This window comes from Streptococcus infantis (genome assembly GCF_047463655.1).
Classification (GTDB): Bacteria; Bacillota; Bacilli; order Lactobacillales; family Streptococcaceae; genus Streptococcus; species Streptococcus infantis_Z.
Genome location: NZ_JASHDM010000001.1, coordinates 55,781 through 171,123, shown reverse-complemented (window position 1 = coordinate 171,123; position 115,343 = coordinate 55,781). Strand labels below are relative to the sequence as shown.

The 115,343-nt window shown below is 38.8% G+C and carries 99 protein-coding genes, 3 tRNA genes, 3 pseudogenes and 1 other annotated feature (2 of these 106 running past the window's edge); of the genes and pseudogenes, 18 read left to right on the top strand and 87 right to left on the bottom strand.

Annotated features, from left to right (window positions below):
- From QM877_RS00860 to gyrA, 10 genes are all read right to left on the bottom strand, one after another.
- On the bottom strand, nt 1–1,307 hold the 5' portion of the coding sequence (locus QM877_RS00860) for a 2-isopropylmalate synthase (RefSeq protein WP_414317265.1). Its footprint begins 256 nt before the window's first position; 1,307 of the gene's 1,563 nt are visible here — the first part of the coding sequence; it begins with the start codon at nt 1,305–1,307; its stop codon lies off the left edge, out of view.
- A gap of 314 nt (nt 1,308–1,621) precedes the next feature.
- The gene (locus tag QM877_RS00855) at nt 1,622–2,278 is read right to left on the bottom strand and encodes an MmcQ/YjbR family DNA-binding protein (RefSeq protein WP_414317264.1); all 657 of its coding nucleotides are present in this window, start codon (nt 2,276–2,278) and stop codon (nt 1,622–1,624) included.
- Nucleotides 2,279–2,321: 43 nt separating this feature from the next.
- Nucleotides 2,322–2,954, bottom strand: coding sequence for a copper homeostasis protein CutC (locus QM877_RS00850; protein WP_414317263.1), 633 nt, complete (start codon nt 2,952–2,954; stop codon nt 2,322–2,324).
- 93 nt (nt 2,955–3,047) lie between these two features.
- Entirely contained in the window at nt 3,048–3,407 is a 360-nt protein-coding gene (locus QM877_RS00845; RefSeq protein WP_414317262.1) for a YbaN family protein, read from the bottom strand.
- Between the two features lie 254 nt (nt 3,408–3,661).
- A complete protein-coding gene (gene topA, locus QM877_RS00840) occupies nt 3,662–5,749 on the bottom strand; it encodes a type I DNA topoisomerase (protein WP_373114244.1) in 2,088 nt (695 codons plus the stop codon).
- A 118-nt stretch (nt 5,750–5,867) separates the two neighbouring features.
- Entirely contained in the window at nt 5,868–6,725 is an 858-nt protein-coding gene (gene dprA, locus QM877_RS00835) for a DNA-processing protein DprA (RefSeq protein ID WP_414317453.1), read from the bottom strand.
- 107 nt (nt 6,726–6,832) lie between these two features.
- Nucleotides 6,833–7,768, bottom strand: a complete 936-nt coding sequence (gene dapA, locus QM877_RS00830; RefSeq protein WP_000121596.1) for a 4-hydroxy-tetrahydrodipicolinate synthase — start codon at nt 7,766–7,768, stop codon at nt 6,833–6,835.
- Nucleotides 7,769–7,818: 50 nt separating this feature from the next.
- The gene (locus QM877_RS00825; RefSeq protein ID WP_414317261.1) at nt 7,819–8,895 is read right to left on the bottom strand and encodes an aspartate-semialdehyde dehydrogenase; all 1,077 of its coding nucleotides are present in this window, start codon (nt 8,893–8,895) and stop codon (nt 7,819–7,821) included.
- Nucleotides 8,896–9,050: 155 nt separating this feature from the next.
- The gene (locus QM877_RS00820; RefSeq protein ID WP_153225724.1) at nt 9,051–9,794 is read right to left on the bottom strand and encodes a class A sortase; all 744 of its coding nucleotides are present in this window, start codon (nt 9,792–9,794) and stop codon (nt 9,051–9,053) included.
- Nucleotides 9,794–12,262 (bottom strand): DNA gyrase subunit A, encoded by a 2,469-nt coding sequence (gene gyrA, locus QM877_RS00815; protein WP_414317260.1) that lies wholly within the window; start codon nt 12,260–12,262, stop codon nt 9,794–9,796. The genes QM877_RS00820 and gyrA overlap by 1 nt, the downstream gene beginning before the upstream one ends.
- Before the next feature lie 195 nt (nt 12,263–12,457).
- Between gyrA and QM877_RS00810 the strand changes: the two genes are divergently transcribed.
- Entirely contained in the window at nt 12,458–13,444 is a 987-nt protein-coding gene (locus tag QM877_RS00810; RefSeq protein WP_045763432.1) for an L-lactate dehydrogenase, read from the top strand.
- 57 nt (nt 13,445–13,501) lie between these two features.
- Here the strand turns inward: QM877_RS00810 and sdbB are convergent, their stop codons facing one another.
- The 6 genes from sdbB to QM877_RS00780 form a co-directional block, all read right to left on the bottom strand.
- Entirely contained in the window at nt 13,502–14,065 is a 564-nt protein-coding gene (gene sdbB / locus QM877_RS00805) for a thiol-disulfide oxidoreductase-associated lipoprotein SdbB (RefSeq protein WP_414317259.1), read from the bottom strand.
- Nucleotides 14,066–14,077: 12 nt separating this feature from the next.
- Nucleotides 14,078–14,785 carry a thiol-disulfide oxidoreductase-associated membrane protein CcdA2 gene (gene ccdA2, locus QM877_RS00800; RefSeq protein WP_414317258.1) on the bottom strand — a complete coding sequence of 236 codons (708 nt, stop codon included), beginning with the start codon at nt 14,783–14,785 and terminating at the stop codon, nt 14,078–14,080.
- Between the two features lie 126 nt (nt 14,786–14,911).
- Nucleotides 14,912–15,772: a methionyl aminopeptidase gene (locus QM877_RS00795; RefSeq protein ID WP_045763436.1), complete on the bottom strand. Its 861-nt coding sequence runs from the start codon at nt 15,770–15,772 to the stop codon at nt 14,912–14,914.
- 14 nt (nt 15,773–15,786) lie between these two features.
- Complete coding sequence (spxR, locus tag QM877_RS00790; protein ID WP_000033785.1) at nt 15,787–17,064, bottom strand: CBS-HotDog domain-containing transcription factor SpxR; 1,278 nt, start codon at nt 17,062–17,064, stop codon at nt 15,787–15,789.
- Nucleotides 17,057–17,608: a GNAT family N-acetyltransferase gene (locus QM877_RS00785; protein WP_153224967.1), complete on the bottom strand. Its 552-nt coding sequence runs from the start codon at nt 17,606–17,608 to the stop codon at nt 17,057–17,059. Before QM877_RS00785 ends, spxR begins: the two co-directional genes overlap by 8 nt.
- Before the next feature lie 16 nt (nt 17,609–17,624).
- Entirely contained in the window at nt 17,625–18,884 is a 1,260-nt protein-coding gene (locus tag QM877_RS00780) for a UDP-N-acetylglucosamine 1-carboxyvinyltransferase (protein WP_153224968.1), read from the bottom strand.
- A gap of 181 nt (nt 18,885–19,065) precedes the next feature.
- Here QM877_RS00780 and QM877_RS00775 point away from each other — a divergent pair.
- Nucleotides 19,066–19,806 (top strand): annotated as a pseudogene (locus QM877_RS00775) (transposase); the annotation flags it as partial.
- A 50-nt stretch (nt 19,807–19,856) separates the two neighbouring features.
- Here QM877_RS00775 and QM877_RS00770 read toward each other — a convergent pair.
- From QM877_RS00770 to QM877_RS00745, 6 genes are all read right to left on the bottom strand, one after another.
- Complete coding sequence (locus tag QM877_RS00770) at nt 19,857–26,066, bottom strand: SIALI-17 repeat-containing surface protein (RefSeq protein WP_414317257.1); 6,210 nt, start codon at nt 26,064–26,066, stop codon at nt 19,857–19,859.
- A 41-nt stretch (nt 26,067–26,107) separates the two neighbouring features.
- The gene (locus tag QM877_RS00765; RefSeq protein WP_414317256.1) at nt 26,108–32,029 is read right to left on the bottom strand and encodes a ZmpA/ZmpB/ZmpC family metallo-endopeptidase; all 5,922 of its coding nucleotides are present in this window, start codon (nt 32,027–32,029) and stop codon (nt 26,108–26,110) included.
- Nucleotides 32,030–32,335: 306 nt separating this feature from the next.
- Nucleotides 32,336–32,629, bottom strand: a complete 294-nt coding sequence (rpmA, locus tag QM877_RS00760) for a 50S ribosomal protein L27 (protein WP_075229047.1) — start codon at nt 32,627–32,629, stop codon at nt 32,336–32,338.
- A 16-nt stretch (nt 32,630–32,645) separates the two neighbouring features.
- Nucleotides 32,646–32,990: a ribosomal-processing cysteine protease Prp gene (locus QM877_RS00755; RefSeq protein ID WP_075229048.1), complete on the bottom strand. Its 345-nt coding sequence runs from the start codon at nt 32,988–32,990 to the stop codon at nt 32,646–32,648.
- 15 nt (nt 32,991–33,005) lie between these two features.
- Complete coding sequence (gene rplU / locus QM877_RS00750; RefSeq protein ID WP_000109137.1) at nt 33,006–33,320, bottom strand: 50S ribosomal protein L21; 315 nt, start codon at nt 33,318–33,320, stop codon at nt 33,006–33,008.
- 35 nt (nt 33,321–33,355) lie between these two features.
- Nucleotides 33,356–33,535: a sequence feature (ribosomal protein L21 leader region), on the bottom strand.
- 64 nt (nt 33,536–33,599) lie between these two features.
- Nucleotides 33,600–34,286 carry a YoaK family protein gene (locus QM877_RS00745; protein WP_153224971.1) on the bottom strand — a complete coding sequence of 229 codons (687 nt, stop codon included), beginning with the start codon at nt 34,284–34,286 and terminating at the stop codon, nt 33,600–33,602.
- A gap of 145 nt (nt 34,287–34,431) precedes the next feature.
- On the opposite strand from QM877_RS00745, the gene QM877_RS00740 reads away from it, so the two are divergent.
- Both QM877_RS00740 and QM877_RS00735 read left to right on the top strand, forming a co-directional pair.
- A complete protein-coding gene (locus QM877_RS00740; protein ID WP_153224972.1) occupies nt 34,432–35,409 on the top strand; it encodes a Gfo/Idh/MocA family protein in 978 nt (325 codons plus the stop codon).
- Nucleotides 35,406–36,488 (top strand): DEAD/DEAH box helicase, encoded by a 1,083-nt coding sequence (locus QM877_RS00735; protein WP_153224973.1) that lies wholly within the window; start codon nt 35,406–35,408, stop codon nt 36,486–36,488. The genes QM877_RS00740 and QM877_RS00735 overlap by 4 nt, the downstream gene beginning before the upstream one ends.
- A gap of 117 nt (nt 36,489–36,605) precedes the next feature.
- On the opposite strand, the gene QM877_RS00730 is transcribed toward QM877_RS00735, so the two are convergent.
- Entirely contained in the window at nt 36,606–36,983 is a 378-nt protein-coding gene (locus QM877_RS00730) for a DUF1934 domain-containing protein (protein WP_322741474.1), read from the bottom strand.
- Nucleotides 36,984–37,054: 71 nt separating this feature from the next.
- Between QM877_RS00730 and QM877_RS00725 the strand changes: the two genes are divergently transcribed.
- From QM877_RS00725 to QM877_RS00690, 8 genes and pseudogenes are all read left to right on the top strand, one after another.
- Nucleotides 37,055–38,359, top strand: a complete 1,305-nt coding sequence (locus QM877_RS00725) for an HD domain-containing protein (protein ID WP_414317255.1) — start codon at nt 37,055–37,057, stop codon at nt 38,357–38,359.
- Between the two features lie 12 nt (nt 38,360–38,371).
- Nucleotides 38,372–39,178 (top strand): sugar-phosphatase, encoded by an 807-nt coding sequence (gene yidA / locus QM877_RS00720; RefSeq protein ID WP_414317254.1) that lies wholly within the window; start codon nt 38,372–38,374, stop codon nt 39,176–39,178.
- A 1-nt stretch (nt 39,179) separates the two neighbouring features.
- Nucleotides 39,180–39,551 (top strand): helix-turn-helix domain-containing protein, encoded by a 372-nt coding sequence (locus QM877_RS00715; protein WP_414317253.1) that lies wholly within the window; start codon nt 39,180–39,182, stop codon nt 39,549–39,551.
- A pseudogene (locus tag QM877_RS00710) lies at nt 39,535–39,918 on the top strand (ImmA/IrrE family metallo-endopeptidase). The gene QM877_RS00715 and the pseudogene QM877_RS00710 overlap by 17 nt, the downstream one beginning before the upstream one ends.
- Before the next feature lie 25 nt (nt 39,919–39,943).
- Nucleotides 39,944–40,375: a hypothetical protein gene (locus tag QM877_RS00705; RefSeq protein WP_414317252.1), complete on the top strand. Its 432-nt coding sequence runs from the start codon at nt 39,944–39,946 to the stop codon at nt 40,373–40,375.
- Between the two features lie 5 nt (nt 40,376–40,380).
- The gene (locus tag QM877_RS00700) at nt 40,381–40,806 is read left to right on the top strand and encodes a hypothetical protein (RefSeq protein ID WP_414317251.1); all 426 of its coding nucleotides are present in this window, start codon (nt 40,381–40,383) and stop codon (nt 40,804–40,806) included.
- Nucleotides 40,807–40,884: 78 nt separating this feature from the next.
- Nucleotides 40,885–41,481, top strand: coding sequence for a DUF308 domain-containing protein (locus QM877_RS00695; protein WP_414317250.1), 597 nt, complete (start codon nt 40,885–40,887; stop codon nt 41,479–41,481).
- 131 nt (nt 41,482–41,612) lie between these two features.
- Nucleotides 41,613–42,716: a site-specific integrase gene (locus tag QM877_RS00690; RefSeq protein ID WP_414317249.1), complete on the top strand. Its 1,104-nt coding sequence runs from the start codon at nt 41,613–41,615 to the stop codon at nt 42,714–42,716.
- 18 nt (nt 42,717–42,734) lie between these two features.
- Here QM877_RS00690 and QM877_RS00685 read toward each other — a convergent pair.
- The 6 genes from QM877_RS00685 to QM877_RS00660 all read right to left on the bottom strand — a co-directional run bounded on the left by QM877_RS00685 (nt 42,735) and on the right by QM877_RS00660 (nt 44,834).
- Nucleotides 42,735–42,806: transfer RNA gene (locus QM877_RS00685), tRNA-Arg, on the bottom strand.
- A gap of 42 nt (nt 42,807–42,848) precedes the next feature.
- On the bottom strand, nt 42,849–43,196 hold the full coding sequence (gene rplS, locus QM877_RS00680; protein ID WP_001068669.1) for a 50S ribosomal protein L19: 348 nt from the start codon (nt 43,194–43,196) through the stop codon (nt 42,849–42,851).
- 118 nt (nt 43,197–43,314) lie between these two features.
- Complete coding sequence (gene crcB / locus QM877_RS00675) at nt 43,315–43,644, bottom strand: fluoride efflux transporter CrcB (RefSeq protein WP_248034870.1); 330 nt, start codon at nt 43,642–43,644, stop codon at nt 43,315–43,317.
- Entirely contained in the window at nt 43,638–44,012 is a 375-nt protein-coding gene (crcB, locus tag QM877_RS00670; protein ID WP_414275921.1) for a fluoride efflux transporter CrcB, read from the bottom strand. Before crcB (QM877_RS00670) ends, crcB (QM877_RS00675) begins: the two co-directional genes overlap by 7 nt.
- Nucleotides 44,009–44,275 carry a chorismate mutase gene (locus tag QM877_RS00665; protein ID WP_414317248.1) on the bottom strand — a complete coding sequence of 89 codons (267 nt, stop codon included), beginning with the start codon at nt 44,273–44,275 and terminating at the stop codon, nt 44,009–44,011. The genes crcB (QM877_RS00670) and QM877_RS00665 overlap by 4 nt, the downstream gene beginning before the upstream one ends.
- A gap of 115 nt (nt 44,276–44,390) precedes the next feature.
- Nucleotides 44,391–44,834, bottom strand: coding sequence for a flavodoxin (locus tag QM877_RS00660; protein WP_001162134.1), 444 nt, complete (start codon nt 44,832–44,834; stop codon nt 44,391–44,393).
- A gap of 103 nt (nt 44,835–44,937) precedes the next feature.
- On the opposite strand from QM877_RS00660, the gene QM877_RS00655 reads away from it, so the two are divergent.
- Nucleotides 44,938–45,873 carry a DHH family phosphoesterase gene (locus QM877_RS00655; RefSeq protein ID WP_414317247.1) on the top strand — a complete coding sequence of 312 codons (936 nt, stop codon included), beginning with the start codon at nt 44,938–44,940 and terminating at the stop codon, nt 45,871–45,873.
- Nucleotides 45,874–45,969: 96 nt separating this feature from the next.
- On the top strand, nt 45,970–46,212 hold the full coding sequence (locus tag QM877_RS00650; protein WP_000710764.1) for a type B 50S ribosomal protein L31: 243 nt from the start codon (nt 45,970–45,972) through the stop codon (nt 46,210–46,212).
- Nucleotides 46,213–46,258: 46 nt separating this feature from the next.
- On the opposite strand, the gene QM877_RS00645 is transcribed toward QM877_RS00650, so the two are convergent.
- From QM877_RS00645 to QM877_RS00625, 5 genes are all read right to left on the bottom strand, one after another.
- A complete protein-coding gene (locus QM877_RS00645; RefSeq protein ID WP_414317246.1) occupies nt 46,259–46,579 on the bottom strand; it encodes a heavy metal-binding domain-containing protein in 321 nt (106 codons plus the stop codon).
- Nucleotides 46,580–46,920: 341 nt separating this feature from the next.
- Entirely contained in the window at nt 46,921–47,196 is a 276-nt protein-coding gene (locus QM877_RS00640) for an HU family DNA-binding protein (protein WP_001284633.1), read from the bottom strand.
- 106 nt (nt 47,197–47,302) lie between these two features.
- Nucleotides 47,303–48,139 carry a DegV family protein gene (locus QM877_RS00635; RefSeq protein ID WP_049509469.1) on the bottom strand — a complete coding sequence of 279 codons (837 nt, stop codon included), beginning with the start codon at nt 48,137–48,139 and terminating at the stop codon, nt 47,303–47,305.
- 182 nt (nt 48,140–48,321) lie between these two features.
- A complete protein-coding gene (locus tag QM877_RS00630; RefSeq protein WP_414317245.1) occupies nt 48,322–49,551 on the bottom strand; it encodes a tetratricopeptide repeat protein in 1,230 nt (409 codons plus the stop codon).
- Nucleotides 49,541–50,704, bottom strand: coding sequence for an AI-2E family transporter (locus tag QM877_RS00625; protein ID WP_414317244.1), 1,164 nt, complete (start codon nt 50,702–50,704; stop codon nt 49,541–49,543). Before QM877_RS00625 ends, QM877_RS00630 begins: the two co-directional genes overlap by 11 nt.
- A 209-nt stretch (nt 50,705–50,913) precedes the next feature.
- Between QM877_RS00625 and QM877_RS00620 the strand changes: the two genes are divergently transcribed.
- Nucleotides 50,914–51,921, top strand: a complete 1,008-nt coding sequence (locus tag QM877_RS00620; RefSeq protein WP_414317243.1) for a lactonase family protein — start codon at nt 50,914–50,916, stop codon at nt 51,919–51,921.
- A gap of 42 nt (nt 51,922–51,963) precedes the next feature.
- Here QM877_RS00620 and QM877_RS00615 read toward each other — a convergent pair whose 3' ends face one another.
- From QM877_RS00615 to QM877_RS00550, 14 genes are all read right to left on the bottom strand, one after another.
- Entirely contained in the window at nt 51,964–52,383 is a 420-nt protein-coding gene (locus QM877_RS00615) for a F0F1 ATP synthase subunit epsilon (protein WP_414317242.1), read from the bottom strand.
- Nucleotides 52,384–52,393: 10 nt separating this feature from the next.
- Nucleotides 52,394–53,800 (bottom strand): F0F1 ATP synthase subunit beta, encoded by a 1,407-nt coding sequence (gene atpD, locus QM877_RS00610; protein ID WP_000094353.1) that lies wholly within the window; start codon nt 53,798–53,800, stop codon nt 52,394–52,396.
- An 81-nt stretch (nt 53,801–53,881) separates the two neighbouring features.
- Nucleotides 53,882–54,760 (bottom strand): F0F1 ATP synthase subunit gamma, encoded by an 879-nt coding sequence (locus tag QM877_RS00605; protein ID WP_414317241.1) that lies wholly within the window; start codon nt 54,758–54,760, stop codon nt 53,882–53,884.
- Nucleotides 54,761–54,775: 15 nt separating this feature from the next.
- A complete protein-coding gene (atpA, locus tag QM877_RS00600) occupies nt 54,776–56,281 on the bottom strand; it encodes a F0F1 ATP synthase subunit alpha (RefSeq protein WP_049503616.1) in 1,506 nt (501 codons plus the stop codon).
- Nucleotides 56,282–56,295: 14 nt separating this feature from the next.
- On the bottom strand, nt 56,296–56,832 hold the full coding sequence (locus tag QM877_RS00595) for a F0F1 ATP synthase subunit delta (protein ID WP_049549329.1): 537 nt from the start codon (nt 56,830–56,832) through the stop codon (nt 56,296–56,298).
- Nucleotides 56,832–57,326 carry a F0F1 ATP synthase subunit B gene (atpF, locus tag QM877_RS00590; RefSeq protein ID WP_414317240.1) on the bottom strand — a complete coding sequence of 165 codons (495 nt, stop codon included), beginning with the start codon at nt 57,324–57,326 and terminating at the stop codon, nt 56,832–56,834. Before atpF ends, QM877_RS00595 begins: the two co-directional genes overlap by 1 nt.
- A 13-nt stretch (nt 57,327–57,339) precedes the next feature.
- Nucleotides 57,340–58,053, bottom strand: coding sequence for a F0F1 ATP synthase subunit A (gene atpB / locus QM877_RS00585; RefSeq protein WP_000392856.1), 714 nt, complete (start codon nt 58,051–58,053; stop codon nt 57,340–57,342).
- A 34-nt stretch (nt 58,054–58,087) separates the two neighbouring features.
- The gene (locus QM877_RS00580) at nt 58,088–58,288 is read right to left on the bottom strand and encodes a F0F1 ATP synthase subunit C (RefSeq protein WP_001054552.1); all 201 of its coding nucleotides are present in this window, start codon (nt 58,286–58,288) and stop codon (nt 58,088–58,090) included.
- Between the two features lie 229 nt (nt 58,289–58,517).
- Nucleotides 58,518–58,829 carry a CHY zinc finger protein gene (locus QM877_RS00575; protein WP_414317239.1) on the bottom strand — a complete coding sequence of 104 codons (312 nt, stop codon included), beginning with the start codon at nt 58,827–58,829 and terminating at the stop codon, nt 58,518–58,520.
- A 13-nt stretch (nt 58,830–58,842) separates the two neighbouring features.
- Nucleotides 58,843–60,129 carry a peptidase U32 family protein gene (locus QM877_RS00570; RefSeq protein WP_049503610.1) on the bottom strand — a complete coding sequence of 429 codons (1,287 nt, stop codon included), beginning with the start codon at nt 60,127–60,129 and terminating at the stop codon, nt 58,843–58,845.
- 125 nt (nt 60,130–60,254) lie between these two features.
- Nucleotides 60,255–62,465: a ComEC/Rec2 family competence protein gene (locus QM877_RS00565; RefSeq protein ID WP_414317238.1), complete on the bottom strand. Its 2,211-nt coding sequence runs from the start codon at nt 62,463–62,465 to the stop codon at nt 60,255–60,257.
- Complete coding sequence (locus QM877_RS00560; RefSeq protein ID WP_414317237.1) at nt 62,449–63,090, bottom strand: helix-hairpin-helix domain-containing protein; 642 nt, start codon at nt 63,088–63,090, stop codon at nt 62,449–62,451. Before QM877_RS00560 ends, QM877_RS00565 begins: the two co-directional genes overlap by 17 nt.
- 65 nt (nt 63,091–63,155) lie before the next feature.
- Nucleotides 63,156–63,725 (bottom strand): GNAT family N-acetyltransferase, encoded by a 570-nt coding sequence (locus tag QM877_RS00555; RefSeq protein ID WP_414317236.1) that lies wholly within the window; start codon nt 63,723–63,725, stop codon nt 63,156–63,158.
- Between the two features lie 161 nt (nt 63,726–63,886).
- Complete coding sequence (locus QM877_RS00550; RefSeq protein WP_414317235.1) at nt 63,887–64,258, bottom strand: hypothetical protein; 372 nt, start codon at nt 64,256–64,258, stop codon at nt 63,887–63,889.
- A 423-nt stretch (nt 64,259–64,681) separates the two neighbouring features.
- On the opposite strand from QM877_RS00550, the gene ald reads away from it, so the two are divergent.
- Entirely contained in the window at nt 64,682–65,794 is a 1,113-nt protein-coding gene (gene ald / locus QM877_RS00545; protein WP_414317234.1) for an alanine dehydrogenase, read from the top strand.
- A gap of 352 nt (nt 65,795–66,146) precedes the next feature.
- Here the strand turns inward: ald and QM877_RS00540 are convergent, their stop codons facing one another.
- Nucleotides 66,147–72,572: a S8 family peptidase gene (locus tag QM877_RS00540; protein ID WP_414317233.1), complete on the bottom strand. Its 6,426-nt coding sequence runs from the start codon at nt 72,570–72,572 to the stop codon at nt 66,147–66,149.
- A 318-nt stretch (nt 72,573–72,890) separates the two neighbouring features.
- Between QM877_RS00540 and QM877_RS00535 the strand changes: the two are divergent.
- Nucleotides 72,891–73,817, top strand: a pseudogene (locus QM877_RS00535) (transposase).
- On the opposite strand, the gene QM877_RS00530 reads toward QM877_RS00535, so the two are convergent.
- From QM877_RS00530 to QM877_RS00460, 15 genes are all read right to left on the bottom strand, one after another.
- On the bottom strand, nt 73,776–74,762 hold the full coding sequence (locus QM877_RS00530; protein WP_414317232.1) for a PhoH family protein: 987 nt from the start codon (nt 74,760–74,762) through the stop codon (nt 73,776–73,778). The pseudogene QM877_RS00535 and the gene QM877_RS00530 overlap by 42 nt on opposite strands.
- 154 nt (nt 74,763–74,916) lie before the next feature.
- The gene (locus QM877_RS00525; RefSeq protein ID WP_414294210.1) at nt 74,917–75,132 is read right to left on the bottom strand and encodes a YozE family protein; all 216 of its coding nucleotides are present in this window, start codon (nt 75,130–75,132) and stop codon (nt 74,917–74,919) included.
- A gap of 8 nt (nt 75,133–75,140) precedes the next feature.
- Nucleotides 75,141–75,995, bottom strand: a complete 855-nt coding sequence (gene cvfB, locus QM877_RS00520) for an RNA-binding virulence regulatory protein CvfB (RefSeq protein ID WP_414317231.1) — start codon at nt 75,993–75,995, stop codon at nt 75,141–75,143.
- Between the two features lie 58 nt (nt 75,996–76,053).
- On the bottom strand, nt 76,054–76,611 hold the full coding sequence (gene frr / locus QM877_RS00515) for a ribosome recycling factor (protein WP_414317230.1): 558 nt from the start codon (nt 76,609–76,611) through the stop codon (nt 76,054–76,056).
- 9 nt (nt 76,612–76,620) lie between these two features.
- Entirely contained in the window at nt 76,621–77,355 is a 735-nt protein-coding gene (gene pyrH / locus QM877_RS00510) for a UMP kinase (protein WP_000433488.1), read from the bottom strand.
- Between the two features lie 86 nt (nt 77,356–77,441).
- Nucleotides 77,442–78,776: a methylenetetrahydrofolate--tRNA-(uracil(54)-C(5))-methyltransferase (FADH(2)-oxidizing) TrmFO gene (gene trmFO / locus QM877_RS00505; protein ID WP_414317229.1), complete on the bottom strand. Its 1,335-nt coding sequence runs from the start codon at nt 78,774–78,776 to the stop codon at nt 77,442–77,444.
- Nucleotides 78,777–78,910: 134 nt separating this feature from the next.
- A complete protein-coding gene (gene rsmI / locus QM877_RS00500; RefSeq protein WP_414317228.1) occupies nt 78,911–79,789 on the bottom strand; it encodes a 16S rRNA (cytidine(1402)-2'-O)-methyltransferase in 879 nt (292 codons plus the stop codon).
- 2 nt (nt 79,790–79,791) lie between these two features.
- Nucleotides 79,792–80,109, bottom strand: coding sequence for a DNA replication initiation control protein YabA (gene yabA, locus QM877_RS00495; protein ID WP_070461008.1), 318 nt, complete (start codon nt 80,107–80,109; stop codon nt 79,792–79,794).
- 29 nt (nt 80,110–80,138) lie between these two features.
- On the bottom strand, nt 80,139–81,029 hold the full coding sequence (locus QM877_RS00490) for a DNA polymerase III subunit delta' (protein WP_414317227.1): 891 nt from the start codon (nt 81,027–81,029) through the stop codon (nt 80,139–80,141).
- Nucleotides 81,026–81,664, bottom strand: coding sequence for a dTMP kinase (gene tmk / locus QM877_RS00485; protein WP_414317226.1), 639 nt, complete (start codon nt 81,662–81,664; stop codon nt 81,026–81,028). Before tmk ends, QM877_RS00490 begins: the two co-directional genes overlap by 4 nt.
- Nucleotides 81,665–81,782: 118 nt before the next feature.
- Nucleotides 81,783–82,580, bottom strand: coding sequence for a pyrroline-5-carboxylate reductase (proC, locus tag QM877_RS00480; RefSeq protein WP_414317225.1), 798 nt, complete (start codon nt 82,578–82,580; stop codon nt 81,783–81,785).
- A gap of 3 nt (nt 82,581–82,583) precedes the next feature.
- Nucleotides 82,584–83,846, bottom strand: coding sequence for a glutamate-5-semialdehyde dehydrogenase (locus tag QM877_RS00475; RefSeq protein WP_414317224.1), 1,263 nt, complete (start codon nt 83,844–83,846; stop codon nt 82,584–82,586).
- A gap of 9 nt (nt 83,847–83,855) precedes the next feature.
- On the bottom strand, nt 83,856–84,965 hold the full coding sequence (gene proB, locus QM877_RS00470; protein WP_414317223.1) for a glutamate 5-kinase: 1,110 nt from the start codon (nt 84,963–84,965) through the stop codon (nt 83,856–83,858).
- Nucleotides 84,966–85,814: 849 nt separating this feature from the next.
- Entirely contained in the window at nt 85,815–87,011 is a 1,197-nt protein-coding gene (tuf, locus tag QM877_RS00465) for an elongation factor Tu (protein ID WP_001040718.1), read from the bottom strand.
- Between the two features lie 515 nt (nt 87,012–87,526).
- Nucleotides 87,527–88,636 carry an AI-2E family transporter gene (locus QM877_RS00460; RefSeq protein ID WP_371560847.1) on the bottom strand — a complete coding sequence of 370 codons (1,110 nt, stop codon included), beginning with the start codon at nt 88,634–88,636 and terminating at the stop codon, nt 87,527–87,529.
- A 105-nt stretch (nt 88,637–88,741) separates the two neighbouring features.
- Here QM877_RS00460 and pbp3 point away from each other — a divergent pair, with 105 nt between their 5' ends.
- Entirely contained in the window at nt 88,742–89,983 is a 1,242-nt protein-coding gene (gene pbp3, locus QM877_RS00455) for a D-alanyl-D-alanine carboxypeptidase PBP3 (protein WP_414317222.1), read from the top strand.
- A 28-nt stretch (nt 89,984–90,011) separates the two neighbouring features.
- Here pbp3 and QM877_RS00450 read toward each other — a convergent pair whose 3' ends face one another.
- The 23 genes from QM877_RS00450 to parE form a co-directional block, all read right to left on the bottom strand.
- Nucleotides 90,012–91,409 (bottom strand): APC family permease, encoded by a 1,398-nt coding sequence (locus tag QM877_RS00450; protein WP_414317221.1) that lies wholly within the window; start codon nt 91,407–91,409, stop codon nt 90,012–90,014.
- Nucleotides 91,410–91,691: 282 nt separating this feature from the next.
- Complete coding sequence (sufB, locus tag QM877_RS00445; protein ID WP_006151262.1) at nt 91,692–93,104, bottom strand: Fe-S cluster assembly protein SufB; 1,413 nt, start codon at nt 93,102–93,104, stop codon at nt 91,692–91,694.
- Nucleotides 93,105–93,160: 56 nt separating this feature from the next.
- The gene (sufU, locus tag QM877_RS00440; RefSeq protein WP_371560852.1) at nt 93,161–93,601 is read right to left on the bottom strand and encodes a Fe-S cluster assembly sulfur transfer protein SufU; all 441 of its coding nucleotides are present in this window, start codon (nt 93,599–93,601) and stop codon (nt 93,161–93,163) included.
- Complete coding sequence (locus tag QM877_RS00435) at nt 93,588–94,814, bottom strand: cysteine desulfurase (protein WP_414317220.1); 1,227 nt, start codon at nt 94,812–94,814, stop codon at nt 93,588–93,590. Before QM877_RS00435 ends, sufU begins: the two co-directional genes overlap by 14 nt.
- A gap of 10 nt (nt 94,815–94,824) precedes the next feature.
- A complete protein-coding gene (gene sufD, locus QM877_RS00430) occupies nt 94,825–96,087 on the bottom strand; it encodes a Fe-S cluster assembly protein SufD (protein ID WP_414317219.1) in 1,263 nt (420 codons plus the stop codon).
- 27 nt (nt 96,088–96,114) lie between these two features.
- A complete protein-coding gene (sufC, locus tag QM877_RS00425; protein WP_000114489.1) occupies nt 96,115–96,885 on the bottom strand; it encodes a Fe-S cluster assembly ATPase SufC in 771 nt (256 codons plus the stop codon).
- Nucleotides 96,886–97,035: 150 nt separating this feature from the next.
- The gene (locus QM877_RS00420; RefSeq protein WP_153225006.1) at nt 97,036–97,230 is read right to left on the bottom strand and encodes a DUF3272 family protein; all 195 of its coding nucleotides are present in this window, start codon (nt 97,228–97,230) and stop codon (nt 97,036–97,038) included.
- Between the two features lie 22 nt (nt 97,231–97,252).
- Nucleotides 97,253–98,917, bottom strand: coding sequence for a DNA polymerase III subunit gamma/tau (gene dnaX, locus QM877_RS00415; protein ID WP_414317218.1), 1,665 nt, complete (start codon nt 98,915–98,917; stop codon nt 97,253–97,255).
- Entirely contained in the window at nt 98,917–99,414 is a 498-nt protein-coding gene (locus QM877_RS00410; protein WP_153225008.1) for a GAF domain-containing protein, read from the bottom strand. The genes dnaX and QM877_RS00410 overlap by 1 nt, the downstream gene beginning before the upstream one ends.
- Before the next feature lie 85 nt (nt 99,415–99,499).
- Nucleotides 99,500–100,702, bottom strand: a complete 1,203-nt coding sequence (gene rpsA, locus QM877_RS00405) for a 30S ribosomal protein S1 (protein ID WP_001001618.1) — start codon at nt 100,700–100,702, stop codon at nt 99,500–99,502.
- Nucleotides 100,703–100,865: 163 nt separating this feature from the next.
- Nucleotides 100,866–100,937: transfer RNA gene (locus QM877_RS00400), tRNA-Gln, on the bottom strand.
- A gap of 9 nt (nt 100,938–100,946) precedes the next feature.
- A tRNA-Tyr gene (locus QM877_RS00395) sits at nt 100,947–101,027 on the bottom strand.
- Nucleotides 101,028–101,076: 49 nt separating this feature from the next.
- Nucleotides 101,077–101,307 carry a DUF2969 domain-containing protein gene (locus QM877_RS00390; RefSeq protein ID WP_000037109.1) on the bottom strand — a complete coding sequence of 77 codons (231 nt, stop codon included), beginning with the start codon at nt 101,305–101,307 and terminating at the stop codon, nt 101,077–101,079.
- A gap of 134 nt (nt 101,308–101,441) precedes the next feature.
- Entirely contained in the window at nt 101,442–102,086 is a 645-nt protein-coding gene (pcp, locus tag QM877_RS00385; protein ID WP_414317217.1) for a pyroglutamyl-peptidase I, read from the bottom strand.
- Between the two features lie 13 nt (nt 102,087–102,099).
- Entirely contained in the window at nt 102,100–103,023 is a 924-nt protein-coding gene (locus QM877_RS00380; protein ID WP_414317216.1) for a DUF979 domain-containing protein, read from the bottom strand.
- Nucleotides 103,020–103,709, bottom strand: a complete 690-nt coding sequence (locus QM877_RS00375; RefSeq protein WP_414317215.1) for a DUF969 domain-containing protein — start codon at nt 103,707–103,709, stop codon at nt 103,020–103,022. The genes QM877_RS00380 and QM877_RS00375 overlap by 4 nt, the downstream gene beginning before the upstream one ends.
- A gap of 34 nt (nt 103,710–103,743) precedes the next feature.
- Complete coding sequence (locus tag QM877_RS00370) at nt 103,744–105,711, bottom strand: peptide ABC transporter substrate-binding protein (protein ID WP_414317214.1); 1,968 nt, start codon at nt 105,709–105,711, stop codon at nt 103,744–103,746.
- 21 nt (nt 105,712–105,732) lie between these two features.
- Nucleotides 105,733–106,755, bottom strand: a complete 1,023-nt coding sequence (locus tag QM877_RS00365) for a branched-chain amino acid aminotransferase (RefSeq protein ID WP_000219010.1) — start codon at nt 106,753–106,755, stop codon at nt 105,733–105,735.
- A 142-nt stretch (nt 106,756–106,897) separates the two neighbouring features.
- Nucleotides 106,898–108,949, bottom strand: coding sequence for a thiol-activated cytolysin family protein (locus QM877_RS00360; protein WP_414317213.1), 2,052 nt, complete (start codon nt 108,947–108,949; stop codon nt 106,898–106,900).
- Between the two features lie 329 nt (nt 108,950–109,278).
- Nucleotides 109,279–111,759 (bottom strand): DNA topoisomerase IV subunit A, encoded by a 2,481-nt coding sequence (gene parC, locus QM877_RS00355; RefSeq protein WP_414317212.1) that lies wholly within the window; start codon nt 111,757–111,759, stop codon nt 109,279–109,281.
- 188 nt (nt 111,760–111,947) lie between these two features.
- On the bottom strand, nt 111,948–112,790 hold the full coding sequence (locus QM877_RS00350) for an aminoglycoside 6-adenylyltransferase (protein WP_414317211.1): 843 nt from the start codon (nt 112,788–112,790) through the stop codon (nt 111,948–111,950).
- Nucleotides 112,791–113,094: 304 nt separating this feature from the next.
- The gene (locus QM877_RS00345; protein WP_414317210.1) at nt 113,095–114,357 is read right to left on the bottom strand and encodes a hypothetical protein; all 1,263 of its coding nucleotides are present in this window, start codon (nt 114,355–114,357) and stop codon (nt 113,095–113,097) included.
- A 12-nt stretch (nt 114,358–114,369) separates the two neighbouring features.
- Nucleotides 114,370–115,343, bottom strand: the 3' portion of a protein-coding gene (gene parE, locus QM877_RS00340; RefSeq protein ID WP_322741469.1) for a DNA topoisomerase IV subunit B. The gene runs 976 nt beyond the window's last position; only the last 974 of its 1,950 coding nucleotides appear in the window; its start codon lies beyond the right edge, outside the window; the stop codon is at nt 114,370–114,372.

The window sequence follows — 115,343 nt, the reverse complement described above, 5'->3', positions numbered from 1 at the left end:
TCAATAGCATTGAAAATAGCTTCAACAGAACCCTGACCTGTTGCATTAAATTCAACTTTCTCACCATCAAAATTAGCTAATCTAACTGTCGCTTCAATGTCATTTTCAGAATGGGTTTGAAGTTGCAAGTCATCAAAGTGGAAGCCTTCTGGATTTTCAACCATGGTACCAGCTACCAGAGCTCGAATATCAGCATCTGTGATTTCTTGCTTCTTATCTGCCAAGGCCTTGAACTTAGTAAAGAGTGGCTTGATATCTTCGTCTGTATAGTCTAGAGCCAAATATCTTAGTTTCTCAACAAAAGCATGGCGACCAGACAATTTACCGAGTGGAAGACTATTACTCTTGGCACCAACCAATTCAGGTGTAATGATTTCATAAGTGAGAGGATTTTTAAGAACACCATCTTGGTGAATACCTGATTCGTGAGAGAAGGCATTTCCTCCAACAACCGCCTTGTTTTTTGGAACTGGAATTCCTGAGAAACGAGAAACCATTTCAGACGTATTGATGGTTTCATTTAGGACAATACTTGTCTCTGCTTGGTAATAATCTTGGCGAATATTGAGGGCCACCGCTATTTCTTCTAAAGCAGCATTCCCAGCTCGTTCTCCAATACCGTTAATGGTTCCTTCAACACGCCCCGCACCATTCTTAACAGCAGCGAGGCTATTTGCAACTGCCATTCCAAGGTCATCATGGCAGTGAGGCGAATAGATAATCTGACGGTCGGTTTTAACATTGTCAATCAGATACTTGAAGATATTCCTATATTCCTCTGGTGTGGTAAAACCAACCGTGTCAGGAATATTGATATAGGTTGCCCCTGCGTCTACCGCTGTTTGAACGACTTGTAGGAGAAAGTCCAGCTCAGTTCTAGTCGCGTCTTCAGGAGAGAATTCTACCACTTCAAATTTACAACGTGCATAGGAAACATGCTCTTTAATAGCTTCCAAAATTTCCTCTTTGCTTTTATTCAACTTAAATTCACGATGGATAGGACTAGTAGCGATAAAAACATGGATTTGTGGATACTTAGCATCCTTAAGTGCTTCATAACAAGCGTCAATATCTGATTTAACAGAGCGAGCTAAACCAGTCACCGCTGTTTTCTTCAAGACTTTTGCAATTTCCTGAACTGCAGTAAATGAGTCAGGACTAGCTGCTGGAAAACCAGCTTCAATTGCCGAAATTCCCCATTTTTCCAGTTGTCTTGCAATGGCAATCTTTTCCTTAATAGAAAAATTAACACCTGGTGTCTGCTCACCATCTCGAAGGCTAGTATCTAGAAATTCAACTGTTCTCATAAGATTTCCCCTTTTCTAAATTTGGTTTTAAAAAAACATCTCGCTCGGAGTTCCAAGCGAGATGTTGATTTACTCCCGCTTGGTAAGCCAAACAGGACTAATGCTTCTGCACTAGCCCGAGTACCTCAACAACAAAGCAAATTGATTAAACTTAGCTGTTTTCATGTTTGACTTTCTCCTTCGTTTGATATCTTGTTTAGTATTTTAGCATAGGAAAAAACACATGTCAAGAAAAAATCCAATATTTTCTGAAAATTTCTTCAGTAAAGAATATTTTGCTAATTGAAAGTATTTGAAAAATCAAGTAAATATAATCACTTTTTCAAGGTCAAGTTCCAGCTTTTTTCGATCAATTCTAGCATCTCTTCATCTGATAAACTGTCATCCAGTGGCACACTAATCCAGTAGCGCTTGTTCATATGAAAGGCTGGATAAATCCCTTTTTTTACCAACAAATCAGATACTTGATCATGTTTGAGATTGACTGCTTCCACTAATCCTTCTCTGCCCTTTTCAAGCTTATCCCAAGAAATCTTCATAAGAACCGCATACCACTTCTGATTATTTTCATGGCGTAAAATCGCAGTATCAGGAGATTTCTCCCATAAGTATTCTAATTGATTTTCATACTTTTCTTGAACACGAGTCATGATTCTATTGGTCTGTGGATAGATAAAATCCTGCACATCAAAACAAGACTTTCGGATTTCATAAAGAACTTCTAAGCAGGCTTCACGGACACTTCCTACAAATGTCCCTCTCATACTGGCCATATGAACTTGTGAATAGAGATCACCAGTTTCTTGGTCATAAACTTGAAAACCTAAGACTCCATCCTCAACTGTAACCAACATGAGAAAATCTCCGTGCAAGATAGTCGAACTATGGGTCCATACGCCTTGATTTTCTACAAATCCATACTCTTTGGCTTTTTTACTATTAAACTGATAAGCTTTAAAAATTTCAAACATAAGCGAAAACTGCTACCAAAAGCTAGCAGTTCCTTTCTATTTATTAAAAGACGACCTTAGTTCCATGTAATTGTGTCACACCCAGTTGGTCAATAAAGGTTTGACGGTTATCCATGTCAATCCCTCCACCAGGTAAAATTTCAATTTTTCCTGCAGCGTGTTCTAGAATTCTATGATAGTGAGCAAAGCGTTTCTCTAACGAGTCGCCAGATACACCAGCACGAGTCAGGATGCGTGTCACTCCAGCTTGGCTGAGCCAATCAATAGCTTCTAACTGATCTTGTTCGCTCAATTCATCAAATGCCATATGGAAAACAATTTCCATACCTTTAGATGCAGCAATCAACTTTTCAAGATTGGCCTTGTCCAACTTCTTATCAGCAGTCAATGCACCAAAGACAACGCCTTGGCTTCCTGCTTGAGCAGTTAGAGCAATGTCCTCAAGCATAATAGCAATCTCGAGGTCATTGTAGACAAAATCACCACCACGTGGTCGAATCATAGTCATAATGGTCGTATCGTAGTCGGTAGCCAGTTCCACAGCTGCCTTGGTCACTCCGTAGCTTGGAGTTGTTCCACCAACTGCTAGATTATCACAGAGCTCGATACGGCGAGCTCCTGCCTGCATAGCTTTTTCAAGCAAGGTTACATTTTCAGCACAAAATTCGTAAATCATTTGATTCTCCTTGAAGATTACTTTAAATTTATTATATCATACTATTTCGAATATGTTTTTGTTTTTATCAAGGAAAATCGTTACTTATTAAAGCTATTCTTTATCAGGAATCACCTTAAAAAGATAGTAGGTAATAAAGATGGTTAAACATCCCAAACCGATTTTGACTGGTAAAAGAGGAGCAAAATAAATGGAAATTCCCATCAAGATATAAATCGATACAATAATTTTTTTCTTACGTTCACGCGCAATAGACTTGGTCTCACGAAAGTCCGCCACGTAAGTCTGATAAAGTTTGGTACGATAAAGCCAATCTTCAAAACGCTTGGAACTTCTCGAAAAACAAGCAATAGACAACAAAAGAAAAGGTGTCGTAGGCAACAAGGGCAAGACAACTCCAACAATAGCCAGAGCTAATGACAGAAATCCAATAATCAGATAGATAATACGCATAACTTCTCCTAGTTAATACTCTTCGAAAATCTCTTCAAACCACGTCAGCGTCGCCTTACCGTATATATGTTACTGACTTCGTCAGTTCTATCTACAACCTCAAAGCAGTACTTTGAGCAGCCTGCGGCTAGCTTCCTAGTTTGCTCTTTGATTTTCATTGAGTATAAAATAATCTTCTTCTAGTTTCGCATACAATGATGAATTTTGTCAAGCCTTTACTAAAAAGAGCCTGAAATTTACTTTCAGGACTCATTTTATTTGATTTTTTCTTCTTCGTAATCACCATTGCTACAAACGATCTGCTTCCCGCCACCACGGACTTTTTTCTCCATGAGGAAGTTACCACATTTTGGACAATCTCGTCCAACAGGCTTGTCCCAAGAAGTAAATTCACATTCTGGATAGCGATTGCAACCATAGAAGATACGATTACGCTTGGTTTTTCGTTCAATAATTTGTCCTTGATGACAGCTTGGACACTCAACACCAATCTCTTTCACGATAGCCTGTGTATGACGGCAATCTGGGAAATTGCTACAAGCATAGAACTTACCAAAACGACCAAGTTTAATGACCATCGGACTGCCACACTCTTCACAATCAAATCCTGCTGGCTCATCCTTGATTTGGATTTTTTCCATTTCCTCTTCGGCTTTGGCAACCTCTTTAGAGAAGGGTTTATAAAATTCATCAATGACTCGTTGCCACTGCTCTTTTCCAACTTCGACATCATCCAGTTTACCTTCCATTTCAGCTGTAAAGGTTACATTGACGATATCAGGGAAATATTCAACGATGAGCTTGTTAACAATTTCTCCCAATTCTGTCGGTTCAAAACGCTTGGCTGCCAAACGCACATAATAGCGCTTTTGAATGGTTTCAATGGTAGGTGCATAAGTTGATGGGCGACCGACTCCGTTTTCTTCCAAAGTTTTAATCAGTGTCGCTTCCGAATAACGTGCTGGCGGTTGAGTGAAGTGCTGCTCAGGTTTACTATTGACCTGCTTGACGACATCACCAACTGCCATATCCGGCAACATCTTATTCTTATCTGAATCATTGTAAATAGCCAAGTAACCATCAAATTTAACCTGACTACCATTCGCTGCAAACTGAACTCCATTTTGAGAGAGCTTCACAGCCATGGTATCAAAGATAGCACCCGTCATCTGACTCGCTACAAAGCGATTCCAGATAAGGGTATAAAGCTTAAGTTGGTCTTTATCCAAATACTTAGCAATTTTTTCTGGCGTGTTAAAGACACTTGATGGGCGGATAGCCTCATGGGCATCCTGAGCACCAGTCGCATTTTTGACCTTGCTACCATGCTTAGAATACTTACTGCCAAAACGTTCATTAATGTAGTTTGCAGCTTCATTTTGAGCAACTGGACTGATACGAGTCGAGTCTGTACGCATATAGGTGATCAAACCTTGGACGCCCGTACCAATATTAATCCCTTCATAGAGTTGCTGGGCAACCATCATGGTCTTTCGAGTACGGAAATTGATTTTATTAGCTGCATCCATCTGCATAGTTGAGGTAGTATAAGGGAGTGGAGCGTTACGCTTGCGTTCTTTTTTATCTACCTGATCAACTGTAAAGTCTTTACTGGATAGATGAGACAAGACTTCTTTGACCTCTTCATTGCTCGTCAATTTCATCTTCTTGCCATTCATTCCATAGAAGGATGCTTGGAATTGCTTAGTCCCCTTTTTGAAGACTCCATCAATAGTCCAATATTCTTCCGGTTGAAATGCATTAATCTCATTTTCACGGTCAATGATTAACTTGAGAGCAACAGACTGAACACGGCCAGCTGACAAGCCCTTTTTGACCTTCTTCCAAAGAATTGGTGAAATGGAATAACCTACCAAACGGTCCAAAACACGACGAGCTTGTTGGGCATCCACCAAATCCATGTCAATCTTACGAGGTTCTTTAAAAGCATTTTTTACCGCATCCTTGGTAATCTCGTTGAAAACAACACGGTTAGCATCATTTTCATCTAGATTGAGAATATGAGCTAAATGCCAAGAAATTGCTTCTCCTTCGCGGTCCGGGTCACTTGCGAGAAAGACTTTATTGGCTTTTTTAGCTTCTTTTTTCAAGTCATTGATCAGAGGACCTTTCCCACGAATATTAATATATTGGGGTTCATAATTATTTTCTACATCGACTGACATACTGGATTTTTTCAAATCACGAATATGACCAACACTGGCTAAAACCTTATAATTTCTACCCAGGTATTTTTCAATCGTTTTAGCCTTTGCAGGCGACTCCACGATTACTAGATTTTTTTTAACTGTTGATTTTTTCTTCTTTGTTGCCGTAGCCACAGTATCACACCTTTTCAAAGTAATAAACTTTATAAAGTGTAAACCATTTTTAAAAGCCTGTCAAGACTTAACTCTTATATATAGAAGAAAAGTTTAACCGATAAAACCTTACTAGTTCTTAAAATTCAAATTCTGCTAGCACATCCTGACCACTTGAAACAAGTTTTGCACCTTCTTGAACCAAGTGATGACAACCATCTGAACGACCATCTAAAATGCTACCTGGAATAGCAAAAACATCTCTTCCTTCTTCCATAGCTCGCTCACAAGTAATTAAACTACCCGATCTCATCTTTGCCTCAGCAACGATGACACCCATACATAGGCCAGCAATAATCCTATTTCGCGCTGGAAAGTGATATTTCAAAGGTTCTTCACCCGGTCCATATTCACTCAGTAGCAAATGATATTCACCGATATAGTCCTGCAGTCGTTTATTAGAACGTGGATAGTAAACATCCAAGCCAGTCCCAATGACTGCAATGGTTTTTCCACCACCTTGAAGAATAGACATATGCGCTGCAGTATCAATCCCTCTAGCAAGCCCACTCACAATCACCAGCTCATTTTCCAGTTCTTCAATAATCTTACGGACTGATTTTGTCCCTGTTTGACTACAAGAGCGACTGCCCACAACTGCAATCTTAGGTAACTTTAAGAGATTTAAATCGCCCTTATAAAATAACAATACTGGAGCATCATAGATTTCACTGAGAGCAAATGGATAGACATCGTCTAGGATGGAAAAAGAGGGAAATTTTTCAAAGTCATTTCTTAATCGCTCCATACTTTCAAAGGTGAGTTTATGGTAACGTTCCATAAAAACCACTGGATTTCTACACTCAGATGCTTCTGCTATCGTTTCTAAGCTTAATTCTTGATCATAGATTTCTCCATATTGAAGTACCTTTAAAACCTGTTGATTACTCAGACCTGCTTGTTTCAACTTATAAATCTCAAAATTATCAATCTTAATTTTCATGATAGACTCCTTGTTTTTCTCTCTATCTATTTATTCGTAGAAAAAGAAAAAAACTTCCCAACAATTTTACTTGTTTAGGAAGTTTTTTTATATTAGTTATTTTAGTAATCAGGACGAAGAACTCCAGTGACAGTCGCCTTAGTTGCTTCGTAATCCCCATCAATAACAACCTTGATAATACGTTTAGCATCCTCTTCAGGCGCAGGAACCAAAGGTAGACGAGTTGGCCCAGCTTCAAATCCCATATAGTTGAGTACCGCCTTAACAGGTGCCGGACTTGGGTAAGAGAAGAGAGCATTGACTTTAGGAATAAATTTACGTTGAATAGCTGCCGCTTTCTTCATATCACTTTCTTCGATTGCAGTAAACATTTCATGCATCTCATCTCCATTTGTATGGGAAGCAACAGAGATAACTCCGTCTGCACCAAGGTTCATAGCATGAAAGGCATCTCCATCTTCACCAGTATAAACCAAGAATTCTTCTGGTTTATGCTCAATCAAGTAAGCCATATTGGCAAGACTGGTACACTCTTTGACACCGATAATATTTGGATGTTCTGCCAAACGAAGTAAGGTATCTGGAGTCATTTCGACAACTACACGTCCTGGAATGTTATAAATAATAATTGGCAAATCAGAAGCATCTGCAATAGCTTTAAAGTGTTGATACATACCTTCTTGTGATGGTTTGTTATAGTAAGGAACAATCGCAAGACCAGCCGCAAAACCGCCAAACTCTGCTACCTCTTTGACAAACTCAATAGAGTCACGTGTATCATTGGTACCAACACCAGCGATTAAAGGAACTCGTCCGTTGACAACCTTTTGAACAGCCGCAAACAACTGCAACTCCTCATCGTGAGTTAGAGTCGGACTCTCAGCAGTTGTTCCTGCTAGAAGAATTCCGTCTGTATGATGTGCTAATAAATGTTCAATCAACTTTGGAATGGCATCAAAATTGATTGACCCATCTTCATGAAAAGGAGTAATAAAGGCCGTGATAATTTTACAATCTTTTAAATCTTGATAAGACATACGAAACACCTTTCTATTTTAAAGAAGGAGTTCAAATGAACTCCTACACATTATTTCAATTCAAATTTTAATTCAGCTGTTGGGCGTACTAGACCACGTTCATGTAAAGTCTCAGCGATTTGAACTGAGTTCCAAGCAGCACCTTTAAGAAGGTTATCAGAAACCACCCACATATGAATACCTTTTTCTGCATCCAAATCTTTACGGATACGTCCAACGAAAGTATCACGTGAACCAACAGCATTAACTGCTTGAGGATAGATTTGGTGAGCAACATCATCTTCAAGAACTGCACCTGGGAATTCAGCAATAGCAGCTTTCACTTCTTCAATTGGTGCTACTTCTTTTGTTTCAATATAGACTGACTCAGAGTGAGCTGACAAAACTGGAATACGTACACATGTTGCTGATACGGCAATGCTATCGTCTTCCATGATTTTCTTGGTTTCATTCGTCATCTTCATCTCTTCGTAAGTGTAGTCATTGTCAGTGAAAACATCAATTTGCGGAAGAGCATTAAAGGCAATTGGATAGTGTTTCTTATCTCCACCTGAAGGCAGGATTTCCGCATGCAAATCACGTGGGTTCACGCCATCATTCAAGACTTCACGAAGCTCACGTTGAGTTTCAAGAATTGCTCCCATACCAGCACCTGAAACAGCTTGGTAAGTTGAAACGATAATACGGTCCAATCCCCATTTTTGACGAACGGGCTCAAGAGCCACCATCATTTGAATTGTTGAACAGTTAGGACAAGAGATGATTCCGTTGTGAGCATCAAGGGCGTGGGCATTCACTTCAGGAACAACCAATGGTACCTCTGGATTTTGACGGAAATATGAAGTGTTATCTACAACTACCGCACCTGCTTTAACAGCATAAGGTGCGTATTTTGCAGAAGTTGATCCACCAGCTGAGAAGAGAGCAATATCAACCCCTTCAAAAGCGTCTTCTGTTGTTTCTTCGATGGTCACATCTTGACCTTTAAATTGCAAGACCTTTCCTGCAGAACGTGCAGACGCAAGGTAGCGAATCTTATCGATTGGAAGAGTTGATTCTTCCAACATTTTGATCATTTGAGCACCAACGGCACCTGTAGCACCGACAACAGCAACTGTGTATCCCATAACAAACCTCTTTCGGAATTTTCTAAAAATTTCTATAATAGAAACATTATACTACTTTTTACCAAAATTGAAAAGTCTTTTTCCTATCTATTTTCTGAAATTGACAAGAAAAAGGTCCGCTATTACTAGCAAACCTTTTTTAATAATCTTATCTCTTAATATCTTTGCTTATAAGGCTTATTAAAGGCTTCTAAGATATCTGATGGAGTTTCTGCATAGGGTTTCACTTCTTTGAAATCTCCCTTCACGATAATCCGTTCTGTGGCATTGTAGTCTACACAGGTTACCAAGGTAATTTCTTTGATTCCCTCACGGTCTTCTATTTCATCAACGCGGTCAGGTGTAACGTGTTTGACTTCACGAATGACATAGGTATAAACCTTTTCCTTATCAGTCAAATAAATTTTCATCCCTTCTTTGGCATTGACCAAAGGTGAAAAGAGCATCTGACTGGCATTTTCAGCTGTAAAAATATGGTGACTAGCGAGAGAATAATTTCCTTCCCCCATTTTTTGATTTGGTTTCATGGTTCCTGCCCCATAGAACAAGTTCACATTATCCAAGCCTTTAAAGATAGGTAAATTAATCTCTACTTCAGGAATGGCAATTCCTCCAATAACAGGAAGTTGTTGGGCATCCCACTGGGATGATAAAACCGCTTCAGATGAGATGGCCTTAACTGAATCGAAATCAAAATTTCCTTCTGTGTCCTGATTTTCTTCTAATTTTTCTTTTGATACCTGACTAACTTGGTACTTATTAGTATTCCAAACCATAAAGATATCACGGATTTTAGCATTAAAAATCAAAGCGATTGATAGTAGTATCAGAAATCCTGCCAATATATTGATCAACAGATTTTTTCGTTTATTTTTCTTTTTATTGATTTTTTTAGACATTATGCTTCACTTTCTGTTTCCTGTTCTGCCCCAACTTCTTCTTTTTCTGCTGCTGCAACACTTGTAAAAGTCACAATCTTAGCATCTTGATCTAGACGCATCACTTTTACTCCCATAGTTGAACGTCCCGTTTGTGAAATATTGGCAACATTGGTTCGAATCATGACACCTGTGTCAGTGATAATCATCAGATCTTCGTCCCCTTTTACTGTTAAGAGACCAGCTAGAGGACCATTTTTTTCAGTAACATTGGCTGTTTTCATTCCTTTACCAGCACGACCTTTTGTTGGGTATTCAGTCGCGACTGTGCGCTTACCGTATCCTTTTTCAGTAATGATAAGGACTTCATCTTGATCAGTAATCACTCTCGCTCCAACTACAGCATCACCTTCACGAAGGTTTACCCCTTTAACACCAGTGGCAATACGACTCATACTACGAACTGAAGACTGATTGAAACGAACTGCATAACCTAATCTGGTTCCGATGATGATATCTGTGTCTTTTTCAGTTAGTAAGACATTAATCAACTCATCCTCATCTTTCAGATTCAAGGCTTTTAGACCATTTTGACGAATGTTGGCAAATTCTTTGACACTGGTTCTTTTGACAATACCTGCGCGAGTTGTAAAGAAGAGATAGGCATCATCACTACGTTCTGATTCAACATTGATAATAGTTTGAATGCTTTCTCCCTCATCCAATTTCAAAAGATTGACGACTGGCAAGCCCTTAGCAGTACGACCATACTCTGGAATTTCATACCCCTTAAGACGATAAACCCGTCCTTTATTGGTGAAGAAAAGCAAATGATCGTGAGTGCTGGTTGAAACCAATTCACGCACAAAGTCATCGTCCTTAACTCCAGTTCCTTGAACGCCACGTCCACCACGTTTTTGAGCTGTAAATTCGTCTTGGTCCAAACGTTTGATGTAACCTTTATTTGATAGAGTGATGAGAACATCAGACTCTTCAATCAAGTCTTCATCTTCAAGCGTCAAGACTTCACCAACCATCAACTCAGTACGACGTGGATCGCCAAACTTACGTTTGACCTCATCCAATTCTTCCTTGATGATTTGCGCTACACGTTCTGGTTTTGCAAGAATGTCTGCCAAGTCAGCAATCAAGGCAATAAGCTCATCATACTCTGACTGAATCTTGTCACGTTCCAAACCAGTCAAACGACGAAGACGCATATCGAGAATTGCTTGACTTTGACGTTCAGATAACTTGAACTTGCTCATCAATTCAGCTTGGGCTTCTGCATCCGTTTCACTGGCACGGATGATACGAATGACTTCATCAATGTGATCCAGAGCAATCAACAAACCTTCTAAGATGTGTGCACGCGCTTCAGCTTTCTCTTTGTCAAATTGAGTACGACGAGTCACCACTTCTTTTTGGTGCTCAATATAAGCATCCAAGATTTGACGAAGAGAAAGAATCTTTGGTACACCATTCTGGATAGCCAGCATGTTAAATCCAAAGCTAGTTTGCATTTGAGTCATCTTGAACAAGTTGTTCAAAATAACATTGGCTGACGCATCACGTTTCACTTCGATAACAAAGCGAACACCTTCACGGTTAGATTCGTCACGAACAGCTGTAATACCTTCGATACGTTTTTCTTGAACTAAACGCACAATATGCTCATGGACTTTAGTCTTGTTGACCATATATGGGAATTCAGTAACAACGATACGTTCGCGACCAGTCTTAGTTTCTTCGATTTCAGTACGAGAACGAAGCACAATCGATCCTTTACCAGTTTCGTAGGCCTTATGAATACCTGATTTCCCCATAACAAGGGCACCAGTTGGGAAATCTGGACCAGGCAAAACTTCCATCAAATCTTTAGTTGTAACATCAGGATTATCCATCACCAGCTTCACTGCATCAATGGTTTCACCCAAGTTATGTGGTGGAATATTAGTCGCCATACCAACAGCGATACCTGTAGCTCCATTGACCAAAAGATTTGGGAAACGAGCTGGCAAAACTAAAGGTTCACGTTCATTGGCATCATAGTTATCTGCAAAATCAACGGTATTTTTATTGATGTCGCGAAGCATCTCAAGAGCAATCTTGCTCATACGCGCTTCAGTATAACGCTGGGCTGCGGCACCATCACCATCCATGGAACCAAAGTTCCCATGCCCATCTACAAGCATGTAACGGTAACTCCACCATTGCGCCATACGAACCATAGCTTCGTAGATAGATGAGTCACCGTGTGGGTGGTATTTACCCATGACATCCCCTGTAATACGAGCAGATTTCTTATGAGGTTTATCTGGTGTCACACCCAATTCGTTCATACCGTATAGAATACGACGATGAACTGGTTTCAAACCATCTCGAACATCAGGAAGGGCCCGCGATACGATAACACTCATGGCGTAGTCGATAAAGCTGGTCTTCATCTCCTTTGTCAGATTGACATTCACTAAATTTTTATCTTGCATTAACAAATGCCTCATTTCACTATTAGTAACTAGATATATTATACCATAGTTTGTCTCTTATTTCAGTGTTACAGTATGACTAAAACGTTTACATGGCTAAGTGGATGTTATATTCGTGACAAAGCTATTTAAAAGTGATAGAATGAAATCAAACAGGGTATTACCCTTAAAAAAACAAAGGAGATGTTTAGACTAATGACAGCAACTAAACAACACAAAAAAGTTATCCTCGTTGGTGATGGTGCCGTAGGTTCATCTTACGCTTTCGCTCTTGTTAACCAAGGAATTGCCCAAGAACTTGGTATCATTGAAATTCCTCAATTACACGAAAAAGCTGTTGGTGACGCTCTTGACCTTAGCCACGCCCTTGCTTTCACTTCACCTAAAAAAATCTATGCAGCTGAATACGCTGACTGTGCGGACGCTGACCTTGTAGTTATCACTGCCGGTGCTCCTCAAAAACCAGGTGAAACTCGTCTTGATCTTGTTGGTAAAAACCTTGCAATCAACAAATCAATCGTAACACAAGTTGTTGAATCAGGATTTAACGGTATCTTCCTTGTAGCTGCTAACCCAGTTGACGTTTTGACATACTCTACATGGAAATTCTCAGGATTCCCTAAAGAACGCGTTATCGGTTCAGGTACTTCTCTTGACTCAGCTCGTTTCCGTCAAGCCCTTGCTGAAAAATTGGATGTAGATGCTCGTTCAGTTCATGCCTACATCATGGGTGAACATGGTGACTCAGAATTTGCCGTTTGGTCACACGCTAACATCGCTGGTGTTAACCTTGAAGAATTCCTTAAGGACACTCAAAACGTTCAAGAAACTGAATTGATTGAATTGTTCGAAGGTGTTCGTGACGCTGCTTACACAATCATCAACAAGAAAGGTGCTACATACTACGGTATCGCCGTTGCACTTGCTCGTATCACTAAAGCAATCCTTGATGATGAAAATGCAGTACTTCCACTTTCTGTATTCCAAGAAGGTCAATACGGAATCAAAGATGTCTTCATCGGTCAACCAGCTGTTGTTGGTGCACACGGTATCGTTCGTCCAGTTAACATCCCATTGAACGATGCTGAAACTCAAAAAATGCAAGCTTCAGCAAAAGAATTGCAAGCTATTATTGATGAAGCTTGGAAAAACCCTGAATTCCAGGCAGCTTCAAAAAACTAATTTAAGTTAGAAAAAATGTCTAGACGATTTGTCTAGACATTTTTATATTTCATTACTTTATTTCATTTGAGCAAAAGCTGCTTCTGCATCTGCGTTACTAATTGCACCTAATTGAATCTTAGCAATTTTACCCTGTGAATCAATTAAATACTCTGTAGGGATGCTTCGAATTTGATAATCTTGAAAAACAGCTCCTTTTGTATCATATAAAACAGGGATGTCTTTATAACCTTGTTCTTCAAACCACTTTGGAAATTGGTCTACCATTTTTTCACCTTGAAGACCCGGCGCAATGACAGATAAAATTTCGAAATCGCGATCTTCCTTAGCAGCAAGCTCCATCAATTCTGGCATACTCTTCTTACATGGTCCACACCAAGATGCCCAAAATTTAAGATAAACTTTCTTACCTTTAAAATCAGATAATTTCACTTCTTTTCCATCCATAGATTGAAGAGTGAAATCAGGTGCTTCTGCTCCAATAGCTACTTGCTTCACAGTTGTTTGCTGCTGTGTCTTAGTCGTTGGATTTTCTTGACTTGATTTTTTCTCTTCCTTACCACAAGCAATCAAAAGAAAGAGAGACAAGAAACTAAGGCCAAAATAGATAATTTTTTTCATAGATAACTCCTTTTATCCTAATATTCCAGATAAGACATTTAACTGTCCCAACATTAATAAAATTCCCATGAGAATGATCAATAAACCACCAATTTTCTTCAATAAAAGTATGTGGGATTTGATTCTACTAAAATAAGGCATGACAAGACCTGATGCCAAGGCCAGAACTAGAAATGGAAGCGCCATTCCGAGAGTGTAAATGAGGGTTAATAAGGCCCCCTGAAGAGCTCCATTTCCTCCTGAGGCAGCCAGTGCTAAAACAGAACTTAATACTGGGCCTATACATGGAGTCCAGCCAAAGCTGAAGCTGATCCCCAGTAAAAATGCCGACAAATATTTGCTAGACTGTTTTTGATTAAATGTTACTGTTTTTTGTACCTCTAATTTTTGTAGATGAAGAATTTCCATCTGATGTAATCCCAGTATGATAATCATGATTCCCATGACATAACGGAACCAGTCAGCATAAAGTAAATTCCCAAGGAATCCTGCTCCAAATCCAAGAATAAAGAAGATGAGAGAGATACCAGCAATAAAACAGAGTGTCCGAATCAATCCTGACCAGGCAACATCTTTACCCAAAAAACGAAATGTCTTTGATTCCTCTTGATCATCTAGCAGAACACCTGCGTAGACTGGTAACAAGGGAAAGATACAGGGAGAAAAGAATGACAAGCCCCCAGCTATAAAGACAGAAATAAAAAATAAAATACTTTCCAATTAAGAACCTTCTTTCATATAGTCATCTTTTATTTTACTATAAAAGAAAACGTTTGTAAGAAATCCGCTACGCAAATTTATTTTCAACTTGAAAGAATCAAAAAAGGAGCATAGCTCCTTTTTTGATTAATAAGTTCCTTCTTCACCTTGACTTGTCAAGATTACAGGACCATCTTTAGTAATAACAAACTGATGCTCGTACTGACATGATAGACCTCCGTCGATAGTTTTGTGAGCCCATCCTGTTTTCATGTCTGTATCGATCTCCCAATCACCTGTATTGATCATAGGCTCAATGGTTAAGACCATGCCTTCACGAAGGCGGAGACCACGACCTGCGATACCATAGTTAGGCACCATTGGTTCTTCATGCATAGTTGGACCAACACCGTGTCCTACAAGATCACGAACAACTCCGTAACCACGACTTTCAGCATATTCCTGAATAGCAGCTCCAATATCTCCAATACGATTTCCTACAACAGCCTGCTCAATTCCCTTATACATAGCTTCTTTGGTAACATCCATCAAGTTTTTAACTTCTTCTGACGGTTTTCCAACAGCGTAAGCCCAACAAGAATCGGCTAAGCCGCCCGTAAAGTTTTGAGTATATTTTTTCATCTGCTCAACGTTGTTAAAGTTGAGTTTAGAAACATTGAGGTCAGACTTAGCGATTGGCCCACCAAGAACCATATCTACCTTCAGCAAATCGCCTTCCTTCAAAATATAGTGGCGTGGAAAAGCATGGGCTACTTCGTCATTAAGCGAACAACAAGTTGCGTATGGATAATCCATCATTGCCCCATCAACACCAATTTGAAGAGGGAGGAAATTTTCTTCTTTACAACGACGACGCACATATTCTTCTACTTCCCACATATCTACACCTGGTTTGATGATGTCACGCAAACCGATGTGAATACTGGCAAGAAAATCGCCAGCCTTATCCATTGCTTCGATTTCTCTAGCTGATTTTAATGTAATCATGTTTTCTCCTAGTTTTAATTAATTTTTACAGTAACATTTGCTTTTGATACGATTTGATGATTGATATAAATGTCATAGTCAATAATGGCTGACCTTCTCGTATGATGAATAATTCTAGCCTGAATTCGCAAGATATCATCGATCTGAACAGCCTGTAAAAAGTAAATCAACATCTGTTCAATGATGAGGTTACGTCCGCTATTCACGACCAGATCCTGCGTCATATGGGTCAAAATTTCTGAAAGAACTCCATTTGCAAGGACTCCATTTTTTTCCAACATGAATGGTTCAACCGTAATGACAACTTCATCATGATGGTAAGATAACTTCTGACCAACCTGTTCTGAAAATGTTGGTAATGCTGAAACTTGAGAGCGGCTCATCTTTTCCATGACATCCCGTCTAGTAATAACACCAAGTAAAGTTTGATTACTTCTCACAACAGGTACCATTTCAAAGTCTTCAGCAATCATTCTCTGGCTAACATTAGCGATATTCGTCGCTAAACCAGTCATGTAGACTGTCCTTGTCATGACCTTATCTATCGTTGTACCAGGTGATTTATCTCCAGCATCACGCATAGTAACTACACCAACAACGACCTGATGCTGATTGATGACAGGGAAACGGCTCGTTCTATTCTTACGAACCAAGTCTAGATAATCTTTGACAGTATCCGTTTCCTGTAGAAATCCATATTCATGACTGGTACGATAGATTTTTTCAACCGTTAAAATATCTGTCTTAATCTGAACGTTGGACAAAGCTCTGTTGATCATAGTCGCAATTGTAAATGTATCATGCTTACTGCGCAATACTGGAATATTTTTTTTATTAGCATGGTTTAAAACATCTTCATGAACTTCAAATCCACCTGTTACCAAGACAGCATTTTCATTTTCAAGTGCTAATAACTGAATACGTGTTCGATCTCCTACGATAAGTAAGCCGCCATCATGAAGATAAGAAAGAATATTCTTTTCAGTCATCGCCCCAATGGAGAATTTACTAAATTCTCTATCCAATCCAGCTTGACCAGCTAAAACTTCTGAGCCTGTAACTTCTGCAATTTCTGCGAACGTTAATTTCTCAATAGCTACTTTTTTTGACTTTACACGTACTGTTCCACTTCGAGGACGTGTTTCAACAAGTCCCCTATTTTCAGCTTCTTTGATAGCCCGATATGCCGTACCATCACTTACTCCTAGTCGATTTGAAATACTACGAACACTGACACGCTTCCCAACTGGTAATTCTTCCAAGTAGGCTAATATTTCTTGGTGTTTACTCATTTAGATTTCCTTTTGTATAACGGAATTCTAGATAATCCCGCATCTTTCGGGTATAACGATCGCTACCTTTAAAATGACGATAAAGAACAAAATTTGATTTTTCTGCTACTTTCTGACTAGCAACATTTTCTAGATGTGTCACAATCGAAAGTTGCTTCAAGGCAAACTCGTTCATGGATAAATCTCGTAATTTGGTAACTGCTTCAGTCATATACCCCTGAGACCAATAGTCTTTCTTTAAAAAATAGCCAATTTCTGCTTCTTTCTTAATTTCATCAAGTTTTTCAAACTTGATAGCTCCAATCATCCGTTGCTCTTTTTTATCACAAATAGCCCAAATCCCCAAAGGTGATTTCATAAAATAATTGGCAAGAGCATACTGACTTTCTTCAATACTTGCTTGTGCAGGAAAGATAAATTGGAGATTTTCAGGATCTGATGCAAGTTGATGAAAATCATCTACATCTGTAAAAAAGAAGGGACGGAAATATAAACGTTCCGTCTCATAGAAAGAAAATTTTGCTAATTTAGTCCAGATATTCATTGCAATCCTCAAAGTGCTAATCTTCGATTAGCTCAATATCTGCTCCAAGATTACGCAATTTTTCGATAATATTCGAGTAGCCTCGAAGGATGAATTCTACATTGGTAATCTCTGTTTTTCCTTCAGCCATCAAGCCAGCAATAACCAAGGCAGCTCCAGCACGTAGGTCTGTCGCCTTAACTTTTGCACCCTGCAAAGGATTTCCACCCTTATAAAGGATGTGGTCGTTTGTTGTTGAAATATCTGCATTCATTTTGGCTAATTCAAAAACATGATTGACACGTTTTTCATAGATTGTATCAATCAATGTGCCACGACCTTCTGCTTTTAATAGCAAAGGAGTAATAGGCTGTTGAAGATCTGTTGCGAAACCTGGATAAGGAGCTGTTTTGATATTAACAGCCTTTAGATTTGTTTGCTCTTCGACGAAAATACTGTCTTCAGAAATAGTCATGTGAACACCCATTTCTTCAAGTTTAGCAATAAATCCTTCTAAATGCTCATAAAGTACATTATTAATTCGAATCCCATGACCTACTGCAGCTGCCATTGAAATATATGTACCTGCTTCAATACGGTCTGGGATGACTTGGTGACGTGTTCCGTGCAAGCTATCCACACCATCGATTGTAATCATATCCGTACCTGCTCCACGAATGTGAGCTCCCATATTGTTTAATAATGTAGCCACATCAATGATTTCAGGTTCGCGAGCAGCATTTTCAATAACTGTTCGACCTTTAGCTTTTACTGCTGCTAGCATCGTATTGATTGTTGCACCAACACTAACAGTATCCATATAGATATGTGCACCATGTAGACTTGATCCTTGGGTTGAGAGATTCATATTATCTCCCTCGTAGGTTGTCTTAGCTCCCATAGCTTCAAATGCTTTTAAATGCAAATCAATCGGACGTGGTCCTAGGTCACACCCTCCAGGCAAACCTACAGTTGCTTCACCAAAACGTCCTAAAAGACTACCATAGAAATAATAAGACGCACGCAAGCTATTAATTTTACCATAAGGCATTGGTTTATTTTGAACACCACGAGGATCAATCTCAAGAACATCGTCATAACGCTTGACACTAGCTCCCATGATCTCCATAATCTCAATAAGACTAGCTACATCAGAGATGTCTGGAACACAATCCAAAATCACAACATCATCTGATAAAATAATGGCAGGAATCAAGGCAACGACACTATTTTTAGCACCACTGATTGTAATTTCACCTTTCAATGGTCTCCCGCCGTTAATGACAATTTTTTTCATTTTATACTCTTTCACTATTTATTAAGAAGGTCTCACCCTATATTATACCATATTTCTTACTAATAGCCAATCCTATAAAATAATTAACAAACGTCTCACACTTAATTCCACCATAAAAATCCGTTTTAGACTAATTTCCACTTTGGTCAGGAAAGTGGAAATTACTTTGAGAAATTACCCTCAAGATTTTGACAATCTCAACATCATCACAGTTCTGGAAGGTAGAACACAATCTATCATCCGAAATCATTTTCTTAAATATGAGAGTTCTGTCCGAAGTCGCGTCAAAATCATTACTATGGATATGTTTATCCCTTATTATGACTTGACTAGACAACTTCGCTTTCGAATTTCTAGGCTCAGGCTGAAACAGTCTACGAGACTGTTTCACTCCCAAACGCTAAAATCGTTCTGGATTGCTTTCACATTGTACAACATCTAAGCCGTGCTATGAGTCGTGTGCGTGTCCAAATTATGAATCAATCAGGATAGTCGTAAACTGAGTGATAAACGTTTTTATCGCCCTACTTTTCGTATGCATTTAACCAATAAGGAAATCCTAAACAAGCTTTTGAGCTATTCCGAAGACTTGAAACACCACTATCATCTCTATCAACTCTTGCTTTTCCACTTTCAGAATAAGGAGCCGAAGAAATTCTTTGGACTCATTGAGGACAATCTAAAGCTGGTTCATCCTCTTTTTCAGACTGTCTTTAAAACCTTTCTAAAGGACAAAGAGAAAACTGTCAACGCTCTTCAACTACCCTATTCTAACGCCAAACTGGAAGCCACTAATAATCTAATCAAACTTATTAAACGCAATGCCTTTGGTTTTCAGAACTTTGAAAACTTCAAAAAACGCATTTTTATCGCTCTGAACATCAAAAAAGAAAGGACGAAATTTGTCCTTTCTCGAGATTAGCTTTTCTTCAACCCACTACAGTTGACAAAGAGCCAAAAAACTTGTCCCTTTTATATTTTAAACAATGGATTTAAGAAACCATCTGTGTTTTTTAGAAGGGATTTAAAGACTTTAGATTTCAAATTTTCAGTATTTGAGTAGTTTCCAGCCTTCTTGAGGTCTTCTGTGACCGCTTTGTCGAACAAGGCTTTGAGTTCATTATAATTGTGGATGGTTTGTCCATCAATTGTAATCTCTGTGAATCCTTTTTCAGCTCTGACTTTCACATCATGATACCAATGTCTCTTCCACTCTTCAAGTGTCTTGAATTTGTCTCCAGATACTTTCTTGATAATGAAATCATCGCCTAAAAGACCTTTATTTTCTTTATCAGCAGCACCTTGATGTTTGCTTGAAACATAGTCAATGAATCCATGTTCATATCCATAGTACCCCCACATACGGAAGGCATTATGTTTGAATGATAATGAACCTGGTGCTCCTTGGCTTGTATTACCACCGTAAATACCAGCCATCATATTGACATTGACATAAGCCGTACCAAAATCTTCTGGGTGGAAGACTTTATTGCCTGGATTTCCGTGAATAGTCATAAAATTGTTATTTACCAAATCATCAATGGTTTCAAGATTGGTTATTTTCTCAGCGTCTGTCAAGTCACGCACTTTGTCCCATTGGTGAGGACCACTTAGTTTATTTCTATCCATTGGTCGACGTATTTCACGGTCAATTTTCTTGAACCACTTACTATTGTCACCTTTAACCTTAGGAAGAACAGCTTCAGCTTCAGCATAATCAAGCATCATCATAGCTTCATTGTAGTTCTTCATGTATTTATCTATAGTTTCACGCGAATCCAGCTTGTTAGGATTATAGTTGTACCATTGGTTACCATCATTTTGACGTTCAAATGCCATATTTAATCCAAGTGCACCGTATTCACCTTGATGTCCGTGTTGTGCTGGAGTTTGTAACATACCCTGAGCAAATGCTTCAAGGTCTGTACCTTGTCGATGTCTATGACCACCCAAATATGCCATGCGGTCATTTACGTGGGTAGTTTCATGTGTAAAGGCAGATGTGCCGTATTCACTTATTAAATCCGACATAACAAAATATACAGCATCCATAGGTTGTGGATCAGCAAAGATGTAAGCATAGGCTCCATAGCCATACTTATACTCATGATACTTCCCAATACGACCAAAGAATTCCCTGACTGGAGTATAGTCTGATTTTCCATTTCTATGTCCGAATCTGTCAGGCCAGCCACCTGGAGCATTATGATTATCCCATACAGGAGTTGGAACTACATTTTGACTCTTAAGAAGTTTATCGCGTACATTATCAGTAGCAAGACGTGACCAAAAATCTAAGTAATTAACTTGCTCTTTGGCACGTAGATTAATCTCTTTTTTAAAGGCTTCACGTTCTTCTTCAGTATTTTTGTTGTATTTTTCAAATGCACCGAATGAAATTGAATTATACGTTGAAATCATAAATAGATGTGCATTTTTCAAATTAAGAAGAGGTAAAATCATGCGCCCATGCTGCCCATTATTAATTCCTTCGTATAGACGATATTTTTTGTTAGCAAATGCAGGGTTCGTTGATGGTTGTTCAACTACATACGCGTTCTTTTCAATAGCTTTCTTAAACCAGTCATTTATATCTGTATGGTTAGTGAATAGCTTCATATTGTAATGTAAGAATCCATTTAATTCATTTATTCCAATTGTTCCACCTATAGTTTCACGATAAGCTTCTAAAGTTCTATCTCCTTTAACATTTCTTTCACTTGAACCAATTTTGATTAAGAAATCTAAAACATTAACATTCTTACCATAAAAATCAGGTTTAAACATCATAATATCTTTAATTGATAACTCATCGTATTTAAAACCATAATATTGATTTAAGTAGGCCAGCCCCATCATGATTTTAGCTTTGTTATCTTCAACTTTCTTAAGTAAAGCACGCTCGACTACTTCCCCACCGTTTAACTGATGATCTTCATTTTCTAAAATCTGACTAACAAGTTTTTCTAAGTTTCCTTTGACTTCTTCGAAGCTTTCTTCTAAATACAAGCCCTTAATGTACTCAGTTTTCTTCTCAGGGGTATTTTGCCAAGGTTTCTCACGCTTATCCATCAAGCTACGAACTTCATCTGAAAGTAGGGTAACACTAGCTAACTTCTCTTTGATATTGCTTGCTAACTGGCTACGATTCTTCATAACCATATTTGGAGTATAGACAATGTTTTGACCTGCTACATCATACTCTTTTACTTGAGCTACTTTAGAATTCGTTTTAGCGGTCACAGTTAACTCTTCTTTTGTACCATCAGCATAGTGAACCATAATCTTATCAATATCCGATAAATCAGTGACAAATTGCCCTGCTTTCATACCTGTTACAGACAGAACAGTTTTCTTAACAAGATTGGACTCATCTGTTAACTTATTCCCTTGGTTTACAATCCACTCTTTGTTATAAAATGGTTGCAGTTTTTCCAAATTTCGATAAGCTAGGTTTCTTGTTTCTTGGTAGTCCTGAATCGCTTTATATTCAGAATCTCTATCAACGATACGATTTAACTTGTTTACAACTGGATCTTGAATAGCGAAGGTATTCGCAGTAATCCCCATATTAGCGATTTTGGCGTCTGCTTCTGCTTGAGAGATAGACTGAATCTGTTTCGAACGCTTGTAGGTACTTTCTCCAGTAGCAACATCTTTTACATAATAATTATTTTTGAAGTAGTCAAAACCAAAGTATGGGTCACCGTCAATAGAAGCTGAACCATACATAATTTCACCGTTATTGACTTTCATCATACTAATATTATTCTCAACCCAACCCCAGTCATAGTTTTCGTGAACTAAACCACCACTTTGACCATGATTTTTCAGAGTCATAGTACCTTTAACAACAGAATTTGTCAAACGACCTTTTTGTTTAACATCCCACTGATTACTTCCGTGATTGACTTTAGCTACTAAACCACCAAACTTAGAATTGTTACCTACAATATCACCGTCAAAATAAACACTATCCGTGTTACTTCGCCAACTTTCGCTGACAAGTCCACCAGACCACCAGCCTTTATCTCCAAGACTGTTAATCTTGCCAATAAAAGCTACATTGCGCATATTAGCTTCGTCTAACTTATTAACAGCACCGGTTACATCGTTATTTCCTGTTACTGAACCTACTACTTTGATATTCTCAAGTGTAGACTTCTTAAACATATTACCAATAGGTGCAACTTTATCAGCCCAAGGCATGTTTATATTTACATTACCTAAGTTAAAGTTTTTGAGTGTAGCACCTTCAGCCTCATTAAACAAAGGTCTTTCTAAGTTATGAATCGTGTACTGATGATTCTCTACACTTGATAAAGTACCTCTAAACTTAGCCATAACATAAGCTTTACCTGCTGGCTTAACGTTAACTGCATTCAAATCTGCACCAAGTTTAAACTCACCGGTAGGATTTGCTTGCATATCTTTTGCTAAATCATGGAAGTTGTAATAAACCTTATCCTCGGTAGCCCTCGGTTTTTCAAGATAATAAGTGTAAGTATCTCTTAACTTACCGTCTTTATCACGTTGAACTAAGTCAGGTGCTTTTGCCGTTATCTTGTAAAGCTGCTTACCTTCCTCAATGACCTCTTCAATCTTATCAATTGCTAAACGAGTCACTTTGTTTTCTCTGGAGGTTACTTTTAAGTAATAGTTGTTAACATTACTTGGAAGAGATGTTAAATGATTACTATCGCTTTCGACACCGCTTTCGTTTACTTGTACGAGACTGGTATTTGCAATATCTTTCAACTCAACTTTCTTTAAATCTAAGCGTAAAGGTTTATCTTCCAAAGTCGATACTTCTGCACCCTTACCTACATCATAAGTCATAGTGGTTGAAATCGTATAATCTTTGTAATAGTCTAAGTTCTCTAATACTTGAGATAAGTTATCGATTTTTAAATCAAGCGTTTTTACAATTTTTCCACCTTCTTTGATAGTCGCTACAATGCGTGTAATTGTAGCATTGTCTTGATTTTCTAGATTGTAGTTAATTGTAGCAGACTTAGCTAAAACATCCTTAGATACAGTGGTCAGAGTCAAAACAGGAGCTGTTTTTTCTTTTGGCTTTTCTTTTGTACCTTTTACAAGAATTTCAGGCTTCATTTCTTTTAACACAGTTACGGTTTCAACTGGTTCACTGATTTTTTTGCCATGTAACTCTTCATAGCTAGTAACAATTTGACGTTCGCCGTCCTCACCAACTTGTTTAACAGAATCATCACCTATAAATTTGGTAGGATCAGATTCTTCTGTGATAGTTTTAGGAATAGTCTCTGTACGAATATCAGTATGTAAAGCAGGAAGCTCTTCTCTCTCTGGAGCAACGTCAGGAACTGTAGCTAGTGGATCAGTATACTCTGAGATTTCAATAACCGGCGGATCAATTAAGTTTCCTGTTTCATCTACTCCTGTTGTACCTACAGAACCCGTATATTCTGGTTTCTCAGCCTTAGGCGCTTCGTCTGGGACTGTACCTACAGAAGCAGTGTACTCTGGCTTCTCAGACTTAGGTGCTTCTTCTGGAACTGTGCCTACCGGTTCAGTGTATGCTGGTTTTTCATGAACTTCCGGCTCACCTTTGTCAGTCACAACAGCTTCGGGTAACGCTGGTTGAACTTCCGGCTCGCCTTTGTCAGTCACAATAGCTTCCGGCAACGCTGGTTGAACTTCCGGCTCACCTTTGTCAGTCACAACAGCTTCGGGTAACGCTGGTTGAACTTCCGGCTCGCCTTTGTCAGTCACAATAGCTTCCGGCAACGCTGGTTGAACTTCTGGTTCGCCTTTGTCAATCACAACAGCCTCGGGTAACGCTGGCTGAACTTCTGGTTCCCCTTTGTCAGTTACAACAGCTTCGGGTAACGCTGGTTGAACTTCCGGCTCACCTTTTTCAGTCACAACAGCTTCGGGTAAGGCTGGTTGAACTTCTGGTTCTCCTTTGTCAGTCACAACAGCTTCGGGTAACGCTGGCTGAACTTCCGGTTCCCCTTTGTCAGTTACAACAGCTTCGGGTAACGCTGGTTGAACTTCCGGTTCTCCTTTGTCAGTCACAACAGCTTCGGGTAACGCTGGTTGAACTTCCGGTTCACCTTTATCAGTTACAACAGCTTCGGGTAACGCTGGTTGAACTTCCGGCTCACCTTTGTCAGTCACAACAGCTTCGGGTAATGCCGGTTGAACTTCCGGTTCGCCTTTGTCAGTCACAACAGCTTCGGGTAACGCTGGTTGAACTTCCGGTTCACCTTTGTCAGTCACAACAGCTTCGGGTAATGCCGGTTGAACTTCCGGCTCGCCTTTGTCAGTCACAATAGCTTCCGGCAACGCTGGTTGAACTTCTGGTTCTACAAGGTTTGTACCTATTGGTTGCGTATAGTCAGGCTTCTCATACTTAGGAGCATCGTCTGGGACTGTGCCTACTGGTGCAGTGTACTCTGGTTTCTCTGATTTAGGTGCTTCGTCTGGAGCCATACCTACAGGCTCAGTGTATGCTCGCTTCTCAGCTTTAGGAGCCATATCAGGAACTGTTCCTACCGGTGCAGTATATTCTGGTTTCTCATGAACTTCGGGCTCAACCAGATTACCACCAACTGGTGCTGTATGTTCTGGTTTTTCTGCTTTAGGCGCTTCATTAGGGATACTTTGAATTTCAGATACTGGAACATTTTTTGTCCCCTCATTCTTATGTTGAATTTCTGAAATTGCATCATCATTAAGGGGTAAGTATCCAATATAACGATATCCAGCAATTTGAACCACTCCTTCATTACTTGGAGCTTTCAAAGGATTGCTTATATCGAGAGCTTGCATACTAGAAAGACTAATCAGTCCGATAGTAGTAACTAAGAACAAACTAGAAACTTTTTTCTTTTTATGAACCAAAAGGACTAAACTACCAACAGCTAATAGACCTAAAGCTGTAAGCACAGAAGTCGATGAACCTGTCGCAGGAAGAGCTTCCTGCTGATAAATAAGAGCATAAGTTACCTCATTATCAGTAGGAATTCCTGCTTGAATCTTGCTTTGTTCTTCCTTTGTAAGAGCGCTTTTTTCAACATAATGATATGTAGAAGCATGAATGATTGACGGTGCAACCAAGATGCTTCCGAGTAAAACTGAACCAACAATCCCACAGATTTTTCGGATTGAAAACCGTTCTTTTTTAAATAATGACAATCGTAATCACCTTCTTTAATTTTATTTCCTAATAGTAAACACTATTTTTTATTATTAAAAATTGAACTTCTAAAATCATCAGTTTGATTTAGATAGGCCTTAAACACTGCTCTCTTTAACTTATGAACTGCACTATCATATTCTGGATTATAGTTGTCCCAAGAATAACGATTCTCATCTGCATCCTTACGGACAGCTTCGTCCATTAATCGCTGCAGTTCTTCTACACTATGAATCGTCTTTCTTGCAAAACTTGCCCAAGATTTAGTTGGATCGTTGAAGGTCACCTTTTTCAAGTTTCTAAACTGATCCACCCGTTCTTGGTACATAGCTTTCTTGAAATCCGCCCAAGAAGAATACTTCCCTTCAAATACCTTTTTCAAAACAAGATCATCTGTAACTAAACCTACTTCTTTACCATAAGACTTAATCTTACTTCCCGCCGCTTTTGCATCTTTTTCATATTGATTTGAGATATAAGGTACCATTCCATCCTTAAAGCCTTTGGCAGCCAGAAGTTCATAAGCAATCCTACGTCCCATCAAATCACCCGGAGTTCCCTTACTGCTCAGAGCCGAATAGATTGGGGCAAAGAGTTTAATCGTATAGTAACCGTTTCTTTCATATTCCCCAGACTTATATTCACGAGCTGACAAGATATTATTTTTAATTAAACTATCAAAGGTAGTCAATTTTTTGGCATCTTCTTCTGTCAGATTTTGTACAACGTTAGTAGCGTAAACCTCATTTCCATCTGCAGGATCTTTCACGTATTTATTCTCGATTTTTCTCAGAGCCGTCATTTTCTGATAAGCATCTAACTGTTTCACAATAGATTGCCCTTCGAGATATTCCAACATGTAAACGACATCAAACATATTGTGGACGTAGTTCTGAAGATCTGCTGCGTCATTAAATCTTGTAGTTGGATCAAGTACTTGCAATCGCTGGCCTTCTGTACTATCTGATGTTTTATGTTTCAAGATAGAGTTGATGGTAATGGTTGCATCACTTGGTTGATCAGGAGCTTGCAATAAGCCTTTTGCGAAGAACTCCGGTCCTAAGCCACTTCTTCGACCATAGCCACCAAGGTAAATATCCTGATCTGAATCATGTGTCATCTCATGGGTATAGGTGATAGCTCCATCCTTATCTAACATACGATAGGACATATAGTAAACGCCATCTCCAGTTGCATAAGCACCATGGTGATTGTGAACTACTTTATTCCCCACTGGACCAAAGAAATTCTTCATCGCCGGATTGGTACTATCAAACTGAGCCTCAACTGTAGCTTTTCCAGATGTTGTATCATCTCCAAACTTATAGGCATCATAAAGTAAAATTGTACGATAGAGCTTTTCACGTCCTTCTTTATCTAAAATACGATACCAATAATCATAGTGATCTCGCTGACGTTTGGCTGTTTCACGCGCATTATCTTCAACAAACTTATTGAGTTCATCTCCAGCCTTATAATCGCTGTTGCGATAGCGATCGTAAGCACCAAATCCTAGGCTAGACAAGGTTGAGATGACAAATACAGATCTTTCTGGCAAGGTAAGGAGAGGCAAGACCATATTGCGGTATTTCCAAGTACTACTAGTAATTCTGTCATAAACACCGATAGAATACTTAGTCCCTGCTTGCTCTTGCTTGGCTTTGACCTCTGCAATAGTGGATTTTTCTTCGACGATGTAAGCCTTGGTCTGTGATTTAAACCAGTCATTATTGGTTTTGTCTGGTAGAAAGACTTTTCGGTAATTTTCCAACGTGCTAAACAAATCTGTCGTTCCATGATGGCTGGCAAGACTGATAGCATAAGTATCGACATTGTTTTTAGCAAGCAGATTATTAAATCCTGATTTCCCTAACTCAATCAGAGTATCTAGTGGTGAAGTATTTCCTTTACCAAAGAAGTCTGGACGATACATCACCAGGTCTTTGACATTCACTTGACCGTAGCTAAAGTTATACCAACGTTCTAAATAAGTTAAACCGAGTAGCAAAGCTTCCTTATTGTTCTTGATTTTATCTACAAGATAGCCTCTGGTAACTGGGTTGTCACCAGCAAGTCCAGCATCTGCTGACAAGAGTTTTTTCAAACTGTTTGCCAAATTTTGTTTTGTTTTGACGAACTGGTCTTCCAGATAGAGCTCAGTTTGCTTGACATCTGGAGAAATTCCGAGTGTCTTTCTGATGGCATCCGACTTATAGTCAACCTTTTGTAAGTCAGGTAAGACTTGCTTAATGATAGAGTCTTGGTCATACAAGAATTGATTTGGAGTGTAGAGGAGTCCTGTATCCCCTAAACTATATTCTGCTAGCTTGGCAAAATCAGTCTGGTACTTGAGATCGAGCTTCTCAGATGAATGGTCCTGATAGTGAAGCAAGAGTTTATTTGCAGTCTGTTTGTTGGAAACAATATCTGTGATGACTTGGTTATCCTTCATCATGACTGCTGACAAGAGTTCTTTTTGATATAAAAGACTGTTCTCGTTAACTAGGTTTCCGTATTTCACGATGGTCGCCTTGTTATAGAAAGGTAACAATTTTTCAATGTTCTTATAAACCAAAGCACGGTTAGCTTGATAATGCTTCACCTTAGAAAAATCACTTTCTTTACTACCACTTGTTGAAAGGGGCTCCACTGTTGGAGGAGTGAGAGGATTGATTTCTGCTTTTTTATTCGTCACTTCAGAAGCATCTAGCATTGTTCCTCTTTCTTCAAAGGATTCTTTGCTGACGACTTCATCCCTAACCAAGGTGACATTGTATACTCTGTTCGCCTTGCTGCTGAATGTATCCTTCACCTTCATTCCATTGTAGTGGTAACCGGTAATAGCATTCCCGTTGGTTACATTGACATCACTTAGTACATTGGTCAATCTTCCTGCATGCTGTTCCTCATTCGTCTTTCGATCCCACAAATATCCAGCCACACCCGCAACTCTACCAAAGTGCTTGACATTGTTGATATCACCTTCAGCATAGCTATCCTGTATATGCGCATCTTGGTCTACTAGACCTGCTAGCCCACCAACAGTCTGATCTGAACTATTGGTGTTGGATGAAATGGCTACTGTCGCTTTTGATTTAGTCAGTGAAGCTTTGTTTCCTGTCAAATGACCGACCAGACCACCGATATTATAGGCAGTAGTTGTTTCATAGGTATTGACAATTCTTCCCTTGAAACTACTCTCTGTGATGCTTGATTGGTCTGCCTTAGCCAACAAACCACCGATACCACGTTCCCCAGCTAGAACACCATCGACATGAACTTGTTTAATCTTTGTGCCATTCGTAGCTTCATTTGCCAGTGAACCAATATCATTTTTACCTGAAATAGTAACATTTTTTAGACTCAGTTTTTCTACTGTAGCACCACTCAAGTTTTCAAACAGAGGTTTTTTCAAGTTATAAATAGCATACTTCTTACCATCTTTTTCTCCAATCAACTGACCAGTAAAGGTGCCCTTGATATAGGATCTTTCATCAGGACCAAGCTCCACTTCGTTAGCATTCAGGCTGGCCGCTAAATGATAGGTTCCAGAGGGATTTTGGTTTATAGCTTTGACCAGATTACTAAAGGAAGTAAAGTTTGTCTTTTCCTCTTTAGACTTCTTATCGAGGTAGAAGGTGAAATTATCGACATATTTATTGTTCTGCTCTTGCTGGAGTTTCTCAGCCTTAGCTGTAATTTTATAAACTGGCTGACCATTTCTTTCTTCTTCAGTTATTGAGGCGACTGGTAGATAGACATCTTTAAATGCCGAAGATTTTACCTTGACAAAGTAATTATCCGTATTCTTTGGAATTCCATCCAATGAGATATGTTGTCTATAAGTCCCATTCGTCTGGCTGTACAACTCAATATCCGAAACATTTCTTAATTCGAGTGTTTTTTCTGGATCCTGCTCTTTCGTTTTTTCAGTCGGAATATCTGGCTTTACTTGATCAATATCACCAGTGTATTCTGGAAGTGGGGCTACCTGTTCAGGCTCACCTTTGTCACTTACTACAGCTTCTGGCAACGCTGGGTGAACCTCGGGTTCGCCTTTGTCGGTTACTACAGCCTCTGGTAACGCTGGATGAATTTCAGGCTCACCTTTGTCACTTACTACAGCCTCTGGCAACTCTGCTTGGACTGCCGGTTCACCTTTGTCAGTTACAACAGCTTCTGGTAATTCAGGCTGAACTTCAGGCTCGCCTTTGTCACTGATTATAGCCTCTGGTAACGTTGGTTGAACTTCCGGTACGCCTTTGTTACTTACTACCGCTTCGGGGAGCTCTGGTTGAATTGCCGGTTCGCCTTTATCACTTACCACAGCTTCTGGCAAGGCGGGTTGGACTTCCGGTTCACCTTTATCGGTTACAACAGCTTCTGGTAAGGCGGGTTGGACTTCCGGTTCACCTTTATCGGTTACAACAGCTTCTGGTAAGGCAGGTTGGACTGCAGGTTCACCTTTGTCACTTACAACGGCTTCTGGTAGCTCTGGTTGGACTGCCGGTTTACCTTTGTCACTTACTACAGCCTCTGGCAAGGCGGGTTGGACTGCCGGTTCGCCTTTATCACTTACAACAGCTTCTGGTAACGCAGGTTGAACTTCAGGTTTACCTTTATCAGTAACAACAGCTTCTGGCAACTCTGTTTGGACCGCAGGCTCACCCTTGTCAGTTACTACAGCTTCTGGTAATTCAGGTTGAACTTCCGGTTCACCCTTATCAGTCACGACTGCTTCTGGTAACGCAGGTTGAACTTCCGGTACGCCTTTATCAGTAACAACAGCTTCTGGCAACTCTGGTTGGATTGCTGGTTCACCTTTATCGGTTACAACTGCTTCTGGTAAGGCGGGTTGGACTGCAGGTTCGCCTTTATCACTTACTACTGCTTCGGGTAATGCAGGCTGAACTGCGGGTTCACCTTTGGCGCTTGCCATAGTTTCTGGCAATTCTGGTTGGACTGCAGGTTCACCTTTGTCAGTTACAACTGCTTCTGGTAAGGCGGGTTGAACTGCGGGCTCCCCTTTGTCACTTACTACTGCTTCTGGTAATTCAGGTTGAACTTCAGGTTCGCCTTTATCAGTTACTACAGCTTCTGGTAACGCAGGTTGGACTTCAGGTTTGCCTTTTGCGCGTACAACAGCAGAATTTGAAGATTGTTTCTCTTCTTTTCTTGGATTGGTTAATTCTGCAGAGATAGGTTTTTCAACTACTTGAACTTCTGTCGGCTTAGTTGAAGAAACAGGTGTTTGTTCCTGAATAGCTTGTACTGTTGATGGATTCTCTACAAAATTCGGTGTAACATTATAATCCACCTTTTGTTGTTTTGTAGGAGTGGCAACTGAACTCTTTTGATTACTTACTTCAGAATCAGAAGTAGTTTTCCCGTCTTTGATATATCCAATATAAGTGTAACCTGAAATGTCTTTAGGAAGAGGTAATTTTTCTCCAGAGGTCAATTCATAGTCCGTATTGTAATTCAGCAAAAGATTATTTTCTAAAGCATGAGCTGAAACTAAGACACCATTTCCTATTCCTGCAACCAATACTAAATGTAATACTGTTTTATTCTTAACTTTTTTCTTAGAAACTGCAAAAATTAAAATCCCCAGAGCAGCTAAGCTAGCACCAGCAACTAGGGCTTGCATCTCATTCTTGCTTCCAGTATTTGGCAATTCCGCCAGTTGATTTTGGGAATTTAACTTATAAACAAGATAATAAGTCTCATCATCATTCTCCACGTATGTCGGAATATCATAAACGAGCTGATTCTTTTCTTCTGATGATAGCTCTGAATCTGTCACATATTTATAGTGAACTCCTTTAGTCTCTTGAGCATCCACAGATGAACTAGCTAGTACAGACATAAAAAATAAACTTGAAATCGTTGCAGATACAAGTCCTACTGATAATTTTCTAAATGAAAAACGCTGCTGTTTTTCACCAAAATACTTTTCCATGATTCCTCCTTGAAATAAAATTTAAAAAATATGTATGGTAAACTTTATTATATTAGCTTGTTATCTTATAAAAAGGTAACATACTTTAATTATACTCTTAATTTACAAAAAAGTCTTAAAATTGCGTTACGCTTTCATACTTTGTTTTACGTGTAAAATACGAATGCGCAGGGTTTTAATTTCTTATATTCTTTTGGGATAAAAAAATAGGCTCTCCGAAAACTCGGAAAGCCTTATTTAATGCTACTTCTAGCTTCCTCACCTTTACATTTCAAGGCTCGGGATAAAAAGGTTCACTGGACCTTTTTATTTTGCGATTGGGTAAACAGAAACTTGTTTTTTATCGCGACCTTTACGTTCAAAGCGTACTACGCCTTCAACTTTAGCGAACAAAGTATCGTCTCCACCACGTCCAACGTTTACACCTGGATAGATGTGTGTACCACGTTGACGGTAAAGGATAGATCCACCTGTTACAGTTTGTCCATCAGCTGCTTTAGCTCCAAGACGTTTCGCTTGTGAATCACGTCCGTTTGATGTAGAACCTCCACCTTTTTTGTGGGCGAAAAGTTGCATGTTAGTAAGAGTCATTTTTAACATAATGTTTTCCTCCGTGTTAGTTTTCTGTGATAACTCTGGTTTGGACGAACTCAGAAGAGTCCTCCGATAAGTTTGCCATTCCTAAGAAAAATGATTCAAAGAATAACTGAGTCATTTCTCTCTGATGTGAAGGGATATCTTTAGGAATTTCCACCATTAGATAACCATCTTCATCTTCGTTTAATTGTAAGATTGGTTCATAGCCTGCAAATTTCTCAATTGAATTGACAAAGTTAGTGGCAAGCGTAGAAACCGATGCACACACGACGTCAAAGCCGTTTTCGCCAATTTTGGCGTGTCCAGTAATCTCCGCACTCCTCAGCTCGCCATCTTCGGCTCTCTCAAAGACTGCTTGTATCATGTGTTCTCCTTAAAATTAAGCGTTGATTGCGTTGATGACAACTTTTGTATATGGTTGACGGTGACCTTGTTTACGGTGGCTACCTTTTTTAGGTTTGTACTTGTAAGTAACAACTTTCTTTTGTTTTCCTTGTTTTTCAACAGTTCCAACTACAGTAGCTCCAGCAACAAGTGGAGTTCCGACAACAGTGTTTTCACCACCAACAAGAACAACTTCGTTAAAAGTAACTTCTTGACCAGCTTCAACGTTCAATTTTTCAACGTAGATTGCTTGACCAACTTCAACTTTAACTTGTTTTCCGCCAGTTTTGATAATTGCGTATGTGCTCATTATGCACCTCCTATGATTTTTTGGGGTTTCCCCGTATTTTTGTGAAGACTCGCCTAGCATCGTGGGACGAACCACTTAAAAGAAGAGCTCTAAGTATAACAAAGAATAAACTAGGAATTGAGCCGAAAACATAACTTATGTTAGGCAAGGCGATAATGACGAAGTTTAAATTTGTTATACGACGAGCAACGATGTTCGTGCGGTTGCACAGGACTGTGCATAGTCAACTCTTCAAGTATAGCATGATTCCTGGTTTTTGACAAGTATTTATCATCGAATTTAAACTTTTTCTCTTATTTTTTTCCTCCAAGATGCAAAAAGCATACTTAGATAAAAAATACTCATCATGATTGGAATCCCTAAAATTGTTTTTTCTTCATAAAAAATACTCAGATAAGCTGATACAACAACCCCAAGCACAAAACTCGACAGCAAGCTAACAAAGATGAGACCTTCTCTTAAAAAAGGTGTATGTTTTGTGCGAACATATTCACCAAATGCTAACATTGTTCGTTTGATATTTCCAGTCATAAATGCATTGTTGTATGCAATTCCTGAAACTTCTCCGAATGCTGTTGTTACAAGTCCCATACAAAATGCTAACGGTGGTACTATGTATATATTATCAACCGTCAAGGGAACAAATCCTATTATCAAAGATAAAATTGCTAGTGGAATAAGGGATAGAATTGGTTTTCTTACAATCCTCAACTTTTCTTTATAGACTGTCAAAAGGAAGACACCCACCATGAAGGAAATCAAGGTCATTACCTTGGCGCTGGCATCTGAAACATTGTCTTGAATGAGACCAACGGAAAGGAAAACGACATTTCCCGTTTGGCCTGCAACTAGAGTATTTCCACGTATGATAAAGGTATAGGCATCTACATAACCCGCACAAAAAGTCAAAAAAAGCGCCAATCTTTTTGAATGACGAGAAATTTTTCTCATAGGTAATAATCTCATACTACACTCCTATTTTTTCTGAATCTATTGTACCATTTTTTGATAAAAATTCGAAGTGTCAAATAAAAGAATTGTCTCCCTTTGGCTAGTTTAGTCTATCTGTGATATAATGAAAGCAGTCATTACTTGTAGAAAAGGAGATTTCATGCTTAAACTCGGTATTATCGGTACTGGTGCAATCAGCTACCACTTTATAGAAGCTGCTCATGCTAGTCAGGAATTCCAGTTAGTGGCTGTTTATTCAAGAAAGCTCACGACTGCTCAGCAATTTGCTAGTTCCTATACAGATGTTAGTCTATTTGATAATTTAGAGGATTTCTTCCAGTCTGATTTTGATATTGTCTATATCGCAAGTCCCAATTCTCTGCACTTTACTCAAGCCAAGCTTGCTCTAGCATCGGCTAAGCATGTTATCCTTGAAAAACCAGCGGTGACTCAATCACAAGAATGGCAAGAATTAATTAAAATAGCTCAGGAGAATCACCGTTTCATCTTTGAAGCAGCAAGAAACTATCATGAGGAAGCCTTCACCCTTATTAAAAACTTTTTAGCAGACAAGCAAGTTTTAGGTGCAGATTTTAACTATGCCAAGTATTCTTCTAAGATGCCTGACCTTCTTTCTGGAAACACTCCAAATGTTTTTTCAGACCGTTTTGCTGGTGGGGCTCTCATGGACTTGGGAATTTATCCGATCTATGCTGCGGTTCGCTTGTTTGGAAAGGCACTTGATGCGACCTATCAAACTCAGCAACTTGACAACACCATTGACTTAAATGGAGATGGTATCTTATCTTATCTTGAATATCAAGTTCACATCAAGGCTGGTAAAAATATTACTTCTAATCTGCCTTGCGAAATATATACAACAGATGGAACACTGACGCTCAACACTATCGAACATGTCCGCTCAGCTATTTTCACAGATCATCAAGGAAATGAAATACATCTACCTATTCACCAGGCACCTCATACCATGACTGAGGAGGTCGCTGCTTTTGCTAACATGATCAAGCAGCCAAACCCAGAACTTTACCAAGCTTGGTTAGAGGATGCGTCACACGTCCATAACCTAATTTTCACTATGCGCCAGACTGCTGGCATTAGATTTGAGGCAGAAAAATGAAAACCAAACTACCTACAGAATGGCTAGAGCTAGCCGAACAACTCGGCTTTCAAGAATTCACACCCATTCAAACTCAGATTTTTGATCCGATTTTAGACGGTCAAACCCTCCTTGGAGTCAGTCCAACTGGTACAGGAAAAACTTTAGCTTATCTCCTACCAAGTCTTCTCCGTCTCCAAAAGAAAAAAGCGCAGCAACTATTGATTTTAGCACCAAATACTGAACTGGCTGGTCAGATTTTTGAGGTAACTAAAACTTGGGGTGAAGCAATTGGCTTGACTGCTCAACTCTTCCTTTCTGGTTCGAGTCAGAAACGTCAAATCGAACGACTTAAAAAATGCCCAGAAATCCTTATTGGAACTCCTGGGCGTATCTTTGAACTGATCAAATTGAAAAAAATCAAGATGATGAATGTGGAAACGATCATTCTTGATGAGTTCGATCAGTTGCTAGATGATTCTCAAATTCACTTTGTTGAGAAAATCACTCACTACGCACCTCGTGACCACCAACTCATCTATATGAGTGCCACTACCAAATTTGACCAAGATAAGATTGCACCTAACACGCGCACGATTGATCTATCCGATCAAAAGCTCGATAACATCCAACACTTCTACATGCAAGTAGACCAACGACACAGAGTAGATATGCTTCGTAAACTAGCACATGTCGATGACTTCCGTGGACTGGTATTCTTTAATAGTTTGTCAGACCTCGGAAGCGCTGAGGAAAAATTGCAGTATCGCGATGTTTTAGCTGTTTCACTAGCTAGCGATGTCAACGTTAAATTCAGAAAAGTTATTCTCGAAAAACTCAAAGACAAGCAACTAACACTGCTTCTTGCAACAGACCTTCTAGCTCGTGGTATCGACATTGATAGCTTGGAATGCGTGGTTAACTTTGACGTTCCTAGAGATATGGAAACTTACACTCACCGCGCTGGCCGTACAGGACGTATGGGAAAAGAGGGCTATGTAATCACACTTGTAACGCATCCCGAAGACATTAAAAAGCTGAAGAAATTTGCAAGTGTACGTGAAATTGTCTTGAAAAATCAAGAACTCTATATCAAATAGAGGCTGGGACAAAAATCCCAACCTCATTTTTTATTAGCAAAAAAACTTTGACCTGCTAGTGGATTTAGAACTTCGAAATCGAAACTTTATCTACTGATTTCTCCTCCACCGGCTTTATTACCCCCAGGTAATTTCTAAGCGATAGTTCGCAAATGGATTTCCTTCTTTGTTTTGTAGTTGATAGGCTAGTTCAATCTTTTGCTGATCAACTTGATAATGGCTTGTTTGGATGATAAACTCCTGTATCCCCATTGGTGTAGGAATATAGGCTAAACTATCAGCTTCCTTCAGAAAACGCATGATGGTCTTAGGGTTGGAAAATCGAGACATCACCAACTCTGTATCATTAAACTTGAGTACCACTTTTTCCTTCTCTTCATTGTAAAAAAGGAGATAGGAAAAATCACCTTTCTCACGTAACTCAACATCATAAAGTTGGTCGATCACTTCCAATTGTTCATCAAATTGGATGGTATTTCTCATTCGAATCTTCACTTCAAGTCCTCTTTCTACACTCTTATCCTACTATTTTACCAAAAACTGTAGCTTTTTGCTATAATGGTTTTATGAATGAAAAAGTATTTCGTGACCCTGTTCACAATTATATCCATGTTGATAATCAGATTATCTATGACTTAATCAATACCAAAGAATTTCAACGCTTGCGTCGTATCAAGCAACTAGGAACATCCAGTTACACCTTTCATGGTGGAGAACATAGTCGTTTCTCTCACTGTCTAGGTGTTTACGAGATTGCACGTCGCATCACCGAGATTTTTGAGGAAAAGTATCCTAAAGAATGGGATCCTTCGGAGTCCCTCCTAACCATGACTGCAGCCCTCCTTCATGACCTAGGCCATGGAGCCTACTCGCATACCTTTGAAAATCTCTTTGATACCGATCATGAGGCGATTACGCAGGAAATTATCCAAAGTCCTGAGACGGAAATTCATCAAGTCCTGCTACAAGTAGCGCCAGATTTTCCTGAAAAGGTAGCTAGCGTTATAGACCACACTTATCCAAATAAGCAGGTGGTCCAACTGATTTCGAGTCAAATCGATGCAGATCGCATGGACTATCTCTTACGTGATTCTTACTTCACAGGGGCTGCTTATGGGGAATTTGACCTGACTCGGATTCTTCGAGTGATTCGCCCTATCGAGAACGGAATTGCCTTTCAACGAAACGGGATGCATGCCATCGAAGACTATGTTCTTAGTCGCTATCAAATGTATATGCAGGTTTATTTCCATCCTGCCACACGTGCTATGGAAGTCCTTCTGCAGAATCTTTTGAAACGTGCTAAAGAACTTTATCCAGACAATAAGGACTTCTTTACTCTTACATCCCCGCATCTACTGCCATTTTTCGAAAAGAATGTTAGCTTGACTGACTATCTGGCTCTGGATGATGGTGTGATGAATACCTACTTCCAGCTCTGGATGACTAGTCCTGACAAGATACTAGCAGACCTGTCACAACGTTTTGTCAATCGCAAGGTCTTTAAATCCATCACCTTTTCACAAGAAGATCAAGAACAGCTTGTATCTATGAGAAAACTGGTAGAAGATATCGGCTTTGATCCTGACTATTACACAGCTATTCATAAGAACTTTGACCTTCCTTATGATATCTATCGTCCTGAATCTGAAAACCCACGGACACAGATTGAGATTTTACAGAAAAATGGTGAACTAGCAGAACTTTCTAGCCTTTCGCCTATCGTTCAATCCCTTGCTGGTAGTCGCCACGGAGATAATCGTTTCTATTTCCCAAAAGAAATGTTGGATCAAAACAGCATCTTTGCAAGCATCACCCAGCAATTTTTACACTTAATTGAGAACGATCATTTTACACCAAATAAAAGCTAAAAGAGGAACTATATGAGTATTAAACTAATCGCTGTCGATATCGACGGAACCCTTGTCAATAGTAAGAAGGAAATCACTCCTGAAGTATTTGCCGCTATTCAAGATGCCAAACAAGCTGGTGTCAAAGTTATGATTGCAACTGGACGTCCTATCGCAGGAGTTGCCAAACTTCTAGATGACTTGAAATTACGAGATGAAGGTGATTATGTAGTGACCTTCAATGGTGCCCTTGTCCAAGAAACTGCTACAGGACATGAAATTATCAGCGAATCCTTGACTTATGAGGATTATCTAGATATGGAATTCCTCAGTCGCAAACTTGGCGTCCACATGCACGCTATTACCAAGGATGGCATCTACACAGCCAATCGCAATATCGGAAAATACACTGTACATGAATCAACCCTCGTCAGCATGCCGATTTTTTACCGTACACCTGAAGAAATGGCTGACAAGGAAATCGTCAAATGTATGTTTATCGATGAGCCTGAAATTCTCGATGCCGCTATTGAAAAGATTCCTGCAGAATTTTACGAGCGCTACTCCATCAACAAATCTGCTCCTTTCTACCTTGAGCTCCTTAAAAAGAATGTAGACAAGGGCTCAGCTATCACTCACCTAGCTGAGAAACTTGGACTAAGCAAGGATGAAACCATGGCTATCGGAGACGAAGAAAATGACCGTGCTATGCTTGAAGTCGTTGGTAATCCCGTCGTCATGGAAAATGGAAACCCAGAACTCAAAAAAATCGCCAAATACATCACTAAAACAAATGACGAATCCGGCGTTGCCCATGCGATCCGAACTTGGGTGTTGTAGAATGTTTTCGACGCTAGAAAAAATTAAAGAATTAGCAAAAAGTCGAGGGATTTCTTTAGCAAAGTTAGAAGAAAGTCTAGGTTATAGTACCAATTACTTCTATACTTTAAAAACGAAAGCCCCAAACTCTGAACGCCTACAAGAAATCGCCGACTACTTCAACGTATCCACAGATTACTTACTTGGACGGACAGATAACCCTGCTATTTCAAGTGATCTTGTCACTACTGCTGGTGGTCGTGTGGTGGACTTATCAAATCTTCGTGAACGTATCGTCCTATTCGATGGCAAACCTTTATCGGATGATGATGTAGACAAGATTGCACAAATCATCAAACTCTCTTTGGGGGTATCGGATATTGAAAATAAATGAACTACTGGATGAATACCAGGTCATGCTCTATCTCTTCCCAGAGACCATGTAGGAGCGTAGAGACTTCTATTTCCCTGATGAGCGTATCATTTACGTTAACGGTAATCTTACCCAGGAAGAACGCGAAGAGGTCATTCTGCACGAATTAGGGCACATAAACCACAATCCAGCACATTACAAGCGACTGCTATATAAATACGAAAACGAAGCAGACCGCTTCATGGTACGACATCTTATATCTGAAGAACTAACCCAATACGAAGCATCCGAATTTAACTGGCTTCAATTTGCTGAAAGACACAAAATTTCAACAACCTGGGGGGAACAGATGATACAAGAAGAGTTTTATAGATTAACTGGTAGTTAAATTAATTTAAAAAAGGAGAAAAACAGTGTTTGATTTTCAAGAGGACTATCCTAAAATATCTTTTAATGAAAAAATTACAAATCTTAATTTAATGCATTTAGACAGCATGCAGCCAATGACAACAACTTCTACTTTAGATGAATTTCCTGGGTCATTTAGCCTTGGTGTTGATCTTGATTTGTTTAATATAAAAGCTAATCGTAAATATCAAATCCAAGTGCATTCTCAAGCTGAAAAACAACTTGAGGAACAACTTATTCATGTTGCTAATGCATATATTCCAAAAGAGGAATTTATAGTGTACAAAGATGGTTTTGGAACCACTACAGGTAGTTTCTCTTTTGGCTTTACACCTACAGAAGAAGGAAATTATAAAATTTCATTCAGACTTTATGATGTAGAAAATAAAAAAGTTCTAGATGAATGCAATCAATATCTTTATCTTTACAAGAGGTAGAAATAATGGCACAACAAAGTAAATTCGAACCTTCCAATATTACAACAATTAATTCCCAAAATCATACAAAAAGTGATACAATGAAGCTAAGGTATCAGGAGGAAGAAATTATGGAACGTGAAATGTATACTAAAACAGAAATTGATTTAAAACTTGATAAAATCAATTCTGATACCCAGCACGGATTCGAGAAAATTGATTTAAAATTTGACCAACTCAAACAAGAAATGCGTAGCGGATTTGAAAAAGTCGATTTAAAATTTGATAATTTCGAGAAACGGATAGAGACTATGTTACTAAATCAAGAAAACAAGAGATTAGAAGACCAAGCAAAAAGCAAAAAAGAATTCACATATTGGTTTGTTGGCTTGTTAATCAGCAGCCTGCTCGGTATTGCTGCAATCATCGTTACAATCTTGACGGCTAAATAATATAAACAAGCATTGTTGGATTTTAATAAAAATATGTGCAACAACCGAACCACAATAAAAGCTGTTAGGAGGTTTCTTATGAAACAAGAAAGTAAAGTTTTAGGGATTTTAGCCATTGTTTTCGGAGCAATCGCTCTTCTAGGTTCATGGGTCCCGATTATCAATAACATATCGTTTCTATTCGCTATCATAGCCCTTATATTTGGTATCATCGGTCTCTTTGTTAATAGAAAAAGAACAAAGACACTCGCTATTATAGGTACTGTTATTTCAGTAGTATCAATAATTATTGTTATTGCTACTCAAGCTATGTATGCTAAATCACTTGATAAAGTTAGTAAAGATGTAGAACAAGCAGTTAGTTCAGCAAGCTCCTCAATCGAGTCTTCACAAAAAGAAGAGGACGCTAAATTTAACTGGACTAAGGAACAATTCGACGCTCTAGTAACTGGTGATATCGCTAATAGAGGCGCAGGTGGTTCTAAATATGACGATATCGTTAAAGAACACGGTGAACCAAGCGATACTACAACGAGCACCATTAATGATCATGAAAACAAAACAATCTCTTACACTTCGATTGGTACTAAATACAAGACTGTTATCTTAACATTTGCAAAACAAGATGACGGAACTTTCTTATTGATTACCAAAGTGGGTAATGGTTTGGAATAAAAAAATACAACAAAAATCCCCACACTCGCAAAGTTTGGCGACTCTGAGTGTGAGGAAATCCAGTATAGTAAAAGGCATTAAAAAGCCCTCTTTACTATACCCATTTTATCAGGAAATGAGGTAAAAATCAAATGGCATCATACAGAAAAAGAGAAAATGGAAAATGGGAATATCGCATTTCTTATAAAACCCACGACGGAAAATATAAAAAGGCTGAAAAAGGCGGTTTCCCAACAAAAAAAGCTGCGCAAATTGCAGCTGCTGAACGAGAACAAGAATTACTACTTCCATCTCATATTTCAGACGACATTACTCTTTATGAATACTTTAAACAATGGGCAAACATTCATAAAAAACCAAATATTTCTCCTGTCACCTGGCAAGTTTATCAAGTCACTAGTCGCAACATTGAAAAATTATTCCCAGGTGCTAAGCTAAAAAATATCACAAGTTCAATCTATCAGCAAGCATTGAATACATTTGCTGAAACGCATTCTCAGGCAACCGTTGAAAGATTAAATATTCATATCAAACAATGCGTCGCTATGGCTGTTCATGAAGGAATCATTCAAAAAAACTTTACTACATTTGCAAAAGCGGTATCTCAACAAAAAGGTGTAGAAAAAGAAACTAAATTTCTAGAAGTGGATGAATACGAGAATGTGATAGCTATTTCAAGAGATAAGATAAAAGTCCAATCATATGCAGTAATATACCTCATAGCAGTCACTGGTATGCGTTTTGCTGAGTGTCTCGGGCTAACGTGGGACAATGTTGACCATGACAACAAACTACTTACAGTGGATAAAACATGGAATTATAAGACTAATCTTAATTTTAGTGCTACAAAAACAAAAAGCAGTATCCGAAAGATACCACTTGACGACGAAACACTTAAATTACTAAAAATCTACCAGAAAGAACATTGGATCCATAACAAAGAAAATCGTATTTTCTCTAACATATCAAACAATGCAGTCAACAAAACACTAAGAAGAATCGTTGGTAGAAATGTCCATGCGCATTCTCTTAGACATACTTATGCTTCATTTTTGATTGCTAAGCGTATTGAATTGCTCTCTATTTCAAAAATCCTTGGTCATGAGAATATGAACGTTACCATCGAAGTCTATGCTCATCAATTAAAAGAACTGGAAGAGGCGAGTAATTCGGAAGTAAGAGAGATATTTGCAAATTTAGGGGCGAATTTGGGGCAAAACACCTCAAACCCCTAGTAAAATCAATAGTTTATATGCCCCCTGCCGGAATCGAACCAGCAACTACTCCTTAGGAGGGAGTTGTTATATCCATTGAACTAAGGGAGCTAGAGAAAAACTCTGCCGAATGAGCAGAGTTTTTTGGTCGAATTAACGACGGATTTCTTTGATACGAGCTGCTTTACCTTGAAGAGCACGCAAGTAGTACAATTTCGCACGACGTACTTTACCGTAACGAACAACTTCGATCTTTTCAACACGTGGAGTGTGGATTGGGAAGATACGTTCAACACCTACACCGTTAGAAATTTTACGAACTGTGTAGTTTTCTGAGATGCCAGCACCTTTACGTGCAATAACAACACCTTCAAAAATCTGGATACGTTCACGGTTACCTTCGACAACTTTCGCGTGTACACGAACAGTGTCACCAGGACGGAATGATGGGATATCAGTACGAAGTTGACCTTCTGTCAAGCTTTGGATTAATGGATTCATTTTATTCTCCTATCTTTGTCAATCTTGAGGAATCTTCCTCAGCGGATAAACTGTATTTTTGTGCGTCCATTACACACAAGATACAGTTTACCAAATTTCCTAGAAAAAGTAAAGAAATTTACAGTAAAATTCCTAAAAAAATAGCAAGCAAACCACCTAAGTAGGTCAAGAGAAAATAACTGTAAAAGACCTTCTTATCAGCTAAGAGTTTTTGGAATTCATCATTCAAGGTTGAAAAAGTGGTTAGACCTCCACAAAATCCTGTGGCAAGGATAAGATAGACTTCTTTAGACTCCACATGATTGTAAAATAAGCCAATCAAAAAACAGCCCAGTAGATTAGCTATGAGAGTTCCTAGAGGCAGTACTGAACCCTGATTATAACGTGAAAAGAAGTAACGCACGAGGGCACCTAGTCCACAAGCAAGCGCTAGATATAATACTACCATTTCTTCCTCCCTAAACAATAAGCCAATAAAAGTCCACCACCAATGCTCAGAACTAGATAGATTACTAGACTTAGGTAAGAACCTCTATCCAGCAATTTCACGCCATCTAACATGAGGCTTGAAAAAGTCGTTAATCCTCCACAGAAGCCTGTTCCAAGCGCTAAAATGACACCTTTACTGCTTCCCTTATAAACCAAATAACCTTTGACAAGATAGACTAAACAGAAAATTCCTAGATAGTTAGCAAAGAGAGTTCCCCATGGAAAGTCTGGACTAGCTGGCAACCATCTCGAAATCTGATATCGGACAAGTCCTCCTAGCATGGCAGCTAGAAAGATTCCTAATGGATAAAATTGTTCTTTTTTCATTTGATGTTTTTATCCTGATAATCGCGCGAACGTTTGAGAATATCAGAAAAAGTCTCAACGATTGTCTCTTCGTATTTTTTATTGCTGACGTGATTTCTGACTTTTTCAAAGATAACTTCTTCTCTTTTAGTATCTAGAATAGCTTTTCCTGAAGCTTTTTTATAAGCCACTACACCCTCAACTAGATGCATTCTTTCTTCTAAGAGTTTTACAATTTGGTCATCAATTTGATCGATTTCTTGTCTAATAATATCTAAATCCATAGAGTCTCCTTCTTAATTTGAATCAATTTATAAAAAGCTTCTAAATGGGCTATTTCATCCCTAGGGACGACTAACAAAAACTGCACTGACAACTTTCATCAGTGCAACTTCATGCTTATCCTACTTTAGCAGCCAATTCTTCTGCAAATTGTTCCAAGCGTTCGATATCTTCTTCTTCTGCAGAGAGATCCACTTTGACGCACTCTGAGCCCTTTTCAGCTCCTGTTGCTACAAATACACGATCAAAGTCATCAACAGCCTTACAGAACTCATCATAGAAAGTATCTCCTGATCCTACCACACCGTAGATTTTGCCACTCAAGTTAAGATCTGCTAGGTCTTCGTAGAAGTCCATCATCTCATCTGGTAACTCTCCATCACCATAAGTGTAGGTTGCAACGATTGCGATATCTGCTTCAAGAAAGTCAGATGCGTCAACAGTTGTACACTCATCAACATCCACCTCTAAGCCCAATTCACGCAATTTATCTGCTACAATATCTGCAATTTCTTCGGTATTACCGGTCATACTGGCAAATACAATTTTTGCTAATGCCATATCGTCCTCCTCCATTTATCTTTCTCCATTATATCACATCTTTTTCATTTTAAAAATAAAAACTCTTGTGCTACAATGAAATAAGAAAGAATTGAGGTCACTTATGGAAATTTGTTATCAAATTTTAGAAAAAATTAAAGCATATGATACCATTATCATTCACCGTCATATGAAACCGGATCCTGATGCCTTAGGAAGTCAGGTTGGACTCAAAGCACTTCTGGAACACCATTTCCCAGAAAAAAATATCAAGGTAGTCGGTTATGATGAGCCAACCCTAACATGGCTTACAAAGATGGATCAGGTAGAAGACAAAGATTATCAAGGCGCGCTTGCTATCATTTGTGATACAGCAAATACCGCTCGTATCGATGATAAACGTTATACTAATGCTGAAACCATTATTAAAATTGATCACCATCCAAATGACGAAGTCTATGGAGATCTTGTTTGGGTAGATACCAACTCTAGCAGTGCCAGTGAGATGATTGCTCTCTTTGCTGAAGCAACTAACCTAGAATTATCTGACTACGCTGCTAAAATGCTCTGTGCTGGAATTATTGGCGACACAGGCCGTTTCCTTTATCCGTCTACTTCTGCTCGTACCCTTCGAATTGCTAGTAAACTAAGAGAACATAACTTTGACTATGCTGAATTAACACGTAAAATGGACACTATGAGCTTTAAAATTGCTAAACTTCAAGGTTATGTCTATGATCACCTAGAAGTTGATGAAAATGGTGTCGCACGTGTCATACTGACTCAAGAAATTCTAAAAACATATCAAGTAACAGATTCTGAAACAGCAGCCATTGTTGGAGCTCCAGGCCGTATCGATACAGTTAATCTTTGGGGAATCTTTGTGGAACAAGCAGATGGCCACTATCGCGTTCGACTTCGCAGTAAATTCGTTCCAATCAATGGTGTTGCAAAAGAACATGATGGTGGAGGTCACCCACTTGCAAGTGGTGCTAACTCCTATAGCCTAGAGGAAAATGAAGTCATCTACCAAAAATTAAAAAACTTACTAAAAAAATAGATAAAAAGCTTGCCAAACCTAGCATAATCTGTTAGACTAGTATGGTAACAATCTATGGCTCGCAAAGAGACCATGGCAGAAAGGAAATATTGCAAAATGAAAAAAGATATCCATCCAGAATATCGCCCAGTTGTCTTCATGGACACAACTACTGGTTACCAATTCCTTAGCGGTTCAACAAAACGCTCTAACGAAACTGTTGAGTTCGAAGGCGAAACTTACCCATTGATCCGTGTGGAAATTTCATCAGACTCACACCCATTCTACACTGGACGTCAAAAGTTCACTCAAGCAGATGGACGCGTGGATCGTTTCAACAAAAAATACGGTCTCAAATAATCATAAAAAGAACAGTTCCGACTGTTCTTTTTTTTGTTTCTTCAAATTAGGAGTCAATCACAACTGCTGTACCACTACAAGTGACCATTAGCATACCATTTTCAGCCCCTAAAGTTTCATAGTCCATTTTTATACCTATAATAGCATTTGCTCCACGTTCACTTGCACGCTCCATCATTTCTGCTAGAGCTTCTTCTCTTGCTTGAGTCAACTCGCCTTCATAACTACTAGCTCGTCCTCCAAAAACATTACGGAAGCCAGCAGCCATATCTTTGAACATATTAACGCCAGCAACCACTTCACCAAAGACGATTCCTTTGTAGGATAGGATTTTCTTGCCTTCAATTCCCGTAGTTGAAATAATCATCTTCCTTTCCTCCTAACTTATTTTATATAATTGTAAACCCTTTCACTAATTCTGTCAAGAAATTCTATAAAGGGCTCAGTGGTTGAAAGGAAACTCTACTCACCATCCTTGTTTGCTATCCATTTAGTGCCAATTGTATGAATGGTGGCCTAAATCTTTTCTTTGCAAGCCTAACTTGAGATAGGCTTCTCAGCCTCACTATTCTTACCAATAGTAGAGCTTAAAATCTATGACTGGTATAAATGAGACTGTTCTTCCCTGCCCCAAAATTGCCCCAAAACTACAAAAAAGCCTATCGACCAAGCTAGAATGCTTGATACAATAGGCTTTTTCTAAATTCATTATTTAACAGCGTCTTTAAGAGCTTTACCAGCTTTGAATGCTGGAACTTTTGAAGCTGCGATAGTGATTTCTTTACCAGTTTGTGGGTTGCGACCTTTACGTGCTGCACGCTCACGAACTTCGAAATTACCAAAACCGATCAATTGAACTTTTTCACCAGCTGCAAGGTAATCAGCTACTGCTGCGAATACAGCGTCTACTGCTGCTGCTGAGTCTTTCTTTGTCAATTCTGTAGCTTCTGCTACTTTAGCGATCAAATCTTGTTTGTTTGCCATGTTAATAATTCCTCCAAATATTTTCTAATTAACAATTACAATCATATCCTAAATTCTCTTGTAGGTCAAGTCAAAAACGCTATTTCTTGCTATTTTCTTTATTTTTTTAGGACTCGTATCTGACCAAAATAGCCCAAGCATTTTCACCTGTATGGGTCTGGATAATAGAACCTGTTTCAAGTACAGAGATTGGTTTTTCAACGAATGGTTGTAGGATTTCTTTCATCTCTTCTGCCCAGTCCCGAGTTCCAGAATAGGAAATACCAATTTCTGCAACAGAACGCTCTGACAGTTTTGAAACTAGTTCATCCAACCACTTCTTAAAGGTTTTAGCTCCACGTCCTTTAACGATTGGTTGCAATTCATCATCTTTCATCTGCATGACTACGCGGATATTTAATAGAGAGCTTAAAAGACCTGTCACTCTTCCAATACGACCACCTTTAACAAGGTTTTCCAAGGTAGAAACACCAATATAGAGCTCTGTGTTCTTCTTTACTTCTTCAACATGAGCCACAATTGTCTCAATGTCTTGTCCTTCTTGAGCTAACTTAGCTGCTTCAACTACTTGAAATTTTAGGGCTTGATCTGTAAAGGAACTATCCAATACAGTCACATTAGCTGTTGACAAACTTGCACCCTGACGAGCTGCTTCGACAGTTCCTGATAAGGCATGAGACATATGAATGGCTAAAATTTGACTACCGTCTTTACTCAACTCATCAAAAATCTCAGCAAAGAGTCCAACAGGAGGTTGACTTGTTTTAGGCAGATTTTTACTCTCTTTCATCAAGCGAAGAAATTCCCCTTCTTCAAGATCAGCATCCGAATAAAGAACACTATCAATCATTACAGAGAGCGGAACGACGGTAATATTTAATTCTTTGACCACTTCTGGTTCAATGGTAACAGAAGAATCTGTTACGATTTTTACTTGTGTCATAATTCAAATCTTTCTATGTTTCACTTTTTGAGTGAGTTTTTTCAATTTAACTATAACAATTATATCAAAAAAAAGCTAAAAATTCATACTGTATTTATTCATTTTTATGATGGAATTTATAGATTTTTACATCTTTCATTTTATAAAAATAGTCGCCTGCTAAGACGACTACTGTTCATTTATCATAAACGTTCATACAATTCCTGCATTTGTATATCATCAGGAACCAACTTGAGATAGTGTTGAATCTGTTCTTTTGCTTCTTCAAACCTTCCAAGTTCGCGTAATAGATGAATGTATTGCTCTAAAAACTCAGGATTTTCCTTGAGTTCTGGAACCAATGCCTGATAAGATTCATAGGCAGCGTCCAAATCTTCAGTTTCTTGGTAACTCCGTGCAATTATCCACTTAGTCAAGAGATTTTCTGGCTCATATTCTTCTAAGGCTAAAATATCCTCATACCGTTCTTGCTCCTGATACATGGTTGCTAGTCGCAAGAGGATTTCTTCTTGGTCTTCCGCATCTTCTTGGGCTTGAAGAAGATAAGCTTCCGCCTGCTCAGGTTGATGCAATTCATAAGATAATTGTGAAGTAAGGAGTAGTAAACGTGTTTCGAATGGATTTTTTTCCAAACCTTGTTGAGCAATCAGTAAGGCTTGCTCAGTCTGGTGTTCCTTATGTAGAGCCTGACTGTAACCATATTCATACCCTTCAAAATCTGGAGAAATAGTATCCAGCTGTTTAAAATATAAAACTGCCTTTTGAAATTTCTCTTGATCAAAGTAAAGACTTGCTAATTCAAAAGCAGTCTGATCATCATACTCTAACTCTAAAGCTTTTTCTAAAAACTCTATAGCTGATTCAAACTTTCCAAGTCGAGCATAGGCAGTTCCAATTCGTTGATAGGTCGAAATCCCTGTCTGCTCATATATTTCACGATTATCCAGTTGAGCATAGCCCTTAATCGCTTCTAAATCATTTCCAAGTTCACTATCTAACTCTGCTAGCCCAAAAATCAATAAAGGATCATCAGAGTAATTAAGAGCTTCTAAGAGCTTCTCACGAGCTACATCCGTCAATCCTTCCATTTGATAAAAATCAGCCTTTAAGACAAGCGCAGATACATAAGAATCGCTATTGGGTTGAATTTCTTCTAGATAGGCAAACGCTTCTTCAATTTGTCCGTCTTCGCTTGCGATACTAGCTAGATTGAGATTTACTTCTGGAAATATTGGTGCTAGTTTTTCATAGATTTGACGAGCTTGTGGATAAAAACCAATACCTTCTAGATAATAAGCCAGTTCCAGAAGAAGATCATCAGGGTCTTCTACCAAGGCTTTTTGAAAATAGTGATCAGCTTTTGTTAAATCTTGCTGATCCAAAGCTTCAAGCATTTTTTGACTATTGCTCACCTTCAACCTCCTCTTCTAACTCATACAGACCACTAACTTTTTTATACCATTCAAAAATCGCTGAAATAACAACTTTTGCTGAAGCATAAACAGGAATTCCTAGTAGGACTCCCCAAACACCAAACATAGAACCAGACGTCAACAAAACAAATAGAATCGTGATTGGATGGATGTTTAATTGACTACCTAAAATCAATGGAGATACAAAACGACCTTCAATTGTCTGCTCTACGATAAAAACGATAATTACTTTCAAGAGCATAACTGGTCCAGCAATTAAACCTAAGATCAGAGCTGGTAGCATGGCAAGGAAACTTCCAAGATAAGGAATAAGATTTAAAATCCCTGCAGTAATTCCAAGAGTCACTGCATATCTCAAACCAATAATCTTAAAGAAGATGATAAACATAATTGCTACGATAACAGCAACAGTAATTTGTCCTCTAACATAGTTAGATAGTTGTTGGTTCACATCCGTTAGAACCTTACCTACTGGTTCTCTCAATTTATTAGGTAAGAATTGAGTGATATGATCTCTCAAACCTTTTCCATCTCTAAGGAGATAAAAGAGCATAAAGGGCATGATAATCAAAGCAACAATGACTTGTGACGTTCCACTAATAAGAGCACTCACCCAGTTCACAGCTTTTGATGAAATATTACTTGCCCAAGCAGTTGCTTGTGTTGAGAATTGAGCCAGAACCTGTTCTAGTTGAGGTCTAAAGTCATCTGGTAACCGCTTGGTTACAAGATCATCAATAACTCTGTCAGCATCTTCCAGATAACTTGGGACATTTTGCGCAAAAATAACTACTTGACGCTGAAGATTTGGAATCGCAACGGCCAAACCAATAATCAAGAGTATGGCAATAATGACAAAGATAATACTAATGGCTAAGACACGATTTATCTTATACTTCTCCATCAAATCCACCAGTGGATTTAAGAGATAAAAAAGTAATCCTGATAAAATAACAGGCAACATGACAACTGATAAAAAATCAACGACAGGGATAAATAAAAAACTAATCTTACTTAAAATAAAAATATTCAGACCTAGTAACAAGGCTACCAAAAAAACTGTAACAGCCTTATTATCTAAAAACCATTTAAAAAACCAAGATAAATTAAAATGTTTCTCTTTTTGTTCCATATCTACTTCCTTTCCTTTGTCCTTTCATTATACCATTTTTATAGGGAATAAACTGTTTTTAAAGTGTTGAGGTGACGATTGAGAACTTTAACAAAGCGACCTTGCTTTTTACTAATTTTATACTTAGATGTTTCATACTTTTTTCACTATTTTCTTCAGGTCTTCTAATTTATGATATAATAGAAACATCTTTATTTAGAGGTATAGCTATGATTGAAACAATTTATTTCGGAACTTACACACGTCGTTTATCCCAAGGAATTTATCAAGCTGATTTTGATACAGAAACTGGGCAACTATCCAATCTTAAACTATTTGCTGCTGAGCCAAGTCCTACCTATCTTGCCTTTGATCAAGAAAATCACCTCTACACTGTCGGTAGCAAAGATGGTCAAGGTGGAATTGCTGCCTATCAAACTGATGGTACTTTGCTAAACCATGTTGTGACAGAAGGCGCTCCTCACTGTTATGTTGCAGTTGACGAGAAACGTGGCCTAGTATATGGTGCTAACTATCACAAGGGACAAGTTTTGGTCTATAAACGTAAAGAAGATGGTAGTCTAGAATTGGCTGATACAGTTCAGCATAGCGGTCATGGTCCTCATGAAAATCAAGCTTCTCCACATGTACACTATACAGATTTAACACCAGATCAGTATTTAGTCACTTGCGATTTAGGTACTGATGAGGTTACTACTTATGGTGTCAAGCCAGAAGGAAAACTAAATAAGCTAACTACCTACAATTGCAGTCCTGGTGCTGGTGCACGTCACCTTGTTTTTCACAACCACTACAAGATTGCTTATCTCATCTGTGAACTCAATAGTACAATTGAAGTATTGATTTATGATGGTGTTGGTGCATTTGAAAAAATGCAAGTTATTTCTACTCTTCCTGAAGGATTTAATGACTTTAATGGAACTGCTGCTATTCGTCTCTCACAAGATGGAAAATACCTGTACGCATCAAACCGTGGTCACGATTCTATTGTAGTTTACACTATTCTCGCTGATGGTAGTTTAGAATTGTTGGAATTCGTTCCTACAAACGGGAAAACTCCTCGAGACTTTATTCTCTCACCAGATCAAGAATTTCTCATCGCTGTTCACCAGGATTCTGATAATGCAACTGTCTTTAAACGTAATTCAGAGACTGGGCGTCTTGCAGAACTTTCCAATGATTTCCACGTTCCCGAAGCGGTTTGCGTTACATTTTAAACATAAAAAAATGAACTTGATTTGAGAATCAAGTTCATTTTTTTATAGTTTGTTTCCGACATTGATTCGGTTAATAGCACGTTGTAATGCAATCTTAGCACGACGCTCTTGGTCAATCAAGTGTTTGTCTTGCGCTTCTTCGATTTCACGTTCTGCACGAAGTTTGGCACGTTCTGCACGGCTAATATCGATATCACGAGCACGCTCAGCTGAGTCTGCAATAATAGTAATGACATCATTAGCAATCTCAATGATTCCTCCATTTACTGCAATCCAGTTGACATGAGATTCATCATCAACTCGTTTAACTTTAACTTCATCAACTGCTAATACCGCAATCATATTTTGATGTCGTGGCAAGATCCCCATCTCACCATCCAGAGTTCGAACCGATACAAAGCTGGCATGGTGATCATAGACGAGGCCATCTGGTGTCACGATCTGGACAGTTAACTGAACCATAGATCACCTCTTAAAATCCCATTTTTTCAGCCTTAGCAATAACATCTTCGATTGAACCTACTCCACGGAAGGCATCTTCTGGGAGATGATCGTGTTTTCCGTCAAGAATTTCCTTAAATCCACGAACTGTTTCCGCTACAGGAACATAAGAACCTGGTTGACCAGTAAATTGTTCCGCAACGTTGAAGTTTTGTGAAAGGAAGAACTGAATACGACGGGCACGAGCAACCAAAGTCTTTTCTTCATCAGAAAGTTCATCCATACCAAGGATCGCAATGATATCTTGCAATTCATGGTAACGTTGAAGGACACGTTTAACCTCAGCAGCAACTGCGTAGTGTTCTTCTCCAACGATTTCAGGTGCCAAGGCACGTGAACTTGAAGCAAGTGGGTCAACGGCTGGATAAATACCCAATTGAACCAATTTACGTTCCAAGTTTGTTGTTGAATCCAAGTGGGCGAAGGCTGTTGCTGGCGCTGGGTCAGTATAGTCATCCGCTGGCACGTAGATAGCCTGAATAGAGGTTACAGAACCTTTCTTAGTTGAAGTGATACGTTCTTGCAATTGACCCATTTCTGTTGCGAGAGTTGGTTGGTAACCAACGGCTGATGGCATACGACCCAAAAGGGCAGATACTTCTGAACCAGCTTGTGTGAAACGGAAGATATTGTCAATGAAGAGAAGAACGTCTTGGCCTTCTACATCACGGAAGTATTCAGCGATTGTCAAACCAGTAAGGGCAACACGCATACGTGCTCCTGGTGGCTCATTCATCTGACCAAATACCATGGCTGTTTTCTCGATAACGCCTGATTCTTTCATTTCCCAATATAGGTCGTTCCCTTCACGAGTACGTTCCCCAACACCGGTAAATACTGAAATACCACCGTGTTCTTGGGCAATGTTGTGAATCAATTCTTGAATCAAGACAGTTTTACCAACTCCGGCACCACCGAAGAGCCCGACCTTACCACCTTTAAGATATGGGGCAAGAAGGTCGATAACCTTAATCCCTGTTTCGAGGATTTCTGAAGAGGTAGACAACTCATCAAAAGTAGGTGCTTTTTTATGAATTGGCTGACGCTCTGCGTCTTCTCCAAAAGGAGCTTCCAAGTCAATGGTATCTCCCAAAACGTTGAAGACACGTCCCAAGGTTTCTTTACCTACTGGTACAGAGATTGGACGACCTGTGTCCAACACTTCCATTCCACGAGTCAAACCATCTGTTGATTCCATGGCAATGGTACGAATCATACCATCCCCCAACTCTAAGGCTACTTCAAGGACGATTTTTGTTTTCTTTTCGTCATTTTTGTAGACGACAAGTGCATTGTTAATCTCAGGTAGTTTTTCACCTGCTGCAAACAAAACGTCTACAACGGGTCCGATAACCTGAGCAATTTTACCTGAACTCATCTCCTTCTCCTATTCTATATAAGATACTGTCGGTTCCTAGTTTTGCTAGGTCCTAAGTTCATTGATATGAGCAGGATGGCTTTATTCTAAAGCGCTAGCTCCTGCCACGATTTCTGTGATTTCTTGTGTAATCGCCGCCTGTCTGGCACGGTTATACTGGATTGTCAAATCATTAATCACTTTTTTTGCATTATCAGTCGCTGTTTGCATGGCTGTCATACCAGCAGCATTTTCAGCTGTCTTGGCATCAATAATAGCACCATAAATCATACTTTCTGCAAACTGAGGCAATAGTTGATCCAAGATTTCTTCACGACTTGTTTCAAGGTCAAATGTCAAGCTATAGTTATCATCTGCTTCATTTGGATCCAAGTCCACGATTGGAAGCATCTGCTCCACACGCATTTGACTTGTCAGTGTATTAACGTGGTGGTTGTAACAAACATAGAGCTCATCAAAAAGTTCGTTTTGATACATTTCAATCGTTTTTGTAATAATCTTACGAACTTCATCAAAGCTTGGTTGGCTTGCAAGTCCACGCAATTCATAGATTGGTTGAATACCGCGTGATTTGAAGAAATCGGCTCCCATACCACCAATACAGATGACTTCAAAATCATCACCTGAAGGATGGTATTCTTGCTGAATTTCCATGACAGCTTTTAAGATTGAAGAATTATATCCTCCAACAAGACCACGGTCAGATGTAATGACGATATAGCCTGTTTTTTTGACGGGGCGAATGATCAACATAGGGTTAGTTGATCCGCCTGCACCATCTCCGTGGAGGATGTCTGTAACTAGTTTACGCACTTTTTGTGCATACACTTGGAAGTTACGAGCTGCTTCTTCAGAACGACCTAACTTAGCTGCAGAAACCATCTGCATCGCGTTAGTAATTTGACTAGTATTTTTTGTTGAGGCGATTTTTGTTTTAATATCATTTAGAGATACTGCCATCTGACACCTCTATTCTTATTGGAAGCTTGATTGATTGAGAAACTCAGTAATCGCAGCATCCAAGACTGCTTCATCTGGCAAGTCTTTTGTTTCACGAATGGTTTCCAAAATTTCAGGATGTTGAGCATCAAAGAACATATGGAACTCTTCTTCGAAACGAACGATATCGTCTACAGGAATTGTATCCAAGAAACCATGGGTCAAAGCATAGAGAATAGTAACTTGTTTCTCAACAGGTAATGGTTTGTGAACAGGTTGTTTCAATACTTCTACAGTACGACGACCACGGTTCAATTTAGCCTGAGTAGCCGCATCCAAGTCAGAACCAAATTTAGTGAAGGCTTCCAACTCACGGTATGAAGCAAGGTCGATACGGAGTGTACCAGCAACTTTCTTCATGGCCTTAATCTGAGCAGAACCACCAACACGAGATACGGAAGAACCCGCATCAATAGCTGGACGGATACCTGCATTAAAGAGACTATCACTTAGGAAGATTTGTCCATCCGTAATAGAGATTACGTTTGTAGCGATATAGGCTGAGATATCTCCGGCTTGTGTCTCGATAAACGGAAGTGCTGTGATAGATCCTCCACCCAATTCATCCGAAACTTTAGCTGAACGCTCGAGTAGACGGCTATGAAGGTAGAATACATCCCCTGGGAAGGCTTCACGGCCTGGTGGACGACGGAGCAAGAGAGAAAGTTCACGATAAGCTACCGCTTGTTTAGATAAGTCATCATAAACGATCAAGACATGCTTACCTTGGTACATAAATTCTTCGGCCATAGCAACCCCTGCATAAGGTGCAAGGAAAAGCAATGGAGAAGGTTGTGAAGCTGACGCTGTCACAACGATTGTGTAATCCAAGGCTCCGTACTGACGAAGTGTTTCTACTTGTGTACGAACTGTTGATTCTTTTTGACCAATCGCTACATAGATACAAATCATATCTTGACCTTTTTGGTTCAAGATTGCATCGATAGCAATGGTAGTTTTCCCTGTTTGACGGTCACCGATAATCAACTCACGTTGTCCACGACCGATTGGAACAAGGGCATCAATAGCTTTCAAACCAGTTTGCAATGGTTGTGATACTGATTTACGTTGCATAACCCCAGGAGCTGGCGCTTCAACTGGACGAGTTTTGTTTGTGTCGATTGGACCAAGCCCATCTACTGGACGACCAAGTGGATCCACGACACGTCCAATCAAGCTATCACCAACTGGAACTTCCATGATTTTCCCTGTACGACGAATAGTGTCGCCTTCGCGGATATCTGTAAAGTCTCCAAGGATGATAATACCAACATCTGTTGATTCTAAGTTTTGCGCCATACCATAAGAGCCGTTTTCAAAAATCAACAACTCTCCACTCATGGCATTTTCTAGGCCATGAGCACGCGCAATTCCGTCACCGATGTAGGTTACAACACCAGTTTCAGTCACATCAAAATTGGGTTTGAAATTTTCAATTTGTTGCTTAATTAAAGCGCTGATTTCTTGTGCGTTAATTGCCAAAAGAACACCACTTTCTATTTCAAATTTTCCTTAACAACTTTAAGTTGTTGTTTAATACTAACATCAATTGTCTTGTGATTGGCGATAATAACAAAACCACCGATTAAACTATCGTCGATTTCTTCTTTAATGCTGCGCACTTTTAAAGACATCTTTTTCTCTATAATTGGAAGCAAACGTTCTTTTTGTTCATCCGTTAGAGGATGAGCAGACATAATCGTTACTTCAAAACGATTCGTTTCTCTCTCAAGACGGTTTAAACAATCTACAATCACATCATAAAAAAGATTTGAACGATGATTGTACAACAGAACTTGAATGAAGTTTTGTAATAATGGCGATGCAGAATCTTGGAAATAACTAACTGTTTTTTCCTTGTCAGACTCATCAACATCTACCTGAGCCAAAAAAGAAGGCAAGTCTGTTTCTTCAGCGACTTGCTTAATCTGGGTCAAGTCTGAGAAGATAGAATCTTCTTCTCCTTTTTCAATCACCAATTGGACAAAAGGCATGCTGTATTTTTCAATTACCTTTACTGTCTTTTTGTCCATTAAGCTTCTCCTAGCTGATCGATATACTGATCAATGAGTTCTTTATGGGCATGACCGTCAAGGTTTTGTGAGATGATTTTTCCAGCTAGACTAACTGTCAAATCTGCTACCTCACCTTTAACGCTTTGTAAAGCCTCAGCTTTGTTTTGCGCAATTTCTTGGTTAGCTTTTTCTTTCAAGCGACCAGCTTCTAGCTTAGCTTCAGCCAGAATATCTGATTTGCTCTTTTCAGCTGTCTCCCTAGCATTCTCGATGATAGTTTTAGCTTCGCTACGGCTACCTGCTAATTCATCTTCACGCTTTTGAGCAAGAGTTTCTGCTTTTTGACGAGCTTGTTCAGCACCATCAATATCAGCAGCAATCTTTTCTGCGCGTTCTTCGAAGACACTTGTCAAGTTTGACCATGCGTATTTTTTGACTAAGACGATCAAAAGGATAAAAGAGCCAGCAATTAAAATAAAGTTACCAATCAATTCACCTACTGTTACGTGCATCATTTACTCCTTTCTACTCTTCATCATTAATTTTATTTCCTAGATACATAGAAGACAAGACTGTGAATACATAGGCCTGAACACAGGAAATAAACACAGAAAATGCCGTCCAGACAAGATTGGTAACAAATGCGACTGGATACCAATAAAGTGCCTGATGAGAGAGAGTAATAAGCAAGCTTGCCATCACTTCTCCGGCAAAGATATTCCCGAACACCCGCAAAGCAAGTGATAGGAAATTCGTGACTTCTTCAAGGAGATTCATCGGTGTCATGAAACCTGGGGTTACAAAACCTTTTAGATATTTTTTAACACCGCGACGACGAATTCCTTCAATATGGGTCATCAGGATAATTCCGAATGACAAGGCCAAGTCAAACTGGAGATTTGCTGTTGGCGATGTCCAAAGATTTGTCCCATCTGTAGTTTGAAGTTTCGCCATCAAACCAAGATTATTTGCGATAACCATAAAAAGAAATAAACACAAGTAAAAGAGTGAGTAATCTTTCATGTACCGTGAACCTACGTTAGGTTCTGTAAATCCGACAACAAAGTCATAGAGATACTCGAGTACATTTTGCTTTCCTTTGGGTTTTACAGTCATATTGCGACTTGCCCAATAGATAAAGCCAAAAATAAGTGCCACAGACAACAAAGTCAATGCTGTCAAGGTTAAATCAAAGGTAACAGGACCAATATTGATGGTTGGATTGATACTTTCTTCCATCTAGAATCCTCCCTTTTCCATTTTATACTTCTCTTTATTTGATGATAAATGAAAATACGAGAGTTACAAAGAATGTTCCTTCGATAAAGGCAATCCCCATGATCATCAAACTACGCAATTGAGGGATGATATCTGGTTGGCGTGCTGCAGATTTGAACAAACCGTTCATCAAAAATCCTTCTGCAAGAGATACACCCATACAGGCAAGACATAGACCGAAAAATGTTAAATTCATGACGAATTCTCCTTTTTTAAATTAAATTTACTTCCCTAGTTTAGTCCTAAAATTTGCTTTTGTCAACTCTTTACTAGCATTGAAAGCGTTTCTAATCATTTATTTCTATTTTTATGATTTTCAAGACAATTATATAGAAAATTTTAAGGTCTTTTCAGATTATTTTTCTTATCTTTCCTATTTTTCTGAAAAGAAAAATCCAAGTTTCAAAACCTGGATTTACAATTGCTTATTTGAAATAATACGAGTGATGACTCTGGCAAGCTGGATTAAAGAGTGCTGCACAATAAGGACAGCTCCCCTTTTCTCTATACTCCTCATAAGTTAGGGTCTTCTTACAGGAACCACATAAGATAGGTTTATCCTGTTTTAGATTTAAAGGATAAGGAGAAAATGTGTGCGACTCTAGTTCATTGTGACACTGATAACAGGCATAGTATTTCTGACACTCATAACACTGGAGCGCTACGATATCTTTATCAGTATGGTAATGAACACATCTGCTTTCATTATCTACTAGTAATCCCTGAGCTTGAACCATTGACTTTCCTTATCTAGGCACGAACTGTGACGCTAGTTCCATCTTCTTTGTAAAGATTGATCAAGCCTTCTTTCAAAGCACGGACCATATCACCTGCTTGTACTGGTTGTGGAACCTTGATGGTTAATAGTTCCATTGGATTTGGGGCACGGTCAATCTTGTTACCTTTAGCATCATGAAGGTCTTCGATATAAGTTTCAAAATGGCGGAAACCTGGACCATAAAACTCAACTTGGTCTCCTTCGTTGATAACGTTACGTTGGCGAATAGTTGCTGTTTGTGTCGCATCATCATAAGAAACCACTTCAGCAACAAACTTGTATTCTGGAATCTTACGACGAGCACCAAACAATTGTTCGTTTTCAGATGGTGTTCCGTAGTAGAAACCTGTAGCCAATTCACGTTGAGCCACCTTCCACATTTCATCAATCAAGTCTTGCTTAATAGCCTCAAACTTTTCAGGGCTCTCAAGATAAGCATCAACGGCAGCCTTGTAGCAGTTTGTCACTGTTGAAACATAGTGGATAGACTTCATACGACCTTCAATCTTCAAACTATCCACACCATTTTCAATCATATCTGGAATATGGTCAATCATCGACATATCAACCGCAGACATGGAGAACTCTTCAGGAATTTCTCCCTTGAGACTCTTACGCTCTTTACCAAATGGCATATCGTAAAGGTCATATTTCCAACGGCAAGATTGTGAACATCCACCACGGTTGGCATCACGCATACTCATGTGGTTAGAGAGCGTACAACGACCAGAGTAGGAAATACACATAGCACCATGTACGAATGCTTCGATTTCTACATCTGTACGTTTGCGAATTTCTGCTAACTCTTCCATAGAAACCTCACGCGCCAAAACGACACGCGTCAATCCAAGTTCTTTCCAGAATTCAAGAGTTTCATAGTTGGTCGCACTAGCTTGTGTTGAAAGGTGGATTTCAAGTCCTGGTGCTTCAGTTGCCGCAATCATGATTAAGGCAGGGTCAGAAACGATAACCGCTGCAATACCAATATCACGCAACTTACGGAACCATTCTCCGGCACCTTCTTCATTTCCTTCGTGCATAACCATATTAGCAGCCACATATACCTTAGCTCCATACTTAGCCGCGAACTGAACTCCTTCTTCCATTTGTTCGAAAGTAAAGTTTCCCGCACGGCTACGTAGACCATAGGCCTGACCACCGATAAAGACAGCATCTGCTCCGTATTGAACAGCTACTTTTAGTTTTTCTAGTGTTCCTGCAGGTGATAGAACCTCAGGACGTTTCAAAGTTTTTGTCATTTTTTCTCCTATTTGCAATATAAAAGTTTGACACCAATCTTAACTATTTTATAGTAAACAGGATTCAAAATCAAGCCTTGAATGATTGTTTAGACAATTTTAATGTTTAGTTTTCTCTGAAAACGTTATTGAACAGTTTCAACATTCCAAGTAGTCCATCCCTTGAAACGAATGGCGCCCTTTTGATTCGTTTGGTATATCGAATTCCCAAGTTCTTGGTTACTTTCCCCATTTTTTTCTTTGAATTTTTTCTTCTTGTCTACCGAAATGACCGTGATTTTAGCTTGTAAAGTTTTGAAGACTTCTACATCTCTCTTTTTCTTCGATGCTTGCTGATGACTTATCACTACATCTGCATGGAGTTTTGGATAAGACTTGGTTAAGAACTTCTCCTCTATATTTCCAGTAACTAGAAAGGTTTGGTTTAGTAACTTTCCATACATTGTAATTGAATCACTTTTATTCTTATTTTGAGTTGCGATTACTTCCAAACTACTTCCAAAAATAGGTAACTGCTGTCCAGTTTTGATGGCAACTACCTTGACCTTGCTTTCCTTCAGCTTATCCATAAATTCTCTCTTAGATAAAGTTTCTTCAGTTACTAAAATCTCTCCAAGCTCGAAGGCTTTACTGATTTCTAACACATGATCTAACTGCTTAGCATCACTAGTCGTTAGAACCAGCTGATCAATCTTTGCCACTCCTCTACTTTTCAGATAGGGAATTAAACTACGTTTGGCATTGCTCGTAGTGACTTTCTTCTGCCAGGCTTCTTTCTTTTCAACTTCAGACTTCTCTCCGACATCCAGTAGAATGGTCTTGCCTGTCAGGTCTCTTAGGAAAATGCTTCGCCCCTGCTCCATATCTAAGACCGTTAGTTCATTTTCCAGTGGGTGTTTGGTAACTAAAAAGAGAGCTATGACAAATAGGACAATGATAGGTGTTTTTTTCAAATTTTTACGATAATCATAAATCAGCGCCAAAGAAATTAAAAGCAATACCAGAACCCAGAGACTCGGCTGACCAAAGACAATCGGACGACTTGATAGTTGATAAACAAAGCGTATGATACTTTCTAACAATTCAAAGATAAAGTTAAACTGAGTGAACGGGTATATCATTGACAAACAAAAGAGAATCGATAAGAGGGGTAGGAAAACCATGTCAAATAGGAATGAAAAGGCAAAAGTTAGAACAATTGACCAAGGTTGAAATTCAGAAAAATAGAATGATAAAATTGGCAGAATTCCTAAGGAAATAATGAAACTCTCTCTGGCAATAGCTTTTATGCCTTGACCTTCTTTACTTGTCATAGTTAGGATAAAGGCATAGGCGCAGGAAAGAACTCCTCCAGCTGTAAGGAAAAAATTTGGCATGACTATAAACAAAAGGAGGACTGTTATAGCGAAGTTATCCAAGCCCTTAAAACCATGCTGGGCCAAGATTTTTTGTAGAAGACTTCTAATCACAGAGGCTGAAAATCCTGTCATGCCTGCATAGACCAAAGAAAAGGGATAGGCAAGCCATTTGAACTCCTCTTGAGTCAAACCTAAACGCAAGAGTGACTTTTTAAAAGCATTCATAAAGAATCCTACTTGCATTCCTGACAATGCAAATAGATGAATAATTCCGAGGCTAGAATAGAGTTCATTCATTTCCTCAAAGTCTGTGTCCAAGTGCCCTAATAACAGACCTGTCATGTAGTTGCGCATGGGATCGGGAAAGTTCCTTTTTATCCAGACAACTGCTTTTCTCCGTAGGCTTGATAAATTTTCTCCAATATCCCAACTGCTCGTGGCTGTCTTGTCTAAAATTTTCGAAATAGTCAAGGTTTGGTAAATCCCTTGACTTTTTAGATAGTTGCGATAATCAAAGCCCGCAAAATTTCTTGCCCCTTGAGGGCTAGCTAATTTCCCTTCTAAAATAACTTCATAAATATCCGCTAGTTGTTGAAAGTCTTCTTTTTCTGCTTCTGATTGAAGCTTATAATAGACCTGAAAGAGTCTACCGTCAGCCTTTCCACGAAAAGAAAGACTATCCCCATTCACCTTGATGGTGTCAGGTAATATTCGAACAGTTTCGACAGAAGAAAGCAAGTTTTGACTAGCATCTTCTTGTTGCCATTTTTGAAATAGAAACCAACTAGCAAATAGTCCACAAATCAGAAGCACCTTTAGTACAACCTTCCAAGGGTGGTGGATAAAAAGACAAAATACTAAAAATACAAACCCCAAGAGTGCTAGATAACTAGCTGAAAAGATTGTATAGTAAAGCCAGAGCAAGAGAAAGCTTAGATAGATTTTTGGGATGGGAAAGCGACTAATCCACTGTAACATATTCTTTTAGCTTTTCTATTGTTTTGGCACCAATGCCAGAGACCTTCTTGAGCTCGTCTACTGACTTAAACTTCCCGTTTGTTTCACGGTGGTCGATGATGTCCTGAGCACGTTTAGCACCTAAGCCTTTGACTTGTTTCAGTTCCTCTAAACTGGCTTTATTGAGATTGACTTTCTTATTTTCCTTGCTGTTAGAATCATTTGATTGTGTTGCTTGACTAATATCTTCTCCCTTAGTTGGAACATAGACAAGTGCTTCGTCACCAATTTTCTGGGCTAGATTGATAGACTTACTATCGGCATTATCTGTCAATCCACCAGCTTTCTGGACAGCATCATTGATACGACTTCCAACTGGCAAATCATAAATCCCTGGTGTTTTGACAGCACCTTTGACATCGACAGTAATTAGATCTTGCTCCACTACTTCTTCCTTCTGATTTCCATCTTCCTTTTCATCCGTCGAATCCTTTGGAACAGTTGTAACTTCTGTTTGCACCTTTGTTTCTTTAGCAGGTGTTTGAGTGACTGGTTTTAGGAGAAAAAATCCAGCTAAGACCAAACCCAAACTAGCACAGATAACAATGATTTTATATTCTTTGATTTTCTCAATAAGTTCTTCCATATTTTCTCCTCTCTTAGCTTATTCGTAATGCAAAGAAAAAACAGCTGAAAAAACTTTTCAACTGCTTACTTATTTGCAAAATAATCTTCCTTGGTCAAGATATAATGCACTCTCGTCACGATACGACCTTTTTCATGCTGGTCCATACGAGCATATGGTTCTTCGTGAGAAAAGCGCATGCCTGATTTCTCCATGACCTTTCCTGACGCGGGATTGTCCTTATCATGAAGGGCGGTCAACTTATTCATCCCTATCTTTTCAAAAACTAGTTCAATCACGGCACGATTGGCTTCAGTTGTCAAACCTTGATTCCAATATTTTTGATGGATAATATAACCAATGGCTGCCTTTTTAAGAACAGTATCAACCTTGTGCAGGTCAATAGTTCCGATAAACTCTCCACTACTTTTTAATTCAATACCCCATCGGCCCAAGGGATTGGCTAGATAAAACTGGGCAATATTATTCTTGGTTTCCTCTAAACTTTGATTGGTTGGAAAAGTATAGCGCGTATTTTCCTGGTTTGAAGCATATTCAAACATGGCTTCTGCATCATCAAGTGTTACAGGTCTAAGCACTAAGCGTTCTGTTTCGATAATTTGATGCTTAGCTAGTTTGATAAATAGTGATTCCATAATTGCACCTCCGAAAATAAGTTGCTAGAAGAATAACATAAAAGAAATAGGTTTACAAGTTTTTCATGTGAACAATAATATAACTCTTCTTTCAAAGATATTTTCCAATTATAAAAATGTTACTCTCTTAGTTTCATTCATAAACTTCCAATTATTGTTACCTATTTTCCAAATAAATCTTTAGTAATTAAGGGTAATCCTCCAAAACCTATAAAGCCTGTGTTCCTATCGTCAAAATATCCTTCACGAAATAAAACTATTCCACCACTACCAACCACATTCTCAATATACTCACTATTTTCAGCTATTATCTTTGAAAAACCTGACTGTAAAAAAGTTGTAACTTTAAGTCCCTCTGGCAACAATAATAAATGAGCCGTTTGTTTTGCTAGCAAGATTGAAACAATATCTGGAACAGACTCTCTACCTAATACTTGAATTCCACCAAAAAATTTCACTTTATGATTTTTCGTAATCATAATCTCATCAGAATAAATTGCATTTCTAACTTCTAGGTCTTGCTTTTTTAGCAATTTCCAAAGTTTATAATATTGGGATATTCTAGTATTATCATTAAAGCAATCATCTCCTAATACTAAATATAGATTAAATTTATTTTTAGTTGAATAATCATATAATTACGAAATCAAATACTGTAAATACTCCTCCCTTCTTCTATAGTCACCAATAATCTCCCATCGTCCCGCATAGATATTAAATGCGGATGTAAAGTGAATAAGAGAAGAATCTATATTGGCATCTTCATAAATAATCACGCAGCTTGTCCCTCACTAAATTAAGTTTATTTTCTAATAAGCTTAACAAAAAATACAATACAAATCAATAATTTCCCTTGCCTTTTAAAACGGTTTCATATACAATAAAGTCATCACAAAAACTCTGACGAATGATGTGATACATAAATTGAAATAGCTTAATAGAAAGTGAGTTATCCTATGCTAATTGGAATTCCAAAGGAAATTAAAAATAATGAAAATCGTGTTGCTCTGACACCTGCTGGTGTACAGAGTCTCGTTGGTCGTGGCCACCGTGTCCTCATCGAAACAAATGCTGGACTTGGATCTGGTTTTGCTGATGCTGACTATGAAAAGCAAGGAGCAGAAATTGTCGCAACTGCTGCTGAAGCTTGGGCTGCAGAATTAGTGGTCAAAGTAAAAGAACCCCTTGCTAGTGAATATCAATTCTTGCGTGACGATTTACTTCTCTTCACCTACTTGCACATGGCAGCTGCTCCAGAATTGGCAGATGCTATGCTTGCAGCTAAAACAACGGGTGTTGCTTATGAGACAGTCCGTGATACTCAAGGACAACTTCCTTTATTAGTTCCAATGAGTGAGGTTGCAGGTCGTATGGCTGTCCAAATCGGAGCCCACTTCTTGACGAAACAAGCTGGCGGTTCAGGAGTTCTACTCGGTGGTGTTCCTGGTGTTCCTAAAGGAAAAGTAACCATTATCGGTGGTGGTGTCGTTGGTACACACGCAGCTCGCATTGCGCTAGGTTTGGGAGCTCAAGTAACCATTCTTGATATCAGCGCCAAACGCCTAGCAGTCCTAGAAGACGTCTTTGGTCACCAAATCCAAACTCTGATGTCTAACCCATTTAATATTGAAGCAAGTGTGCGTGAAGCAGACGTTGTTATCGGTGCAGTATTGATTCCTGGTGCCAAAGCACCAAAATTAGTGACAGATGACATGGTTCAACAAATGCGTCCTGGTTCTGTCATTGTTGACGTTGCTGTTGACCAAGGTGGTGTTATCGCAACAGCTGACCGTGTGACAACTCACGATGAACCAGTCTATGAAAAACACGGTGTTCTTCACTATGCCGTTGCTAACATTCCTGGAGCTGTTGCTCGCACATCTACGATTGCCCTTACAAATGTGACTCTTCCTTATATCGAAGCCTTGGCAGGTAAAGGATTTAAGAAAGCTATCCTTGAAGACGCAGGCTTGCTTGAAGGTGTAACAACCTATCAAGGATACCTCACCAGCCAACCAGTTGCAGAAGGCTTGGATCGTGACTTCACTTCAATCAGTGAACTTGTCTAAAATAATTTATAAATTTAAACTACAAAAATAGATGCTACGTAAAAACTAGCTTCTAAATCTCAAAAACGAGCATTTCCGTTCTTGGAGATGCTCGTTTTCTGATGTCATGGTTTATAATTTAAATTTTGGTAGACTCTATTTTCTAATCAACGTGATCCATATTTGTCAACACTAACCCTTTCAATCAATTCATTACTTACCTAAACTAAGTCCATTCATAAATCCAAAAAGGGTATCAATATCAAAGCAAACTAACTATTTGAGTTAAAAATGGCTATTTTCACAAAACTGTTTCATCATCACACTAGCTAATCTCAGTACGTAAACCAATTTTTTATCTATAGCTTTTGTCTTAATCTTGATCTTTTTTCTTCAATCCAAGAAATGCACCTACGGTAAATATTATTCCGGCAACTAATAACGTGAAGACTTCTCTAACTGTTCCAGTTTTTGGCAACCTATCAGAATTGTTAGTAGTTGATTTACTATTAATATTGGTATGTTTATTAGCTAAGCTCTCTTGTTCATTAAGATAAACTTCCTTCTTATTTTCAAAGTTTTTATCAGGAACAATACTGCTTACATCATTAGTTGAATCAGATTGTGTTTTTTCTTTCTTTTTCGATACATCAAAAGTAGGTTTATTTTCCTCCTCCTTTTTCTCCTCTATTTTCTTGAATACAGGTTTTATAAGGGTATCTTTTGATAGATTAATAACATAACCAGCATCTTTTTTCCCTTCGACACCAGAAATTTCCCAGCCATCAAATTGATAGCCTTTTTCTAATCCACCCTCATAGACAGGTAAAATGAAATCTTCTTCCGACACTATCTTAGAACTCATTTCTTTTCCATTTTGAATGGTCACAGTTACCGTGTGAGGTTTTAGTTCGCTTACCTCTCCCGTATCTTTGTTTAAAATGAATTCTTTTACGGTTGTATTTCTTGCAAAATCTTTTACAACAATCTTAATGTTTAGTGTCTTATCTGTTAGTTGTTTAATATCATCAAATGATTTATATTCTTTTCCATTTACATAAATATGTTTGTCTTGAATCTCACCATCGAATCCATTATTTCTTTTATCATTGATATTAAAGACTACAGATTTGCCATCAGCATATTCAATACTAGTATTTCCCTTAGGATCAATGTTTACTTCTGGTTTAACATTATCATATAAAAATTGATAGTGTACTCCAACCGCTTTCGCATTCAAATCGCTATAGCCAGTTTTAAGATAAACATTTCCATCCATATCTGTTACCTTATCTGGGAATCCGTTTGCTTTATAGTCTTTCATTCCCCAGTCCATGATGTCACCGTCTTTAACATTAAGCTTAACGTTAAAATCTCTAGTGTTATCAATGTGTAAATCTCCGTAGATTAAATAATTATCTACAACCGATTCATTAACTCTCAACTCCCAGTTAAAACCACCCTTATCAGAAATCTTACCTCTTAAATAAAATTCTGGATTTCGTACATAAATTTTATTAGATTTAGATGGATTAAAGTAGTTCTTGTCCATTGAAAGATTTACTGGTTTTGCATCAATAAATAACGTAGAGCCATCTTCTTTTATAGCTTCTACATTGGACTTATCCTCCCCAGTGTACTCTTTACCATCCTTACCAAATAATACCAGTTTAGAAGGATCTGTTACAAGATTTCCATCTTTATCGATTGCCTCCCCTTTATCATTCATTTTAAAGGTAAACACTTGATACCTTACAATGTTAAAGCCGTCTAAAGACGACATTAATACTGATTGGATACTTCTTCCATCTTCAACATTTCTACTATCAGCATAAATTATTTTTTCTGAAAGGACTCTTAGATTAGGATTGGTCTTTTGGATTTTTGCTATATCTTCCTTGTTATAGACTCCATTTCCTTCTAACATATCCGTTTTTCCAGGATTATAGGTAGTCACTTTTAGTGCATAGCCTTTTCTTAGAATAATGTTATCTTTTAACAGATATTGTTGTTTTTCTGAATCAGAATAGATTTTACCAGATTCCATGTCCGTTAAATTGTTTGGTTTGTTTTTTGAAAGATCTCCTTCTCCTAATTCTATTACATTCCCATAACTTGATGCATAGGGATATTCTGTTTTAGTTTCCTTATTTTTTTCAGGCATTCTAATTTTAGTTTCAGCTTTTATCTGATCATCATCTTTAACAAAGAATCTCATATCTCCTGCAAAAGCTAATCCATCCACAATATCATTAATATTAGCGTATAAATCAAATGTCATCGTTTTTGAATGTGAATCATACTTAGTCGTTTTGATTTCTATAGATTTATAGTTATTTCCATAATATACCTTGGCATTTTTAGAAACATTACTTATCTTTCCAAGAATTTCAAAGTGTCCATCTTTAGACGGGCTTAGAACACCATAAATTTTTGATTTGATTTCGTCAAGTTTTTCAGTTTCATATTCTAAGGCACTACCATCGTCATAAGCAATGATATTTCCCTTATCATCGTATTTATAATCGTATTCCTCTGTTCTCTTACCAGTTTCACTTGTAAAGTCATCAACTTCTCTAAATTTCTTTTTAATAAGTTTCTTCAAGTCTTTACTTTCAAACTCTCTAATTGTTGAAATCGTTTTATGAATAGTCAAGCTAGATTTTTCTTCGATAGATTCTTCATTGTCTTGATGATGTTCTACTTCAGTTGTATCTTTTTTAAGACTATCCTCTTTTCTATTTTCTAAATTTTTAAATTTAGATTCGGCAATCTCGCCAAGCTTTTGGTATTTAGATGAATCTTGATCAGGATCTACTAGATAATAGGAAATCATCCCCTTTTCATCAGCATGATCAGCAAATTTAATTCTATGAATCTTTGTGAAATTGCTAGAGCCATCTAGTGCAATGACTTCAATGATTTTTCCTCTTAAATCTCCTGCACCATTAATTTCATAAATGGTATTTCCGTCTTTGTCAAGTTTCCTATTTCGTCCTTGACCCTCACCTGCGTAAGTTACTTCAAGATTTTTCTCAACCTCTCCATCTTCATTAACCAGAGCGGCGCCAGCATACCAAACTTCGTTTGCAATCTCGTCAAATTTTTCAGGATGTTCTTTTTGATCTCTAGCAAATAACGTTTCATTCTTGTATTGCTCTTTTACCTTGTGATAAGTATCCTTTGTAATCAACTTAATTTTTTCAGGATTTGAAAAATCAATCGAAACAATCTTAGGGGCTGTGTTATCAATTTTTACAGGAATATAGGAAACCTGCCATGGGTAATCTTTAGTTAATCTATATTTAAATTTATAGAAATATTGACCTTCTGCAATTGGTTCAAATTGACCTCTTATCCTAGTAGCTGGATCTTGGTTATCCTTACTCTCTGGTGCATTTTCTTCTCTACCTCTAGGGTTATAGATGAGTCCATCCCATTTCAAGTCGCCCCAAACTTTTAGCTTAGAAGATTTGATTCCCTTTGCATCATTTCTCTTAGAGTTTAAAATTCCTTTAATAAAGTGTTCTCTCGAAATGACTTTTAAGTCTCTTTGATTTTCTCCCTCTTTATTTGTATTTACTATTGAAATCATTCCTTCTTCTGCACTTCTTAATACAAGTGGAGAAGGTGTTAATCCTCTCTCAAGTTGAGCATCTTGAGGATTTCCATTTGAATCTAAAGGATAAATTTTAGCAATATTAGAACCACTTGATGATGGTGCGTTGATCCCTTCGTTATTGAAAGCAAATAATTCTGGATTTTGATCTAGGGATGTTGTATTTTTATCTTTTCTATTTTGTATAACTCCTGCTGGATTAAATTTATCTATACCATGTTCTCCACCAATTCCCTTATTTAAGGTTCCTGGAATTTTTGGTTTACCATCATCATCATAACCTTCCATTGTTTTTGATTTTGAACCTTCTTCCCAGGCCCATTTATCAAGGATTGGTTCCTTATTCCAATCCCCAGCAAATCCCATTAGAGGCATCGATAAAGAAGGTTGGAAATTTGTTTTCTTACCATTGGAGTTTAGAGCTTCCATTTCTTCCACTGATTCAAAATGAATAAATGATTCTACAAATTTATTTTTATTTTTAGCCTCTCCAACGTTTATAACCGCATTTAAATCAAAGCTAGAATTTGCTCCTATGGTAAAAGTGTCATGCTCAAATGTAATATTTGCATCTTTTACTTTCTCTGGGTGAATTTCTGGAACAATTTGCTTCCCATATGGAGATTTTTCATCTTTGTATGTTTCATCCAGTTTTAGTCTATCAGTTAGAGCATCTGTAGTTACCGCTGATGCTGAAACTTTAAAGGTTAAAGGTCTGTTTGATGTATTGTGAAGCTTAATTGTAAAGTATTTTTTATCTCCTTTTATTTCTTTAAGAGAAATAGAACCATAAGAGTTTACCAAACCTTTTGAATCCGTGTTTTTGAAAGTCGCTACAACTTCATTTCTCAAAGCATTGGCAACATTAATTAGCCCTGCTCCTTGTTGTCTAGGTGATGCAAAGTATTGGCTTTTTTCTTTCCAAGAAGTCGCATCCATCATAGGCCGTGCAGTATTTTGTAGGGCTATTTTTGTAAGACTTGTAAGGTCTATTTTGTCATCTCCCTTAAGATTTTTCAAGGCAGGTCTTTCAAGCATTTCCTTTAACTTTGGTCTAATCAAAACAGTAGAAGCTGCCACGATTGGAGTTGCCATACTAGTCCCTGACATATAACCATAAGTTGATTTCCCATTAATGACATTGAGAGTGGATTTAATATTTTTACCTGGTGCTGAGACATCAGGCTTTAAAAGCAAATCTGTTCTCGGTCCCCAAGATGTGGATCCTGCTGGAACTATGATATCTTCTTTATACAATTCTTTGTCTGTGTCAGGTGCAAACTTAAAGTCAATCTCTTTTTCATCACCTACATTCGGTTTATTAGAATTATAGCTGGCCATATCAATTGGATAGTATTGCTCCAATTTATCTTTGAAATCTTCCTTACTATTTCTTTTAACTTCAGTTTTTTTATCAGGGTTAATCATGTTCCATAACTTTACACCATCATCTCCTGAAATTGAGAAAACTTGACTAGTAGTTCCTTCATCCTCCTCATATCCCATAGCTGGAAGCTCTGTCCAATTATCTCTATTGTAGTAATTTACAGTATTTACAACCATAATGGCGCGTGCACCCTTATCCGTTGCTCGTTTAAAAGCATTTTTTAAATCCTTGGTATAAATTCGATCCATTACTGCAATTTTGCCCTTAAGATCCAAACCTATCAAATCTTGGTCTTGACCTTTGCCTATATATACAAATTTCAATTTACTAGGAGCTTTTGAACCATCTTCGTTTGTTATGATTTTATTCTTATCGAAAAAGGCCCCTATATTTCTATATTTAAAACTTTCTCCTCCAATCCTAACTTTGTCAAACTCAACTGTTTGATTTTTAGCAGAAGCAACTGCTATTGCATCTTCATGTGCTGCAGTTCGTGTTACATTTCCAGTGTCGGTCATTTTCAGATTATTATTTGCCACTAAATCCCATGAAGAACTTGAAGCAGAAGTTGCATAGTTACCCGTAGCTACGACCATTGGAATGCCTGCTTTTCTTAACGCTCTAATAGCTTGCCAATATTTTTCACCTACAAGACCTGTTCCTGTAAAGCCAGATGATACCGAAACAACATCGACATTGTGTTTGATGGAATCTTCAATAGCATGAAACATTGTTTCATCACCTGCGAATCCAGATCCAGCATCAGAGTACATTTTATAAGAGAAAATTTGTGCATTAGGCGCTATTCCATCTATTCCATTAAAGTTTTTGATATCTTTTTCAGTATCATTTCCTGCAAGAATCCCAGCAATATGCATCCCATGTGGATCAAAATAATCGCTTCCATCATCAGCTTTTTCTACAGTAATTTTACCACCATTATAATAATTGAAAGCATGAGGAATTTTATCACTCAACCAGAAATTTTTATCAGTACCTTTTAAGTCTTCTTTTTTAAATTTCATTGAGCTTTTGGCATCATCATCGATTCTCATAGCCTTATGCCTATAATCAGTTCCAGTATCGATGTTTGAAATGACCATACCTCTGCCATCAAAGTTTTTCCCAAATGGTGCATTGATAGATTTTAGGTAATCAATAGCTTCCTCAACTCCAATTTCTTTTCTAGCATGATTCATCATAGGTTGGACTTTTTGTGACCTTTCAACCGATGAAATACCTTCTATTAGTTTAATTTTGTCCAGAGTATCTTTGGTTGTTTCAATAGCGCTACCGTTAAAAATTCTATCATAAGTATATAAAACTTTTGTATTCTTAAGATTTGATAGTTCCTTGATTGCTTTTTCTCCAGATTCTTTATCTTTAAATTCAGCAATATAGACAAGTCTATCTTCTTTTTTGGGACTTTCCGTGTCTTTACTTGCAGACGAGTCTGCATTATCTCCTTTGTATTGATTGGAATCTTCTTTTTTGATTGTTGTTTTTTCATTGTTAGTTTTATTGTCTATCACAGATTCTTTACTAACAACTTCTTTTTCCTCAATAACTGTTGTTTTCTTCTCTTCAGTATCCTTTGAAGTTTCTACAGCATTATGAATATCTTCATGTTTTTCTTTGTTTTCTTTTTGTTTACCTACTACTACTTTTTCTTTATCAGAGATAGTTACAGCATCTTCAGAACTAGATGTTTCTGCTAAGACTACCTCGTTAGGGACATATGCTGCTAAAATAACTGCAGCTGTAGTTAATGACAATACTGTACTTTTTTTCATTTTAATTCCTTACATATTTATTTAACTTCCAATAGATAGAAAACTTTAACTTTGCTAGCCTTTGTTATAAAAAGTTTTACTAAGTATTATCTAGGAAATAGAGTAGTACATTTATATATAATTGTTAGCTCTCTGAAAAATAGTATATCAATTAAAAAAATTTAAGTCAAGAAAAAATTAATACAGGTTAATTTTTTTATTAATGTGTGTTAATTTTATAGAGTCCAAAACTTTCGTAGTTAACTGAGATACATTATAGGCACATTCACACTATCAAAAATAGTAGGAATCAAGTTGAACCACTAAAATCATTTAAGTTTGGAAGTAAATCATTCCTACGATATTCCATCAACTCACGAAGCGAGAATGATTAGCCTATTTGTTGACAATATCCCTAGTCAAATATTACTGAAATAGACCTCTCACACTGGTCGCCCTGCCTTTCGTCCAACCATGCTCATGAAGATGACCATATTCGCTTATGGTCGTCAAGTGTTCTTGGGACGTAAAATCGTTCAATTGAACGAAGAAATCATTCCCATGAAATGGTTGAGCCAAGATACCTATGTTAGCTATAAAACGATTAATAATTTCCGCTCCAGTAAACATGCCAACAACCTAATCAAAATTGACTAAAAAGTACTAAACGAGCACAGATAACCCAATGAACTGGGAATATCTTGAGGACACGGACCAGTTTATAAAGCCCGACGGACTAGTTTATTCCTTTAAGAACTACTCTAGTCGAACTGATAAGTATGGCTTTCAACGAGATTTCAAGATTTATGAGGCGAATAAAATTCAAGATACTCCTGAGTTAGAACAGTTGGCTAAAACAGATAGTGGAAATCAGAAACAAATCCATTATAATCAAACTTGGAATTACTTTAAGGAACTCCTTACGCAAACATTACATAGTGAAGAAAGCTTTCAAATTTATGCCAAACGGAAAATTGATGTTGAACCCGTTTTTGGTAGTTTTCGGCGTGCGCAGAGTGCATGTCAGAGGTAGACAAGCTGTCGCAACAGAGATAGGATTCATCTTTATGAGCATGAATCTCACCAAATTGGCAAAGAATCTAGCATCTAAAACGTTCACCTATTCAAAAACCACACAGTGTTTCTTTCAGCTTGATTGTATTCAAGACTGAAATCACTGTGTGGTTTTATTTAGAAGCTAGTTTTTGCCTAGGTCCTTTTTCCTTATTCTCTTTCTTCTTCACTTTCTTCAGCTTTGACAGGTAGGGGTTCATAGGCTCTGATAATTTGAGCTACAACTGGGTGGCGAACCACATCCTTGGCTGAGAAATGAACAAAGTCAATTTGGTGAATGTTCTTGAGTTTTTCCTGGGCATCAATCAAACCTGACTTGACATTACGAGGTAGGTCAATCTGGCTAATATCCCCATTGACAATCATTTTCGAGTTAAATCCAAGACGGGTCAAGAACATCTTCATCTGCATGATGGTTGTATTTTGCGCTTCATCCAAGATAACGAAGGCATCATCCAAGGTACGTCCACGCATATAGGCCAAAGGTGCAATCTCAATAATTTCTCTCTCCATGAGACGGGTTGTTTGGTCTTTCCCTAAGATCTGATATAAAGCATCATAAACTGGACGAAGATAAGGATCAACCTTTTCCTTGAGATCTCCTGGAAGAAATCCTAAGCTCTCCCCTGCTTCTACCGCAGGACGTGTCAAAATGATACGCTTGACTTGCCCACGCTTGAGAGCTGTTACGGCTAAGGTCACTGCTAGGAAGGTTTTACCTGTCCCTGCCGGCCCAATACCAAAGGTCACATCGTGTTGTTTGACACTATCCACATAAAGCTTTTGACCCAAGGTTTTAACACGGATAGGCTTGCCTGTATTATCCTTGATAATTTCTTCTTCATAGAGGGCGACAAACTTATCGATCTCATTATTCTTAACCATGGTAAGGGCTGTCACCACATCCGGAGTTCCAACAGTCATTCCACGATTGACCAAGACCATCAAGGCTTGGATAACTTGGCGGGCTTCCTCACAAGCCGACTCCTCCCCCAAGACTTGTACAATCTCTGTACGAGCGTGGATGATGACACCTAACTCATCCTCCATCAAACGAAGGTGGCGCTCATTAGAACCAAAAAGATGAAATAAATCATCTGGATGACTAAGCTGAATGTCTATTGAATGTTCCTTCAAATAAAGAACCTCTCTAACTCTTTTAATTTTATATAATGTTTCGTTTACTTTTAGTAGTTAAAAAGTCGATTAGAAGCTAGTAAAAATTAAACTGAATGACTATATTATAGCAAATAGGCTGAGAAATTACTATCCCCAACCCCATCTAGTAGCCTTAATGTTCTAGATATTCTTGCCAAATTCGATCAAACTCTCCCATATTAAAGGAAAAGCTAGCATGTTCCTCTAAAAAACGACTGACTTGATCGAAATCATCTGTATGCTTTGGGAAGCCAGACTCCTCAAAAGCCAAATCCGCTAAAATTGCTTTTGAACTATTGCTTTTAGGATTGCGTTCGGTCATCAGCCAAGTATAAAATGATTTTCTCATAAGCCTCCCTAGATTAGTTCCGTACCAAACTGGTCTTGTTTAATTTTACCAGCTTTCATTAAACCACCAAGTGCTTTTTTAAATTGACCTTTAGAAATACCAAAGGTAGCCTTGATATCATCTGGCGCTGACTTGTCATTCAGGGTCATGAAGCCACCATTGCTTTCCAAGTAAGTTAAAATCATCTGGGCATCATTTTCCAACATCTCAAAAGAACGTGGTTTTAGTGAAAGATTAAGTGTGCGGTCCACCTCACGGAAGCCAATAACACGTACATCTAACACTTGCCCCAAACGTGGCTCTGCATATCGCTCACTCGGATGGATAAAACCAAGCATGTTGTTCTCTGGTAAATAGACGAAGGTTCCTGATAATTTGAGACGATATACAATTGCAGGCCAGTTTTGGTTCTGCATGTTATTGTAGGCAGGACGTGCCAATCGTTGGAAGTCTTCCTGAAAAGCCAAAACTCCCCAGATACGGTCCTTCTTGTCTACTTCTAGACGGATGTATAAACGATCGCCCTTCTTAGGCCAGAGCTCTTTAAGTTCAGGAAGAATATCTAGTGACACAACGATTTCCTTGTCAGGAAGTCCTGTATCGACAAAAACACCCAGGTCCTTACGAACCTCTGTTACGGTTCCCCAACCAAATTGTTCCTGAGTTGCAGTCACTTCTGTAGTAGTGAGGCGCAATTTTTGCTTCATATCTGTGTAAGCAAAACCTTTGACCGTATCACCAACTGTATGCTGACCTTCTTCTTTAGCTAGGGCATATGTTTGACCATCCTTTTGAACAAAGTAAAAACGGTCATTTTCATCGATGATGAGTCCAACGATAAAACTTGCAAGATTTGTATTCATGTTTCCTTCTTTCGAATAAAACTCAGCCAGCAATGCCAACTGAGTTTTTCTGTTTATTTTAAACTTCCAACAATTCTTTTTCTTTGTTAGCAGTCATAGTATCGATGTGTTTAACAGCATCGTCTGTTGCTTTTTGAATATCTTTTTCAAGAGTCTTCAATTCGTCTTCAGTAATTTCTTTTGCTTTTTCTTGTTTCTTAGCCTCGTCCATAGCATCACGACGGATATTACGGATAGCAACTTTAGCATTTTCACCGACTTTTTTCACTTCTTTAGCAAGATCGCGACGAGTTTCTTCTGTAAGAGCTGGGATTACCAAGCGAATAACAGAACCATCGTTAGCTGGTGTGATACCTAGGTCTGAAGCATTCAAAGCACGTTCGATATCTTTCAAAGATGATTTGTCAAATGGTGTTACCAACAAAACACGCGCTTCTGGGATTGTGATAGAAGCAATTTGGTTAAGTGGTGTTTCAACACCATAGTACTCAACGTGGATGCGGTCAAGCAAGCTAGCATTAGCACGGCCAGCACGAATACTTCCAAACTCACGAGCAAGTGAGTGGTGAGATTGGGTCATTCTCTCTTTCGCTTTTTCTACGATTGCGTTTGCCATAATGATTTCTTATTCCTTTTCTTCGATATTATTTGAAACTGTAGTTCCGATATTTTCACCAAATACAACACGTTTAATATTTCCTGGTTGGTTCATGTTGAAAACTACCAAGTCAATATCATTATCCATTGAAAGTGTAGAAGCTGTTGAGTCCATGATACGAAGCCCTTTGTTAATGACATCACGGTGAGTCAATTCTTCAAATTTAACGGCTGTCTTATCTTTTTTAGGATCAGCATTGTAGACACCATCAACCCCATTCTTAGCCATCAAGATAGCGTCCGCTTCAATTTCAGCTGCACGAAGGGCTGCTGTTGTATCTGTTGAGAAGTATGGTGAACCAATTCCCGCACCAAAGATAACAATGCGTCCTTTTTCAAGATGACGAAGGGCACGACCACGAACGTAAGGTTCTGCTACCTGTTGCATGGCAATGGCTGTTTGAACACGTGTATCAACACCAACTTGTTGCAATGAATCTGCCATCACAAGAGCATTCATAACGGTTCCAAGCATTCCTGTATAGTCTGCTTGTACACGATCCATTCCAGCTTCCGCAGCAGGTTCTCCACGCCAGAGATTTCCTCCTCCGATTACGAGAGCAATCTCAATACCTAAGTTATGTACTTCTTGAATTTCTTGAGCCATTGCTTGAACTGTTTTGATATCAATTCCGACACCACGTTCGCCAGCAAGGGCCTCACCTGATAACTTAATCAAAATACGTTTATATTTGGGTTCCACCTGACTTCGCTCCTTTATTTTATTCAAACTATTTTATCACATTTTTTGAGAATTTTATAGTCTCATGAGTTATTCTTTTGAAAATTTTAAACGGATAAAAACTTTTCCAAATCAGCCAAAGCACGCTCTGCAATTTTTTCATAACGAGCCTTCTTATCACGAATGCGGTCTCCTTCCAATTCCTTGATAATTCCGAAATTGACGTTCATTGGCTGGAAGTGTTTGCTGTCCGCATGGGTGATGTAATGAGCCAGACTTCCAATTGCCGTTGTCTCTGGGAAAATAGTCTCGCTTTCGCCCTTGAAAAGACGAGCTGCGTTAATACCAGCTACTAGACCTGATGCCGCTGACTCAACATAACCTTCCACACCCGTCATCTGACCAGCAAAGAATAGATTTGGCTGTTTCTTAGAACGATAAGTCTGCTCAAGAAGATTTGGTGAATCCATGTAGGAATTACGGTGCATGACTCCATAGCGAACAAACTCAGCGTTTTCAAGACCTGGAATCATTTGGAAGACACGTTTTTGTTCTCCCCATTTAAGGTGAGTTTGAAATCCAACGATATTGTAAAGACTACCTGCCGCATTATCCTGACGGAGCTGGACAACCGCATAAGGTGTTTTAAATTCTCCATCACGAGGACCTGTGTAGTCGTCTGGGTACTCCAGACCGACTGGTTTCATAGGACCGTAGAGCATGGTTTTGATACCACGCTTTGCCATGACTTCGATAGGCATACAGCCTTCAAAGTACTTTTCTTTTTCAAAAGAATTTAACGGAGCTTCTTCCGCATTGACCAATGCTTCATGAAAATCCATAAACTCTTGTTTGGTCATAGGAGCATTGAGATAGGCTGCTTCTCCCTTATCATAACGAGATTTGAGATAAACCTTGTTCATATCAATCGTATTAACATCCACAATAGGCGCTGCAGCATCGTAGAAATAAAAACCGTCACCGCCATTAAGTGCGTGAATTTTCTCAGCAAGGGCATCACTAGTCAAAGGACCAGTCGCTACAACTGTAATAGCATCTGTTGGCAATTCTGTAATTTCGTCACGTACCACTTCAATCAAGGGATGATTGGCAATTTTTTCAGTGACCATTTGAGAAAAACCATCACGGTCAACCGCGAGAGCACCACCAGCAGGAACACGTGTTGCTTCTGCCGATTCCAAGATAAGAGAACCTAGGCGACGCATTTCTTCTTTGAGGAGGCCTACAGCATTTGTAAGAGCATCTCCACGCAAGGAATTAGAACACACTAATTCTGCAAAATTGTCAGTTTTGTGTTGCGGTGTTGACTTGACACCACGCATTTCATAAAGTTTAACTGGAATACCACGCTCTGCGATTTGGTAGGCTGCTTCAGAACCTGCCAAACCAGCACCGATAACATTGATATAAGATTGAGACACGACACTAATACCTCTTTGGATGAAACTTAAGTTCATTACAGAACAAGTCACTAGACTGTTTGACACCCACAAATCTTTCTATTTTTTTCTCCTTCTAGTATAACAAAAAAAGGGAAGAAGGCAAACTTCCCTGTCTAGTTGTTTTCCTGATGTTCTTCCCATTCGTGGTAGGCAGCATAGAGCTGGCTTTTGTTCCACTGGTATATTTTCGCAACTTCCTTAATAGCTTGATTTTTCTTCATACCTTGCTGGATACGCTCTTGAATTTCAGAAAATAAATCCTCTTCATCCTTATCCTCTACATCCTGACTAGCACCTTCTACAATGAGAAGGCATTCGCCTTTGAGCGGTGTTTCAGCGATGCTTTCCAGTAATTCTGAAATTTTTCCACGTTGGTATTCTTCATAAATCTTAGTCAATTCTCGAACCAAGACAACCGAGCGATCACCGTAAACTTCTAGCATATTTTCCAGCGTATCTGCCACACGGTGGGGTGATTCATAGAAAATCTGAGTCTCTGGATAAGCTTTTTTCGCTTCGAAAAATTGCTTTTGTTGGCCTGATTTTCGTGGTAAGAAACCATAAAAAGTGTGAGGTTGGGGTGCTAAACCACTAGCAATCAAGGCAGAAATCCCAGCACTAGCTCCTGGAACTGTGACAACCGCGATGTCTTCTTCAATAGCAGCCTTGACCAAATCATGACCTGGGTCGGAAATGCTAGGCATCCCTGCATCAGATACTTGGGCAAGATTTTGACCTTGCTTCAACAATTCGATCAAATCAGGAATTTTTTCCTTGGCATTATGCTCGTGAAAACTGATTTGCTTGGTTGAGATTTCAAAATGCTTGAGCAAAAGTCCAGTATTACGAGTATCTTCAGCAGCAATCCAGTCAACCTCCTTCAAGGTCTGAATGGCACGGAAAGTCATATCTTCTAGATTACCAATCGGCGTTGCGACTAGATAAAGCTTGCCATAGGGAGATTGTCCCTTAAAACTCTTTTGAATCTGCATACTTACTCCCTAAACAACAGTTCATCACAGAACATACATTCTGCATCCTGCTCTCGACGTTGGCCATAAAAATCACGGCAAACATGAAAACCGTCCTCATAAATGCGACGAACATTTTCCCGCACATGTTTAGTTTTGGATGGAGTTGTCTCCTCGACTTCTCCCAATCGTTCTCTCAGTTTATCATTTTCTAAACGAAGAGCTGTATTTTCCTCTACCAGACTCTTGAGATTTTTCTTGATAGCTTCGACGTCTGCCAATGTTACCAACAATTGCTGTGAAAAGTCATCTAAAGCATCAAATAATTCTTTTTTATTCATTACAGCCCTTTCTATAATCTATCTTCACTTTAATTTTTTTGTAAAACCAGGTATTCCAAAGCGTTTTGAAAGCTGACATTGGCCCGCCACATTTTTCGAGCTTGAATGAGATGTTGCAAGATGTTCCGAGCTGAAACGTTGAAAATCTCCTGACCAGCTAATACTTCTAAAACCCTGATCACCTGATCTTGCTTTTCTTTATCATCAGCCAAACTCGTTAATTTTGCAACCTGCAAATAGGATTCTTTTTTATGGGCCAAAAGCCAAGCAAAGAGGCGTTCACTTTCATTGACCAAGGTCCAAAAACTTGCTTGATGGACAAGCTTATCAGCCTCTCCCTGCGATTGACTAAACTGAGCCAATAGCTTAGCTTTATTTTTTACTAAACCAGCCTCTTCAAGCTGAGATATTAGAGTTGAGACTTGCTTCTTAAATTGGAAAATCTGTGTCCGACTTCGAATCGTTGGCAACATTTGTTCCTCATCATCAGTCAAAAAGAATATGTAGATTTCGCTCTGTGGTTCTTCAATAACCTTTAAAAGAGAATTTGCAGCATTCACATGCATTTTTTCCGCTTGTTCGATAATAAAAACCTGACGTTGATTTTCAATACCAGACTGGGAAAATTGACCAACTAATTCTCGAATACGTTCCGTCTTAATGACTTGATTCAGAGGTTTAATGATGGTCACATCAGGAAACTCTTCCTGCTCAATCAATTTACAATTCCGACATTTTTCACAAGGAAAAATACCAGTTTTCTCACTACAAAAGAGACTTTTAGACAAGAAAAGGGCCATCTCTAAACTTCCAAAATTACCTGAAAAGAGATAGGCGTGATTGAGTTGCCCTTGCTCCAAGATATGAACAAAACGTTCAAATTGTAGAGGTTGACAAGCTCTTAATTGCTCTTGTTTCATCTCCTTAATCCCATCCTGTCAAAAAGTAGTTGCTGCGTATTTTCAATCACTTGATCAAGAGGTAGACTAGCATCAATTTTTACAATGCGGTCTGTTTCCTTTTCCAAAAGAGATAGATAACCCTGACGAACTTTTCGGTGTAGATCCAGACCTTCCATGTCCAAACGATTGACCTCCCGATCACTGTTGGCAGCAATACGTGCCAGCCCCTCTTCGACCTCAATGTCAAAATAAAGAGTCAAATCAGGTTTTAGTCCATCTGTCGCAAACTTATTAAGCCAATCAATAGCTTCTATATCTAAACCACGCCCAAAGCCCTGATAGGCAACAGAACTATCGATAAAGCGATCCATGATAACCAGTTTTCCAGCTGCAAGTGCTGGTAAGACCTTTTCCACCAAGTGTTGTCGACGACTAGCAATATAGAGGAGAAGCTCAGTCTTAGGATCCATTTCAGTATGACTAGGATCTAGGATAACTTCTCGAATTTTTTCTCCAATTAAGACCCCACCTGGTTCACGGGTTGTTAAAACTTCCACTCCCCTATCTTCTAATATAGGGATTAGAGCTTCAAGAACGCTTGTTTTTCCTGCTCCCTCTGGTCCCTCAAGAGAGACTAAAAATCCTTTTGACATGTCTGACTCATTTCTATTTTTCTCTCTTCTATTCTATCAAAAAAATGGGGATTTGTGAAAAGCTTTTTTCATTTCGCTCTTTGTAATAAAAAAGAGGTTGAGTTTTATTGCTCACCTCTTATTTGCCTAATTCTTGAGTTTTTTTGAAGGCTTGGTTGACAGCATCCATAACGGTTCCTCTAAAAGCATGTTCTTCTAGACTTGCTACACCAGCAATGGTTGAACCACCTGGACTGCAAACTTGATCTTTCAGGACTCCAGGATGTTGCTGACTTTCTAGGACCATTTGACCTGCACCAACTACTGTTTGAGCCGCCATTTTCAGAGCCATTTCTCGTGGCAATCCTGTCTGAACACCTGCATCCGCCAAGGCTTCGATAAAGAGATAGACAAAGGCTGGTCCACAGCCTGCAAGCCCTGTCGCAGCATCTATTAAAGTATCGCTTAATTCAACTAACTGGCCAGCATTAGCTAAGAGATGACAAAAAAGTTGTTTGTCTTCTGGATGACAATTTGCAGACATAGCATAACTAATTACTCCTTGCCCAATAGCAACAGGTGTATTAGGCATAATACGAATAATCCTATGGTAACTTGGAAGAAGACTAGCAAGTTTTTCCAAGGTCAAACCAGCTGCCATAGAAATCAAAAGAAGACTTTCTCGTTTCTCAAGGATTGACTGATATTGAGTAAGCAGTTCTGAGAACTGTGCTGGTTTAACTCCTAGAAAAATCACATCTGATTCTGCAAAGATTTCGTCATTGCTAGAAGCCAGACCACCATAATTGGCAATAAAAGTATCCACCTTAGCTTGACTACGATTAGCAAGGAGAATCTGATGAATCGTTTTTGCCTGCAAGACAGCCTTAGCCAAACTAGCTCCCATATTCCCCAAGCCGATAAATCCAATCTTCATCTCTTACTCCCTTATCTGTCCATCACCAGTAACCACATATTTGTAGCTGGTCAATTCCTTCAATCCCATTGGACCACGCGCATGCAATTTCTGAGTAGAAATCCCCATTTCACAACCCAGACCAAATTGGCCACCATCTGTGAAACGAGTTGAAGCATTGACATAAACCGCTGCCGAGTCCACTTGATCTGTAAAGTAAGCTATAGCATCAGCATTTTCAGTCACAATCGCATCCGAATGATGGGTGCTGTGGGCTTCGATATGCTCTACAGCTTTCTCAAGGCTAGAAACTACTTTAACAGCTAATACATAGTCTAAAAACTCAGTGTCAAAGTCTTGAGCCTCAGCAGGTAGACCTGAAATAAATTGCATTGCTTTGCTATCTAGGCGGAATTGAATCGGTTCCAACCCTGCTTCCTTTCGCTCTGCAACCAGCATCTGCTCCAAACGAGTAAGGAAGCTTGCCGCCTTGTCTTGATGAACAAGCAGCACTTCCATGGCATTGCAGACTGAAGGACGACTAGTTTTAGCGTTATTGATAATAGACAGTGCCTTGTCTTCATCCGCATCTTTGTCAACGTAGACATGAACAATCCCTGTACCTGTTTCGATAACTGGCACAATAGCATTCTCAACGACAGCATTAATCAAACCAGCCCCCCCACGAGGAATGAGAAGGTCTAGATAACCCTTAGCCTTCATCATGGCATAACTACTTTCACGGCTGGTATCTTCTACTAATTGAATGACGTCTGGATGAATGGTAGTAATCTCCAAGCCCTTCTTCAAGGCTGTGACAATGGCATGAGCTGTTTGATAGGCATCCTTACCACTACGAAGAACGACCGCATTCCCACTCTTGAGAGCCAAAGCTGCTGCGTCAGACGTCACATTTGGACGACTTTCATAGATAATACCGATGACTCCCATAGCCACACGTTTCTTGGTGATAACCAAGCCATTTTCAAGCTGACTTCTTTCTAGGACTTCACCAATTGGGTCTGGTAAAGCAACCACATCACGAATGCCTGCTGCCATCGCTTGGATACGACCTGCATCCAAATAAAGACGATCGAGCATAACATCTGAGATTTTGCCTTTGGCTACTTCCATATCGCGAGCATTGGCCGCTAAAATCTCCTCAGTAGCTGCTAATAAGTGATTAGCCATGGCTAGCAAGGCTTGGTTTTTCACCTCTTCACTAGCTGTATTAATCGACTTTTTAACAGCCTGTACCTGTTCAAATTGTTCTTGTGTACTTACCATAGTTTACCTCTAAAATTCTGTAAAGAGTAGTTGGATTTCAGGAGTGATAGAAATCCAGTCATCACGGTGAATCAGGACTCCCTTGGCTTTTTGAGAACGAAGGACATCTTTAAGTCCCGATGCACCTAACTGTACTCTACCTTTTCCAAGTGATTTTCCAGTTTCCTTATCAAATACCGTTACAATATCACCATAAGAAAAATTGCTCTCAACATCTACAACCCCTGATAAAAGGAGACTCTTTCCATGTTGAGAGAGGGCTTCTGCCGCCCCTTTATCAACCCAAATAGAACCTTGACTCTGAGCATAAAAGGCCAGCCATTGTTTCTGGGTACGAAGTCCCTTTTCTTGTGCAACAAAGAAAGAACCATCAAGAGTTTCTTCAGCTGCTTCAATTAAAGCATCAGGTTTCAAGGAAGAACAGATATAAACGGGAACACCTGACTCTGTCGCAATGGTCGCTGCCTTTATCTTAGTCAGCATGCCACCAGTTCCATTAGATGATCCTGATCCACCAGCCATATCAATAATTTCACGATTGATGGTCTCAATTCTCTCCAGACGTTTAGCTCTTGGATCCGAGTTAGGATTACCAGTATAAAGACCGTCTACATCTGTTAAGAGGACCAAAAGATCTGCCTGCACCATTGCAGCTACCTGAGCACTGAGCGTATCATTATCCCCGACCTTGAGCTCATCAATAACGACACTGTCATTTTCATTGATAATAGGAATCGCACCACGATTAAGCAGAACTGACAAAGCTTGATGGGCATTTTTATAACGTCGCTTATCGACAAAATCATCCTGAGTTAGCAAGATTTGCGCTGAAACAATCTGTCTTAAGAGCAAATTGGTTGTGTATTCTTCCAAAAGCAAACCTTGACCAACTGCAGCTGAAGCCTGCTTATCCGCAATCTTTGTTGGTCGTTTTTTAAATCCTAAGGCTCCGAAACCTGCTGCAACAGCCCCAGAAGACACCAAAATCAGCTCATGACCTGCTTCATGCAGCATTGCAAGCTGTTGTGTGATAGCTTTTACTTTACTGCGAGATAAACTTCCATCTTTATGTGTCAAGGATGAAGTTCCCACTTTAAATACGATACGCTTGTACTTCATATTTTTCTCCAAATTTAATATTTAACCATTTTACCATGATTTTATGAAATTGTAAAAAAGGGGCTCCTTCAAATAAATGTTTTATAACATTTTGTAGTAGATAAATGAACTGCACCTCAAAAGTCAGACAAAAAAAATCTAAGTTTTGGGATGCAGTTCACTTTTCCATTGCTCTTATTTGAACGACAGATTTTTATTTTGCAAAATATGAGGTGTTTTATAGCAGCATTTTAAAACTATAGAAAAACTCTCCAACTATTCTATTATACCATATAAAAAAATATATAAATAGACTTGTTTTTTTCTTTTTTTGACGTATACTAACAATAGAAAGCGCTTTAAATTAAATAAAAGGAGGTTTTATGAGGAAAGTAAATAAGGACATTTTATTCCTAACTGGAATCATAGTTTTATGTTTTGGTTTTTTATTATTTCACATCAACCCTTATTATGCCGAACCCTATGCGACACTGAAAGAAAGGATAAATTTATTCTTTTGGCAACTATATTGGAGACCTATAGGAACTCTCAGTATCTTTTCTGGTTGCATTATGACTTTCAAAGGGTTGAAAAAATAATCTTTTGATCATAAAAATTAAGGACTCTCATTTGAATGCTAAATCTATATATCAAACTCGTTCTAATGAAAATGGGGGCCAAGTGACAACCTCGCTCCAAACTATAGTGTTCTTTATAGTTTGGAGCAAACTGGTCACTTGGAAATGACTCATTAGATAGATCTGGACTTTACCAGATCTATCTTTTTATTTGAAAAAAAAAAGAACCTTGCATAGCAAGATTCTTTTAGTGTCTGACTTAAATAATTGTTCTTCTGGGAACTAAATCGAATTAAGCTTCGATTTCTGTAACCATACCTGAACCAACAGTACGTCCACCCTCACGGATAGAGAATGTAGTACCTTGTTCTACGGCGATTGGGTGGATCAACTCAACGTCGATTGTCACGTTATCACCTGGCATTACCATTTCAGTACCTGCTGGAAGTTCGATTGAACCTGTAACGTCAGTAGTACGGAAGTAGAATTGTGGACGGTAGTTGTTGAAGAATGGAGTGTGACGTCCACCTTCTTCTTTAGTAAGGATGTAAACTTCACCTTTGAATTTAGTGTGTGGGTTGATTGAACCTGGTTTAGCGATAACTTGTCCACGTTCGATTTCGTCACGTTGAACACCACGAAGAAGGACACCTACGTTATCTCCTGCAAGACCTTCGTCAAGTTGTTTACGGAACATTTCAACACCAGTAACAACAGCTTTTTTAGTTTCTTCTTTGATACCAACGATTTCGATTTCATCGTTGACACGAACAGTACCACGGTCGATACGTCCTGAAGCAACTGTACCACGTCCAGTGATTGAGAATACGTCTTCGACTGGAAGAAGCAATGGTTTGTCAGTGTCACGTTCTGGTTCTGGAATGTACTCATCAACAGTGTTCATCAATTCCATGATGATGTCTTCATATTTAGAGTCACCTTCAAGAGCTTTAAGAGCTGAACCTTGGATAACTGGAAGATCGTCACCTGGGAAGTCGTATTCTGAAAGAAGGTCACGGATTTCCATTTCAACCAATTCAAGCAATTCTTCGTCGTCAACCAAGTCGATTTTGTTCATGAAGACAATAAGGTGTTTAACACCAACCTGACGTGAAAGAAGGATGTGCTCACGAGTTTGTGGCATTGGTCCGTCAGTTGAAGCTACTACAAGGATAGCTCCGTCCATTTGAGCGGCACCAGTGATCATGTTTTTAACGTAGTCCGCGTGTCCTGGAGCGTCGATGTGAGCGTAGTGACGTTTTTCAGTTTCGTACTCAACGTGCGCAGTGTTGATTGTGATACCGCGTTCGCGTTCTTCTGGAGCAGCATCGATAGACGCATAGTCTTTAGGTTGGTTAACTGCTGAAGGCAAGCGACGTGCCAAAACAGTTGTGATAGCTGCAGTTAGGGTAGTTTTACCGTGGTCAACGTGTCCGATAGTACCAATGTTAACGTGTGGTTTACTACGATCGTATTTTTCTTTTGCCATTTGAGTAAAAGCCTCCAATAAAATATATTTTATAGATAGACAGTAGGCAATACAGTCTAACTTTCCTTACTATTTTATCAAATTTCAGCTAAATTGCAAGTGTTTTACAAAGTTTTTGTGAATTATTCTTATTCTTGCTCTACTTCCTCTACCAATTTATTTAAAATATCTATATAGTAGATCAAATACAAAACAGTACACTGTGAATTCTAAAAAATGCTAGAAATTGACTTAACTGCTCTAGTAAATTTGTTCAGATTTTATTTCATTTCACTATAAATAGGCTTATTTTGGCAAAAAGCGATAGACCATAAATCAATAACCCAAGTCTGAATTGCCTATTTCCAACCTCGAAAGACTTCAATCATTCAGTTGTTTGCAAAAAATTATGTATAGAAAAATTAAAGTTTCATCATAAGAGATTTGAGAGTTTAAAACCAATAAAAAGATTGATCAACTACAGTGCCAAAGATACTATGATCAAAAAAAGGTCGGGAGCTTTTATCCCGACATCTTTATTCTGATAGATGCTTTTCAACTTCTTGTGCTTCCTTATGATTTTCATACAGTCGCGCTAAGAATTTAGCAATCTCTTTTAAAATGGAATAGGTTGGAACAGCAACAATCATCCCAATCACACCGTAAATATTACTTGATAATAAAAGCAAGACTAAAATAGTAATCGGGTGAACCTTCATAACTCCACCCACGATACGTGGATATAAAATATTTCCATCAACTTGCTGAATAATCAACATATAAATGACAGCAATAATCATTTTATGAGGATCGGTAAAGAGATTTGAGATAATCATTGGAATCAAGCCAATGCTTGGTCCCACATACGGAATCAAATTAGCCAATCCAGAAAAAATGGCGAAGACCAAGGCATATCTTAGACCAATCACACTATAACCGATAAAAGCTAAACATCCAATAATAACTGCGTCAATCGACACTCCACTAATGTAACGAGAAATAGTTGTATTTAGGTTTGTCAATAAACCAGATATGTTCAATTTATCTCGTTTTAATACAGTTCTTTCTAGCATGGGTAAAAATTTATGCCCATCAAGTAGGAAGTAAATCAAGAAGACTGGTGTCATGATGATAATCAATACAGTGCTTACGAGTGCAGATAGAACACTTCCAACACTATTTGTCACACTGTTCAAGATATTTTGCAAAATATCAACATATGAGAGATTTAATTGTTGAATAGTTTGTTGAATATCTAGATTTTGCAGAGCTGGATGTTTTGATAACTCAATGACTAAATCTTGAAGACGACCATAAATGTTTTGACTCGAGTAGATTAGGCTACTCAACTGATTAATCAAAATCGGTAGCAGATAGACAAAACTAAGTACGATTGCACAAATTAAGGCACAAAGGGTTAACAAAATCCCAATGATGCGATTGATTTTGCATTCCTTCTCTAAAAAGATAACAATTGGGTTGGTTAGGTAATACAAAAATCCTCCCAATAAAAAAGGAATCATAATTGTATTCAGCACACTTACAAAGGGTGTGATAATAGCACCCATTTCTCTCCAGAGATAAAAAATTAGGGTTATTAATAGGATTTCAGTTGTCCAGAAGAACAATTTGTTTCTTCGAAACATAAGACACCTCCTCTTTTCCCTATTTTACCATATTTCAAAAAAGATTGATAACCTTCATCAAAAAATCAAGAATATTTTTTGTCTTTGTGATAGAATAAAGTTATTATGAAGAAATTATTTTTAACCTTAATCACATTATTTTTATTCGGTTCGGCTACAACTGTTTCGGCCCAGGATTTTGATGTAGCTGCAAAACATGCTATTGCTGTTGAGGCTAACAGTGGAAAGATTTTATATGAAAAAGATGCTACTCAACCTGTTGAAATAGCTTCTATCAGTAAAATCCTCACTGTTTATCTAGTCTATGAAGCCTTGGAACAAGGGAAAATCACCCTTTCTACTCCTGTAGAAATCTCAGATTATCCCTACCAGCTCACTACCAATTCTGAAGCGAGTAACGTTCCCATGGAAGCTCGTAACTACACAGTAGAGGAATTGCTAGAAGCGACTTTGGTATCTAGCGCTAACAGTGCTGCTATCGCTTTAGCTGAAAAAATTGCCGGTTCTGAGAAGGACTTTGTAGATATGATGAAGGCCAAACTAGAAGAATGGGGAATCCAAGATGCTACACTCGTCAACACAACCGGCCTCAACAATGAAACTCTCGGCGCTAATATCTATCCTGGTTCTAAGAAAGATGATGAAAACAAATTAAGTGCCTATGATGTAGCTATCGTAGCTCGTAATCTGATTCTCAAGTATCCTCAGGTCTTAGAAATCACTAAGAAGCCTTCTTCTACTTTCGCTGGCATGACCATTAATTCTACCAACTATATGTTGGAGGGAATGCCTGCCTACCGTGGTGGTGTTGACGGACTTAAAACTGGTACGACTGATAAGGCTGGAGCATCCTTTGTAGGTACTACAGTCGAAAAAGGAATGCGCATCATTACTGTTGTTTTAAACGCTAACAACCAAGATACCAATCCATATGCACGCTTTACAGCTACTTCTTCTCTTTTAGATTATATTTCTTCAAACTTTGCTCTCCAGACAATCGTCAAGCAGGGTGAAAGTTATGAGGATAGTAAAAGTCCTGTTTTAGATGGAAAAGATGACACAGTCACAGCGGTCGCAAAAGAAGATATCAAGATCGTACAACGTCTGGGCAGTCGAGCTCAATCAACTATCACCTATACTGCTGATACTACTGAACACACTGCTCCACTAGAGGCAGGAACTGTCGTTGGACATTTGACTTATGAAGACAAGGATCTAGTTGGTCAAGGATACATTACAACTGACAAACCTAGTTTTGAGATGGTCGCAGAAAAAAATGTCGAAAAAGCCTTCTTCTTAAAAGTTTGGTGGAATCGATTTGTTCGATTTGTTAACGAGAAATTATAAAAAAATCGCGAATTTCGCGATTTTTTCTTTATTCATTTTCAGCTAGAGTTGAATGTTTATAGCCATAAGTAAAGTAAATAAGAATTCCAATTATCAAGGCAATTCCAAATGCCATCCATGTTTCAAGGGTATATTGAAGCATGAATGAGAGGCAGATAAGAATAGACAAGATTGGTAAAAAAGGTACCAGGGGAGTTTTGAACTCGCCCTCTTTTGGCATCCCCTTATCTTTTCTCAATTTGATAATCCCATAGGCTAGGAGAATAAGATAGGCTAAGGTGCAGATATTGAGAAAGGCTGCAATACTTGCAAGTGGAAAGATCCCAGCTGCAATTGCTGAAACAACACCAGTTAAGATAGTTGCATTCTTAGGGACACGACTGGTCTTAGTCACTTGTTTGAAACTCTGAGGCATGAGCCCATCACGTGCCAAACTATAAATCATTCGAGACAAGGCGTAAGTCATGGAAATACATACCGTAATCAAAGTAAAAATAGCAACGAGAGAAACGTAATTAGCTGCCCAACCAATACCGATACTTCTAAGAGCAAAAGCCACTGCATCATCAACATTGAGCTTGCTATAATGAACGATACCTGTCAATATCAATGTAACCAAGGCATACAGAATGGTTACAATGGTTAAGGATAAAACAATCCCACGTGGAATATTCTTTTGTGGACTTTGAATTTCATCAACTGCCATAGAAATGGACTCAAACCCTAAGAATCCAAAGAACATGAGTGAAGCACCTGCCATAATTCCAGTGCTTCCACCATAAATTTGACCAAAACCAAATGGTGCAAAATCTGACCAATTTTCAGGTTTAATGTACCAAATTCCAACTAGGATAAATAAAGCAAGAGCAGAAAATTTTAAAACAACAAGAATAGAATTAAAACGAAGAGCTGCTTTCGAATTTAAAAGTACAACACCTGTAACAAGTAGAATTACTAAAATTGGTAAAAAATCAATATAAGTACCATGTTCAGGATTAAAAGTTCCATTCAAGAGTTGTGGCAAGGAAATTCCATAATGGCTAAGCAAACCTTTAAAATAGGCCGCCCAACCAGAAGCAACACCTGAAACTGCTGTCATAAATTCCATAATGGTTAACCAACCAGCTATCCAGGCTGGAAATTCACCCAAAATTGCATATAAATAACTATAGGCTCCACCCGTTGCAGGAACACGAGAAGCAAATTCTGCAAAAAAGAGAGCAGATAAGGACACACAGATAGCAGAAATTACAATCGATACCACAAGAGCAGGTCCTGCTAGTGTTGCTGCTGCTGTTCCTGTAATCGTAAAAATACCTGTTCCCACCATAGCACCAATTCCCAAGAGAATTAAGTCCCATAGTTTTAAATGGCGGTGCATTTCCGTTTTACCTAGACTAACGTCTTTGGTTCTAAAAATATTCATATTTCATCCCCCACTTTATATGATTGTATTATTTTACCATACAAAAGACTTTTTGTGAATATTTATAAGCATCTTTCGTCAAAAAAACTGAGAGTGGGACAGAAATCGGTAATTCGTTAGAATACGATTTCGTCGTCCCACCTCCGCACAGTTGAGTAGGGCTGTAAAAGCTGATGAAATCAGAGTAGTAGAGCCCACTCAACCACTGCGTCTTGCTCGATAATCCAAAGACAATTGAGAGGCTAGGACTTTTGTCCCAGCCTCAGTTTCTGTTCATAAAGTTTATCCGACAGATCCTTCCATTTCATAGCTAATCAAGCGGTTGAGCTCAACTGCGTATTCCATTGGAAGTTCTTTGGTGAAGGGCTCTACAAATCCCATAACAATCATTTCAGTTGCTTCAGATTCTGACAGACCACGACTCATGAGATAATAGAGTTGTTCTTCTGAAATCTTAGATACTTTGGCTTCGTGTTCCAAAGCAACTTGTGAGTTGTGGATTTCATTGAACGGAATAGTATCTGATGCTGACAAGTCATCCATGATAATGGTATCACACTCGATGTGAGAAACAGATTTCTTAGAGTTCTTGTTAAAGGTTACTTGTCCACGGTAGTCAACCTTCCCTCCGCCTTTAGCGATAGATTTAGAAACGATAGACGAACTTGTATGTGGAGCATTGTGGATCATCTTAGCACCAGTATCTTGGTGTTGCCCCGCATTGGCAAAGGCAATCGAAAGCATGGTTCCACGCGCACCTTCTCCATCAAGGTAAACAGATGGGTATTTCATGGTTGTTTTGGCACCCAAGTTTCCATCAATCCACTCAACTGTCGCATCTTTCAAAGCCTTGGCACGTTTTGTTACCAAGTTATAAACGTTATCAGACCAGTTTTGGATGGTTGTATAACGCATGTAAGCTCCGTCCAAAGCAAAGATTTCTACAATGGCAGCATGCAAACTGTTACTTGAATAAGTTGGCGCTGTACATCCTTCAACATAGTGGACACTTGCTCCCTCATCAACGATAATCAAGGTACGTTCAAACTGACCAGTATTTTCGTTGTTGATACGGAAGTAAGTTTGAAGTGGAATATCCACTTTCACACCTTTTGGAACGTAGATAAAGGTTCCACCTGACCATACTGCTGAGTTGAGGGCTGCCAACTTGTTATCAGTCGGTGGTACCAACTTAGCAAAGTATTGTTTAAACAAGTCTGGGTACTCTTTGAGGGCAGAATCTGTATCAGTAAAGATAATACCTAACTTCTCAAATTCTTCCTTCATGTTGTGGTAAACCACTTCTGACTCATACTGGGCAGAAGCTCCAGCAAGATAAGCACGCTCAGCTTCAGGAATCCCAATACGTTCAAAGGTTTCTTTGATTTTTTCAGGAACTTCATCCCAAGAACGGGCTGGTTTATCAGATGGTTTTTGGTAGTAAATCAAGTCATCAAAATCAATCTCTGACAAGTCTGCTCCCCAGGTTTGCATTGGCATTTTTTTGAAGGTTTCATAAGATTTCAAACGGAATTCTAACATCCACTCAGGCTCTCCCTTAGCAGCTGATAGTTCACGAATGACATCTTCATTCAATCCTTTTCCTGTCGATAGGACAGGCTCTACATCGTCATGAAAACCAAATTTATATTCACCAAGGTCAATTGGTTTTGGTTCTACTCTTTCTTCAGCCATAATATCCTTTCTTTCATTCTTTATTTCTATGATTTATAAGACAAAGAAAGCTTGTCTTACTTGTTATCTTGATTTTCAATTGTTTTCTTAAGGGCGTTCCAAGCTAGGGTTGCGCATTTGATTCGTTGAGGAAATTTTGCAACACCTGACAAAAAAGCTGCATCTCCAAGTTGATCTTGACGCTCATCCTTTTGACCTTGAACCATTTCAGAAAAGATAGTTGCAAGCTCTAGGATTTCTTGCTTGGTCTTTCCTAAGACTGCATCTGTCATCATACTAGCAGAGGCAGTTGAAATGGTACAACCAGAGTTTAGAAAAGCGATATCTTCCAAGCGATCATCTGCATCAAACTTGACAGAGAGATTGATGACATCACCACAAGTCGGATTGTTAAGACTGATTTGTTCAGCATCTTCTAACTTTCCTTGATGATGGGGATTTTTCGAATGGTCCGCTACCACTGCCATATAAAGGCTATCTAGTTTAGAAAGTGCCATTGAAAAACTCCTTTGTCTTTTGTAAAGCATCGACTAACTTGTCGCAATCTGCCTTGGTATTGTAGATATAAAAACTTGCACGAGCTGTTGCTGGAACTTCCAAATACTGGAGCAAAGGTTGAGCGCAATGGTGTCCGGCCCGAACTGCTACTCCTTCATAATCCAGAGCAGTAGCGAGATCGTGAGGGTGAAGATCACCTAGGTTAAAGGCAATAACACCTGAACGTTGAGCCAAATCTTGCGAACCGTATATGGTCAATTCCTCAATTGCCTGCAATTTTGGATAGACGTATGCGATCAATTCTTGTTCATGGGCTTCAATGGCATCCATACCGATGTTTTCTAGATAATCCACTGCTGCTGCAAGTCCAATAGCACCTGCCATATTTGGCGTTCCAGCCTCAAATTTCCAAGGCAATTCTTTCCAACTAGCAGATTGCTCATAGACGAAATCAATCATCTCACCGCCAAATTCAACTGGTGACATTTGTTCCAGATACTTCTCTTTTCCGTAAAGGACACCGATACCAGTCGGACCAGCCATCTTGTGACCCGAAAAGGCAAAGAAGTCCACATCCAAGTCCTGGACATCAATCTTCATATGGGGTGTAGACTGAGCACCATCCACCACCATAATAGCTCCTACCTTATGAGCCATTTGCGTGATTTCTTTGATAGGATTGACCACTCCAAGAACGTTGGAAGCGTGAGCTAGTGAAACAAATTTAACTTTGTCATTCAATTTAGCCTGCAGGTCATCCATATCCAGAGCGCCATCTTTGAGATAGACATAGACAAGCTCAGCTCCGGTCTTGCGACAAGCTTCCTGCCATGGGATAATATTGGAATGGTGTTCCATGACTGAAATCAAGACCTGGTCCCCCTCGGTCAAGACTTCCTCAGCGAAGCGCGCTACCCAGTTGAGACTGGTTGTCGTTCCTCTAGTAAAGAGAACTTCCTTTGTCGAACCTGCATTGATGAACTTACGAATAGTTTCACGAGCAGCCTCATAGGAAGCTGTCGCACGTTCAGCCAAAGTGTGAACCCCACGATGAACATTGGCATTATCCTGCTTATAGTAGCGGTTGATTGTTTCCAGAACTGCTAGTGGTTTTTGTGTCGTCGCGGCATTATCCAGATAAACCAGAGGTTCATCGTTGACAATCTGGTCTAAAATTGGAAAATCCTTACGAATCACTTCTACATCTAACATAGGCTTCCCCTTAGCGTTTTGACAATTTTTCTTCGATCGTTGCAATCATTTCATCACGAACTTCCTTGACTGGAATCTCAACGATAACAGATCCAAGGAAACCACGAACAACTAAACGTTCTGCAGTTGCCTTATCCAAGCCACGGCTCATGAGGTAGTACATGTCTTCTGGATCAACTTGTCCGATAGAAGCCGCGTGACCCGCAGTAACATCATTTTCATCAATCAAGAGAATTGGGTTGGCATCTGAACGCGCTTGGTCAGAAAGCATGAGAACACGGCTCTCTTGTTGGGCATCTGCTCCCTTAGCTCCTTTGATGATATGTCCGATACCGTTAAATGTCAAGGTTGCTTTTTCAAGGATAACCCCATGTTGAAGGATATTACCAATAGAGTTGCAACCATAGTTAGTCACTCGTGTATCAATCCCTTGTACCTGACGACCACTTGATAGGGCAACGACCTTAAGATCTGCATGGCTACCATTACCAATCAAGTCACTATCAAAGTCTGCAACGACGTTTCCTTCGTTCATGACACCGATAGCCCAGTCAATATTTGCATCGTTGCCCAATTTACCACGGCGGCTAATGTAGGCTGTAACATTTTCGCCTAGACGGTCAATCGCTGCAAACTTCACTTGCGCGCCTGAACGTGCAATGACTTCTACTGTGATATTGGCAGTTGCCTTAGCACTACCTTCACCACGTGACTCTAAGCGTTCAAGGTAACTAATCTTACTGTTCTTACCCGCGATAATGAGGATATGCTTGTTAAATGGTACATCGCTATCGCTGTCTTGGTAAAAAATACCTTCGATTGGTTCTGTGATTTCTACGTTATCAGGAATGTAGAGAACAGCACCACTGTTAAAGTAAGCTGTGTGGTAGGCTGCTAATTTATCATCATCGTATTTAACAGATGACATGAAGAATTCTTCTACGAGTTCCGGAATTTCTTCAAGAGCTGAGTGGAAGTCTGTAAAAACCACTCCTTGTTCAGCCAACTCAGCTGGAGTTTGTTCAAAAACAGTTTGAGTTCCTACTTGCACCAACTTCAAGTGATTATCTAGAGCTGTGAAGTCAGGAACATTTGCTGATGGCTCACTTTCTGTGATGGTACCATCACCAAGATTCCAACGGTGGAATTTGACACGCTCAATAACTGGTAATTCTAAACTCTCAATCTTATCAAAAGCTTTTTGACGTAGGTCAGCCAACCAGCTTGGTTCAGCGTGCATTTCTGAAAAAAGTTTAATAGTTTCTTTAGTCATTTACTTCTCCTAAAAGATACGAGGGAATTACAATTCTTCCTTGTAGTCGTAGCCAAGTTCTTCAGCTAGTTTTGCGTATCCTTCACGTTCCAATCGCGCAGCCAATTCTGGACCACCAGAAAGGACAACACGCCCCTCCATCATCACATGTACCACGTCTGGTGTGATGTAGTTCAAAAGACGTTGGTAGTGAGTGATAATCATAGCACCAAAGCCTTCACCACGCATAGCATTAACACCTTTAGACACAACCTTAAGAGCGTCAATATCAAGACCAGAGTCAATCTCATCCAAAAGGGCAAAAGTTGGCTCCAACATCAAAAGTTGAAGAATTTCATTACGTTTTTTCTCACCACCAGAGAAGCCTTCGTTGAGGTAACGCTCAGCCATTTCTTCTTTCATGTTGAGCAATTCCATTTTTTCGTCTAGCTTAGTAATGAACTCGCGAACTGAAATCTTCTCATCATCTTCTTTACCAGCATTCATGGCTGCACGAAGAAACTCAGCGTTGGTAATTCCAGGGATTTCTGATGGGTATTGCATAGCAAGGAAAAGTCCCATACGCGCACGCTCGTCAACTTCCAATTCAAGGATGTTTACGCCGTCAAACAAGACTTCACCTTTGGTAACTTCATAGTTTGGATTTCCCATGATGGCGGCAGAAAGAGTCGATTTACCAGTACCATTTGGCCCCATGATAGCGGCGATTTCTCCTGTTTTCAGGGTCAGGTTAACCCCTTTTAAAATTTCTTTTCCTTCAATCTCAACGTGAAGATCTTTGATCTCTAATACTGACATGATAGTTCCTTTCTTTTTCAAGGCCTTTACAGTACTTACTAGAAACATACTTAATTTCCCTAGAAAATACTGTAAAAGGTCAATAAATATACTTTTATAGTATAACAAAAAAAAGCCTAAAAGGCTTTGATTTTGTCTAGAAGCTGAGGGTTACTTCTTTCCTCGAAAATGGTCATTAATAGCGTTGACAATTTTCCCCATAATATAGCTGACTCTAAAATTTCTTAGGATTAAAATAGCCCAAAGCAAGGCCATAATATACCGTTGCTCCATGATGGATTCATTAAGGAAATAGGTCTCAGCAGCAGTAAATAAGGCCATGATTATAAATTGTTGTCTGTTCATCGTATTATGTCACAATATCCTTTTAATCTTCTTCTATGGTCACTTTATCCGCTAGAAATTCAAATCCTTGAGGAAGGACAGATTCTTCCATTTCTTCCTTAACTGGTTGACCTTGTGACGATTTAGCCTTAGCTGAGAAATCAGCCCTAACTTCTTTCCATTCTTCCATGGAAATAGCAAGAATCTCTGGTGAAAATCCCGCTGCTTGACTAAGGATATTGCCAAACATGGTGTTCAGATTATCACGTTTCATGGTTTGGCCAGCATTGAAGTTAGATTCAAATGCAAGAATCGCGTGGTGCTCATTAGCCGCAACAGGTTGAGAACCGACTAAAAGTGCCTTATCTGGACCTGACAAGCTTTCAATAACTTCTCCCCAAGAATTTTGGAGACGGATTAGATTTTGACGGGCTAAATCAGGATTTTCAACAGCTTCTTGAAGAATAGACTGAACCTTATTGCGATCTACGCGATAAATTGACTTGCTGTTAACTGGACGACTCGGTGTTGGTGTAGTCTGTTTGGGACTTGTGTTAACATTTGTCAGAGCCTGTTTCAATCGCGCAACTTCTTCTCTAAGAGATGATAATTCCTCAGCCACATCACCTGAAAGTCCTGGTTGGGAATCAAGTTCTGTCAAACGAATGGTCATCATTTCAGCATAAATCTTAGGCTGTAAGCTAGCCTTGATATCAGCTAAACTACTTGTTGCAATTCCAATCATCTCGAACAAAACAGCCTGTGAAAGACCTAAGTTATCCTTAAATAGATCACTATAGTGAGTATTCTCCCCACCAGATTGGACAATCAAAATATCCCGTAGATACTGCAACAAATCCGTTACAAATCGTGTCATGCTCTTTCCGTTATCAAAAATCAAATTAAGATTTTCCAAAGCACGAGTCACATCTTTTTGTGCCAAGGCAGCCACATAATTATCCAAAGCACTTAGACTAATAGTCCCAGTAATTTCCTCAGAAACAGCTGTTGTTAATTTAGCATCTTGAGTCAAGCTCAATGCTTGGTCTAAAATGGACAAAGCATCCCGCATACCACCTTCGGCTCTACGAGCGATAATTTCAACAGCTTCAGTTTCATAAGCAATCCCTTCCTTCTCTAAAATATGGAAAATATGATCTCGAATATCCTGAGTTCTAATAGATTTGAACTCGAAGCGTTGAACACGAGATAAAATGGTTGCAGGAATCTTATGAAGCTCTGTCGTTGCTAGGATAAAGACAACATTTGGAGTTGGTTCCTCAAGAGTTTTCAAAAGGGCATTGAAGGCTCCAGTTGAAAGCATATGAACCTCATCAATGATATAGACCTTATACTGAGCTATACTTGGAGCATAGGTTGATTTATCACGGATATCACGAATTTCATCAACCCCATTATTAGAGGCTGCATCCATTTCGATAACGTCTTCTAAACTTCCATCCGTAACAGCTTTACAGATATAACAATTATTGCAAGGTTCTCCTCCCTCTTGATTAGGGCAGTTCATAGCCTTGGCAAAAATTTTGGCTACGCTGGTTTTTCCAGTTCCACGAGGGCCTGAAAAAAGATAGGCATGGCTGATCTTTTCCTGCTCTACAGCTTGTTTCAGAGTTTTTGCAACAATTTCCTGGCCTACTAACTGTGAAAATGTTTGACTTCTATATTTTCGATAAAGAGCCTGATACATTACGCTTTCTCCTCAAACATTGAAAAATTCCATTCGGTTTTCTCTAACAAAATAGCAACAAACACTTCTAGATATTTCTGATCCAACTCATCATAATCATCAACAAGAGATGAATCTAAATCTAAAACACCCAGAAGTTGTCCATCTTTAACCATTGGCACAACAATTTCACTACGAGCACTACTATCACAAGAAATATAGTTTGGATAGGTTTTAACATCACCAACAATCACTGTTTGACGGCTAGTTGCCGATTCGCCACAAACACCTTTTCCAAGAGCGATTCGTACACATGAAACTCCACCTTGAAAGGGTCCCAAGATCAGTTCATTCCCATCAAATAGATAGAAACCTGCAAAAACAGCATTGGGAAAGCTTGTTTTTAGCAGGGCACTGGCATTTGATAGATTAGCCAACACATTGGGCTCTCCTTCTAAAAGATAAGAGAGCTGTTCATTTATTGTTTGATAAAGTGATTCTTTTTCTGAATATAACATAAAACCATTATATCAAAAAATGCTAGTAGAAAAAAGAAAAATCCTCTGTTTAAAAAACAAAGGATTTTTTTCAAATTCAAATGAATTAAAGTTCGATGTCTCCGAACAAGTCAGCCATTGAGAATCCTGTTTGAGTTTCAGGGAGTTCAAAGTCACGTTTTTCTTGACGTTTTGGACGACGTGGACGTGGAGCACGTTTTTCTTCTTTTTGTCCTTCTTCTTGAGCTGGACGTTCTTCAAGAGCTTTGATAGAAAGTGAAACGCGTTCTGCATCAGCGTTAACTTCAAGAACTTTAACAGTAACTTCTTGACCAACTTTAAGAGCTTCTTTTGGATTTTCAATACGTTTGTGTGAAATTTGTGATACGTGAACAAGTCCATCGATACCTGGCAATACTTCAACAAATGCACCGAAGTCAGTCAAACGTTTAACTGTACCTTCTACAACATCACCTTTAGCCAATTTTTGCTCAACGCCATCCCATGGTCCAGGTGTTGTAGCTTTAAGTGAAAGTGATACACGTCCTTCTTCTTCGTTAAGATCAAGGATTTTCACTTCAACTTCTTCACCAACAGTTACAACTGATTTTGGTGAAACGTTACGTTCGTGTGACAATTCAGTCAAGTGAACCAATCCGTCAACACCACCAAGGTCGATGAAAGCACCGAAGCTTGTGATACGTGCAACTTTACCAGTTACAACATCACCAACAGCCAATTTACCGAATACTTCAGCACGAGCTGCTGCAGTTGCTGCTTCTACAACTTCACGACGTGAAAGGATGAAGCGGTTTTCTTTAGGATCAACTTCTTTGATTTTAGCATCAAACTCTTGACCTACAAAACGCTCAGTGTTACGTACAAAACGAGTATCCAACATTGAAGCTGGGATAAATCCACGTACACCTTCAAATTCAACAGAAAGTCCACCTTTAACAGCGCGAGTTCCTTTAACTGTAACAACTTCTTCTTCGCGACCAACAAGTTTGTCCCATGCTTTGCGAGCTTCAAGGCGTTTTTTAGATACAAGGTATGTAACTGTATCAGTATCTTTACCAACTACTTGACGAAGTACAAGAACATCCAATACTTCTCCTACTTTAACAAAGTCATTGATATCTGCATCGCGATCGTTTGTCAATTCGCGAAGAGTCAAGACACCTTCAACACCAGTTCCTGAGATTGCAACGTTAGCTTGAGTCGCATCGACTGTCAATACTTCAGCACTAACAACATCACCAGGCTCAACTTGGCTAACGCTATTTAGCAAATCTTCAAATTCGTTCATCTAAAAAATCCTCCAACAATCAAGCTTTTCTTAAGCTTGACATACTTATAATTTTTTTCCTAAGCACCCGCAAGGACATGTTCATATCATTCACGTCTTTCAATTATAAAAATAAAATACCCTAAGATATTTTTCTTTTTATCTTGAATTTATTACCTAAGAACTGGGGTAGCTGGATTCGAACCAACGCATGAGGGAGTCAAAGTCCCTTGCCTTACCGCTTGGCTATACCCCAAAAACAAGATGGAGAGAGAGGGATTCGAACCCCCGAACCCGAAGGAGCGGATTTACAGTCCGCCGCGTTTAGCCTCTTCGCTATCTCTCCGACAATTAACAGAGTCTATTATATCATGAAAATTTACAAAAAACAAGCTTTATTTTGCTAAATTATAGTTTTCAATCAAAATTTCCACAGCTTTTTCAAGTTTTTTATAAAAACTATCGACATTTCCATTCTTTATGATCGCAAATTGATTGTCTAATTCAGCAATTTCACCAATGATCTTTTTACCAATGGTTAATGTGTAGCCTTCAAACTTTTCCTGACCAACTAAAACAGTTGCGTCTGTTAATTGAATTTCAATTTTTTTATCTTTTTTACTCATACCATACCTCTTTTCACTCTTCCTATTGTACAAGAAATTTAAAAAACTGGCAAGAAAAAACTCTTTATAAGGGCAGCCTTGATAAAGAGTTTTTGTGAGAGAATCTAATTTTTTAATCTAGGGAAGACTCATTGTTAGTGGGTTGTCCCACCCACTAATTTTATGTCCTTATCTTTATAATCTACGATAGCACCAAGCGCAGCTTCGATACCTCTGACGATATCAGTTAAATTCATAGATGCTGTATTAGGTTTATTTATCACCTGTTCTGTCATATAGGGAATATGCATAAATCCTGCTCTCATATGTGGAAATTTTTTATCCGCTAAATAGAGAGACTGATACATCAAATGATTGCAAACAAAGGTTCCTGCTGTATTGGACACTGTAGCTGGTAACCCTTCCTCCTTTATCGCTTGTACCATTGCTTTGATCGGTAGAGTGCTGAAATAAGCTGCTTGACCGTCTAGGCGAATAGGAGTATCAATGGGCTGATTCCCTTGGTTATCAGGGATTCTAGCATCATCTTGGTTGATGGCAACTCTCTCAGGAGTTAGACTAGCTCTTCCTCCTGCTTGTCCGATGCAAAGCACCGCATCTGGCTGATAGCGTACGATTGCTGTTTCTAATACCTCTGCTGCTTTATAAAATACCGTTGGGATTTCTGCCCAATAAACCTCTGCGCCATGAATCTCTGACGGTAATGATTTAACAGCTTCCAAGGCTGGATTGACCTTTTCACCTCCGAAAGGATCAAAGCCTGTTACTAATATTTTCATTTTATTTCCTTTGCTAAAATGCCAAAAAGTACATCAAAAATACATGGAGGAAAATCATGACAACAGCTACTCCTACTTGCGCTTTGATAACCCCATTTGGATCTTTCATATCTAGGAGAGCTGCCGGTAAAGCATTAAAGTTAGCCGCCATTGGAGTCAATAAGGTGCCACAGCAACCTGCCGTCATTGCTAGAGCCGCAGCCACGATTGGATCAGCTCCCAAAGCAAATACAAAGGGAACTCCAATTCCAGCAGTAATGACTGTGAAAGCCGCAAAAGCATTCCCCATTATCATGGAGAATAAAACCATCCCAAGGACATAAGCTACCACACCCATAAAACGATTACCCGAAGGAATTAGACCACTTATCAAGTGAGAGATCAGATCTCCAACTCCTGCTACGGTAAAAATTGCCCCTAAAGCCCCTAAAAGTTGAGGCACAATCCCACTGGTTGAAACTTGTTGAACCATGCGATTGTTTTCTGCTAACAAACTTCTAGGAGAACTCTTGGTAATCAATAAGAGAGAGATGGTTGCGAAAAATGCAGCAAGACTGATAGCAATCTTACTAAACTCCGGAATCACTTTTGCTAATACCAAAGCAATCAAAGCCATCAGCATGACTGGAATAAAAATTTTATTCTTTAGTCGTTTAGCTTCAATGTTTGCCTTGACTTCATCCAGAGACGGTAAGGTTCCGATACGAACCTGTTTAAAGAGAGTTAGTAGTGCTAATAGCACTACGATAACTCCAATACAGATAGAAGGTAGATAAGATCCACCGATAAAACTGATGCTCAATAAAGCCCAAAACCCAGCTGTTCCAAAGCGAACTGGGTTTGTTTTATCTTTATAGCTACAATAAGCCGTATGAAGGAATTGACAACCAATCACAATATAGGTCAACTCTAATAACTGACTTGCTAGATTGCTCATTCTTCTTTTCCTTTACTAAGCTTTTTCACTAGCAGTTTTCTATCAAACAGGTAATTGTAAATTCCTACCACAAGTAGGGCCACTCCTGCAACAATAAGCGAAGCCGAAGCGATGCCTGCATAATTACTTTCATAACCTAATTGGTCCAGAGTGCCCCCCACCAAGAGGACACCACCTGCACCAACGAAAGTGTTCTGAGCAAAGAAATTTGCAAAATTATCATTTGCTGCTGCACGCGCTTTTAGCACTTCGCTCTCCTGCTCCGTTAATTTTCTACCTAATTGAGACTCTGCTGCTGCTTGTCCCATGGGTTGAACCAAAGGCCTTACAAACTGCGGATGTCCTCCTAGACGAATGGCAAAGAAGCTATCGAGTTCCCGAAAAAAGAAATACACTGTATAAAAACTTCCTACGGTCAGACCTTTAATCTTTTGAATCAAGTCAATCGAATGTTGCTTGAGGCCAAAAGTTTCAGATAAACCTACCAGTGGCAAGGTTACCATAAAAATCGTAAGAACTCGTTGATTACTAAATTCTTTTCCCAAAATTTCCAAGAATTCAACAAGAGAAACTCCAGAAACTAGAGCTGTAACTAAACTAGCTAAGACTACCGTTGCGATTGTATCTAACTTATAGATAAAACCAACCACAATGATAAGTATCCCTATTAGTTTAATCCATTCCATATAGGCCCCTTTATTCCAAAAGTACTAGTCTGTTTTATTTGACATGACTTTCTAATTCTTTTTGGTATTTATTGTTTGATTCCAATTTTTCTTTTTGCCATTTTTCAAGAGCTGTTTGATATTCTTTAGCCGTTACAATCTCTTTTTGCAATTTCATTCCCTTGAAGATGTATGGATCACCCTTAATACCTACTTGTGAGTATGGTTTAGAGAATGGAACGACATTGCTGACAACTGGTGAACCACCTGATGAAGCTGTTGGCATCAAGAGAGAACTATCAGTAAGCCAAGCTTGCGCTTTAGCATATTTTTCATATCTTTTATCTAAGTCATTTTTCTCAGAAACTGCATCATCCAAGAGTTTCTTATATTCGTCCAAACCTAGTTGAGCTACTACTTCCTTATCTTTTCCTTTAGTAATACCAAGGTGTTTCATAGCGGAACCAGTCTTAGGATCCATGATATTGAGATAACTTGCTGGATCTTGGTAACTTGGAGCCCATCCAGTACTGTTCAAGTCATAGTCTTTTTGAGCAGGAACACGCGCTTGAGATGTAATGCTTTCCTTCTCGTTATCAGTCATCTGAAGGACATCGATCACGACATTTTCAGAACCAAGAGTTGACTCGATTGATTGTTTAAAGGAATTGCTTTGTTGAACGGCAATGGTATCTGTCTGTTCAACTGGGACATCCAAGTGAATTGGGAAGGTTACACCTTTTGATTCCAACTCTTTCTTAGCTTTTTCAAATGAAGCTTTGGCTTTGTCAGGATTGTAGATGGTATCTTTTCCGTCGACGAGCTCAACACCTTTCCATTGGTCTCCATAGTTGACCAATTCTTTTTGAGCGATATCACCAAAGTTTTTGCCACCAGATTGAACGAAATTGTCTGGTACTAGGCTATTACGAATAATCTTGTCCGCACCATCTTCACCATTGAGCTGGGCAGCATAAGAATGACGGTTGAAGGCAAAGTTGATGGCTTGACGGAAGTCCTTGTTCAGCATTGCTTCTTTTGTAGAAGTTTTCTGTTCTTCACTTGTTTTCGCTGTCTTATTGAAAGATTGACGGTTTACATTAAAGGTAAAGTAGTAACTAGTTGAATCCTGTGGACTATATGTAATTTTATCCCCGTATTGTTCCAAAGTAGAAGCAAAGTTTGAGCTACTTGGGAAGAGGCGAGCTGTTGTGTAAACACCCGAAGAGAAGCTACGGATCAAGGATTCTTGGTCTGATCCATCATAGTAAGTTAATTTAACTTTCTCGATTTTAACCTTCTCTTTATCCCAATAATTTGGGTTCTTTTCATATTCGATTAAAGATTTTGAAGTCAATGTCTTCAAAATATATGGACCGTTATAAAGAATACCAGCTGGACTGACCGTTCCATAATTTTTACCAGAAGCTTTGAGGAATTCTTCATTTACTGGCAACATAGTTGCTGAAGTTACTTTGGAATTCCAGAAAGTTTCAGGTGCGTTTAGAGTGTACTCAACAGTATAATCATCCACTGCCTTAACTCCAACTGTTGAGAAGTCGTTAGTCTCACCAGTCATATATTCATTCAAGCCCTTAATTGAGTTTTGAATAAGAGTGACACCGTCTGATTTGCCATCTGCTACGTGTTTCAATCCAGTAACAAAGTCATGCGCAGTTACTTCAGCGTATTCTTCACCTTCTGACGTATACCATTTAACCCCTTTACGAAGTTTATAAGTATAAGTCAAACCGTCTTGTGAGACACTCCAATCCTCAGCGAGGGAAGGAATCAAATTCCCATATTCATCGTTTTCCAACAAACCATCAACAACGTTACCGATGATATCAGTTGTTGAAGTACGAGTTGCGATACTGTAGTCCAAAGATGATGGGTCTACTCCATAGACATAAGAGAAAGTTGTAGGCGCATCTGCTTCCTTGTCAGCTTTACCACAAGCTACAAGAAGGACTGCTGTACTCAGGACCACTCCTGCTGTTAACATCCACTTTTTCGTTTTCATAAAGATCTCCTTTAATAATTTTTAATCTACTTTTACAATCCAACCTTCTGGTGCTTCAATGTCACCAAATTGAATACCTGTCAATTCATCGTATAGTTTACGAGTCACTGGACCAACCTCTGTCTCACTGTAGAAAACGTGGAAGTCATCACCATGTTGGATTCCCCCAATTGGTGAGATGACTGCCGCAGTACCGCAGGCACCTGCTTCTACAAATCGATCCAGACTATCAATTGGTACATCCCCCTCAACAGGTTTCAAGCCCAAACGATGCTCTGCCAAGTAAAGCAATGAGTACTTGGTAATTGATGGCAAGATTGATGGACTCAATGGGGTTACAAACTCATTATCTGCTGTAATTCCAAAGAAGTTTGCTGAACCAACTTCTTCAATCTTAGTGTGGGTTGATGGGTCTAGATAAATAACATCTGAGAAATGACGGGATTTAGCCATTTTTCCTGGCAAAAGACTAGCTGCATAGTTACCACCGACCTTGGCAGCCCCTGTTCCATTTGGTGCAGCACGGTCATACTCGTCTTGAATCAAGAAGTTTGTTGGAACCAATCCACCCTTAAAGTAATTTCCAACTGGCATAGCAAAGATGGTAAAAATATACTCCTCAGCTGGTTTTACCCCAATGATATCTCCAACACCAATCAAGAGCGGACGAAGGTAAAGAGTTCCACCAGTTCCATAAGGGGGTACGTATTCTTCATTTGCACGAACAACGGCTTTACAAGCCTCTACAAACATTTCTGTTGGAACTTGTGGCATCAAGAGACGATCACAGGTACGTTGCAGACGTTTAGCATTTTCATCTGGACGGAAGAGTTGAATACTGCCATCCTTTGTACGATAGGCTTTCAATCCTTCAAATGCTTGCTGTCCATAGTGAAGGCTTGGAGATGATTCTGAAATATGCAAGGTTGCATCTTCTGTTAATTCTCCTTGAGACCATTGTCCATTTTTAAAATTAGCGATATAACGATAAGGTAGTTTCATATAGGAAAAACCGAGATTTTCCCAATCAATCGTAACTGTCATGACAATCTCCTTTATTCTAATCAAGCTCTGTGTTCTATTCTACACTATTCTCCTAAAAATTCAAGTATTATTTGTAATTTTCTGAAAATTTTACTTATAAAAAGAACCAGCTCATAGAACTGGTTACTTTCACAAGTGAGAATTAGTTGTTTTCAACTTTTTCATCGTATTTTGGTCTGATTGTTGTACCTGAATTAATAATGGTACGTTTTTGGACTAGAGGAAGGTCTGTACGATTGTAAACAGTACGCCATGGTTCCCAAGCAAGACCTGTTTTTTCCTGAATCTTCACGCGTAGGTTACGTACATTTCCTTTAAATTGAAGCTCCGTTTGGAAGCCAGCAGTTCTGTTCTGACCGTTATGCTCCCATTCACGTGAGCGAATGCTTTCAACTCCATCCTTATCATAAGTTACTTCATCCCAGGAAACATAGTAGCGAGCAATGTAAGCTCCCTTATGATGTAAATTGAGGTAACCATTTTTATATGAAGTCACTTTAGTTTCAATGTAGTCTGTATTGCTTTGAATTGTGGCCACTTGATTATCTTTCAAGAATGCAGTCTTATAAGAAATTGGAACAGCAGGGTTTTGCGTACTGAAAGTAGCTCCTTCTTGGATTAATTTCTTCAAATCTTCTACTGTACCTGTCACAACACGTGCAGCGCCATCAGCATTTCCACCTACGATGGAAACGGTTACAGTTGTATTCTTCAAGACACGTGCCCATTCAGATTCTGGTTTAATAGGCACTCCTTTGATTACAGCATTGATTGCTGCTTTCAACTCGGTACTCTTGCTTGTTGTTTCAAACTTAACATACATTTGACGTCCGTATGACACGCTTGATACATATACAGGAGGAGTATTTTCATCAATTCCACGTGCTTTCAATTGATCAACTGTTACTCCTGAGGCAAATACATCTGATGGATTTTTTGGAGCATCAAAGTTAGCTGTATAGTAAACTTGTTTAAAATCAACTACCTCAATTTGTTTTTCACCTTTATTGACAGCTTCAAAGTCAATTTTTAAATTAACTCCAACTTTTTCAAAGTCACTTCCGAATTTTGCTTTCAATTGATTCATGCTGTAAGCAGAAGTTGATTCGTACTGCATACGTGCTGGAGCAGGATTTTTCGCAGCATATTTTTCATGCCAACGGTTTAACAAGGTATTCACACCTTCCTGCATACCACTTGCAGTTGGATTAGCATCTACATAGCTATCTCCGCCTACCATTCCTGGTAAATCAACACTAATTCTACCTTTGCTACGATCTAAACTAATTTGTTGTGGTTTATTTTCTAGAAGGTCTTGATTTGCTTTAAACAATGCACCTAGGAAAATATCTCCGTTACCATTAATGGCAACATCAGCCGAACCATTAGAAAGGCTTTTCTTCACTTTTTCTACGACCACAAATTCACTTCCTTGTTGTTTTGTGCTTGTATTAGTGTAATTTTCTAATGCTTCTCCTTTTCTAGTCAAAATATTTAATTTATCATAATTTAAACCAAATAAATAGTTATTTAGCTCTGCAGTATAATCTGTTTTAGCTTCGTTTTCTGTTTTAACTTTGTTTTCTGTTTTCTTATCTGCTACTACTTTTTCTTCTTTTACAGAACGATATACTTCAACTTCTGCCAAACTAAGAGGAGTTTTAGATTTATTTAATTCAATTTTTACATATCGTGCATCAACTCCTGAGAATTGAACATCAACTGTTGGTTGATTGTTTAAGCTATCTACATGTTGACGAGCCACTTCATTTCCATCTTTATCTAACAAAATAACATCAAAATTAGATAAACGATCCCCTACATTACTGTCTCCACGATTGTAAATACGAACAGTTCCCACACCTTCTTCTTTTGCTAGATCAACTTTCCACCAAGAATGATCTTGAAAATCTGTATGAGTAACTGAGCTATGGCCGTAGTCATTATCTCGATTGCCGTCAACCGCTCTAGAAGCATCTGCACCATAAGCAGTCGAACTCTGACTTGCAGACTTATGAGCAGCAATATTTTCACCATCAACTACAGCAACGCTTGGCTCTGTTGCTTTTACTACATTTGTTTGAAATACAAGGCCAGAACCTAGCAAAAATGTTGCAATGGCAACACCACATACTCCAACGCTACGTTTACGAATAGAATAACGAAATCCTTTATCTTGTTTATTTCGAGACATAAAAAACTCCTTTTAGATTAATCAAACTACATTTCTTGAACGCGCTTTCTTGAAACGATATTAGTATAACATAAAAACAGATGTGATGCAATCGTTTTCTTAAAAAATATTATTTTTTTTATTAATCTAGCTTGAATAATTGACCATATGTTAATAATTTCACATCCAAACACCAGGAGGTCTATACCAATGAAAATAAGAAAACGAACAGGATTAAGTCCCTATCAGTTGGGAATCATCACTGTTCGTTTTTGTATATATAATCAAATTTAACTCTTAAATCTATAGCTTAAGAAATTTCTTAATGAAAAGCTTTTCATTGTTTTTTATCATTTCTTAGATTCAAGTTCTGTATAAGCTTCCTGAAGATAAGCATCAAAAACTTCTTCATCAGAAATGCTATCTGAAATGAAGCTTCCATTGCTTGTGCGTTCCGATAGATTCAAATCTTGCAGAATTGCTTCGTAAGTCGTTCCATTATTTGATTGGATAACAAGAGTTTGTTCGCCATCTTCTACTTCTGTACTAAAAAGATCTCCGATAAATCCTTGTTCTGAGACAGCACCAGCCAAGAAGACGCGATGCGGTTTACTCTTCAATTCTCTCAGAACTTGAAGACCACGCTTAGCACGACTGGTTGCTGGAATTTCCTCAATCGAAACGCGCTTAAGACTTCCACGATGCGTCAAAAGATAGAAGGATGAAGTGTTGCAGATAAAGGCTGCTTGTATCACATCATCTGCTTTGAGATTCATGGCTTTCACCCCTGCAGCTTTGGCACCAATAACTGGCACTTCTTCGATGTTAAAGCGGAGGGCATAACCGTTTCGACTAATCAACAGGACATCATCCAATTTAATCGGAGCTACTGCTACAATCTGGTCAGACTCATCTTTCAACTTGGCATATTTGACAGATTTAGAACGGTAGGTTCGCCATGGAGAGAATTCTTTGCGTTCGACACGCTTGATTTGTCCAAGGCGAGTTGCTGCAAAGTAAGTTGTCGCATCATCAAACTGATCCACAACTTCTACATAGAGCACTTCTTCATTGGTTTCAAAGTTTGTAATAGACTGGCTTAGATGTTCTCCGATATCCTTCCAACGAATATCTGCCAACTCATGGATTGGTCGGTAAATGACATTTCCAAGCGTTGTAAAGATTAAGAGGTGCTGAGTAGTTTTGACAGATTGAACGAATAGCAATCGGTCGTCATCCCGTTTACCAATTTCCTCAAGTGTTGAAGCTGCAAAGGAACGAGGGCTAGTACGTTTGATATAGCCCGCCTTAGTCACGCTGACGTAAGTATCTTCTTCAGCGATAAGACTAGCTGTATCAATCTCAATCACTTTTGCTGTATCTTCTAAAGTACTCAAACGTGGAGTCGCAAATTTCTTCTTGACTTCACGGAGTTCTTTCTTCATGAGATTGTACATGGTTCGTTCGTCACCGATGATAGCTGCAAGCATGGCAATCTTTTCGCGAAGTTCTGCTTCTTCTTCCTGCAAGACAACTACGTCTGTATTGGTCAAACGGTACAGTTGCAAGGTAACGATAGCTTCAGCCTGCTCCTCCGTAAATTCATAGCTGACTTTAAGATTTTCCTTGGCATCAGCCTTATTTTCAGAAGCACGGATAAGAGCAATGACTTCATCCAAAATCGAAATAACACGAATCAAACCTTCCACAATATGGAGACGCTTTTCAGCCTTTTCCTTGTCAAAGCGAGAACGTGCCAAAATGACCTCACGACGGTGGGCAATATAGCTAGATAAGATAGGCACAATTCCAACCTGACGAGGGGTGAAATTGTCAATCGCAACCATGTTGAAGTTGTAGTTGATTTGCAAATCAGTATACTTGAAAAGATAGTTGAGAACAAGCTCAGTGTTTGCATCTTTCTTTAGCTCGATAGCGATACGAAGACCATCACGGTCAGACTCGTCACGAACCTCAGCAATGCCTGCCACCTTGTTATTGACACGAACTTCATCAATTTTCTTGACCAAGTTAGCCTTATTAATTTCATAAGGAATCTCAGTGACAACGATTTGTTCCTTACCACCTTTTAACTTCTCAATTTCAGTCTTGGAACGAACAACCACGCGCCCCTTACCAGTTTCATAGGCCTTCTTGATTTCGTCACGTCCTTGGATGATGGCTCCTGTAGGGAAGTCTGGTCCAGGCAAGAATTCCATCAACTTATCAACCTTGGCAGTTGGATGATCAATCATGTAGACTGTCGCATCGATAACTTCAGCCAAATTATGCGGTGGAATATCCGTGGCATAACCAGCTGAAATCCCGGTCGAACCATTGACCAAAAGATTCGGAAAGGCTGCTGGTAAGACCGTTGGTTCTTTCTCAGTATCGTCAAAGTTCCAAGCAAAAGGAACTGTCTTTTTCTCGATATCCTGAAGGAGATAGCCTGCAATCTCAGACAAACGAGCTTCCGTATAACGCATAGCCGCAGGCGGATCTCCATCCATAGAACCGTTGTTTCCGTGCATTTCGACCAGAATCTCACGGTTCTTCCAGTCCTGAGACATACGAACCATGGCATCATAGATAGAAGAGTCCCCGTGTGGGTGGAAATTCCCCATAATGTTACCGACAGACTTGGCCGACTTACGGTAGCTCTTATCAAAAGTATTGCCATCCTTATTCATCGAATAAAGAATACGGCGTTGAACCGGCTTCAATCCATCCCGAATGTCTGGCAAAGCCCGGTCTTGAATGATGTACTTGGAGTAGCGACCAAAGCGCTCTCCCATGATGTCCTCTAAGGACATATTTTGGATATTACTCATATAGGATACAAAGCCCGTAAAATGCAAAGTGAAAATAGGAAATTCTTACAGTGAGTGATGCTCACAAGAGAATTTATCTTTTTCACACAGCATTTAGGGCGTGTTCAACTCCTTTCAAAGAATGTAGAGTAGATTTTATAGAAAAGGATTTCAGTTACTTTATATAACCAAACTATCCTCTCTGTAGTTTAAAGTTTTGAATTGTGTTCTTTATTTTGATTTAGAAGTTTTTCTTTAGCATACTGAATCATCTTCTCCGCCACTTCTTTCTCATACTTAAAGCCCATATTTTGAGCAAGGTTTTGAGCTTCTTGGTGGAAAAGTTGTATGGTTGCTAATAAAGACTGAGTGATTTTGTCTAAACTTGAGAAATCAAGAAGAGCAGAGAATTCCTTCTCCTTCTCAGTTGGTAAGTAGTTGAAGAGATACTTGTAATTTTTACCAATGTCGACAGCACCTCTATCACTTGCTACCTGCCAGGCCAATACTTTTAACAATTCCTGCTGACAAATACCGTAGAGATGGTCCGTTGCATAAATGACTTGCTTACGACAAATTCCTTTAACCACGTAGGCTGACACCCACCAAAATTCATTACAAGATTTTTCAAAATCCATCTTATTAGCTGGACTTGTCCAGTAGCGCTGAGGTTTGGGAGAATAAGACTCAAACAAGCCCTTCTCGTCTAATAAAACTGTATAACCAGCCTCGCTATCCACCCATTCTTTCATGTGTTCTTTTGGGCAAAGGGTTAAATCGATTCGGTTGCCGTCTTCGAAAAGCATGAGGTAGAGATGTCGATGTTTAAGAGTAACCTCTTGCTCTATGATTCGTTTGCCGAACTGGTCCAGCCAAGATAAATCCGAAATCAAATCTTCTAGATTATCAACAATATAGGCCACATCATAGTCTTGAAATTCATCTGTTTGAACCTTTTGATTTGTACGTGAACCAGACATAGCGACAGCAACGACATTTAAAGCTTCAGCTGTTTGTAAAATTACATCGAGCATTTCTGTTTCTGTTCTCATCCTAATCCCTTATTAGTTATTATTTTTTTGAGTGCTGTAAAAAACATATCTTTAAAGTAGGCTATCTACTAGATTCTTTCATTATCAAATTCTAGACTTTTTTTTGATATGAGCTTTATAACTTTTTTCACCTTGTACTACAAACCGATCTAAATATTAAATAATCACTAACAATTAGTTGATTTATAAGTTAGTAATCATAAAGAAATATTTTCTCTCGATACAATAACTTGTTAGTCATTAAAAACATGAGAAAAATTAGAAACAATAAAATCACATGAAGAAGATTACGCATTATACGACATTATCTATAACAATATACATATCTAGCTTCCCTGGAATCATTATAGGTTCTTTTCGTTGTTTTCAATAAATTAGAAACTTTTAAGAAAATCAGTTCCGCCTTTTCATCGCAACACGAAAGCAACTCATCAAGAATTTCTTCTGCTTTATAATAACAATCTTGGTCACAAGCTAATGGGTGAAATCGTGGCACTATGAAAAAATTATATTTCTTCAAAAATCTTGTTCTCACATTTAATTCTCCATCGATTTTTTGTAGCATACCGTTTTCAGTAAATCTTTTAGTATTATAACTTGTTATAGGATAATAATCACCCTCAGAATAAGCGTAGTCTTTAGTAATACTATTCGATTCACAATCATCTACATCCCCTCTTATCTTTGCTGGAACATCTCCATCAACATCAATCATAATAAACTTATTCCAATACCCTGGAGAATTAAAAGCCACCAATCTTTTGATCTTTAGTTCATAAGATAACGTTGAATTAGCTATTTTCATTAGTATTTTCCCGTCTTCAAATTGTAATCTAGATATACCTTCATAAGAGGATCCTCTGACCTTCCGGATAGGTGAAACTTCTAAATAATTGAAATCTTCAAAGAAATTGGTTAAACGATCAATTATTACTTCTTGTTCATTATATACTTTAAAGTTCTTGCTATCACAATCTGGAAAAGATTCATAAAATCTATTCTCAAAGAAAATTGAGGAAGCTAAATGGGGGATTGGCTTATCTTTAGAATTAACTTCTACTTGTTTATTGTCAAAATTTTGATTTTCTCCTCCTCCACTTACTTCTTTATTTTGAGAGTTAGAATTCACAACTTGATTAGCTTCTATCAGATGATTCATAGTAGCAATGTCAGCTATTGTAAAATTAGATGCTTTTTTAACTACTTCAATCAAGAGTTCATTCAATTCATCCATCAATTCAAAAAACAGAACTTGATTAAAGTCTTGGCTACTAATCATTGTTTTGAGGTGATTTTTAAATTCTTCATAATTTTTGTATTTACTATTCAAGTTATACCGAATTTTTATAAGTTCTTCAGAAACTTGATTTTTCTTCCAGAATTTGGCTATACTATCATAACTCGGATTTTCACCATGTCTCTCCAATATATATTTTTCAAAATAATTTACTGCATTTTGAATTTTTTGGCGCTCAAGTTTTTCAGCTATTCCTAGCCCCTCTATAAGCTTGTCCAAATCCATCCCAGTAGAATCAAAGAAAAAAGATAACAATTTTTGTTTATCCATATATTTTTCCCCCTAAAACACCATCTCTCCACTCTCTTCCAGCGTAAATTTGACATTATCTTCAATCCACTTACGGCGTGGTTCGACCTTGTCACCCATGAGGACATTGACGCGACGTTCTGCTCGTGCTAAGTCTTCAATCGTAACACGAATGAGGGTACGGGTTTCTGGATTCATAGTTGTTTCCCATAGTTGGTCCGCATTCATCTCACCAAGCCCCTTGTAGCGTTGGAGGGTAGCGCCTTTGCCGAATTGCTTACGAAGTTCCTCTAGCTCACCATCCGTCCATGCGTATGCCACTTCTTCTTTCTTGCCTTTGCCTTTAGACATCTTGTAAAGTGGAGGAAGGGCGATATAGACATGTCCAGCTTCAACTAGCGGACGCATATAACGATAAAAGAAGGTTAAGAGAAGTGTTTGGATGTGAGCACCGTCGGTATCCGCATCGGTCATGATAATAATCTTATCATAGTTAGCGTCTTCAAGGGAGAAGTCTGCCCCCACACCAGCACCTATGGTATAAATCATGGTGTTGATTTCTTCATTTTTGAGAATATCTGCCATCTTAGCCTTGGCTGTATTGATAACCTTACCACGAAGAGGCAAGATAGCCTGGAACTTGCGGTCACGACCTTGCTTAGCAGAACCACCGGCAGAATCCCCCTCGACTAAGTAGAGCTCGTTCTTTGCTGGATTTTTAGACTGGGCTGGGGTTAATTTCCCAGAAAGCAAGCCCTTGTCTTTCTTATTCTTCTTGCCATTTCGGCTCTCATCACGCGCCTTACGTGCTGCTTCACGGGCATCACGCGCCTTGATAGCCTTACGAATCAGATTAGAAGCTAGTTCTCCATTTTCCATGAGGAAGAAGGTCAACTTATCAGCCACAATCCCATCAACAACTGGACGAGCAAGGGGACTTCCTAGTTTATCCTTGGTCTGTCCCTCAAACTGCAAGTGTTCTTCAGGGACTAAAATAGAAAGAACGG

Bases quoted from the DNA above. Each gene is read 5' to 3' on its own strand.
- QM877_RS00785 (WP_153224967.1), bottom strand. From the start codon at position 17,608: ATGAATATCTGGACTAAATTAGCAAAATTTTCTTTCTATGAGACGGAA.
- QM877_RS00360 (WP_414317213.1), bottom strand. From the start codon at position 108,949: ATGTCTCGAAATAAACAAGATAAAGGATTTCGTTATTCTATTCGTAAA.
- QM877_RS00765 (WP_414317256.1), bottom strand. From the start codon at position 32,029: ATGGAAAAGTATTTTGGTGAAAAACAGCAGCGTTTTTCATTTAGAAAA.
- QM877_RS00725 (WP_414317255.1), top strand. From the start codon at position 37,055: ATGAATGAAAAAGTATTTCGTGACCCTGTTCACAATTATATCCATGTT.
- QM877_RS00735 (WP_153224973.1), top strand. From the start codon at position 35,406: ATGAAAACCAAACTACCTACAGAATGGCTAGAGCTAGCCGAACAACTC.
- atpD (WP_000094353.1), bottom strand. From the start codon at position 53,800: ATGAGTTCAGGTAAAATTGCTCAGGTTATCGGACCCGTTGTAGACGTT.
- QM877_RS00595 (WP_049549329.1), bottom strand. From the start codon at position 56,832: ATGGACAAAAAGACAGTAAAGGTAATTGAAAAATACAGCATGCCTTTT.
- QM877_RS00780 (WP_153224968.1), bottom strand. From the start codon at position 18,884: ATGAAAAAAATTGTCATTAACGGCGGGAGACCATTGAAAGGTGAAATT.
- QM877_RS00570 (WP_049503610.1), bottom strand. From the start codon at position 60,129: ATGACAAAAACTTTGAAACGTCCTGAGGTTCTATCACCTGCAGGAACA.
- QM877_RS00620 (WP_414317243.1), top strand. From the start codon at position 50,914: ATGATTGAAACAATTTATTTCGGAACTTACACACGTCGTTTATCCCAA.
- QM877_RS00665 (WP_414317248.1), bottom strand. From the start codon at position 44,275: ATGGATTTAGATATTATTAGACAAGAAATCGATCAAATTGATGACCAA.
- QM877_RS00645 (WP_414317246.1), bottom strand. From the start codon at position 46,579: ATGATTATTTCAACTACGGGAATTGAAGGCAAGAAAATCCTATCCTAC.
- QM877_RS00370 (WP_414317214.1), bottom strand. From the start codon at position 105,711: ATGAAAACGAAAAAGTGGATGTTAACAGCAGGAGTGGTCCTGAGTACA.
- rsmI (WP_414317228.1), bottom strand. From the start codon at position 79,789: ATGCAGATTCAAAAGAGTTTTAAGGGACAATCTCCCTATGGCAAGCTT.
- sdbB (WP_414317259.1), bottom strand. From the start codon at position 14,065: ATGAAAAAAATTATCTATTTTGGCCTTAGTTTCTTGTCTCTCTTTCTT.
- QM877_RS00460 (WP_371560847.1), bottom strand. From the start codon at position 88,636: ATGTTTCGAAGAAACAAATTGTTCTTCTGGACAACTGAAATCCTATTA.
- QM877_RS00845 (WP_414317262.1), bottom strand. From the start codon at position 3,407: ATGCGTATTATCTATCTGATTATTGGATTTCTGTCATTAGCTCTGGCT.
- QM877_RS00715 (WP_414317253.1), top strand. From the start codon at position 39,180: ATGTTTTCGACGCTAGAAAAAATTAAAGAATTAGCAAAAAGTCGAGGG.
- QM877_RS00365 (WP_000219010.1), bottom strand. From the start codon at position 106,755: ATGACAGTTACGATTGATTGGGAAAATCTCGGTTTTTCCTATATGAAA.
- atpB (WP_000392856.1), bottom strand. From the start codon at position 58,053: ATGGAAGAAAGTATCAATCCAACCATCAATATTGGTCCTGTTACCTTT.
- QM877_RS00855 (WP_414317264.1), bottom strand. From the start codon at position 2,278: ATGTTTGAAATTTTTAAAGCTTATCAGTTTAATAGTAAAAAAGCCAAA.
- QM877_RS00560 (WP_414317237.1), bottom strand. From the start codon at position 63,090: ATGGAAGAACTTATTGAGAAAATCAAAGAATATAAAATCATTGTTATC.
- QM877_RS00810 (WP_045763432.1), top strand. From the start codon at position 12,458: ATGACAGCAACTAAACAACACAAAAAAGTTATCCTCGTTGGTGATGGT.
- frr (WP_414317230.1), bottom strand. From the start codon at position 76,611: ATGGCAAACGCAATCGTAGAAAAAGCGAAAGAGAGAATGACCCAATCT.
- crcB (WP_248034870.1), bottom strand. From the start codon at position 43,644: ATGGTAGTATTATATCTAGCGCTTGCTTGTGGACTAGGTGCCCTCGTG.
- QM877_RS00625 (WP_414317244.1), bottom strand. From the start codon at position 50,704: ATGGAACAAAAAGAGAAACATTTTAATTTATCTTGGTTTTTTAAATGG.
- dapA (WP_000121596.1), bottom strand. From the start codon at position 7,768: ATGTCTTATCAAGATTTAAAAGATTGTAAAATTATCACGGCCTTTATT.
- pbp3 (WP_414317222.1), top strand. From the start codon at position 88,742: ATGAAGAAATTATTTTTAACCTTAATCACATTATTTTTATTCGGTTCG.
- yidA (WP_414317254.1), top strand. From the start codon at position 38,372: ATGAGTATTAAACTAATCGCTGTCGATATCGACGGAACCCTTGTCAAT.
- QM877_RS00605 (WP_414317241.1), bottom strand. From the start codon at position 54,760: ATGGCAGTATCTCTAAATGATATTAAAACAAAAATCGCCTCAACAAAA.
- QM877_RS00690 (WP_414317249.1), top strand. From the start codon at position 41,613: ATGGCATCATACAGAAAAAGAGAAAATGGAAAATGGGAATATCGCATT.
- QM877_RS00640 (WP_001284633.1), bottom strand. From the start codon at position 47,196: ATGGCAAACAAACAAGATTTGATCGCTAAAGTAGCAGAAGCTACAGAA.
- QM877_RS00575 (WP_414317239.1), bottom strand. From the start codon at position 58,829: ATGGTTCAAGCTCAGGGATTACTAGTAGATAATGAAAGCAGATGTGTT.
- QM877_RS00850 (WP_414317263.1), bottom strand. From the start codon at position 2,954: ATGATTTACGAATTTTGTGCTGAAAATGTAACCTTGCTTGAAAAAGCT.
- sufD (WP_414317219.1), bottom strand. From the start codon at position 96,087: ATGACTAAAGAAACTATTAAACTTTTTTCAGAAATGCACGCTGAACCA.
- dnaX (WP_414317218.1), bottom strand. From the start codon at position 98,917: ATGTATCAGGCTCTTTATCGAAAATATAGAAGTCAAACATTTTCACAG.
- QM877_RS00580 (WP_001054552.1), bottom strand. From the start codon at position 58,288: ATGAATTTAACATTTTTCGGTCTATGTCTTGCCTGTATGGGTGTATCT.
- QM877_RS00745 (WP_153224971.1), bottom strand. From the start codon at position 34,286: ATGAGATTATTACCTATGAGAAAAATTTCTCGTCATTCAAAAAGATTG.
- QM877_RS00795 (WP_045763436.1), bottom strand. From the start codon at position 15,772: ATGATTACATTAAAATCAGCTAGAGAAATCGAAGCAATGGATAAGGCT.
- QM877_RS00635 (WP_049509469.1), bottom strand. From the start codon at position 48,139: ATGACACAAGTAAAAATCGTAACAGATTCTTCTGTTACCATTGAACCA.
- QM877_RS00420 (WP_153225006.1), bottom strand. From the start codon at position 97,230: ATGAACAGACAACAATTTATAATCATGGCCTTATTTACTGCTGCTGAG.
- tmk (WP_414317226.1), bottom strand. From the start codon at position 81,664: ATGTCAAAAGGATTTTTAGTCTCTCTTGAGGGACCAGAGGGAGCAGGA.
- proB (WP_414317223.1), bottom strand. From the start codon at position 84,965: ATGAAGTACAAGCGTATCGTATTTAAAGTGGGAACTTCATCCTTGACA.
- ald (WP_414317234.1), top strand. From the start codon at position 64,682: ATGCTAATTGGAATTCCAAAGGAAATTAAAAATAATGAAAATCGTGTT.
- QM877_RS00475 (WP_414317224.1), bottom strand. From the start codon at position 83,846: ATGGTAAGTACACAAGAACAATTTGAACAGGTACAGGCTGTTAAAAAG.
- QM877_RS00825 (WP_414317261.1), bottom strand. From the start codon at position 8,895: ATGGGATACACAGTTGCTGTTGTCGGTGCTACAGGTGCCGTTGGTGCT.
- QM877_RS00755 (WP_075229048.1), bottom strand. From the start codon at position 32,990: ATGATACAAGCAGTCTTTGAGAGAGCCGAAGATGGCGAGCTGAGGAGT.
- spxR (WP_000033785.1), bottom strand. From the start codon at position 17,064: ATGAGTAAACACCAAGAAATATTAGCCTACTTGGAAGAATTACCAGTT.
- QM877_RS00565 (WP_414317238.1), bottom strand. From the start codon at position 62,465: ATGTTACAGTGGATTAGTCGCTTTCCCATCCCAAAAATCTATCTAAGC.
- tuf (WP_001040718.1), bottom strand. From the start codon at position 87,011: ATGGCAAAAGAAAAATACGATCGTAGTAAACCACACGTTAACATTGGT.
- rpmA (WP_075229047.1), bottom strand. From the start codon at position 32,629: ATGTTAAAAATGACTCTTACTAACATGCAACTTTTCGCCCACAAAAAA.
- sufB (WP_006151262.1), bottom strand. From the start codon at position 93,104: ATGGCTGAAGAAAGAGTAGAACCAAAACCAATTGACCTTGGTGAATAT.
- parC (WP_414317212.1), bottom strand. From the start codon at position 111,759: ATGAGTAATATCCAAAATATGTCCTTAGAGGACATCATGGGAGAGCGC.
- QM877_RS00555 (WP_414317236.1), bottom strand. From the start codon at position 63,725: ATGGAATCACTATTTATCAAACTAGCTAAGCATCAAATTATCGAAACA.
- QM877_RS00345 (WP_414317210.1), bottom strand. From the start codon at position 114,357: ATGGATAAACAAAAATTGTTATCTTTTTTCTTTGATTCTACTGGGATG.
- QM877_RS00410 (WP_153225008.1), bottom strand. From the start codon at position 99,414: ATGTTATATTCAGAAAAAGAATCACTTTATCAAACAATAAATGAACAG.
- QM877_RS00650 (WP_000710764.1), top strand. From the start codon at position 45,970: ATGAAAAAAGATATCCATCCAGAATATCGCCCAGTTGTCTTCATGGAC.
- rplS (WP_001068669.1), bottom strand. From the start codon at position 43,196: ATGAATCCATTAATCCAAAGCTTGACAGAAGGTCAACTTCGTACTGAT.
- QM877_RS00390 (WP_000037109.1), bottom strand. From the start codon at position 101,307: ATGAGTAAAAAAGATAAAAAAATTGAAATTCAATTAACAGACGCAACT.
- pcp (WP_414317217.1), bottom strand. From the start codon at position 102,086: ATGAAAATATTAGTAACAGGCTTTGATCCTTTCGGAGGTGAAAAGGTC.
- rpsA (WP_001001618.1), bottom strand. From the start codon at position 100,702: ATGAACGAATTTGAAGATTTGCTAAATAGCGTTAGCCAAGTTGAGCCT.
- QM877_RS00660 (WP_001162134.1), bottom strand. From the start codon at position 44,834: ATGGCATTAGCAAAAATTGTATTTGCCAGTATGACCGGTAATACCGAA.
- yabA (WP_070461008.1), bottom strand. From the start codon at position 80,109: ATGAATAAAAAAGAATTATTTGATGCTTTAGATGACTTTTCACAGCAA.
- sufC (WP_000114489.1), bottom strand. From the start codon at position 96,885: ATGTCAGTATTAGAGATCAAAGATCTTCACGTTGAGATTGAAGGAAAA.
- sufU (WP_371560852.1), bottom strand. From the start codon at position 93,601: ATGGCACTTTCTAAACTAGATAGCCTTTATATGGCAGTGGTAGCGGAC.
- QM877_RS00700 (WP_414317251.1), top strand. From the start codon at position 40,381: ATGGCACAACAAAGTAAATTCGAACCTTCCAATATTACAACAATTAAT.
- QM877_RS00695 (WP_414317250.1), top strand. From the start codon at position 40,885: ATGAAACAAGAAAGTAAAGTTTTAGGGATTTTAGCCATTGTTTTCGGA.
- cvfB (WP_414317231.1), bottom strand. From the start codon at position 75,995: ATGAATACAAATCTTGCAAGTTTTATCGTTGGACTCATCATCGATGAA.
- atpF (WP_414317240.1), bottom strand. From the start codon at position 57,326: ATGCACGTAACAGTAGGTGAATTGATTGGTAACTTTATTTTAATTGCT.
- gyrA (WP_414317260.1), bottom strand. From the start codon at position 12,262: ATGCAAGATAAAAATTTAGTGAATGTCAATCTGACAAAGGAGATGAAG.
- proC (WP_414317225.1), bottom strand. From the start codon at position 82,580: ATGAAGATTGGATTTATCGGCTTGGGGAATATGGGAGCTAGTTTGGCT.
- QM877_RS00740 (WP_153224972.1), top strand. From the start codon at position 34,432: ATGCTTAAACTCGGTATTATCGGTACTGGTGCAATCAGCTACCACTTT.
- QM877_RS00820 (WP_153225724.1), bottom strand. From the start codon at position 9,794: ATGTCTAAAAAAATCAATAAAAAGAAAAATAAACGAAAAAATCTGTTG.
- QM877_RS00375 (WP_414317215.1), bottom strand. From the start codon at position 103,709: ATGGAATGGATTAAACTAATAGGGATACTTATCATTGTGGTTGGTTTT.
- QM877_RS00435 (WP_414317220.1), bottom strand. From the start codon at position 94,814: ATGTTAGATGTAGAAGTGATTCGTAAGGATTTTCCAATTTTAGACCAG.
- QM877_RS00525 (WP_414294210.1), bottom strand. From the start codon at position 75,132: ATGAGAAAATCATTTTATACTTGGCTGATGACCGAACGCAATCCTAAA.
- QM877_RS00615 (WP_414317242.1), bottom strand. From the start codon at position 52,383: ATGGTTCAGTTAACTGTCCAGATCGTGACACCAGATGGCCTCGTCTAT.
- QM877_RS00380 (WP_414317216.1), bottom strand. From the start codon at position 103,023: ATGAGCAATCTAGCAAGTCAGTTATTAGAGTTGACCTATATTGTGATT.
- QM877_RS00655 (WP_414317247.1), top strand. From the start codon at position 44,938: ATGGAAATTTGTTATCAAATTTTAGAAAAAATTAAAGCATATGATACC.
- QM877_RS00540 (WP_414317233.1), bottom strand. From the start codon at position 72,572: ATGAAAAAAAGTACAGTATTGTCATTAACTACAGCTGCAGTTATTTTA.
- QM877_RS00350 (WP_414317211.1), bottom strand. From the start codon at position 112,790: ATGAGAACAGAAACAGAAATGCTCGATGTAATTTTACAAACAGCTGAA.
- QM877_RS00490 (WP_414317227.1), bottom strand. From the start codon at position 81,029: ATGAAACAAGAGCAATTAAGAGCTTGTCAACCTCTACAATTTGAACGT.
- rplU (WP_000109137.1), bottom strand. From the start codon at position 33,320: ATGAGCACATACGCAATTATCAAAACTGGCGGAAAACAAGTTAAAGTT.
- QM877_RS00450 (WP_414317221.1), bottom strand. From the start codon at position 91,409: ATGAATATTTTTAGAACCAAAGACGTTAGTCTAGGTAAAACGGAAATG.
- crcB (WP_414275921.1), bottom strand. From the start codon at position 44,012: ATGAAAAAAGAACAATTTTATCCATTAGGAATCTTTCTAGCTGCCATG.